The sequence below is a fragment of the Nocardia sp. NPDC049149 genome (genome assembly GCF_043197455.1).
GTDB lineage: Bacteria > Actinomycetota > Actinomycetes > Mycobacteriales > Mycobacteriaceae > Nocardia.
On the sequence record NZ_JBICTD010000008.1, the window covers coordinates 230,687 to 346,029 of the forward strand.

The following is a 115,343-nucleotide window of genomic DNA, read 5'->3' on the forward strand; positions in this document are numbered from 1 at the left end:
AGCAATAGCACCGAGATCTCGTGGCTGTCGGCGTTCGACACGTAGACGAGGGTCTGGTCCACGCCGTCACGCCCGTTCCGTGGCTGACCCGCCGACCCTGGCCCGCAGGTCGAGCTCGATCTGCTCCAGGCTGCGCCCGTTGGTTTCCGGCACGAACCGCTGCACGAGCAGGAACAGCACCACGCTGACCCCCGCGAAGACCCAGGCCGAACGGGCAAGGCCGAGATGGTCGTTCATCACCGGGAAGAGGAAGGTGATGGTGAACGTCGAGCTCCACAGCACCACGCTGCCGACGCCCATGCCGACGCCGCGCACCCGCAGCGGGAACACCTCGGCCATCATCACCCAGACCACCGCGCCCCAGCCCAGCTCGTAACCGGCCAGGTAGACGTTGAGCAGGATCAGGGTGGTCAGGCCGGTGACGGTGTTGTTGTCGACGGTCAACACGACGACGCCGAGCAGGAACAGCGACAGCGCCATGCACACGTTGCCGAGCAGCAGCAACGGTTTACGACCCCAGCGGTCGACCACGAAGATCACCCAGGCGGTGAACGCCACCTTGACGACGCCAAGCACGATGGCCGCCAGCAGCGAGGTCGAGTTGCCGAAGCCGAGATCGGTGAACATGGTCGGCGCGTACAGATTCACCGCGTTGACGCCCGAGAACTGTTGGCCGACAGCGAGAATGAGCGCGACGACGAGCGCGGGCCGCGCCCACGGCGCGAGCAGGTCGCGCAGCCTGCCCCGCTGCTGTGCGTCGAGCTGGTTGACGGTGCGGATGTTGTTGAGCTCCTCGTCGATCTCGGTGGAGCGATGCGTGCCTGCGAGCACCGCGCGCGCCTCCTCTTCCCGGCCCGCCTTCACCAGCCAGCGCGGGGTCTCCGGCAGCACGGTCATGCCGACGAACAACACGACCGCCGGGATCACGGCGACGCCGAACATCAACCGCCAGTTGCCGGATCCGGACAGTGCCCAGTCCACGATGTAGGCGAGCAGGATGCCGGAGACGATCATCAGCTGGTTCAGCGTCGACAGCGCGCCGCGGGCCCTGGTGGGCGCCAGCTCGGACAGGTAGGTGGGGACCGTCGCGGAGGAACACCCGACCGCGATGCCGGTGACGAAGCGCGCGAGCACCAGCACCGGCACGTTCGGGGCCACAGCGCAGCCGAGTGCGCCGACGCCGAAAACTGCCGCGGCGATCATGATCGTGCGCCGCCTGCCGAGCCGGTCGGTGATCCGACCGGCGATCGCCGCGCCGATGATCGCCCCGGCCGCGAGGCAGCCGCCGATGACGCCCTTGGTCACCGAGGTCAGCTCCCAGGAATCCTTGAGGAACAACAACACTCCGGAAATGACACCGAGGTCGTAGCCGAAGAGGATGCCGCCGAGCGCGCCGAAGAAATAGAGGAAATGAACGTTGGTGCCGATGGCGGATTTCCTGGCCTGCACCGTGGGTTTGAATGGCATTGTGCTGCGCTTCTTTCGCGGTCGAGCAAGTGCCCTCGCTCGGCGCGTGCCGGGGAGGGGCGAGTTTCGCTGGAGTCAGAGCGGATTCGGTTTGCCGAGTGGGGTTTCGAGGAAGGGGCCGCCGACATAGGTCGGCTCGACGGCAAGGCCGGTCGGAATGTCGGCCGCGAATTGCTCGGCATCGTCCGCGCTGCGGTAACCGAGTGCCTCGGCCTCCTCGAGCGAGACGATGGCCCTGGCGTTCTTCGAGACGCCCCAGATCACTTGGAACCCAGGGTTTTCCGCGGCAAGGCACGCCTCGAACAGTCGTGCGCCGTCGTCGGGGGACAGCCACGTCGACAACCCGCGCTCGTCGTGAGGGCGTTCGAAACACGAGCCGATCCGGATGCAGATCACATCCATGCCGAATCGGGAGTGATACAGGCTGCCGAGCGCTTCGATCGCGGCTTTGCTGACGCCGTAGTAGGTGTCCGGTCGCGGCGGTGCTTCTGCGGCAATGAGATTCGGCGCCGCCTCGCCGACGACCCGATAGCCGACCGCATGGTTGCTTGATGCAAGTACGACGCGGGAGATGCCCGCCTCGCGCGCGGCATCGAGCACCGTCTTGGTGCCGTCGACATTCACCGCGAGCACCCGCTCCCAGCTGTCCTCGCGGCTGATGCCGCCGAGGTGGATCAGCGCGTCCACGTCCCGGCACGCGGCCGCCATGGTGTCGGGGTCGGTGAGGGAGCCGTGCACGATCTCCACCCGTTCCTCCGGTGCGGCGGCGGGGAGTTCGGCCAGGTCGAGCAAGCGCAGTACGCGATCGGGGCGGCGTAGTCGTGGCCGCATCAGGGTGCCGATGCCGCCGCCCGCACCCGTGATCAGAATCCGGTGATAGCTCATGGCTGGGCCTCGCTGGCGCTCGGCCCCGTCATGCGCAAGGCGCGCTGGCACATGATTCGCTCACTTCGTTCGCTCATGCGATATCTGTTCCGTTCCGCGAGCAACCGAAACAGCCTGGTGACCGGGATCTTCCACTCATCATGTGTCCTCCTGTGTCCTGCGGCGAGTGTGGGGTAGGTCACTCATCGCGCGACGTGTCAGAAGGTTAGGCGGCGGGACTGATGCATGTCCAACACTCTTTGTATATCGACTGATGCTGTCCGGGTATCAGTCGAGGGCGGCGCGCACGGTGTCGCGTAGCCAGCGCTGTGCCGGGTCGGCGTCGAGCCGGGCGTGCCAGCACAACCGCACGTCGAGGGCGGGTAGCTCCGCCGGGATCGGGAACCAGCGGAGCCCGAGTGCTTGACCGTACTGCTCGGCGAGGCGCTGCGGCACGAGCCCGACATAGTGACTCGTGGAGACCAGGAGCATGGCGACGGCGAGGGTGGGCACGACGGCGGCGACGCGGCGCTCCAGCCCCGCCGCTGTCAGCGCCTCGTCGAGTGGGCCGCGGTCACGGCCGCGGCGCGAGGCCGAAACATGGGGATGTTGGCAGAGTTGCCGCAGTGTCGGGCGGCGGCGCCTGCCGAGTGGGCTGTCGGCGCGGACGATGCCGACCATGCGCTCGCGATACAGCGGGGCAGTGCGGAGGTCGGGCGTTGTGACGTCACCTACGCCGATGTCGAGGTCGACCGAACCGTCGCGCAGCGCCTCGGTGCTTTCGGTGCCCTCGGTGACGAAGCGCAGGGTCACGCCGGGGGCCGCCGCGGCGGTGGCCTCGACCGCCGTGGTCGCCAGGGTCGCCGCGACGCCGTCGTTGATGCGAATGGTGAAGGCGCGCTGCAGTTCCGCGATCGAGATCGCGCGGTCGGCGGTGATCAGGGCGGACGCCTCGTCGAGCAGCGAACGCACCCGTGGTGCGGTGCGCAGCGCGAACGGTGTCGGCGCCATCCCGCGACCGGCGCGCACCAGGATCGGGTCGCTCATCGCCCGCCGCAGCCTGCCGAGCGCCCGGCTGGTCGCCGGGATGGACAGGTGCAGCTGCTCGGACGCGCCGGTGACACTGCGCTCCTGGAGTAGTGCGTCGAACACTCGTAGCAGGTTCAGGTCCAAGTGCTCGGGCATAGTTGCATCCTAAGCAAATATAGGTTGTCAATGTTGCGTGGCACGGAATCCACCGAGTTCATACCGTTCTCGGCATGTCACTCAACATGCTCGACCCGGCATCGCGGGCCGACGATCTGCCGCCTCGGCCGGTCGCGCGGCGCGGTCTGCTCGCGGTCATGTGCGCCTGCGTCGTCCTCGTCGTCGGCATGGTCGCCGCGATCAACCTGGCCGTCCCGATGCTCGCCGCCAGCACACTGCATCCGTCCGCGTCGGCACTGATCTGGATCGTCGACACCTACGTTATCTTCTTCGCCTGCTTGGTGATTCCCGGCGGTGCCGCCGGAGATCGCTTCGGGCGCAAGGGAGTTCTGCTCACCGGCCTGCTGCTGTTCGCGGTGGGTGCGTTGATCTCGGCGGTGGCCCCGAACGTTGCGGTGCTGCTGATCGGCCGGGCGATCACCGGTGTCGGCGCGGCCGCGGTGCTGCCCAACACCCTCGCTATCCTGATGCACGCCGTCCCCGCGGCACGCAAAGCGCCGACGATCGCGGTCTGGGCGTCGATGTCGGGTATCGGCGGCATCCTCGGCAATGTCGGTGGCGGCGCGGTGCTTTCGGGCGGCTCCTGGCGGTGGTTGTTCGTTGCCGCCGTGCCGATTTCGCTGGTGCTCGCCGCCGTCGTCGGCAGGGTCGCGCCGGTGTCGGCGCGCCATGACCGTCGCCTCGATCTGCCGGGCACGCTGTTGCTGGTCGGCGCCTCGGTCGCGTTGCTGCTCGGCATCGTGCAAGGGCCGGAAGCGGGCTGGGGGAGCGCGGTGGTGATCGGCGGATTCGTCTGCGCCGCTGTGCTGTTCGTCGGATGGACGATTGTCGAACTGAAGGTCGAACATCCGCTGCTCGATCCGCGACTGTTCCGCCTGCCCGGACTGCGCAGCGCCTGCCTCGGCATGACCGCCATCTTCTTCGGCATGTTCGCGCTGTTCTACGTCAACGCGTCATACCTGCAGTATGTCAAGGGATTCAGTGTGCTGCAGACCGGGCTCGGCGTCATCCCGTTGACCGTTCCGATCATTCTCGGCACACGACATGTCGGACGCCTGGCGCACCGCATCGGTCTCGACGCCACCGTCGCGCTTGCCTTTGCCTGCGTCGGCGGTGGACTGCTCGGCCTGTCCACCAGCACCGCGCAGTCGCCCTATCTGGCCTACGCCGCATGGCTCGTGGTCACCGGAATCGGTGTGACACTGGCGCTTCCGACACTGTCCGCGGCCATTGCCGGCTCGCTGCCGCACGCCCAAGCCGGTGTCGGCGCCGGATTGCAAGCCACCACGCGGGAATTCGGCAGCGCCCTCGGTGTCGCCGTCATCGGCACCGTGCTCACCGCGCGATTCGTCGACGCCATGCCGTCGGACATCCGCGCAGGCCACGATCCGCACACGGTGGCTCAGGCGCTGGCCGTAACCACCGCCGACCGCGCCAATGACGTTGTCGCAGCATTCGTCTCGGCCGCCGACCTCGGCTTCCGGGTGATGGGGGTGATCGTGCTCGTACTCGGCGCGCTCGTCGTCGGAGAGTCGCTGCTCGCGCGGCGACGTGCCGGGAAATAAGACTGGGTGGGTGGGCCCGAAGGCACACCCACCCAATCGGTCCGCGGAGCTGGCGTCAGTGCCCCGCGGAGTTCTGCTACGCGAGCGTCTTCGCGTCGCTCAGTCCGGTGCGCTCCAGCTTGGAGTGCTTCCGGGAGTAGAGGAAGTACACGATGAGACCGACGACCAGCCAGATCGCGAACCGGTACCAGGTCGCATACGGCAGCGACCAGATGAGGTAGAGCGAGAAGGCGATACCGATCAGCGGGACGACCGGCATGAACGGCAGCTTGAACTGCCGCGGCTCGTCGGGGCGGGTGCGCCGCAGCACGATCACCGCGATCGAGACGACGATGAACGCCATCAGGATGCCGATATTGGTGAGCTCGGCGACCACGGTGATGTCGAGTACACCGGCCATGATCGCGGCGCCGATGCCGACGATCCAAGTCACGCGGGTCGGCACCTTACGCACCGGGTGCGTCTTGGCGAACCACTCGGGCAGCAGGCCGTCCCGGCTCATCGCGTACCAGACGCGGGTCACGCCGAGCATGAAGGTGAGCACCACGGTGACGATGCCGACGATCGCGCCGATCGCGATGATGTTCGCAATGCCTGGCATGCCAACGGATTCGAAGGCGGTGGAGAAGCCGCTCGTCGGGCTGATCTCGGTGTATTTCTGCATGCCGGTCAGCACCAGCGTGGCAAGCACGTACAGCACCATCGCGATGGCGAGCGAGTAGAGGATGGCCTTCGGCAGGTGCTTCTTGCCGTCGGTCGATTCCTCGGCGGCGGTGCTCATCGCGTCGTACCCGAACACCGCGAAGAACACGGTGGCCGCACCGGTCCACACCGCGCTGGTGCCGAACGGGAAGTACGGGGTGTAGTTCGAGCTGTCGATGTGGAAGACACCGAGCACGATGATCAGCACGACGAGCGCGACCTTGATGCCGACCGCGACGGTCTCGAACCGGCCGACGCTGCGGATACCGCGGGAGAGCAGCCAGGCGGTGCCGAGGCAGAACAAGATCGCGAAGAGGTCGACCACCTTTCCGTCACCGGCCTCGGTGTGCGCGCCCAAGATCGCGTTCGGCAGATCGATGTCCACCTGCCCGAGCAAGAAGCGGAAGTAGCCGGACACGCCGATGGCGACCACCGCCGCCACCGCGATGTACTCCAGCAGCAGGTCCCAGCCGATGAACCACCCTGCGAGCTCACCGAGCGAGACGTAGCCATAGGTGTACGCGGAGCCCGCCTTCGGCACCATGCCCGCGAACTCCGCGTAGCAGAGCGCCGCGGCCGCGCTGGCGACGCCGGCGATCAGGAACGAAATGAGCACCGCGGGACCGGTGGTCTTGTTCGCGACCGCGCCTGCGAGCGTGAAGATGCCCGCACCGATGATGCCGCCGACACCGATGGCGGTCAGCTGCCACAGGCCGAGCGACTTGGACAGCTGTTCGTCGGCGGGGGCGGCCTCGTCTTCGACCTGTCCCAGGGGTTTGCGGCGCAGCATTTGGCCACGCAAATCCGCGATGGACATGTGTTTCCTTTCTCATCCGCCGTACGCAACGGTGCGTAATGCGGGTCACACTTCGAGCTGTGGTTACTAAATACGACCACAGCCCCGCTGTGATCGGTGAGTTGGCCAAATAATGTTCAGCCTGGTTGGCCAACCGGACGGGCGCGGCTCGAACGCGCCTGTCCCGACCGACCCCGTGCACGCGCCCGCCCCGGCCGAATTCCTTCGGCCGGGGCGGACCCGTCGCACAGCGGTGACTACCGGATTCAGCGTGCGCTGCCCGGCTTCAGCGAGCGGAGGAAGAACGCGACATTGGCCGGACGCTCGGCCAGCCTGCGCATGAAATAGCCGTACCACTCGTCGCCGTAGGGCACGTAGACCCGCAGGTGGTTGTCCTCCTGGACGAGCCTGCGCTGTTCCTCGTCCCGGATGCCGTGCAACATCTGGAACTCGAACTCGTCGGCCTTGCGCTGCGTCGACTCGACGTACTGCTGCGCAGCGGTGATCAGCGCGGGGTCGTGGGTGGCGACCATCGGGTAGCCCTCGCCCTGCATCAGCACCTGAAGACAGCGCAGATACGACTCGTCGACGGCGGCCTTGCCCTGGAACGCGACCGACGCGGGCTCCTTGTAGGCGCCCTTGCACAGCCGGATCCGCGAGCCGGGGCCCGACAGTTCCCGGCAGTCGCCCTCGGTGCGGTGCAGGTAGGCCTGCAGGACCGTGCCGAGGCTCGGGAAGTCGCGGCGCAGCGCCTTCACGATGAGCAGGGTGGAGTCGGTCGTGGTGTGGTCCTCGGCGTCGACATTCACCCAGACGCCCGCGGCTTCCGCGGCCGTGCAGATCTGCCGCGCGTGATCGAGCGCGATCGCGTCGCCGTCCCGGGCCAGTGACTGGCCGAGTGCCGACAGCTTGAGCGAAACCTCCAGCGGCCGAACCGATTCCGATTCCGTCTTGACGTCGAGCTTGGCCATCGCGGACAGCATGTGCAGATAGTGCGTGACCGTGGTGCGGGCCTGCTCGATGTCGGTGGTGTCCTCACCGAGGTAGTCGATGGTGACATAGCGGCCGGAGGCGAGCAGGGATTCGACGGCGGCGACCGCCTGATCCGCGGTGCTGCCTGCGACGAAACGATCGACCAGTTTCTTGGTCATCGACATCTTGGTGATCGCGCGCTCCATGCGCGGCGAGCGCGACGCGGCCAGCATGGCGGGCCGCAGCAAGGTCGAGAATGCCATCACGCCTCCTGATGCGGGTAGCGGTGATCCGTCGCCGGGACGAACGTTTCCTTGATGGTGCGCGCCGAGGTCCAGCGCAGCAGGTTCTGCGGCGAGCCTGCCTTGTCGTTGGTGCCCGAGGCACGCGACCCGCCGAACGGCTGCTGCCCGACCACCGCGCCGGTGGGCTTGTCGTTGATGTAGAAGTTGCCGGCGGCGAAGCGAAGTCCCTCGGTCGCCGCCGCGATCGCGGTGCGGTCGTCGGCGATGATCGCGCCGGTCAGCGCGTACGGGGAACCCTTGTCGACCAGCTCGAGGGTCTGCTCGAACGCGCCCTTCACCGAGTCGTCGTAGACGTGCACGGACAGGATCGGGCCGAAGTACTCGGTGGAGAACGCCTCGTCGGTCGGGTCCTCACCGAGCAGCACCGTCGGGTCGACGAAGTAGCCGACCGAATCGTCGGCGTGGCCGCCCGCCGCGATCGACAGACCCGGGGTGGCCTTCGCACGGGCGATCGCCTCGGCGTTCTTGTCGAAGGCACGCCGATCGATCAGCGCGCCACCGAAGTTGCTGAAGTCGGTGACATCGCCGTACTTCAGCGTGGCGACCTTGTCGATGAAATCGCTGCCCATCTTGGCCCACACCGACTTCGGGACGAACGCGCGCGACGCGGCCGAGCACTTCTGGCCCTGGTAGTCGAACGCGCCGCGGATCAGCGCGGTGGTCAGCACCTCGGGATCGGCCGAGCTGTGCGCGAGCACGAAGTCCTTGCCGCCGGTCTCGCCGACCAGGCGCGGGTAGGAGTTGTATTCGCTGATGTTCGCGGCGACCGCGCGCCACAGGTGCTGGAACGTCGCGGTGGAGCCGGTGAAGTGGATGCCGGCCAGGCGCGGATCGGGCAGCGCCACATCCGAGACCTTCGGGCCAGCGCCGTGCACCATGTTGATGACACCGGGCGGCAGGCCGGCTGCCTCGAGCAGCTTCATCGTCCAGTACGCCGCGACCGACTGGGTCATCGCGGGCTTCCAGACCACGGTGTTGCCCATCAGCGCGGGCGCGGTCGGCAGGTTGCCCGCGATCGCGGAGAAGTTGAACGGGGTGATCGCGTATACGAACCCGTCCAGCGGGCGGTACTCGACCTTGTTCCACACGCCGGGCGACGAAATGGGCTGGTCGGCCAGGATCTGGCGGGCGAAATGCACGTTGAAGCGCCAGAAGTCGACGAGCTCGCACGGGGTGTCGATCTCGGCCTGATACGCCGTCTTCGACTGACCGAGCATCGTTGCGGCGGCGATGGTTTCGCGCCACGGCCCGGACAGCAGGTCCGCGGCACGCAGGAACACCGCGGCCCGATCCTCGAACGACATCGCACGCCAGGCAGGCGCCGCGGCGGTGGCCGCGTCCATCGCGTCCTCGACGTCGCGCGGGCGCGCCGGGGTCAGCGTGCCGAGCACGGCGGCGTGGCGGTGCGGCTGCACGACGTCTATCGTCTTGCCCGAACTGCGCCGGTGCGTCCCGCCGATCACGTGATGCACATCGGTCGGAGTCGAGCCGAGCTCTGCCAGCTTCGCCTGCAACCGTGTACGTTCCGCACTACCGGGCGCGAACGTGCCTACCGGCTCGTTGACCGGCCGCGGTGTGGACACGATGGCATCCATGATTCCTCCTGCTGGATGTGGCAATACTGCGGTCAGCCGAAGTCAACACCGGAAAAGTACGCGGGAAATGGGCTAAAAGGACAAAGATGGGATGAGTGTGTTGTCGAGTTGGCCGAAAGGCGTAGTCGTGGCTGTTGACAGTGGGCTGGTTGCCGCGGACATCGACCTGTTCGGTCTCGCGCAGATCGTTGCGCAGAACGCCGGCGGGATGGTGTCGATCGAAGACCCGCAATCCCATGTGCTGGCGTACTCGGCCTCCGATGAGTCGGCCGACCAGTTGCGGGTGATGTCGATTCTCGGGCGGGAAGGGCCGCGCGAGTATTTGACGGTGTTGCGAAAGTGGGGAGTGTTCGATCGGCTGCGGAGCACCGACGAGGTCATCGATGTGCCCGAGCACGACGAGTTGAACATCAAACGCCGGATGGTGGTCAGCATTCGGCATCCAGCCGATGGGGCGGCACGGGCGCCCCGGGTGCTCGGGTCGATCTGGTTGCAGCAAGGGGATCGGCCGTTCAAGCCGGACGCCGCGGAAATTCTGCGTGGGGCTTCGGCCATCGCGGCTCGGTTGATCTCGCGCAGTCTCGATGCGCCGTCCACCGAGGCGTTGCTGGTGCAGCGGTTGTTCGGGGAGGGGAGCCCTGCCGATATCGCGTCCGTGGCCAGCACATTGAACCTGCCGATGACCGGGCCAGCCGCGGTGGTCGGGTTCGCGTTGACCGCGACCGAAACCGCGGCCGCCACTGAGCCTTCCGCGTTGGGGAACATGCTTCGGTTGCGCGCCAGCTCGTTTCGCAGCGACTCGGTGACGGCGACGCTCGGTGATCGGGTGTATGTGCTGTTGCCCAGTTATAAAGCCGCGCATGCGGTGACGGCGTGGACGCGGCAGTTGGTCGAGCAGCTCGAAACCAAACGCTCGCTGGCGTTGCGGGCGGCCATTGCCTGTCCGGTGGCCGATTTGAGTGGGGTGGCCGGGGCGCGGCGTGAGGTCGATCGGGTGCTCGACAGCACCGTCGCGTCGTATCCGCGTGGACGGGTGACGACGCTGGCGGAGTCGCGGACCGCGGTGCTGCTCGGTGAGATACTCGATCTGGTCGGAACACGGTCCGAACTGCATGATCCGCGGTTGCGGGCGTTGTCGGAGTACGACCTCAAGCACTCGGCGAGCCTGCGGGAGAGCGTCGACGTCTATCTGCGTGAGCACGGTGATGTGCGGGCCGCCGCGGCGGCGCTGCAGGTGCATCCGAATACGTTGCGGTACCGCATTCGTCGCGTCGAGGAGATTCTCCGCGTCGACCTCACCGATCCTGCTGATCGGCTGTTGCTCGAAATCCAGTTGGCGTTGCACCGGCGGGAGCACGGTCGTGATGGAGGACCCGCGGTGGGTTGACCTGCGGGATCCGCACTCTCTCTTGGAATCCGCACTCCTTCTTGGAATCCGCACCGACTGTGTGGATCCGCACCCGCTCCGGGCACCTAGAACGGGTGCGGATCCACAGAGTGGGTGCGGATCTCGGGACCGCTTATCTCACTGGCACTTTCCGGCGGCGGCGTCGCGGATCCCGGCGATCATCGACTGGCGGTCGGTCTCATTGAGGCTCGGCCATTGCGCGGACTGTGGAAGCAACGCGATCGAATCCTCGGCGGTCTTCTTCGCGGACTCCTCGCTGACCGCCTTCAACTTGCTCAACACCGGCAGATAGTCCTGGCACGACTTCGCGCGCACCTGGGCGTTCGTCGCCGCAGTGGCCGGCTTCGAGTCGTCGCTGCCCGAACCACACCCGGACAGCAACAACGCGGCCCCAATCGCCAGTAAGGCAATGCTTTTCATCCGCAACTCCTCATCAAAGTTGCGGTGACGCTACCTGCCCGCACCCGGCTCGTCCATTCGGCCCGGGATCCGCGGGCAGGTGCTGGTCAATCGGCTCTGGTTGTCGTTGCCGATGTTGGGCGCGGTCGGAGCGTTTCGGTCCGCTCTCGCGGGCCGCGCACGTCAGCCAGGATCAAATCGGACGGCCGAATTTCACCGACTGGAAGTCTGAGCGTTCTTCGCTTGCTCCGGGCGGAAAGAGCTCCCCGAACGTGCCACTGCATGTGCTGTTTCGGAATGTTTCGGCAGCGACGTCGGTGTCGTTCCTGGTGAAAGCTACGCCGGTGATGACATAGCATCGGTTGTTCTCGGGGTTGTGCAATCGATGCCGTTGACCGTCGGGGCTGGTGTAGATGAAGTCGCCGGTCGCGGGAGCGGCATGAGCAATACCTGCCGTACTCAGAGCCAAGACGAGAACCGCGCCCGCCGTTGTCAACGCTCCGCTGATGTGTTTCATTGCGATGCCTTTCGGATAACAGAATCCGTATCTCACGAGATGGCGATCGAATCGCCACCCGGAGTTTCTGTCGCGCCCTTTGCTAGACACAATCAATCATGTTGTCGGGCAACATAATTGAGCAAGACCCCGGAACTCTCGGGTTGAGCGGGCCCCCTGAGGATCGGTGTATCAGGCCGCGACGGATCCCCTCGACGGACTCGACCGGTGTTGGTCGGCTGGTCAGGAGGCACTGAGGGCGGCATCGGTCGAGAGGGCAGTTACATCATCGCCTCCTGATCGCTTGTCCAGCAGTGCATCTCGGTAGTTGTGGGTTGCGTGTCAGTCGGTGGCGAGGTCGGCGGGATGGCTGGCAGGACATGGGGTTTCAGTAGGTCGGCCAATTGCCTGGAGTCATGAGTTCGAGCAGGTGGTTGTCCGGATCCCGGAAATAGATGCTGTGCCCGCCGCGGACCCAGTGGGTTCGGCCTTCGATCGGTATGCCGTGTGCGCTGAGTTGCGCTTCCCACTCGGGAAGTTGGTCCTCGGATACGGCGAAGCACACGTGGAGTGGGCCGTTGCCGTCGTGGGGTGGGATTTCGCCTTGCGGTAGGTCGGGGCCTGGCAGCACTGTTGGTTCCAGTGAGGCACCGCGCTGGAAGAGGAGCAGGACGTTGTCGCCTCCGACGTCGTACGCGCACAACCTCTCGGTGTCCATCAGAGGCTCGAGTTGCAAGACATCGCGGTAGAAGTTTCGAGCACGGTCGAGGTCGTCGACATACAAGGCGGACTCGACAATGCGATCAAGCTTCGGCATGTGCTTCCTTCTGCTGGGTACGGAGGACAACCCGATCGTGATACCTGAAGCCACGTTGAGGTCAAGGCGGCGAGGCGCGGAAGGAAGACGCCGAAACCGGCCACCGCCGTGAGTCCGAGCGCGATGGGCAGAACGCGCTGGGGGCGAGGTGCGGCGGTGCTGATCGTGACGACCGGAGGTCCTTGCAGGTGATGACCAGCCGGTTTCGGCTGAGACCAGTGTGGGCGGGCGCACTTACGAACCACTTATGAACCGCTAACGGCCGCTCGGGGGAGGTCGCGGTATGACTGCGCAACGCACTCTCGCGCTCTACAGTTGTCAGCACCTGGAGCCTGGACCTGGGCATAGTCTGGTCCCGGGCGCCACGCAGCAGCCCGCCGCACGGAGGCACGAGATGACGACCCAACGGCCGGTGCTCACGGCTGGCTCGCTGTTCGGGCCTTATCGGTTGGACCGGTTGATCGGGCGGGGCGGCATGGGGGAGGTGTTCGAGGCCTACGACACTGTCAAGGACCGGACGGTCGCGATCAAGGTGCTGCCCGAGAAGCTCAATCAGGATCCGGTTTTCCGGGAACGGTTCCGTCGCGAGTCGCATGCCGCGGCCCGGCTCAAGGAGCCGCACATCATCCCGATCCATGATTACGGGGAGATCGAGGGTCGGCTCTACATCGACATGCGGCTGGTCGACGGCGCGAACCTGCGCGCGGTGCTGAAAGCCGATGCGCCCCTTGCCCCGGACCGCGTGGTCGCGGTGATCCGGCAGGTGGCCGCGGCGCTCGACGCCGCGCACGCCGACGGCCTCGTGCACCGAGACATCAAGCCGGACAACATCTTGCTCACGACGGACGGGTTCGTCTATCTGGTGGACTTCGGTATCGCCCAGTCGAGTACGAGCGAGAGCTTGACCTCCGACGGATCTGCGGTTGGCTCGTTCCACTACATGGCGCCGGAGCGGTTCACCTCGCGGCTGGTCACCCCGGAGGCGGACGTCTATGCGCTGGCCTGCGTGTTGTACGAATGCCTCACGGGGGCAAGGCCGTATCCGGCGACGACCGATGGTGAGGTGATGCGTGCGCACCTGGTCGAACCGCCGCCGCGGCCGAGCATGGTGCGCCACGAGGTGCCGCAGTCGTTCGATGCGGTGATCGCGCGCGGGCTGGCGAAGAACCTGAATGATCGGTATCCCACGGCGGGTGAGCTCGCGGCCGCGGCGGAGTCCGCGCTGGCGGGTGAGGTGCTCGACGCGGCAGCGCGCGGGCCGCGAGAAGTGCTGCCGGACAACGAAATACCTACCCAGGCGGACACCGGGCAACTGTGGGCACCGACGCAGATGACCTTGCCCTCGCAGCCTATGGTGACTGGTCAGCCTACGAAGGCCCAGCAGAGTGTGGATGCCGGGCAGAGTGTGGACGCCGGGCAGAGTGTGGACGCCGAGCCGGCGACGCACGCCTCGCAACCGGTAGCAACCGGAGAGTCAGAAGTCGGCGAAGCCTCCAGGGAGGGAGCGGTACTCGCGAAGGGGGAGTTGCGCGCGGAAACTGAGCCGCCGGTGCCGACACTGCGGCCCGCGGAGGCTGGGGAAGCCGTCGAAACCTCGGAGCCGCAAGCACAGTTGTTGCCTGCGCAGCGGCTGTCGGACAAGCCCGCGGCGGATCGGCAGACTCGAACAGCCGATGCCACCGACGGCCCGCCGACCGTCGACTCGGGCTCGGCCCGCGTGCCGACCTCGCGGCGAACCCATCACCGCGTACTGCAGCTTGTAGCGCTCACGACCATCGTGATCCTATGCGCCACTATCGCATTCACCACCTGGGCGCTGACCGACACCACCGCGGGCACCGCCGTCGCCAACTCCTCCGCACCGCGCGGCCCGGACATCGAGCTCCTCTCTATCGTCGGCGCCTCCGGCTACAAGCGCTTCAACTGCGCCCACCGCGACCCCGACGCCACCACCGTCGCCGTGGTCTTCTGCGACCCGAATCCCGCCGCCAGCGACCCGGCGGCGCGGTTTCTGCGCTTCCGCACCCTCGACCAGCTCCGCGCCTACTACCGCGGTTTGTTCTTCGACGTCTTCCGTTCGACCAACTGCCCAGGCGATCCGCCCGGCCAGGACGGCCCCTCTGTCGTCGACGGTAAAGAGGTGGGTCGGAAGGCCTGCTTCGCCAGCCGCGCAGACGATCCCGCGATCCCCAAGCCGGGACTCGTCCTGACCAACGAATCCGCCCTGGCGGTGGGCATCTTCCTGTGGGCGACCCCCGCCGAGCAACGACTGCGCGACTACATCGCCCTCCGCAACGCCTTCCAGTTCAAATCTGTTGACGCCGCGCAGGACCCGGATCACTTCACCCCGGCCGACCGCGCCGTGCTCGACCGCCTCCAAGGCGACTTCGGCCCGAACAACTGCCGCCACGCCGACCCGCCCGTCGGGCCGGCGAACGCACTGCTCGGGTGCGGCACCCGGGTGGGCTTCCCGTCGGCGTCGTTCGTCGGCATCCCGGACCGCCAGCAGGCCAAGATTCTCTATCAAGCCAACCTCGGTCAATTCGCCGGCCACGCCTGCGGCGGTGCGCAGGCCCCTGATGACGTGTGGCGCAAGGAGTCCGGCCCGGTCGGCCGCTTCTTCTGCCATCTCGACAACACCGGCCCGACGACCTGCCTGATGGCGGTGCACGACGAGTTCCTGCTCGCCGCACACTTCTGCACGCTACGCGCCGACGACCCGGACCCGGGGCCGAAGACCGAAGCAGACCTACTCGCCTGGTTCCGAAAGTATTTCGGCTGACCTAGGCCTCCGGCGGAACCAGCATGAACACCAACTCGTATTCGCCGATCCGAATCGTCGCACCGTCGGTGAGCGCGACAGTGTCGACAATTCGCATCCCTTCGACGAACACCCCGTTCGAGGACAGCAGATCCTTGACCAGATAGGTGATTCCGTTGTGCAGGATGGCCGCGTGATGCCTGCTGACTTTGCCGTGTTCGAGCACGACGTCGTTGTCCGGCAGCCGTCCGATCCGAGTGATGGTTCCGGTGATCGCGTAGGTGGTGCCTGATCGTTCCCGCAGCAGCGCGGTCGGCCCGCCCGAGTTCAGATCGACGATGGTTGTCGCCCGAAACGACGAGATGGCAGCTTTGGCACGGAGTTCGAGCGGTTCCTGCCGCAGGATGCGCGCCTCCAGCTCGCGGATCGGCGGGCTCGGGTCGATGCCGAGCTCATCGGACAGGGTCGCGCGCAGTCGCCTGGCGGCGTCGAGTGCGTCGGATTGCCGTCCGTCCACGTACAGCGCGGTGATCAACTGTTCCCACAGTGGTTCGCGCAGTGGATATTCGCCGACCAGCAGCGCGAGCTCGGACACCACGGCCTCGGCCCGCCCCTGCGCGATATCGGCCTCGGCCCTGCCTTCGATGACGGCGAGGCGGTCGTCGTCGAGCACCGTGGCGTACGCGTCGGCGAAACCGAGTCCACGCAGGTCGGCTAGCACCGGACCGCGCCACTGAGCCAATGCGCTGGACAGCAATTCGCTTGCCGTGCGGAACCGTCCCGCGGTGAGCGCGCGCAACCCGGCCTCCTTGCGCACCCGGAACCGCTGCACGTCGCTGGCCTCGTCGGCGACCGATACCCGGTAGCCGGCGCCGACCTGTGCCAGCAGCACGCGCGCGTCGAGCCCGTTGTCACGCAGGGGTTTCCGCAGGTTCGACACGATGGTGTGCAGGCTGACGCGGATGTCCGGCGGCGGGCTGTCCTCCCACACCGCCTGCGCCAGCGCCTCGATCGCCACCGGCCGGTTCGCGTTGATCACCAGATAGGCGAGCACGGCCCGCTGTTTGGGCCCGCCGAGGGCCTGCGTGACACCGTCGATCGCCAGCTCGACCGCGCCGAGGACGCCGAACTGTGCGCGCACCGCGGTCATGGCCACACTCCTCACGACGTGACAACACCCACACGTCGCCTGTGAGCGTACCCAGCGCACCCTGGTCGGCGCCATCGGTCCGAGAGCTATTGTGCCTGGCCCGCAAGGGTTTCCGCCCCTGCTGGACGCTCGAGTGGTTGCCCTTCGCGATCCGATCGGGGATCCTGGTTGGTCACGGCATTCGATGTAGCACAACTGCCGTGCCAGTCAGGGCGTGTTCACCCGCCCGCAACTCTTCCGGCAACACCCGTGCGATCGCGGTTCATCCGGGGTTACCCGGCGGCGCTTACCTTTCGGTTACGCGGAAAAGGAGCCGGCGGCATGGAGTTCCGACATCTGGTTTCATTCATCACAATTGCCGAAGAGCTGCATTTCGGCCGCGCAGCGCAGCGCTTGCATCTCACGCAGCCCAGTCTGAGTGCCCAGCTTCAGAAGCTGGAGAAGTCGTTAGGCGTGCAACTGGTCGCACGCAACTCGCACGAGGTCAAACTGACCCCGGCGGGTCGGGAATTCGAGAGTCAAGCCCGGATCATCGTCGCCCAGATGGACCGGGCCGCAGAGGTCGCGAAGGCGACCGCGGCGGGCCGAGCGGGCACGCTCAACATCGGCTACAACCTCCCGGCGAGCAGGCATGTGCTGCCTGAGGCGCTGGTCAAGATGACCGAGCAGCACCCCGACATCGTGGTGTCGCTGTGGGAGAAGCGCACCGGGCCACAGTTGGCCGCGCTGTCCGACGGCTCGCTCGACCTGGCGTTGGTGTACGGGCACCCGAGCACCACGGACTTCCGGTATCGGCGGCTGCTGCACCGGGTTCCACTGGTTGCGGTGGTCGGCAGGCGGCACAGGTGGGCCGACCGGCCCGGCGTGCCGTTCTCGGAGTTGGAGGGCCAGGAGTGCGTGCTGTTCGCTCGCGAACAGTGTCCAGCGATGTACGACTCGATCTTCCGCGCGGCCGCGGACACCAGGATCACGTTGTCGGTGGCGCAGACCGCCGACGATCCCGGCGCGACCGCACATATGGTTTCGGTGCGCCCGCTGGTCGGGTTCGCCTCGTTGCCGCGCGCGATTTCGATGGGTATGGGTGCGCCGGGGAGCAGTTCGGTGGCGGTCAAACTATTCGATCCGGTGCCGACTCTCGATTTGTACGCGGTGTGGCGTGCGGATGAGAGCAATCCTGCGGTGTCGCTTTTCCTGGACTGTGTGGATTCGCCGGAACCGGCCCGGATCGATATTGCCCGCGCGGTGTCTGCCTGAGCCGTTCGATAGGCCATGACATTCGCGCGGTAGGAACCGCGATATCGCCGATACGGTAATCGAATACCAGCGACCAGAATTCGACATTGTGAACACAATGTTTACCCACCCCGCCGGCTCCGCCGGCCGCCGTCCCCAGGCGTCTGTCACCGCGGTGTCCAGCACCGAGAATGGTATCGATCTTCCGGACGACGCGAGTTTGTACTCGGTGATATCCGGTGCGGCCGCCGAACACCCGCAACGGCCTTCCCTGTGCGGTGCGGACGGAACGCAACTCACGTGCGCCGATGTCGATCGGCAGGCCCGCGCGCTGGCCGCAGCCCTGGCCGCGCGCGGGGTGGTCGCGGGGGATCGCGTGGCGATCCTCGGCCGCACCAGCCTGGAATGGACCTTGCTCGACGGCGCGTTGCTCGCGCTCGGCGCCGTGGTGGTTCCGGTGTACCCGACCTCCTCCGCGGTGCAGATCGAGCACATCCTGACCGACAGCGGCAGCGCGTTTTTCGCGGCCGAGGACGACACGGACGCCGAACGCCTGCGTGTGGCAGGCGCAGGCGACGTGTGGACCTTCCCGCAGCTGGCCGAATGGGCAAGCGGCGCGGTCGATCCCGCGCTGGACGCGCGCATCGCGGCGGTGCGTGCCGACGATCTGGCGATGATCGTGTACACCAGCGGCACGACCGGCGTGTCCAAGGGCTGCTTGATCACCCACCGGAACATGTTCGTCTCGTCGGCGAACACGGTGCGCCAGGCCGGCGAGATGTTCGACGGCACAACGGTGCTCGCGCTGCCGCTGTCGCATGTGTTCGGTCAGACCATCCTGTTCGCCTGCCTGTTCGGCGGTAGCCGGACGCATCTGCTGCCTGGCATTCCCGACCTGGTTCCGGTGCTGCCGACGCTGCGCCCGACCTTCCTCGCGCTGATCCCGTTCGGGCTGGAGAAGATTCGCAAGTACTGCCGCACCATGCTGACGGGCACGCAGGAGCAGGATGCGGTGGCCTGCGGCCTGGAGTTGTTGCGCGCGCAGACGACACCCGAGGTGTCCGGGCACGCGGTGGCGGCTGCGCTCGGCGGCCGGTTGCGCTATGTCATCTCCGGCGGTGCGTCGCTGGACGATTCGACCAGCGGCTTCTACGCGGGATTCGGTGTGGTGCTGCTGAACTGCTACGGGCTCACCGAGGCGGCGACCGCGGTCACGGTCAGTGCGCCGGAGACCAACCGGCTCGGCACGGTCGGCAAGCCGATCCCCGGCACCTCGGTGGCTATTGCGGAGACCGATGGTGAGGTGCTGGTCGCCGGTCCGCACGTCTCGCCCGGCTACTGGGGTGCGGCCGCGGACCAGGCAACGGTTGACGACGAAGGTTGGCTGCACACCGGCGATCTCGGTGAACTCGATGCCGACGGCTACCTCCGGATCACCGGCCGGAAGAAGGAGATCCTGGTGACCTCCGGCGGCAAGAATGTCGCGCCCGCGCCGCTGGAGGACCGGGTCCGGTTGCACCCGTTGGTGAGCAACTGCATGGTCATCGGTGACGGCCGCGACTTCGTCACCGCGCTGGTGACCGTCGACCCGGTCCAGGTGCAACGCTGGCAAGCGGCGACGCCGGACGGCGAACTCGCCGACGCCATCCAGTCGGCGGTCGACGACGCGAATTCCCTTGTCTCCCGCGCCGAGTCGATTCGCGCGTTCCGGATCGTCGACGGTGATTTCACGGTCGAGGACGGATTGTTGACCTCGTCACGAAAACTGCGGCGCGTCGCCATTGCCGACGCCTACGCCGCCGACATCGACCACCTGTATCGGGCCCGCACACCCGCTGTATAGGCGGGGCCGATCGCCCGATGAATTACGGCTGCGCGCGGTGGTTCCCACCCCGCGCGGCCCACAGACTCGACATCGGAATTCGACTACCGGAAAGTGATGCGAACATGTACGACGTCATCGTTGTCGGAACTCGGGTCGCGGGTTCCCCGCTGGCCATGCTGCTCGCCAGGAAGGGCTACCGCGTCCTCGCCGTGGACCGCGCCACCTTCCCGAGTGACACCCCATCGACGCACTACATCCACCAGGCCGGGCTCGGCTTCCTGAAGTCGTGGGGCCTGCTCGACCAGGTGATCGCCTCCGGCACCCCGGCGATCCGGCACCTGAACTTCTCCTACACCGACATCGTGATCAACGGCTTCGCCGACGTGTCGGCCGACGGCATCGACGCCGTGTACTGCCCGCGGCGCACCGTGCTCGACAAGATCCTGGTCGATGCGGCGGGCGAGGCCGGTGTCGAGGTCATCAACGGATTCACCGTCACCGAGCTGACTTTCGACGGTGACCAGGTGACGGGCATCCGCGGCCAGGTCGGCGACGGCGCCGAGCAGGAGTTCCGCGCGAAGCTGGTGATCGGTGCGGACGGATCGAATTCGACGGTCGCCAAGGCGGTCGGCGCCGAGGTCTACGAGGGGTCCCCGGCGGCCTGCTTCATCTACTACTCGTACTACGAGGGCGTCGACTGGGGCATGCAGCATCGCACCGGTTTCAACGAGCAGCAGTTCGCGGCCTGGCCGACCAACGACGACCTGTCGCTGGTCGCGGTGATGCGCAAGCGGGACCGGTTCCGCGACTTCCGCACCGATCCGGACGCGGGCGTGCAGGAGATCGTCAGCCAGATCGACCCGGAACTCGGTGCGCGCCTGCGTGATACGGGCAAGCGCGTGGAGCAGTTCCGGCCGATGCTCTACCCGGACAACTACCGCCGCCGCTCCTTCGGCCCCGGCTGGGCGCTCGTCGGCGACGCGGGCTACCACAAGGATCCGTTCACCGGCTGGGGCATCACCGACGCCTTCAAATACGCCCAGCTACTGGCCGACCTGGTGCACGACGGCCTGTCCGGCGCCCGCCCGATGGACGACGCGCTCGCCGAGTACGAGCGCGAGCGTGACGCGCAGAGCGCAAGCACTTACGAACTGACGCAGAGCATTTCGGAGCTCTCGCTGACGCCGTACTACGACTCGGTGTTCCGCGCCACCAGCTACGACGCGGAGTACACCAAGGGCTTCTTCGGGCTGATCGCCGGAATCTACTCGCCGGACAAGTACTTCGGCGAGGAAGAGCTCGCCGCACTGTACGAGAAGGTCGACTTCCCCGCGGCGGCACGGCATGTCACCAAGGACGGAGTGACCGCGTGAGCACCCCCGGCCTAACCGCCCTGGGTGACAGCTTCGTCGAAGGCCGCGGCGACGCCGCGGCCGGCGGCGGCTACCGCGGTTGGGTGCCTCGGCTCGGCGGGCAGCTCGGTCTGCGGCCCGCGACGGTGCGCAACCTCGGCGTGCACGGCGCCACCACCAGCGTGGTGCTCGAACGGCAACTGCGCCAGGCGGTTTCGGCGCGATCTGGACTCTACGGAGTCGTGGTCGGGGTGAACGATCTGGTCAGCGATTTCGACGCGGATCGGTTCGAGCGCAACCTCGGCACCCTGTTCGACACTCTGCGCACCGGCGGGGCAACGGTATTCACCGCGAGCTACCCGGATATCCCGGCCCGGCTTCCGGTGCCGGACGGGTTCCGCGGGCTGTTGCGGGAACGCTTCGCGTTCGCCAATGCGGTGCTGGCCGCCGTCACCGCCGAAACCGGCACGCTGCTGCTGGATATCGCGGCCGAGCCGGAGTGGGAGCGCCCGGAGGTGTGGACCGCCGACGGCCTGCACCCGAGCTCGCTCGGTCATCACCTGTTCGCCGCGGGCGCCGCCGACCTGATCGCGTCGCGCACCGCGACAACCGTCGCCGCCTGAATCTTTCCATCCGGTTCGAGAGGAACTTTCGTGACAGACGACAGACGCCTGGCGCGCAACCCGATCGCCATCGTCGGGATGTCCGGGCTGCTGCCCAACGCGCACAACCATCGAGAGTACTGGCAGAACATCGTCGACGGAGTCGACTGCACCACCGAGGTGCCCGCATCGCGCTGGAACCTCGACGACTACTTCGACGCGGATCCGGATGCCCCGGACAAGACGTACTCGCGCCGCGGGGCGTTCCTGCCCGATATCGAGTTCGACCCACTGGAATTCGGGCTGCCACCCAATCAGCTCGAGGTGACGAGCACCATGCAGACGCTGAGCCTCGGGGTGGCCCGTGACCTGCTCATCGACGCGGGCGCGGTGGACTCGACGTGGTACGACCCCGGCCGCACCGGCGTGGTGCTCGGCACGACCGGGCCGGTGCCGCTGATGCATCCGCTGGCGGCACGGCTCTCGACGCCGGTGCTCAAGGAGGCGGCGCGCTCGGTCGGGCTGTCCGACCAGGACGCCGACGCGGTCGCGGACAAGTTCGTTGCGGCATTCGCGCCGTGGGAGGCGAATTCGTTCCCCGGCCTACTCGCCAACATCACCGCGGGCCGGGTGGCCAACCGGCTCGGCCTCGGCGGGATCAACTGCACCGTCGACGCGGCGTGCGCGGCGTCGCTGGCCGCGCTGCGGACCGCGATCGCGGAGTTGCAGGACGGCCGCGCCGACATGATGATCACCGGCGGTGTCGACACCGAGAACACCATCTTCATCTACATGTGCTTCAGCAAGGTGGGCGCGCTGTCGGACAGCGGGCAGATCAGTCCGTTCGCCGACGATGCCAACGGCACGCTGCTCGGCGAAGGCATCACGATGCTCGCGCTACGCAGGCTGGAAGACGCTCGGCGCGACGGCAATCGGATCTACGCGGTGATCCGCGGACTCGGGTCGTCCAGCGACGGCCGAGCGAAGAGCATCTACGCACCACGAGCGGGCGGGCAGCGGGTCGCGCTCGATCGTGCCTACGCCGACGCGGAATGCTCACCGGCCGACGTCGCGCTGATCGAGGCGCACGCCACCGGCACCCCGGTCGGCGACAAGACCGAGTTGACCGCGTTGAAAGCACTGCTGTCCGAGGCGACTTCGGAGCCGCGCTTCGCCGCGCTCGGCAGTGTGAAATCGCAGATCGGGCACACCAAGGGCGCTGCGGGCACGGCCAGCGTGATGAAGCTGGCGTTCGCGCTGCACCAGAAGGTGTTGCCGGGCACCATCAACGTCGCGGCGCCCAACGCCGAGATCACCGCGGCCGACGCACCGTACTACGTGAATACCCGGACCCGGCCGTGGATTCGTGATCCGCAGCGTCCGGTGCGCCGAGCCGCCGCGTCGGCATTCGGCTTCGGCGGCACCAACTTTCATGTCGTGCTGGAAGAGGCAGACGCGGGGCGGGCCGACCCGATCCTGCATCGGACCGCGCTGGCGCACCTCTGGCATGCGTCCGACACGGCCGCGCTGATCGAAGCGGTGTGCAACGCCGACCCGATCGACGGCGGAGATATCCCGGAGGACCACGCGCGCATCGGTTTCGTGTCGGTGGACGACGAGAACGCCGAACACCTGCGCACGCTCGCGGTGGACGAGCTGATGCGCAGGCCGGACGCCGCGGCGTGGGATCACCCTGAGGGCGTGTACTTCCGGGCGGCGGCGCTGCCCGAACGCAAGGTCGGCGCGCTGTTCGCCGGGCAGGGCAGCCAGTACGTCGATATGGGATTGGATGCGGCGCTGAATAATCCGTCCGTCGGCGCGGCGTTCGACGCGGCCAACGGCGCGTTCGCGGGTGCACCGGTCCGGCTGTCCTCGGTGGTGTTCCCGCCGCCCGCCTTCGACGAGGAGACGGCGCACGAACAGGAAACCGCGTTGCGGCGCACCGAATTCGCGCAACCGGCGATCGGCGCGCTGTCGGCAGGACAGTTCCTGGTGCTGACCGAATACGGGTTCCGCGCCGATGGCTACCTCGGTCACAGCTTCGGCGAACTGACCGCGTTGTGGGCCTCCGGTGCGCTCGACGCCGAGGAGTACTTCGGGCTGGCCCGCGCCCGTGGCGCGGCGATGACGCCGGCGGACGGCGTCGAAGCGGGCACGATGGTGGCGCTGAACGCCGCGCGGGAGACCGCCGACGAGCTGCTGGCCGGCATCGACGATGTGTGGATCTGCAACCACAACGCGCCCGATCAGGTCGTGATCGGCGGCGGGACCGACGGCGTCGCCGCCGTGGTCGCGCGGTGCGCGGAGCGCGGTGTGGCGCATCGGGCGCTGCCGGTATCCGGTGCGTTCCACACGCCGTATGTCGCGCATGCGGTCGAGGCCTTCGCGAAAGCCACCGCGACGGTGACCATCGGGGTTCCCGATGCGCCCGTGTACGCGAACACGCCTGAGGTGCACTACGGCAGCGACGCCGTCGCCAACCGGGCCTTGCTCACCGAACAGCTCAGCAAGCCAGTCGAATTCGCGGCGGCGCTGACGGCGATGCGCGCGGCGGGCTGCACGGTGTTCGTCGAGTTCGGGCCCAAGCAGGTGCTGACCTCGCTGGTGCGGCGCACCGTCGGCGACGACGTGATCGCGATCCCGACGGATTCGGGGCCGATCGGCAACAGCGATCTGGCGCTGGTCCGTGCGGCGGTGCGGCTGGCCGTGCTCGGCTTCGGTCTGCAGAAGATCAATCGACATGCCGCGCCGACAGCGGTGCGGCATCAGCCGAGTCGGCCGATGACCGTGACCATTTCGGCGCCCGAGTACGTGCCGGAGAGCAGGCGCGCGGCATACGCGGCCGCGCTCGACGACGGGTATCAGGTGCGCCTGGCGGCAGCGGAGTCGCCTGCGGCAGTTCCCGCCGAAGTTCCCGTGGCAGTGCCGGTCGACACCGTGGTCGACCGCCAGCCCGAAAAACCGGCTGTGGCTAAGACTTTCACCGAGACTACGGAGACAACCGTGTACGAAGCCCCGAAGTCCTACGACCAAGGAGCGGACGCACTCGACAGTGCGCTCGTGCAGCATCTGCAGACGCACCGCCAGTTCCTCGACGGACAGTTGGACATGGCCCGCGGGCTGGCCGGTGTGCTCGGCAACGGGGCGCTCGACGAGGCGACCCTGCGGGCGATCGAAGCCGTGAAGGATCACGGCGTCGCGATCAGCGAAAGTCATTCGCGGGCCAGTGCGGTGCTGGCGCAGTTGGCGGAGCTGGAGAGCGGTTTCGCGCCGACAGCGCGGGTGGCGGCGCCGCGGCGGGTGGAATCCGAGCGGCAGCCCGCGCTCGAATCGGCGCCCGAGCGGCGGCCGATCGGGACGGCGCCGGTCGTTGCTGAACCTCCGGTGCAGGCTGTGGCGCCAGTCGTCGCCACTGCGGCGCCCGTTGCGGAAAAGCCTGCCACTCCGGTTGTTTCGCCTGCACCGGTTGTTTCGCCCAGCCCGGTTGTTGCGAGCGGCCAGGCCAATGGTCACGGCACGTCCGCGCCGGTGGTGGAATCCAACGGTCAGGTGTCCGCCGACGCGCTGCGGCAGGCATTGCAGGAAGTGGTCGCCGAGAAGACCGGCTATCCGGTCGAGATGGTCGATCCGACAATGGATCTCGAAGCCGATCTCGGTGTGGACTCCATCAAGCGAGTCCAGGTGATCGGTGCTTTGCAGGAGCGGTTCCCGCACCTGCCCAACCTCGGTCCCGAACAGCTCGGCACGCTGCGCACCCTCGATCAGATCGCGGAACTGCTCGGCGAAGGTGAGCTGAACGGAGCTGATGTCACGCTGAACGGGGTGGATTCCACTCCGAACGGAACTGTCGTCTCGGCGGGAGACGCTGTTGGGTCGGAAGCTGTGACCGAGTCCGCCGATGCCGGTGCGCCCACCGGTGACACCCTGCGTCGCGCCTTGCAGGAGGTCGTCGCGGAGAAGACCGGTTACCCGGTCGAGATGGTCGATCCGACGATGGATCTCGAAGCCGATCTCGGCGTGGACTCCATCAAGCGGGTCCAGGTGATCGGCGCGCTACAGGAACGGTTTCCGGATCTACCGAGCCTCGGTCCTGAGCTACTCGGCACGCTCCGTACGCTGGATCAGATCGTCGACGAGCTCGCCGCGCCGATCGGCGGTGATGTTCACCCAAAAGCTGACGCCGCGGCCGAAACGCCGCGGCACGCCGTCGAACTGATCACCCTGCCTGCGCTGGACCGGGCCGTCGCGCCCTACCGGGACGGTGCTCAGGTCGCACTCCTCGATCTCACCGGGGACAGCGAATCGGATTGTGTTGCCATCGAATCCGCGCTTGCCGAGCTCGGCTGGACTGTCAGGCGGGTCGGCGTCGCGGGTGCCCGGGCGGCCGTCGACTTGGGCGAGCTCGAAGCCGTTGATGTCTGTCTCGTCCTGGTCGGCGGGTCCGCCGACTGGACGGTGGCACGGCAACGGCTCAGCGAGACCGTCCTGGCCGCCGGGCGGGTGGTGCCGCTGTGGCGGCACGTCGAGGGCCGAACTGCTTTCGTCACGGTCAGCAGGCTGGATGGTGGACTCGGCTTCCTCGGGGACGCCGACCCGGTCTCGGCGCTGCTCGGCGGCGTCGGTGGTGTCGTGAAAACCCTTGCGGCCGAACAGCCCACACTGTTCTGCCGGGCGTTGGACGTCGAACCGGCGGCCACCTCGGATCGGTTGGCCGAGCTGGTCACCGCCGAGCTGTTCGACGCGGCGCGCGACACCCTCGAAGTCGGGATCAGCATGGCGGGGGACCGGCGGACGATAGTTCCCAGCGCCCATGCGCCTGCACGCTCGATCAGTCCAGTGGTGGCAGGTGCTGAGCAGCAAGCGAGTCTGCTCACCGCAGCGGATGTTCTGCTCGTCACCGGCGGCGCGCGGGGCGTCACCGCGACCTGTGTGCTGGCGCTGGCGCAGCGCAGTTCCGCGCGGTTCGTTCTCCTCGGTCGATCCGAGCTGACACCGGAACCGGACTGGGCGACTGGGGTGGCCGATGCCGAACTCAAGCCCGCAGCGGTACGGGCATTGGTCGCCACCGGCGCCAAGCCGCGTGATATCGAGCGCGCCGTTGCTGGTGTGCGTGCTGCCCGCGAGGTTCGCGCCACGCTGGCCGAATTGGGTTCGCGCGCAGAGTATCTCGCCGTCGATGCCACCGATGCGGCGGCGGTGCGTGCCGCGCTCGCGCCGTGGCGCGACAGCATCACCGGTGTCGTGCACGGTGCCGGTGTGCTCGCCGACTCGATGATCACCGACAAGACGGCCGAATCCATCGGGCGGGTACTGGATCCCAAGCTGACCGGCCTGGCCACGGTGCTCGACGCACTCGGTGCACTGCGGCACCTGGTGCTGTTCACCTCGGTCGCGGGATTGTTCGGCAATGCCGGACAGGCCGACTACGCGGCCGCGAACGAGGCACTGTCGCGGTTCGCGGTGAGCTGGCGGCGGCAGCATCCCGACTGCCATGTCACCGCGATCGACTGGGGCGCCTGGGACGGCGGGATGGTGACTCCTGAACTCCGGGAACACTTCCGGGCGCGCGACATCACGCTGCTCGACCCCGAGGTGGGTGCGGCGGCGTTCACCGAACAGTTCACGGCGGAGCGCAGCGCGGACACCGTGGTGCTGATCGGTCCGGCGAACGGACTGTCCGGCGACAATGCGGCGGCACCGGCGGCCCTCTGTGCTGAGCGGCGCATCACCGGGCTCATCGAGGAGCCGGTCATCGCGGCGCACCGCATCGGCGAGCACATCGTGCTGCCCGCCACGTTCGGCATCGGCGCGCTGATCAACCTTGCCGAGCGCACGCTGCCCGGTCGAACTGTGCTGGGGGTCAGGGACTTCCAGGTGCTCAAGGGCATCGTGTTCGACCATCCGGTGGACCAGCTCGAGCTCGAACTGCTCCCCGGCGTCGCCGGCGATGGCCGAACCACGGTCGAGGCGAACATTCGCTGCGAGAACGCATTGCGCTTCCGGGCGACGCTGCTGCTCGGCACCGACGCCGATGAGCCGCCCGCCATGGTGATTCCGCGAGGGCAGGACAGCGTCGTCGATATCTATCGGCACGCCATCCAGTTCCACGCGCCCGCACTCCAAGGCCTGCGGCAGATTCGCGTGGTCTCCGAGGAGGCCATCGTCTTCGACTGCGCGCTGCCTGCAAGCCGGGTAGCGCACGGTGCCTACGCGGGCCGCATGCACGATCCGGTCCTTGCTGACCTGATCCTGCAGGGGCCACCGGTCCTCGGCCACCGAATCCTCGGTGCCGCTTGCCTTCCCCTCGGGGTCGGTCGGATCGACTACTACCGTCCGCTCCCCACGGACGAGCCGTTCGTGCTCGTCGTGGACAACCCGCGCGCAGGCATCGTCGATGCCCGCATCGACGCCACCGCCGTCACGGCGGACGGCACAGTGCTGCAGCGTTTCTCGGACGTCACCGTGGTGACGACTCCGGATCTGACAGCGAAGTTTCAGACCTCGGTGAGGCGGTGGATGGCATGACAGTTCTCGAGTTCGACGGAATTCCGTTCGACCCGACAGGGGCGCCGGCACCGGAAGTGGCCCAGGCGAGAGGCGCGGCGCAGGCCGTTGTGTTGGATGGTGGCGAGCAAATGCCGGTGCCGTCACGGCAAAGCGAACCAGCGGCCGAGTCGTCCCGAGACGTAGTGGGTGCCTACGCCCAAAATGACCGGGGCGAGCCGTCCCCGGCCGCAGTGGATGGCTCGCGTCGCGACGAAGCGGGCGCAACGGTCCCGGTCTCGACGGGGACCACAGGCGCGGCGGGCCGAATCGCGGGCCCGCTCAGCGAGGTTCGTGCTGGCGTCGTCGGAGCACATCGTGCCGCCTTGGCGGCGCAGGTCGCGTTGCAGCGTGCCGTGTGGGAGCGGGCGATGCGTTCGACCGTCGCCGGTTCCGCCGCGACGGTCGGCGCGGCTACTGGTCCGATCGGCGGACACACCGGAAGTCGGACCAGCAACGGCCTGCAAGGGGCCGGTGAATCGATTAACGGTGCGAGTGGTGTGTACGCGAGCGGCAGTGGCGTCGCGGCGGCAGAGCACGCCTTCAAGCCGCTGGCGCGCACGCAACGCACCAGTTTGGACGCGGAGGCGCTGCGGCTCCTCACCGAGGGTGACGTCGTCGATGTCTTCGGTGCCGGACACTACCGGCCGGGTGTTGTCACCGCAGCGCGGTTGGCGACGGCGGGAACTCTGGTTCTCACCGAGGTCACGACGATCGAGTTGTACGGCGGTACGGGTCGCGGTCGGGTGGTTGCGCGGTTCGACGGCGATCCTGGCGCGGCAGCCGTCCAGGCGGCCGAGGTGTTCGCCCTGTTCACCGGAATCCCACTGTGCTTGTCGGGGAGCACCTTTGCCGTATCGCACAGTGGTAGTGCGGGGAACACCGGGTCACTGGTCGGTGCGTCGGTGGAGCTCGTCGTTACCGCCATCGACCTGGTGCCGAGGCCGCACGTCACCGCAACGGCGAAGGTCATTGGGGTGCAGGGGAAGTGGCAGGTCACGGTGACCGCCGTCGAACCCGCGGGCACCGGCGTCGGTCCGGGGCAAGCCGTGCCGAGCCTGCTGCTCAACGAGTTCCACATGACCCACCTCTCGCGCGGCGACCAATCCATTGCGATGGGGCCGGAATTCGCGGAATACACCGGGGTCCGCGCAACGAGGCTGCCGACCGGCGGTCTGCTGCTGGTCGACCGGGTGCTCGAATTCGACGGCACGCGTGGTCAATTGGACGCCGCTTCCTATCGGACCGAGTACGACTCGCCCGCAGACTCCTGGTACTACGCCGACACCGCCAACGAGTCCATGCCGCACTTCGTCTACATGGAGACCTCGCTGCAGGCAGCGCTGCTCATGGGCTACTACGCGGGACCGACGCTCACCCAACCCGGTGTCACGCTGAGCTTGCGCAACCTCGGCGGTACGGCAACGGTGCTGCGGCAGATCGACCTGCGGGACAAGACGATCGAACAATCGTCCCGGCTGCTGTCGACGACGATTCTGCCCGGCTCGTCACTGCAGACGTTCGACTACACGCTGAGCGTGGACGGCGAACCGTTCTACGCGGGCGAGACCATGTTCGGCTACTTCAGCGACGAGGCGCTCGCGAACCAGACCGGCCTCGACGCCGGGCGGGCGGCGCCGACCTGGCTGGACGAACACCCGGACGCGCGGATCCGCCGCATCGACGTCGCCGCCCGCCGGGCCGACCCGCATGCGCCGCTGTGCGCCCGCCGCACGCTGACGCTGATCGACGGGATCGACGTGGTCGACGGCGGCGGCAAATACGAGGCAGGGTACCTGCATTCGCTGCGCGAGATCGACGGGTCGGACTGGTACTTCGACCGGCATTTCCACCTCGATCCGGTGATCCCGGGTTCGCTCGGCGTCGAGTCGGTCATCCATGCGCTCCAAGAGTGGCTGCTCGACGCCGGATTCGCGGACACCCTCCGCGATCCGGTCTTCCGTATCCCGAGCGATATCGCCTTCAGCTGGCGCTATCGCGGCCAGTTCCTGCCCACCGACGGCACGGTGGAGCTGGGGGCGCACATCAAGGAAGTCCGGCGCGGCTCGCACGGCGTCACCGTCATCGCGGACGGTTCGCTGTGGAAGCCGGGGTTGCGTATCTACGAACTCATCGACCTCGCAGTCGAACTCGGCGAGCGGAAGGACCGCTGATGACCACGGCTCGGACCGATGTCCTCGCGGTCACGGCGGACGACATCACCGCCCTGCTGCTCGACGTGCGGCAGCCGTGCTGGTTCGTGCGCAGCGGCGGCCGGATCGGCGCCACCTCGGACCCGGCGGTCGCGGCACGCGCGCAGGTGCTGACCGCGGTCGCGCCGCTGCCGCCGGAGTTGCTCGGTGACAGGCAGTTCCAGCTGGCACACGGGGTGCGGGCGGGGTATGCGGCTGGCGCCATGGCCAATGGGATCGCCGCACCGGCAATGGTGGTGGCGATGGCGAACGCCGGTTACCTTGCGTCCTATGGCGCTGCGGGCGTCACTCCCGCGGCGGTGGATGCGGCTCTCGGTGAACTTGCCAAGACCCTGGTAGGTAAACCCTTTGCCTGCAACCTTATTCACAGTCCCACCGAATCGGCGCTGGAGCGGGCGATCGTCGATTCCTGCCTGCGTCACGAGGTGCGGTGTGTCGAGGCGTCCGCGTTCATGGGCCTCACCGCCGAGGTCGTCCGGTACCGGGTGGCGGGGCTCGGGGTGGATCGACACGGTCAGCTCGAGGTGCGGAACCGGTTGATCGCCAAGGTGTCTCGGGTCGAGGTCGCCGAGCCGTTCCTGCGTCCGCCACCCGAACAGTTGGTGCGCAGTCTGGTCGCCGCGGGCGCGGTGACCGCAACGCAAGCGCGGCTGGCCGAGCAGGTGCCGATGGCGGACGACATCACCGCGGAAGCGGATTCGGGCGGCCACACCGACCGCAGGCCGCTGCTCGTGCTGTTGCCGGAGCTGATCGCGGCCCGCGACCGCAGCACGCTGCCCGCGGCAGCGGCGGTCCGGATCGGCGCGGCTGGCGGGATCGGCACGCCCGCTGCGGCCGCCGCGGCCTTCGCGCTCGGCGCCGCGTATGTCGTGACCGGCTCGATCAACCAGGCCACCCGCGAGGCGGCCCAGTGCGAGACGACCAAACAGCTGCTGGCCAAGGCGGATTTCGCGGACTGCACGATGGCGCCGTCGTCGGACATGTTCGAACTCGGCGTGCAGGTGCAGGTGTTGCGCAGGGGCACCATGTTCGCATCCCGCGCGCAGCGGTTGTACGACACCTACCGCGCGTACGCCGGAATCGAGGACATCCCAGCGGATCTGCGTGCCGATCTCGAGGCGACACTGTTCCGGCGTCCGCTGGAGGTCGTCTGGCAGGACTGCGTCACGTACTTCACCGAGCGGGACCCGGCTCAGCTGGTCGGCGCCGCCGAGGATCCGAAACGCAAGATGGCCTTGGTGTTCCGGTGGTACCTCGGGCTGTCGTCCGGCTGGAGTATTCGCGGCGACGCGGATCGGGTGACCGACTATCAGGTGTGGTGCGGTCCGGCCATGGGTGGGTTCAACAATTGGGTCGCCGGAACGTACCTGGCTGCGCTCAGTAACCGGCAGGTTGCCGACATCGCCGACCAAATGATGCTCGGCGCAGCGTATCTCACTCGGATCGCCCAGCTTCGCACCGCGGGTGTGCGACTGCCCGCCGACTGCACGCGATTCGTGCCACGACCGCTGCCGCGACGCTGAAACGGTAACGCGCACCGTTCGTCGATCGATAGTGTCACTACCTCGGCGAACAGTGGTGCATCCTGCGCAACAATCGCTGGTTGATTTGCCACCTACGGATCCGTAGGCTCGCGGAGGTTATCGCGCCGACGGACCCACTCGGTCCTGCGCTGAAACTAGCCAAACAGACTGAGGGGTAACGGAAATGGGGCGACGTCTCACCCAGCTCGAGCTGCTGACGGAGCTGGAGCCGGTTGCCGAGGCCAATGTGCATCGGCACCTGTCGATGGCGAAGGAGTGGCATCCGCACGATTACGTGCCGTGGGACGAGGGCCGCAACTTCGCTGCGATGGGCGGAGTCGACTGGGATCCGGAGCAGTCGAAGCTGTCGGACGTCGCCAAAGCGGCGATGATCACCAATCTGCTCACCGAAGACAATCTGCCGTCCTATCACCGGGTGATCGCCGAGAACTTCTCGCAGGACGGTGCGTGGGGGACCTGGGTCGGGCGCTGGACGGCCGAGGAGAACCGGCACGGGATCGTCATGCGCGACTACCTGGTCGTCACCCGCGGTGTCGATCCGGTGGAGCTGGAGCGCGCCAGGATGGCGGCGATGACCACCGGCTTCGACCCGCTGTCCATGGCACAGGACGCGGTCGTCGACACCAGCAGCATTCCCGAGGCCGGGTTCATGCTCGGCGTCGCCTATGTGACCTTCCAGGAACTGGCCACCCGGCTCAGCCACCGCAACACCGGCCGCGTGTGCAACGACGCGATCGCCGACAAGATGCTGCAGCGCATCGCGGCCGACGAGAACCTGCACATGATCTTCTACCGGAACATGTGTGGTGCCGCCCTGGACCTGGCGCCAGACCAGGCGCTGGAAGCGATCTCGCTGATCCTGATGAACTTCCAGATGCCCGGCGCGGAGAACCCGAACTTCCGCAGGTACGGCGCGCTGATGGCCAAGCACGGCATCTACGACATGCGCCAGCATCTCGAGGACGTGGTGATGCCGGTGCTGCGGATCTGGAAGATCTTCGAGCGCACCGACTTCACCGCCGAGGGCGAACAGACCCGCGAGAAGCTCGCCGCCTTCCTGGCCAAGTACGAGCGCGACATGCTCAAGTTCGAGGAGCGCCGCGACCGCATCGCCGCGCGGCAGGCCAGCCGCCGCGACTCCTCGGCTCTCACGACAACCATGGTCTGAGTTCGCTCAGCCAGCAGTTGCCGTCGAATGCGTCGGCGTCGTTCCTCGGCGCCGACGCATTCTGCGTGACAAGTGGTCGCAACACATCGGTCGGCGCCTACGAAGTGGCCAGGGCCAGCGGCCCGAGCTGGGGCACCCCGGCTCCTCCATTGTCTGAGCTCGAGAAATACCGAGGTTCGGCCTGTCCAGAGCAACGCACGTCAGCGGGGGAGCACGCCCAGGAGGGTTGCGGTGAGGGCCGCCTTCAAGTAGTCCTTCAGCTCCAAGTGGAAGCGGGCCAAGTCGGGCTCGGCCTGGTAGGCCGCCTGCAGGCTGGGTGGGGGTGTGCTGTACGCCGAGAGGGCGCCGGCCATGACCATGGTTTGCAGGCTGAACAGTGTCGCGTTCTCGCCGAGTTCCGGCAGGTACTGCTGGAGCAGGGCGGTCATGGTGGTCAGGCGATCCAGGGTGGCGCGCTTGTAGCGGGTGACGACCTCGACGGAGACGTTGTGTTCCAGGACGCTGCCTTGTGCGCCGATGAGGTCGCACATCACCACTCGGTCGGAGAGTGAGCGGCTGAGGATCTCGGCCACCGCTGTCGCTCGCTCGGCCATGGGCAGATTTTGGTCGACGCCCGCGGCCAACTCGTCTGCCAGTTCCGTCAGCCACTCCCGCAGGAAGTGGTCCAGCAGTTCCAGCAGCACCGCCTCACGAGACTCGAAGTAGCGCAGCACGTTCGGTTTCGCCAGGCCTACCCGGCGGCTGAGCTCGTTCAGGGTGACCGCGGCCACCGGCATCTCGTCGAGCATCGCCGATGCCATGTCGAGGATCGCCCGTCGGCGGATCTCCCGCTGCTCTTCGGTTCGCGCCCGCTGGAAACTCACGAGCACCAGCCTAACTTAGGTACCTGCGGTACGTTGACAATGTACCGAAAGTACTTTAGCGTCGTAGGCACAAGATACCTTCGGTACGTTAATTGACGGGAGCCTGACATGAGCGCGAAGTGGACGACGACGAACATTCCGGACCAGCGCGGGCGGGTGGCCGTGGTGACCGGGGCCAACACCGGACTGGGGTACGAGACCGCCAAGGCGCTCGCTGAGCACGGAGCGTCCGTGGTGCTCGCCGTGCGCAACGTCGAGAAGGGCGAACAGGCCGCGGCCCGCATGAGCGGCGACGTGACCGTGCAGGCGCTGGACCTGACCTCGCTCGATTCGGTCCGGACCGCGGCGGCCGCGCTGCGGTCGCGGCTCGACCGGATCGACCTGCTGATCAACAACGCCGGCGTGATGTACACCCCGAAGCAGACCACCCAGGACGGCTTCGAAATGCAGTTCGGCACCAACCATCTCGGCCACTTCGCGCTCACCGGGCTGCTGCTCGACCTGATGCTGCCGGTGCCCGGCTCACGCGTGGTGACGGTCAGCAGCATCGGCCACCGCATCCGGGCCGCGATCCACTTCGACGACCTGCAGTGGGAGCGGTCCTACAGTCGGGTCGGCGCCTACGGTCAGTCCAAGCTGGCCAACCTGATGTTCACCTACGAGCTGCAGCGCAGGCTGGCCACGCACGGCACCACCGTCGCGCTGGCCGCGCACCCCGGCGGATCCAACACCGAGCTGGCCCGCAATACCCCTGCGGCCCTGCGGCTTCCGTTCACCTGGCTCGCGCCGCTGATCACCCAGTCGGCTGCGATGGGCGCGCTGCCGACCCTGCGCGCCGCCACCGACCCCGCCGCGCTCGGCGGCCAGTACTACGGACCCGGCGGACGCAACGAGGTCAAGGGCAACCCCCGACTGGTCACCTCCAGCCCCGAGTCGTACGAGGTAGCCGTCCAGCAGCGGCTGTGGGCCGTCTCCGAAGACCTCACCGGAGTGAAGTTCCCCATCATTCAGTCCAAGCAGAATTCGCTTCCCTCCGAATCGGCCAGCACGGTGTAGTCCGCGCCGACAAGATGTTGGCCGCCCGCGCGGCCACGATCCATCAGGGCAAGGTACTTCCGCCGCGCTGGCGGCAGCCGTAAGGCGCCGCGGTGGTTTGTCGATGGCGTCGCGGAGGCTCGGCTTGCCCGCGGGAGTGGGTCCGGTGCACTGTAATTCCGCTGATGGGGGCGCGGACTGCACGACACCAGCCGGGAAATGCGCTGTCCGAAGAGGCCGCGGGCGGGCTTTGGGCGTGGCGCGTCAGTGGGCTCTTCGACAAGGAGATCAGGGCGAGATCGGTACGACCGAGTCGGATCTCGCGGTGCGGCGCATCTGCGACAGGATCGGGGGCACCCGACCTCGTCCGGCCCGGCCCGGCGGACGGGCTCAGCAGGGCTGAATTCGATTTAGCCGCAATATTTTTCGAGCCCGGTTCCTGAGCGGGCAGGTCACACGACACGGTGTGCTGCTTCAGGCGAATTGCGCGCCGTGGCCGATGGACCAGTTCTCCTTTGCGGAATCGAGAACATTGATGAAGATGTCTGCTGGGCGGACGCCGGGGTTGTCGCTGAGCAGCTCGGCGATCCGCCGGAACAGTGCACTCTTCTGCGCACCTGTGCGTGTGTTGAAAACGGTGATCTGGATGTATACGAGATCGTGACTGCGGTCTATGCCAAATGCGTTGCCGTAGCGAAAGTTTGCGGCGTCGTGTTCGGTGATGGTCATGAACTGATCGCCCTCGGGAACGTCGAGCGTTTCGCGCATTGCCCGGTAGATGCCGTCGAAAATCGCCTGGCGATAGCTGTCGGGCTTCCCGGCACGCAGCGAAATGTGAACGAGGGGCATGGCGAATCCTTTCGCATTCGGTCGGCCAGTCCGGTAACGACGTCCGACGCCCTGGTGCAGCTGCCCGCAAAGTGGTGCGAACCATTTTTGACATCGTGATAAGAACATGTTCTTGACATGCTGTCAAGTACTCTTGTGGCTCGAGGCTGCCCATCGCCGATCGGGAGAACCGTTGCGACCACGAGAGTTTGACCACGACGAAGTCCTGCGCATTGCGTTCGATCAGTTCTGGCGCAAGGGCGTGCGAGGCACTTCCCTCGCAGACATCGCGCGCGACGCAGGCGTCCAGCGCGGCAGCCTCTACAACGCCTATGGCAGTAAGGAGGCGCTGTTTCTCGTCGCCTACGAGCGCTATGCGAACAAGTATCTCGACACGCTGCAGAACGTGCTCGGCACGGGGACGCTGCGCGAGCGTCTCGTTGCCTTTTTCGACGCGACGATCAAGAACTTTCGTTCCGGCTCCCCGCCTCGCGGGTGTCCGACCACGCGCGGCCTGATGGAGTTGGCGCCGGGCAAGGGCGAGGGCCTCGGAGAGGACGCGCGCCGTGCCTTCGCCGACCTCGTCAGCCGCATCACCGCCCTCGTCGAGGAGGCCTTCGTCGAGGGGCAACGGCTGGGCGAGTTCGACGGAACACCCGGGACCGCCGCCTTGCACGTTGTGACAGTCACGCGCGGATTAGCCGTGTTTGAACGGGCTTTCGGCGATGAGGCGGAGCTCCGCAGGATCGCCGGATACACGATCGATCTGGTGTTGGGTGAGCAAGGCCGCTGAGCCCGAAGTCAGCACGCGTCCCCGTGCGTACCGTCCTGTCTCAGCCGGCGCCGTCCTGCACCGGATAGTCGATGATGACCACACCGCCGGTGGCGTAGTTGGCGACATCGGCGGCCGTTCGCTGGCCTTGCGGCGACGTCCGCGCGGCGGCCATGGCGGCGGCGTCCGCGAAGTCGGCTTCGAAGACCGCGAAATACGGCGCTTCTCCGTTGGTCGCCGTCACGTCGAAGCTGTAGCGCCACGCGAGTAGGCCGGGCATCTGCATGACCAGCGGAAGGTGTTCGGTCACGTAGTAGTCGCGGAAATGGTCGGGATCGGCGGGCTTGGGATACAGGACCAGCAACTTATGCATGACTGCCCCCTGCAGCTTCCTCGGTCGGTTGAATCGTCATATGCGCAGGTTAGGGCTTGATGTGTGGTCGAGGGAAAGGCCGGAAAGCGATAGGCTCAGAACGGATCGTTATCAATCGACGGGGAGGGCATATGGCGCCGGATACGGTGAGCCTGCGGTACTTTCTGGTGCTGGCGCAGGAGTTGAACTTCACCCGCGCGGCCGCACGGATCGGTATCGCGCAGCCCGCGCTCAGTGCCCGGATGCGTCGATTGGAAGCGGAACTCGGTACGAGCCTGCTGGTTCGCAACACACGGAGCGTCGTATTGACCACGGCCGGTGCGGCTTTGGCGGAATCGGCGCCGCCAGCGCTGGCGGCGCTGGACCGGGCATGGGACACCGCCCGGAACGCGGGGGCAGGTGAACTGGGCACGCTGCGTATCGGATACAGCCTCAGCACTGGGGCCGAGACGGCACCGGCCTTGGTGGACAGGCTCATTCGCAGCAGCCAGGGACTCGAGGTCGGCGCGGTCCCGATGGCGACACCGGAGATTTCCCCCGCGGTCGCCGATGGCCGTATCGATGCGGGGATCACCCGCGGTGAGCAGCCGGGTCGTGGCGTGCGCAGGTTCCTACTGCGGCGTGAGCGGGTCGGGGTCCAATTGGCACAGCATCATCCGCTGGCCGAACACCCGGAGATCGAGATCGCCGCCGCGGCCGCGTATCCGCTGCGACTTCCCGACCGTACTGCCAACCCTGTGATCCACGATCAGCTGTCCGCACTGTTCCGCGACACCCGGCCGAGCCCCCGATTCCACACGCCCGCAGTCTCTTTCGACATGTCTCAGCGCGATCTACGCGACGGGCTCACCCTCGCCCCGGCCGGTGAAGCCGCAGTCACGACCATGTCGGCCGGTCTCACGTGGCGACCGCTGCATGGCGCACCCACCTTGACGATCCACCTGGTCCTCCCGCGCGTGCAGTCACCACTACACCGCCGCCTCCGCACCGTCGCCAAAACCCTGGCGCACGAACTGCACTGGCTGCAGGACTGACGCGCGGCAGGTCACGCGAGACGAACGTCGGCGGTGGCGGGGACGCGCCGAAAGCGTTGTTCAGGAGGCTGTTCGGTGGAGGCGGGGGAGCGCCGCGAGGATAGATGCGGACCACCGCGGACTGCCTGAACGTCTTTGTTTGCCACGGACCGCGCTGAGTGGGCCGGTTGGACGCCGGAAGATCAAGTGGCCGTGTCCATCCGGGGGCTGGTCGAACGCACCATCATGCCGATGATGTGTGTGCGCATTAAGGGCGCCAGCGAGGCCTGGCGCGGTTACGGTTTTCTCGTGGTGTGCTTATGAGGAAGTCGAATCAGGTCCATCACGAGGTGGTCGGCAGCGCGCCGTTCCAGTTGGCGGCGCGGGTGGGCCTGGTGGCGTACGGCGTAGTTCACCTGCTCATGGCGTGGGTCTGCGTTCAGGTCGCGCTCGGCGACCTCGATGGCGGTGGGGTCGGGAAAGCGGACAAGACCGGCGCGCTGCAGAACCTCGCGGAGAACTCCGGTGGCGGGTTCGTGCTCTGGCTCATCGCCGTCGGGCTCGGGTTCGCCGTGCTGTGGCAGTTGCTCGAGACCTTCACCGGCGCGCGGAGTAGCCGGAAGCAGAAGCTGCTGCGCGCGATGAACTTCGGTGAGGCGGTTCTGTTCGGTTACCTCGCCTACAGCGCGGCCAAGCTCGCGAGCGGGTCGCTGGCCCCGTCGACCGACCAGGCGCAGCTCGGTCTCATCGGCAGCCTGCTCAGCAAGCAGTGGGGCAAGCCGGTGGTGATCGGCATCGGGCTCGCGATCGTCGTCGCGGGCTTGTTCGTCGCCCGCCACGGCTTGTCGAGGCGGTTCGGCGAGGAGCAGGACTTCGGTAAGGCGAGCCGGTCGATGGAACGGGTCGTGATCCGGCTCGGTCAGCTCGGGTACGCGGCGCTCGGTGGGGTGTACGCCGGTGCGGGGGTGCTCGTCGTTGTGGCCGCCGTGCAGAGCCAGCCGCAGAAGGCGACTGGGCTGGACGTGGCGCTCAAGACCCTGGCTGCCGAGCGGTACGGGACCGTGCTGCTGCTCATCGTTGCGGTCGGCCTGGCCGCGTTCGCGATCTTCACCTTTCTCGACGCCCGGTTCCGCAAGGTCCACTAGCCTCATCGCCCGAGGTGCGTGGAAGATCAACCTCGTCCGACGGCGCCGCGACAAGTGCCTGTTCCAGTGTGACGAGAATCCCGGCGAGTGCCGTGCGCTGGACAGCCGTGAGTGCGCCGATCATGTCTGCTTCGTGCTCGAGTAGTTGGCGTACGGTCGTTTCGACGAGGTCGTGGCCGGTTGCGGTGAGTCTGACAGCGACCGCGCGGCGCGATACCGCCGAGGGGGATCGTTCAACCAGCCCGGCGTGCTCGGCGCGGGCAACCCGCTGGGAGACAGCGCCTGCAGTGATCAGCGTCCGGCGGGTGATCTCGCGGGTCGTGAGTTCGTACGGCGGACCGGAACGTCTTATCACGCTGAGCAGATCGAGTGTGGACGGGTCGATTCCGAGCTTCGCCAGGGTGCGTCGCCGGTCGTCGGCGAGGACCTTCGCAATCCGCCAGACCGGCGTAATGATCTCGATGGACTCGGTGCGCACACCGGGAAGCTCGCGCTGCCACGACGCGGCGATATCGGCTGCGGGCCACGTGAAGACCTGGCTCAGCGGGTAACCGTCGGCATCGAAATCGTTGGACACCCGCCACCTTCCTCGATACGTTTAGAGCTAAACATAGCAAACGGAGGAGCGGTCGTGAGTCGTATCGTGCTGGTTACCGGCGGCGGAAACGGGCTGGGTAAGGCGGTGGCCGCCCGGTTCCGCGCAGGCGGTGACGTCGTCATCATCACCGGGCGCAATGCCGACCGACTCGCCGACACCGCAGCCGAGATCGACGCGCGACCTATTACCTGCGACGCCACTGATCCACTGCAAGTGGCACAGATGGCCGACGAACTGGGTCCGGATCTCGACGTGGTGATCAACATGGCCGGCGGCAACACCGACTTCGACCAATCAGGTGGGCAGCCCACACATCTCGAAGAAGTGCTGACGGGGTGGCGGGCGAACCTGGACGCCAATCTGCTCAGCGCCGTGCTCACCACCACGGCCGTACTCGACAAACTGCGGCCAAACGGCTCGATCATCAACATCGGTTCCATCGGTGCCGAATACGCCGGAACCTCGTACGGCGCAGCGAAAGCGGCGCTGGCAGCATGGACCGCCGGGCTGTCGTCGCAAGTCGGCGCCAAGGCTTTGACGGCCAACCTGATTGCGCCGGGGTACGTCGCCGAGACCGACTTCTTCCACGGAAATCTCAGCGAGCAGCGGCGAGCGGAGCTGATCGAGGCCACCCACAACGGAAGGGCGGGGCGCCCGAGCGACATCGCCGAGACCACCTATTTTCTGGCCTCCGCTGGTGCGCGCCACATCACCGGGCAGACCCTGCACGTCAACGGAGGTGCCCACACCACCCGATGACCACCCTCGTCGCGGGCCACTGACACTCGCCTTGTTCAGTCACAAACGTCATCCAGCACGGTGGAGGCGGGGGAGGGCGGCGAGGATGTAGATGCCGGTGAAGACTCGCCACCAGACGAAGGGGTCGAGGGCTAGGCGTTCGGCGGTTCCGCCGCCGAGGCCGAGGTGGGTGGGGGCGAGGCTGGCGATCATGCCGATGAGGGTGAGGATGATCAGGACGATGGTGACGGTGGTGTAGGGGCGGTTGGCGGGGAAGACGCGGGCGGCGATGATCATGATGGCGAGGCCGGTGAGCAGTTCGAGGTAGGCGCCGGTGGGGTGCAGGATGATGCGGAGCTGGTGGTCGCCGGGGAATTCGTCGGCGCTGCCCGGGAAGGCGCCGACCAGCACGATGCCGAGGCAGTTGAGCAGCGCGAGGTAGGGGATCGCCCGGGCGAGTGGGGATTTGGGGAGCAAGGGGGTGAGGAGGAAGGTGGCGGCGCCGAGCAGGACGCCGAGCAGGACGAACTCGGTGGACATGGTGGCGTGCCAGGGGGAACAGATGTACCGAGACGGGTGCAGGCCGTATTGGTGCATGTCGCCGAGGCATTCGGGGACACCGAGGTCGCTGATCATGTTGTCGGCCCAGCTGTAGCCGTTGGGTTCCGGCCAGCGGGACGCGACGATCAGCTGAACGATGAAGTAGGAAACCGTCAGGATCAGCAGGACCGCACCGGTTTTCAGGCGGGCGATCACCGGCGGCAGGTGGTGGCCGGGACGGGCTTGCCCGCGAAACGGTCGGTGATCCAGTGCGCGACCAGGTCGCCGCGCGCCCGCCAGGCTTCGTGACCGCCCGGCAGCACGGTGTCCACGAGATTCGTGCCGAGAGTGCACATTTCGGCGATGGCCTGGTTGCCCCACTCGGTGTTGACGAGATCGTCTTTGTCGCCGCGGGAAATGAAAGTCGGGATGTCGGAGGCGATCTTGGGCAGGTTGCCGCCGGACTCGTAGTCCGCGAGCGCGGCGCGTGCGGCGTCGTCGACGAATTGGGCGGCGGCCGGGGTCGCGGCCTGGCCGACGGCGAAGTCGCGCAGCGTCGATTGGCCGGTGCACAGCCCTTCCAGCCGCGGCGCGGCCGAGAGCAGCGGTTCGTGCAACACCTTGTCGAACGAGTAGTCCGGGTTGCCGTAGCGCACGGCCGCCACCAGGTAGGGCAGCAGCAGGTACTGGCCGACGGTCAAGGTCTGCGCCTGCGCGGCCTGCGCCAGTTCGCTGCGCAGCGCAGGCGAGAGCAGCACGTTGCCGAGGATCTTCAGTTCGGGCGCATAGGTTTTGGCCGTCTCGGCCGCGGACTCGGTGGCGCGCCCGCCCTGGGAGAGCCCGACGAGGACGACGTCCTTGGTGACCGGCAGGTCGAGTGCCTGTGCGGCACGGACCGAGTCGAGCACGTCGTATCCGGAGGACGCGGCGTCGAGGTACGGCGCGCCGCCGGGTCCGTCGAGGCCCTGATAGTTGGTCATCACGACCGCGCGGTGGTCCTCGAGCAACTTCGAGACGGTGGTGTCGTTGCCGTAGAGCCCCGGCGAGTTCGTCGGCGCGCACTCGTCGGCGACGCCGGTGGTGCCGTGCCCGTACGCGACCAGCGGCCAGCCGCCTTCGGGCGGTGTGCCTTTCGGCAGGTACACCGCGCCGGACACCTCGATGGTCGATTTGTCCGGTGCGGTGGAAAGGTAGCGAATGTAGGTGGCCGATCCGGTGACCGCGGACAGCAGCGGACCGCCGTTGGTCAACGGCCGCTGCATGAGGAGAGTGCCGGGCCGCTGCACCGGTTCGGTGCCCGCGGTGTCCTCGGCGGATCCGCAACTCGCCGCGAGCAACAGCGTCGCCAGTGCCGCCAGTGATATCCCGGTCAGTGCCCTCTTCGGTCGCACGATCAACTCGCTCCTTCGACTCTGCTGCGCACCGGTTTCGACCCCTCATCGCCACGGCCCCTGGCGGTAGGCAACCGGTCGGTCGCATTTATGCTGCTCGGGGCCATGACTCGGCAAGATCAGAATGTCGGGAGAACGACAGTCGTGCACTGGTGAGTGACTGGAATCTCAGATTGTGAACCGATTCGTAACCGGGACCCTACTTCAACCCCGACCGCACGAACGCGTTGACGATGTGGCGCTGCAACACCAGATACATCACCAGCACAGGCAGGCAGGCCAGGCTGGCCAGCGCCATCATCGGCCCCCACTGGTCACCCTCGGTGCCCATGAAACTGCGCAGGCCGAGCTGCAGCACGCTGTTCGATTGGCGCAGCACGACGGCAGGCCAGAAGTATTCGTTCCAGGCGTTGATGAACAACAGGATGCCCAGCGCGGCCAGCGCGGGCCGCAGGTTGGGCACGACAACGGTCCAGAGGATCGACCACGAGGAGCGCCCGTCGATCTTGGCGGCCGCGACCAGCTCCTTGGGGAAGCTCGCCATGTGCTGACGCAGCATCAGCACCGCGAGCGCCGAGCACAGGGTCGGCAGCACGACACCGATCAGCGAGTTGATCAGGCCGAGCTTGGTGAGCAGCACATAGTTCGGCAGCATCGTCACCTGGAACGGCACCAGCCAGGTCCCGACAAACGCCAGATACAGGACCTTTTGGAACGGGAACGTGTACATCGCGAACGCGTAGGACGCGAGCAACGCGATGAGCAGTTGGCCGACGGCGGACAGGGCGGCGATGAAGAAGGTGTTGCCGATCAATCCGAGGACGTCGACCTTCTGTGCCGCGTCCGTGTAGTTGGCGATCGAGAGCGGCCACGGGATCGGCGACAGCGAGGTGACGTCCTCGGGCCGCCGCAGCGAGGTGGCGAACAGCCAGTAGATCGGAAACACACACACCACGGCGGTGACCGCGAGCAGCACGTGGCTGCCCGCGGTCCGGAGGCGATCAATCATCATGGAAGGCAACCTTTTCCGAGATCCACACCAGTATCCCGGCGAGCACGCCGAACCCGGCGAACAACAACACGCCCGCGGCCGCGCTGAGCCCGGCGTCGAAGCTGTGGAAGGCGTAGTCCCACAACAGGTAATAGATGTTCGTGGTCGACTGCGACGGACCGCCCTGCGTCATCGAATCGATGAGCGGGAAGGTCAGGATGGGACTGAGCAAGACGGTGGTGAGCACCAGGAACATCACGGTGGGCGAGAGCAGCGGCAGCGTGATCCAGCGCCGGATCTGTCCTGGGCTCGCGCCGTCGACCTGAGCGGCCTCGTCGTAATCCCCACTGATGCCTGCCAATCCGGCCCACACCACCAGCACCGAGAACCCGAGCAGCTGCCACCCGGTGATCCCGATGATCACCGCGTGCGCGGTACTCGCGTCGTAGACCCAGTTGTGCTTCGAGCCGAGCAGCTCGCCGACGAACCCGCCGCCGGGATGCAGCAGCCAACGCCAGACCGCGGCCGCCGCGACCGGCGCGACGAGGAACGGCACGAAGATCAAGGCCTGGTAGACCGTTCTTGCTCTGCCGTGCACGCGCTTGCTCGCCAGGGCGATGATCAGCGGAAGCAGCACGGTGAACGGCAGCATGCCCGCGATGAGCGCGCCGGTGCGCCCGATCGAATTCCAGAAGGCAGGCAGCTCCATGAGCCGTTCGTAATTGCCGGTGCCCACCGATTTCATCGGCGAGGTCGGCAGCAGATTCCATGAGTACGTGGACAATTCGACCGCCTGCACCAGCGGCCGATAGGTCCACACGACGAGCAGGAACAACGCGGGCGCCAGATACAGGTACGGCACCACGAACCGCCCCGCCCGGCGGAACCGGGCGAGGCGGGGCGAGGGCGGCGCCGGGGCAGCGACCGGATCGGCCGCTGCCTCGGTGGGACGCGGAGCTTCGATGACGAACATCGACCTACCTGGCCTCCGCCGCCAACGCGGCGAGCTGCTCGAGCACGTCTTGTTCCGCTCTGTCGTAGACCATTTCGGCTGGGGTCGCCTCGATGGCGGTGGCCACCATGGTCGAACCGAGCAGGTCGATCCGGCTGTAGCCGAACCCGACCAACCCGCGGTGCCTGCCGACCGGAGCCATCGGATCGATCCGGTACGACAGCGCCGGTCCGATCCAGACCGGGACGCCGCCGAGCGCGGCCGCGCCGGTGAGGTGGTTGTGCCCGCAGATGATCAGTCGCACATCCGATCCCGCGATCACCTCCTCGAGCAGTTCCGGCTGCTCGAGCCGGAGGTACTCGGTGGTCGCGATGGGCGAGCGGATCGGCGGATGGTGCAGCACCAGCAGTGTGCCGTGCTGCGCGGGTTCGCGCAGCTGGTCGGCAAGCCAGTCCAGCTGATGCGGCTCCAGCCTGCCGTCGTGGCGGCGCGGCGTGGTGCTGTCCAACGCGATGACCCGCACCCCGGCCACGTCGAACACGTGATCGTGGGTGGCATCGGGATCGGCTGTGGCGGAATCTATGCCGAGCAGCTCGGCGCCGAACGCGGTGCGCTCGTCGTGATTGCCCATCACATAGATGGCTTGTGCGCCGAGCTCCGCGGCCACCGGATCGACCGCGTCCCGCAGTCGCCGGTAGGCCTCGGGGCACCCGGTGTCGGTCAGGTCACCGGAGAGCACCAGCGCATCGATGCGCCGGCCGGACGCCCGAAGCTGTTGCAGGACATGGGTGAGGTTCGCGTAGGTGTCGATCATGCCGTGCACCCGCTCGCCGACGGGCCGGATGTGCGTGTCGGTCAGCTGGACGATCGTCACTGTTTCCATCGTCGACTCGTTCATGGCTGCGGCAGGAGCTTGGCGCCCTGCTCACGGGCGGCGGTCAAGGTGGACTGAGGATCCTTGCCCTGGAACACGATTGCCTCGACCGCGTCCATCATGCCGTCGCGGATCTGCAGATAGTTGCTGCCCGGCATGGAAACCCACGGCTCCATGCTCGCTAGCTGCGCGACATTCGGTTGCAGCAGCGGGTTTTTCGCCGACCAGTCCTTCAGCCCGTTAGGGTCGTCCATCAACCCGGTGCGCAGCGGCAGGTAGCCGATGCCTTGCGAGATCTTGGTGTAGGCGGCCTCGCTGGTGAGGAACTTGATCAGCTCCCACGACGCGCGCTGCTTGGCCGGGTCGTTGGACAGAATGTGCAGCGACGCACCGGAATTCGTCGGAATCGTCGGCTTGCCCGCGAAGCTCGGCATCGCCGCGGCGCGCAGGTCCCACTTGTCCTTGGCGCCCGCGGTGAACGTGCCTTGGATCGCGCTGGTCTCCAGGATCATGCCGATATCGCCGCGGGCGAACGCCTCGTAGCCCTGCTTCTGGTTGAGCTTCGGCATGCTGCCCGACTCGACCAACTGCTGATTCATCCTGGCGACCTCGACGGCGGGCGCGTCGGCGAAGGTCAGCGACTTGCGGTCGGCGGAGATGACGCGGCCGCCATTGGACCGGACCAGCGACTGGAAGCACCAGTCTATGGCGGTCTTGGTCAGGCAGTCGACGTAGATGCCGTCCTTACCGGTCTTGGCGATCGCGGCGGCCGCCTCCGACACCTGCTGCCAGGTGGTCGGCGGCTTCGCCGGATCCACACCGGCCGCGGTGAACAGCGAGGCGTTGTAATAGAGCACCGGGGTGGAGAAGACGAACGGGACACCGTAGGTGTGGCCGTCCCAATCGGTGAGGGTGCGCGCGGTCGGCGCGTACGGGTGCTTGGCGCCGTCGAAATTGCGCTGCACCTCCTGCTTGGAGACCAGCGTGTCCAGCGGCTTGGCGCCGAGCTGGTGCACGGTGTAGTCCAGGTCGCTGAAGCCGAGCTGCGCCACATCCGGCGGGGTGCCCGCGACCATCTGGTTCTGGATGCTGGAGATGGTGTCGGTGGCCGGGTTCGGGCTGTTGCCTTGCGGCTTCTGCGCGGTGACCGTGATATTCGGGAACTTCGTGCGGAAGTCGGCGATCAGCGTGTTGAAGGTGTCGGTCCACGCTCCGGCGAGTCCGTAGTTGTAGGACTCGAACACGATGGACACCTGCTGATCCGGCTTCAATTCCGGGATCTGGGCGGTGCTGGAGTTCGAATCGGTGGTGGTGCTCCCGAGTCCGCCACAAGCGCTGAGCGCGAGGGTGGTTGCGAACACCATGCCCAGGAAGGGCGCGGTGCGTTTCACGGTCTGGTTCTCCTCATGTGTGCAAGGGTCGGACGGCGTTGTCACGAGTCAGGCGACGGCAACGACTTCGGCGGTGCTGTCGCGGTGGACGTCCTGTTCGGGTTCCTGCCAGGTCATGCGCAGGCCGGAGGTGGGATGGAACAGGTGGATATCGGCGGGATCGACACGCAGCCCGATTTTTTCGTCGACGTGCACGCCTGCTGGGCGTGGTGCGCGGGCACACAGGGTGATGGTGCCGGTGCTGAAGTGGACGAGCTCCTCGCTACCGAGGTTCTCCACCATGCTCACTCGACCGCGGAGGGTGTCTGCGGCCGCGTCCAAGCGCAGTCGCTCGGGCCGGATACCCGCGGTGACCTCGACGTCGCCGCCGAAATCCGCTGCGGTGATGGCCAATTCGGCGTCGATACCGTCGGCGATCAGGAACAGCCTGCCCGCCCGTTCGGTGACGACGCCGGGGAACAGGTTCATCGGCGGTGCGCCGAGGAACCCGGCGACGAAGGTGGACCTCGGCCGGTCGTACAGCTCGGTCGGCGTGCCGACCTGCTCCACCCTGCCCTCGTTGAGCAGCGCGATCCGGTCGGCCATGGTCATCGCCTCGACCTGGTCGTGGGTGACGTACAGGAACGTCGCGCCGAGCCTGCGGTGCAGGTCGATGAGCTCGGCGCGGGTCGCGCTGCGCAGCTTGGCGTCCAGGTTGGACAGCGGCTCGTCCATCAGGAAGGCGCCGGGATCGCGAACCATGGCGCGCGCCAATGCGACTCGCTGCCGCTGGCCACCCGACAGTGCCGCGGGCTTGCGCCGCAACAGCTCGTCGAGGCCGAGCACGCCTGCCACCTCGGCCACCCGCTCGGCGATCCGGGCCCGCGGGGTGTGCCTGGCGCGCAGCGGGAAGCCGATGTTCTTGGCGACGGTCAGGTGCGGGTAGAGCGCGTAGCTCTGGAACACCATCGCCAGGTCCCGCTGTTGCGGCGCCCGGTGCGTGATGTCGTTGTCGTCCAACAGGATCAGGCCGTCGGTCGGATCCTCCAGGCCCGCGATCATCCGCAGCAGCGTGGACTTGCCGCAGCCGCTCGGCCCGAGCAGCACCAGAAATTCGCCGTCGGCGATGTCGAGGCTCACACCGCGCACCGCGTAGGTCGCGCCGAATTGCTTCGACACCTTGTCAATGCGCAGTCGTGCCATCAGTCTTTCCTCCGCCGGGCAGTTCGCCTGCGACGATCCAGGTCGCGACGCGGGCCGCGAGTGCGGGCGAATCCTTGACCCAGGTGAAGTGGTCGCGGTGCTCGATCGGCGAATCCTCGTCGACGTGCCACTGGGTGACGCGCGCGTTCGGCATCCGGGAGACCAGGAAGTCGACGTTGGATTTGGGGCCGAGCACATCGTCGGACAGCGAGATGACCAGGACCGGCACGGTCATCTTGCGCAACAGCGTGTTGTACTGGCGCGCTGTGCCTTTCGGCCGGTAGTAGCTGGTCAGCGAGTGCATCGCCCAGTCGCGCATGACACCGCCAGGCATCGGGGCCGGGATCAGCACGCCGCCGGGCCAGTGGCCCTTCCAGCGCGCCACCAGTCCGATCCACTGGATCTGGCTCAGCGCCTCCCACCAGCGCTTCGCGCCGAACGCCCACCAGAACACCGTGCCGGTGCCGATGACCGTGACCCCGGCGACCTTGTCGGGCTCGGCGGCGGCGAACAGTAGCGCCACCTGCCCGCCGAGGCTGTGCCCGAACAGATGCAGTGGCGCTTCAGGAAAGCGCTGCCGCACCGCGTCGACGATCGCGGGCATGTCGATCTCGAGCATCTCCCGGTAGCCGAAGTTGCGGGCCAACCCGAGCTCGGGCTGCGCCTCGCCGTGGGCGCGCAGATCGCAGGTGGCGACCGAAAGGCCCTGGGCGTTCAGCTCTTTCGCGAGCAGCAGATAGTTCTTGGCCTTCATCGCCATGGCGGGCAGAATCAGCACCACCGGCGCGTCAGGCTTCTTACCCGGCAGGAACCGGACGGTGAAGGTGACGCCGTCGCTGGTGGCGACGGACGCGGATTCGAGCGCCGTGAACTCCGAGCCCTTCTTGGGGGCCGCCGTCGTCACCGGTCCGACTCCGCGATGGTGACGTCGCAGACATAGTCGAAGGTGAACTTGGCGACGACCACGTCGCCGTCGTCGACAAGCATTGCCTTGCCGGACAACTCGAAACGGTTCGACACGGCGGCGGTGAGCACCTCGTCGAGCTCGCGCCGATCCACGGTGGCGATCGCGCGGATGCGGCCGATGGCGGGTTTGCGGTAGGACGCGGTGCCCGCCCGCAGCACCAGTCGCTCGATGGTGGACAGCCGCGGCGCGGCCGCGCCGACGAACGCCGCGGCGCCGCCGATATCGGCGGCGGTGAACAGCGCGCCCGCATGCACGGTGCCCATGTGGTTGCGGACCGCGTCGACGGCGGGGATCTCGACAACGGCCCGCTCGGCGCTGATCTCGGTGATGCGGGTGCCGACGTGGCGGCCGAACGGCACCAGGTCCTGCGACACGGCCCGCAGGTATTCGTAATCGACGGCGGCGCCGTCGAGTTCGGGATAGGCGGCGGCGAATCCGGCGATTTCTCGGGTGGTCATGCGATGCTCCCTTCAGCGGTGTCTTCAGCGATTGCGCAGTGCGCGGCGGGCAATGGACCAACGCAGGACCTCGGAGGGTCCCTCGTAGATGCGGAAGGCTCTGGCCTCCACCAGGAATCGAGCGACCAGGTAGTCCTCGCAGACGCCGAGACCCCCGTGCAGCTGGACGGCCCGGTCGAGCACCCGCCAGACCGCCTCGGAAACAAAGGTTTTCGCGATCGACGCGTCGTGGCGCGCCTGTGAGGCGGTCGGCCCCTGTGCGTCGATGGTCTCGGCCGCGGTGCGGATGACGCCGCGGGCGGCGGCGATGTCGATCTCGTTGTCCGCGACCATGCCCTGGGCCAAGCCGTGATCGGCGATCGGGACGCCGAAAGAGGTTCGGGTGCTGATGTGTTCGATCGCCAGCCGGTGCGCGCGCACCGCGAGGCCGAGCCAGTTCATGCAGAACACCAGCCGGGACGGTGCGAGCCGCACCTGAGCGAGCGCCAGACCTTGGCCCACCTCGCCGAGCACGGCGGAATCCGGGACAACGCAGTCGACGAAGGTGACCTCGCAGTGTCCGCCTGGCGCGCTGGTGTGATCGAGCGTCGGCATCCGGCGGCCGACCCGCAGACCGGGGTTGTCCTGGTCCACCAGGAACATGGTCGGTCCGTCACCGGTGCGAGCCACGCAGATGGTGAACGCGGCGCCCTGCGCACCCGTGGTGAAGTGCTTGGCGCCGTTGATGACCCAGCCGTCGTCGGTCTCCTCGGCCACCGTCTGCAGCATGCCGGGATCCGAGCCTGCCCCCGGCGCGGGTTCGGTCATGGCGATCGCCGAGCGCACCTCGCCCGAGGCGAGCGGCGCGAGATAGCGTTCCTGTTGCTCGGCGTTGGCCACATGGGCGAGGAGATGGATGTTGCCGTCGTCGGGCGCCCACGCGTTCACGGCGATCGGGCCGAGCAGGCTGGCGCCCGCGGCCTCGAGCACCTGGGCCTGAGCGCGGGTGTCCAGGCCGAGTCCGCCGTAGCGCGGATCGGACAGCGGGCCGAACACGCCCGCCTCCTTGGCCTTTTTCTGCAGGTCGAGACGCAGCGCGTCGTCCATCACCCGACCGTCGACGACGACCTCGCGTTCCACCGGAACGACCTGGTCACGAATGAACTGGGTGGTCTTGTCCACCAATTGCCCCACAGTGGTCATGGCGCAAGTTTCGGGTCCGATGGGCCGTCTGAGTCGGGGCGATAGTCAACGTCGATTGTGCGAATCGACTGCGCGTTCGTCTGCGGTGCCGGTGGGGGTTGTCCGCGACGGTGATCGCGATGACGAATGCAGGCGCAGGAGGCGGCGTGCGAGCACGGACGACGTCGACTGGGTGCGGGAAGTCCCGCGGGATACAGGAGACGAGATGACCGAGTTTCCAGTACTGGTGTCGGCTCGCCACGAGGTAGCCGAAGGCGTGTTCGCGCTCGAACTGACTGCCGTCGGTGGCGGCGAATTGCCGAGCTGGACACCGGGCGCGCACATCGATGTGGCGGTGGGCGCCGCAGGTGTCCGTCAGTATTCGCTCTGCGGCGATCCGGGGAAGCCGGACCGGTGGCGGATCGCGGTGCTGCACGAGCCTGCGGGCCGCGGCGGCTCGGATCATTTGCGGCGGACCGCGGTTGCGGGTGTGCAGCTGCAGGTGTCGCTGCCGCGCAACAACTTCGAGCTCGTGGCGCGGGACAGGTACGTGTTCGTCGCCGGCGGTATCGGGATCACCCCGATCCTGCCGATGCTCGCCGCCGCCGAGGCGTCGGGTGCGCAGTGGTCGCTGCACTACGGCGGGCGGACCATGGCGCACATGGCGTTCGCCGACGAGCTGGCGCAGCGGCACGCGAATGTCGTACTGCTGCCGCAGGATCAGCACGGCTTGCTGCCGCTCGCCGCGATCATGGCGGGGCAGGGCGATGCCGCGGTCTACTGCTGCGGGCCGGAACCGTTGCTCGTGGCCGTCGAAGCCGAGGGCGCACGGCACGGCCTGTCCGTCCATGTCGAACGGTTCGTGCCGCGCCCCGTCACGGCGGCTGTCGACGCCCCCTTCGAGGTCCAATTGGCAAGCAGCGGAAGAACCTTCCGGATCGGGGCCAAGCAGACGATCGCCGACGTGCTCGAGGGCGCGGGTATCAGCATCATCACCTCGTGTCGCGAAGGCACCTGCGGCAGTTGCGAAACCGCCGTACTCGCGGGCGATATCGACCATCGCGACTCGATTCTCACCGCGGCGGAGCGGGCCCGCGGCAACACCATGATGCTGTGCGTGTCCCGCGCCGGATCGGACGTGCTCGTCCTCGATCTCTGACTTGCCGGTGCGTGTTTCGCGACCGGCATGGGGTGCGCTCGACGCACCCGATCTCAAGAAAAACCGAGAAGAGAGAAAGTATTCGATGAGGAAAATCGTTGCGGTGGCCGCAGGGCTCACCGCCGCGGTCGGGATCGCTGCCGGCACCGTCGCCGCGCAGCCCGGCAGTTCGGAAGCGGTCGAATTCACGGCCAACGCGACCGACACGCAGACCATTATCCAGACCGTCGGCGGCTCCATGGATGTCGAGAACGGTGCTTTCAAGATCAAGGCGACCGACGGAACGGTGCTCGCTGGCACCGAACTCAAGTTCCGGCTCGATGACTTCGAGTTCCCGATCGCCGCGGACATCGCGGGCCACACCGCCACGCTGACCCCGCAGCTCGAGATGAGCAAGGCGACCTACAAGCCCGTCGCCCTGCCGTTCGAGGACAAGGCGCCATGGAAGACCGACTACGACCGTGAGCAGGCCGCCTGGAGCAGGCTGACCAGCACCATCAGCATGGGCGCCACCGTCGGCACCCTGGTCGGTGGGCTCGGCGGCGCGGCCGTCGGCTGCGTCCTCGGCGGCCTGGCGGCAGCCACCATCGTCGCGGGCACCATCGCAGGCCTGTTCGGCCCGTTCATCCCGGCCGCCGCGGTCGGCTGCCTCATCGGCGTCGCCGCGGTCGGTGCCCTCGGCACCGTCGCAGGGCAGATCTTCGTGACCGCCCCGGTCGCGATCGGTGCGGCCATCCAGTACTTCTCCACCATCAACCAGCCGTCTATTCCTCCGGCTAAGTAGGTAGTGGGGAGGATCCCAGCACGCGTTCGCTGGGGGACACCCGACCCCGTCCGGTCCCGACGGCCGGACGGGGTCTTCGCGTGTCGATGCCGTGCGCGCAGTGTCGTGTTCTCGGCGGTATCTGTGCCGGGTGGTGGGGATTCGTGCTATCGAGGACGAATGGAGCCGACGCGGTCGTCGTATGACGTGGTGATTGTGGGGGGTGGCCACAATGGATTGGTGGCCGCCGCGTACCTGGCGCGGGCCGGGCGGTCGGTGCTGGTCATGGAGCGGCAGGGGCATACCGGCGGCGCCGCGGTGTCGGCGCGGGTCTTCGACGGGGTGGACGCACGGTTGTCCCGGTATTCGTATTTGGTGAGTTTGCTGCCCCGGCAGATTGTCGAGGAATTGGGGCTGCGGTTCGCGACACGGCGGCGGCGGATTTCGTCGTATACACCGGTGGGCTCGGGTGGGCTGCTTGTCGATACCGGGTCGGAAGCGCGGACCAGGGCGAGCTTTGTCGAGCTGACCGGTTCGGATCGGGATTTTGTTGCGTGGCAACGGTTTTACGGGATGACCGGGCGGTTGGCCGAGCGGGTGTTTCCCACGTTGACGCGGCCGTTGCCGTCGAGGGCCGAGCTGGAGCGGGTCGTCGATGATCCGGTGGCGTGGACGGCGCTGTTCAAGCGGCCGCTCGGGGAGACCATCGAGTCGGAGTTCGCCGACGACACGGTGCGTGGGGTGGTGCTCACCGATGCGTTGATCGGCACGTTCACCCACGCACATGATGCGACGCTGCGGCAGAACCGGTGCTTCCTTTACCACGTGATCGGCGGCGGGACCGGCGACTGGGATGTTCCGGTCGGTGGCATGGGCGCGCTCACCGACGCGCTGGCCGGGGCCGCGCGCACCGCCGGTGCGGAGATCGTGACCGACTGCGAGGTGACCGCGATCGAGACCGACGGTAGTAGTGCCGAAGTGCGGTATGCGGGTGGGGCGGTGGGCGCGGGCTATGTTCTGGTGAACGCGGCGTCGCACGAGCTGGCGGGGCTGCTCGGCGCGCCGGAGTCGTCGAAACCCGAAGGGGCGCAACTGAAGGTCAACATGTTGCTGCGGCGCTTGCCGCGGTTGCGTGATGCCGCGGTCGACCCGACAGAGGCGTTCGCGGGGACCTTTCACATCGGCGAGTCCTACGCCCAGCTGGATCGGGCGTACGGCGAGGCGGCGATCGGCCGGATACCGTCCGCGCCGCCGTCGGAGATCTACTGCCACACGCTGACCGACCCGTCGATCCTGTCGCCGGAGTTGGCCGCGCAAGGGGCGCACACGCTGACGTTGTTCGGGTTGCACACACCGGCAAAGCTTTTCGCGAAGGATCCGGTCGCCGCCAAGGAGGCACTGGTGAAAGCAACTCTTGCGCAACTGGATTCGGTGCTCGCCGAGCCGATCAGCGACTGCCTCGCGGTGGACGCGAACGGCGAGCCATGCCTGGAGGCGAAGACTCCGCTCGATCTCGAGCGTGAGGTCGGCCTGCCCGGCGGTCACATCTTCCACCGCGACTTGGCGTTTCCGTTCCAGGCCGACGACGCCGACACCGACCCGTCCTCGCGGTGGGGTGTGGCGACCGGCCACCGCAACGTCCTATTGTGCGGCGCGAGCGCAGTCCGAGGCGGCGGCGTCAGCGGCATTCCAGGTCACAATGCCGCCATGGCCGTTCTCGAACTGCGCCCGTAGTTCAGGCTCGCGTCAGTTCAGGCGCGCGTCACACCTTCGGCGCCAACGCGATCTTCGAACTGCGCCCGGGAGTTTCGGTGGCCACAGCCGCGTCGGCCGCCTGCTCCAGGGGATAGGTGGCCTCGATCTCGAGCCGCAGGACACCCTGGGCCGCCGCGGTCACCAGCTCGCCGATGAGCCGCCGGAGCTCCTCGGGAGTGGCCTCCTTGCCCCGCGTCGAGCCCCAGAAACCCTTGACCACTGCCTCTTTGAAGATGAGGGTGCCAGGGTTGAGCGTCAGCGGCTGCCCGGACAGTGCGCCGAACGAGATGAACTGCCCCTTGGCGGCGAGCAGATCCAGTGCGGCGCTGCCTGCCTTGCCTGCCACCTGATCGACGACGCGCACGATCGGCGCGCCCGATGTCGCGGCCTTGGCCGCCTCGACCCAGCCATCGGCCTCGGTGTCGATGACCGGCTCGAAGCCGGCCGCGCGCAATGCCTCGACCGACTTCGGCCCGCGCACCAGGTTCAACACGTTGATATCCCGTTGCCGCGCAAGCACATTGACGAGCCGTCCGACAGCGCCGTTGGCCGCGTTGATGGCAATCCATTCGCCAGGCGCGACGTCGAGATCCTCGAGCAGCATGAGCGCGCTGAGCGGCATGGCCAGCAGCTGGGCCGCGGTCTCGTCGGGGACCGTGTCCGGCACCGGCACGACCGACGCGGCCTTGGCGACGAAGTACTCGGCCCACACCTGCTGGGCGCCGGACACCGCAATGCGCTGGCCCACAGTCAGACCGGTGACGCCGGGGCCGAGCGCGTCGATCCGCCCAACGGCCTCCGTGCCGGGGATCGCGGGCAGCGACGGCTTGTATCCATAGACGCCACGCACCGTGGCGAGGTCGTGATTGTGGATCGGCGCCAGGATCAACTCGATCCGCACCTGACCCTCGCCGGGCTCGGGCAGGGGCTGATCCGCAGTGGTCAGCACGTCTTTGGGCTCGCCGAAACTCTCGATGACTACCGCACGCATGATGGCTTCTCCGTTCAGTCTTCGGCGAGGACGACGTCGACGTCGATGTTGCCGCGGGTGGCGTTGGAGTACGGGCACACCTGATGTGCCTTGTCGGCCAAGGCTTGTGCGTCCTCGCGGGACAGGTGGGGCAGCGACACCTCGAGGGTCACCGCGAGACCGAACCCACCCGCATCGTTGGGTCCGATGCCGACGCGCGCGCCGACGGCGGAGTCGTCGATGTTCGCCTTGGCCTGCTTGCCGACCAGTCGCAGGGCCGAGTGGAAACAGGCCGCGTAGCCCGCCGCGAACAGCTGCTCGGGGTTGGTGCCCTCGCCGCTGCCGCCCATCTCCTTGGGGGTGGCCAGGATGACGTCGACCTTGCCGTCGGTGCTGCGTGCGTGTCCGTTGCGCCCGTCGCCGGTCGCCAGCGCCTCGGCGGTGTACAGGATCTTCATGGCTCTTCTCCTTCGTTCAGCTGATCTTCGGGGATGGCAGCCGGCGTAGCCGGCGGGGCGGGAAAGGCCATGAGCGAATCGGTCAGGCGCCGCAGGGTGCTGCGCAGCGCGAGGAATTCGTCCATGGAAAGGCCGCAGGCCACGGCCATTTCGTCGGGAATGCCGCGGGCTTCGTCGCGCAGTGCGCGCCCGCGGTCGGTGAGCTGGATGTCGACGCGACGTTCGTCGGCCGTCGAGCGTTGGCGCCGCACGAGGCCCGCCGCCTCGAGCCGCTTGAGCAGCGGAGACAGCGTGCCGGAGTCCAGCGCGAGCGCGTGGCACACGTCGCCGACGCTACGCCCGTCGCGTTCCCACAGCGCCAGCATCACCAAGTACTGCGGATAGGTGAGGCCCAGCCGTTCCAGTTTCGGCCGGTAGACCGCGGTCATCGCCCGCGATGCCGCGTAGAGCGGGAAGCAGATCTGCTCATCGAGGGTGAGGTGGTCGGTCATGTCCAACAACGTAGTCCACAATTAAGTTGTGCACAATCTATCTAGAGGTGTTGTCAGTCACCCCGGAGTCGCCTCCGGTCGGCGGATGTAGAGTGTCCAGGCCGCCGACGCTGGAGGAGCAACAGTTTCCGTGCGCTCGTCCGGTCACAAGGCTCGTGTCCGATGTGACTGTTTGGTGTTTATCTCCGAATTGCCCGACACGGCAGTCTGGTCGCTTGTACAGTCAGCCGCACGTCCCATCTCGAGGAGCCGCGTCATGGTCCGCGAAACCGATCGTTTGATCCGCACCGATGTGCCCCATTCCGCTCGAATCTGGAACTACTGGCTCGGCGGCCAGGACTTTTATGAAGTCGATCGAATAGCTGGGGAGTCCGGGACGTCGGTGTTTCCTGATATCGGTGTTATGGCGCGACAATCGCGAAGATTCTTGATCCGCGTGGTGCGCTATATCGCGGCCGATGCGGGCATCCGGCAGTTCCTCGATATCGGCACCGGACTGCCGACGATGCAGAACACTCACGAGGTCGCGCAGGGTGTCGCGCCGGAATCCAAGATCGTTTATGTGGACAACGATCCGCTTGTCCTTGCACATGCACGCGCATTGTTGGTCAATACCACAGACGAAGGTGTCACCGCGCTCGTCGAGGCCGATTTCCACGATCCCGATCAGATAATTGCTGAAGCGCGCAACATTCTCAACTTCAACAAACCGCTTGCGGTCATGTTCATGGGAGTTCTCGGACACGCGCGAACGTGGGACGACGTTCTGCGTATCACTGGCGCGTTGATAGATGCCATTCCGTCCGGAAGTTATTTCGCGATGTACGAGGGCACCACTGAGGACAGCCGACTGGTCCGATTGCAGGAGTACTACGCCAAGACCGGTGCGGTTCCCTATTATGTACGCACCGTTGACCAGATCCGCGAAGTCTTCAAGAACCTCGAGCTCGTCGAACCCGGCATCGTCCCGGTCAACCGGTGGCATACCGACGAGACCGAGGCCGAGTCCGCCGCGTGGGGCGGCGTTGGCCGCAAGCTCTAGCTCTCCAAGACCTACCCGGTGCGCCCGCCGATGCGCTGCGTGAGGCTGTCCGCGGTGGCTCGAACCCGGACGGCCAACGGCGCCCAGTCCGCGGGGCACGGGATGGTTTCGCAGTGATGGCGCAGCGTCACGCTGATCGCCGCGATCGGTCGCTGGTTGTGGTCGAAGACGGGGTATCCGACCGAGGCGTAGCCGGGAGTGACATGGCCGTCCTCGCAGGCCCAACCGCGCCGGAGCTCGGTCGCCAAGATAGAACGCAGTGCCGCAAGGGAATTCGGCCCGCGCTCGGTGCGCCGGACGAACGACGACGCCGACGGGAACAGCGCACGGATCTGTGCGGCGGGGAGATGGGCGAGGATCGCGCGACCGCACGCGGTGAGGTGTGCGGGTAGCCGCACGCCGACCCCGGTGACCAAGGTTTCCGGCCGCACCGGCCGCTCCTTGATCAAGTACAGCAGCTCGTTGCCATGCAGCACGCCGAGGTGTGCGTTGTGCCCGACCTCCTCGACCAGTTCCCGCAGCAGCGGCCCGGCCAGGCGTTCGAGCGGATCGTGGCGCAGGTAGGCGGAGCCGAGTTCGAACGCGGCGATGCCGAGGCCGTAGCGGCGTTCGCTGGGCAGGCGGGTCACGAAGCGGGCCGCTTCCAGCTCGCCGAGCAGGTGATAGGTGGTGGATCGCGGCAGGTCGAGTTCCCGTGCGATGGTCGAGGCGGAGATCGGCCCTGCCCGGCCCGCCAGCAGTTGCAATACCGCCAAACCACGGCGCAACGCCGGGACGTCACTGCTCGTTCCCATGCCATCTCCTCGGCGTGTCTTGGATATCAGACAGAATCGGCCTCGCCCTCATTCTCCACTGCCCGCCGCGACGGTGGAATGGAGCCCATGCCGGACACTGCACAGCTACCGACCGTGGCACTCGATGGACCGTTGACGGGAGAGCGCGTCGTCGCCGTCGCGCGCCTCGGCGCGAAGGTCCATTTGAGTAAGGCTACGGAGGAGCGGCTGGCCGCGGCACGCGAACACGTCGAGGAACTGGCCGCGGCCACCGTGCCGACCTACGGCGTCTCCACCGGCTTCGGCGCGCTGGCGACCCGGCACATCCCGCCGGAGAGCCGGGTCGCGCTGCAGCGCTCGCTGATCCGCTCGCACGCGGCGGGCGCGGGCCGCCCGGTCGAGCGCGAGGTGGTGCGCGCGCTGATGGTGCTGCGCCTGCGCACCCTGGCCACCGGCCACACCGGCATCCGCCCGGAGACCGCGGCCACCCTGGCCGCGCTGATCAACGCCGACATCACCCCGATCGTGCACGAGTACGGCTCGCTCGGGTGTTCCGGCGACCTCGCGCCGCTGGCCGCGGTGGCGCTCGCGCTGATGGGCGAGGGCGAGGTCACCGACGCGGACGGCACTGTCATGGACGCGGCAACGGCGTTGCGCGACAACGGCATCAAGCCGGTCGTGCTCGCCGAGAAGGAAGGGCTCGCGCTGACCAACGGCACCGACGGCATGCTCGGCATGCTGGTGCTCGCGCTCGCCGACCTCACCATGCTGCTCGACGTCGCCGACATCACCGCGGCCATGAGCGTCGAGGCGCTGCTCGGCACCGACCGGGTGTTCGCCGCCGACCTGCAGGCGCTGCGCCCGCACCCCGGCCAGGCCAGGTCGGCCGCGCGGATCAGCGCCGCCCTCGCCGGGTCCGCGATCGTGGCGAGTCACCGTGGGCCGGACTGCAATCGGGTGCAGGACGCGTACTCGCTGCGGTGCGCACCGCAGGTGCACGGCGCGGCCCGTGACACGGTCACGCACGCCGAGCTGGTCGCCGAACGCGAATTGGCGTCCGCCATCGACAATCCCGTGGTGCTCGGCGACGGCAGGCTGGAGTCCAACGGCAATTTCCACGGCGCCCCGGTCGCCTATGTGCTCGACTTCCTGGCCATCCCGGTCGCCGACGTGGCGAGCATGGCCGAGCGCCGCACCGACCGGATGCTCGATGTCGCACGCTCGCACGGACTTCCGCCGTTCCTGGCGGGCGATCCCGGCGTCGACTCCGGGCACATGATCGCCCAGTACACCCAGGCCGCCGTGGTGAGCGAGCTCAAGCGCCTCGCCGTGCCCGCGTCGGTGGACTCGATCCCGAGCAGCGCGATGCAGGAGGACCACGTCTCGATGGGCTGGTCGGCCGCGCGCAAACTGCGCACCGCGGTCGACGGACTGACCACCGTGCTCGCGATCGAATACCTCACCGCGGCACGCGCATTGGACTTCCGCGCCCCGCTGCAGCCCGGTCCGGCCACCGAAGCGGCCCGCGCCCTGTTGCGCGACACCGTCGATGGCCCCGGCCCGGACCGGCACCTCGCGCCCGAGATCGCCGCCGCCGAGGCGCTGATCCGCTCCGGCGCCCTCACTCGAGCAGTGCACCCCCACCTCGGCTCGTCGAACGAGTCATGACGGCGGGGTTCGACGAAAGCTGCCGCGGCCAGGCCTTGCTCGCGGCCGGAATCTATTGGAGGTTGGTATGAGTCGGGTAGTGCGGGCGGCGCGGGGAGCGCAGCTCACCGCGAAGAACTGGCAGACCGAGGCCGCGATGCGGATGCTGCACAACAATCTGGATCCGGAAGTGGCCGAGCGGCCGCAGGATCTGGTGGTGTATGGCGGGACCGGGAAGGCGGCCAGGGACTGGGCCAGCTTCGACGCGATCACCCGGTGCCTGACCACGCTGGAGGCCGACGAGACGCTGCTGGTGCAGTCGGGCAAGCCGGTCGGGGTGTTCCGCACGCACGAGTGGGCGCCGCGGGTGCTCATCGCCAACTCGAATCTCGTTGGTGACTGGGCGAATTGGCCGGAGTTCCGCAGGCTCGAATCGCTGGGCCTCACCATGTACGGCCAGATGACCGCAGGCTCGTGGATCTACATCGGCACCCAGGGCATCCTGCAGGGCACCTACGAGACGTTCGCGGCGATCGCGGACAAGCGCTTCGGCGGTTCGCTGGCGGGCACGCTCACGCTGACCGCGGGTCTCGGCGGCATGGGCGGCGCGCAGCCGCTCGCGGTCACCATGAACGACGGTGTGGCGCTGGTGATCGAGTGCGATCGGGCCCGTGCCGAGCGGCGGGTGCAGGAACGCTACCTCGATGAGATCGCCAACGACCTCGACGACGCGGTGATCCGGGTGTCCAACGCGCGCAGGCAGCGAAAGGCGTTGTCCGTCGGCCTGATCGGCAACGCCGCCGAGCTGCTGCCCAAGCTGCTCGAGATCGGCCTCGACCCCGACATCGTCACCGACCAGACCTCCGCGCACGACCCGCTGGCCTACCTACCGCGCGGCATCGCCGTCGAGGACTGGGCCGACTACGCGGCGAAGAAGCCGGACGAGTTCACCGATCGGGCCCGCGAGTCGATGGCCGAGCACGTCGGGGCCATGCTCGGCTTCCTCGACCGCGGCGCCGAGGTCTTCGACTACGGCAACTCGCTGCGCGGCGAGGCCAAACTCGGCGGCTGCGAGCGCGCTTTCGATTTCCCGGGCTTCGTGCCCGCCTACATCCGGCCGCTGTTCTGCGAGGGCAAGGGACCGTTCCGCTGGGCGGCGCTCTCGGGTGACCCGAAGGACATCGCGGCCACTGACCAGGCCATGATCGAGCTGTTCCCGGAGAACGAGTCGCTGCGCCGCTGGCTCAGGATGGCGAGCGAACGCGTTGCCTTCCAAGGACTTCCGGCGCGCATCTGCTGGCTCGGCTACGGCGAGCGGCACCGGGCCGGGCTGCGCTTCAACGAGATGGTGGCCAACGGCGAGCTCAGCGCGCCGATCGTGATCGGCCGCGACCATCTCGATTCCGGCAGCGTCGCGTCGCCGTACCGCGAGACCGAGTCGATGGCCGACGGCTCCGACGCGATCGCGGACTGGCCGCTGATCAACGCCATGCTCAACACCGCGTCGGGCGCCACCTGGGTCTCCATCCACCACGGCGGCGGCGTCGGCATCGGCCGCTCGATCCACGCAGGCCAGGTGTGTGTGGCCGACGGCACCGCGCTTGCGGCACAGAAGATCGAGCGGGTGCTCACCAACGATCCCGGCACCGGCGTGATCCGGCACGTGGACGCGGGCTACGAACGCGCCAACGAGGTGGCCGCCGAGCGCGGCGTCCGCATCCCCATGCACGAGGCGCAGTGACCAGCCGTGCACACGGCAGAACGGGAGTGACGACGCCGTGGGCGTGAATCAGCTGATGAACGAAATCGCCGGCGTCGGGCGCGATTCCCGGCGCGGCGGCTACTCGCGGCACGTCTACGACTACGCCGATTTCGAGATGCGCGACTGGTTCATCGACCAGGCACTGCACAGCGGGCTCGACGTGAACACCGACCGCAACGGCAATATCTGGGCTTGGTGGGGAAGTCCAGGCACCGGCGCGGTGGTCACCGGCAGTCATCTCGACTCGGTGCCCGGCGGCGGCGCCTATGACGGGCCGCTCGGCGTGGCCAGCGGGCTTGCGGCGCTGGAGATCCTGCGGGAGCAGGGTTTCACGCCGGCCAAGCCGCTCGCGCTGCTGGTGTTCGCGGAGGAGGAGGGCGGCCGCTTCGGCGTGCCGTGCCTCGGCTCTCGGCTGCTCACCGGTGCCATCGATCCCGACAAGGCCCGCGCGCTGCGCGACGCCGAGGGCATCACCCTGGCCGAGGCGGCCGTGAAGGCGGGACACGATCCGAAGCGCTTCGGCGCCGACCCCGAATCTTTGGCCCAGATCGGGTGTTTCGTGGAGCTGCACGTGGAGCAGGGCCGCGGGCTGATCGACCTGGACAGCGCGATCGCGACCGGAAGCAGCATCATCGCGCACGGCCGGTACCGGTTCTCGTTCGCCGGTCAGGGCAATCACGCGGGTGCCACCCGGCTCACCGACCGGCACGATCCGATGTTGCCCGCCGCGACGGTGGTGGCCGCCGCCCGTAGGGCCGCCGCCGCCATGTCGGATGCGCGGGCGACGGTCGGCAGGCTGGTGCCGACGCCCGGCGGCACGAACGTCATCGCGTCAACGGTGGATCTGTGGCTCGACGCCAGGGTCGCCGGGGACGGACGCACCGCGGCACTGGTCGAGGACATCACCGCCGCGGCGCATGAGGCCGCCGCGGCGGAAGGCTGCACGCTCACCGTCACCGAGGAGTCCTATTCGGACGACGTCGTTTTCGACGAAACCCTGCGGCGGCGGATGGACGACGTGCTCGGCGGCGTGCCCGCGCTGCCCACCGGCGCCGGGCACGATGCGGGCATCCTCGCCGGGCATGTGCCCTCCGGCATGCTGTATGTGCGCAACCCCACCGGGATCAGCCACGCGCCGGAGGAATTCGCCGAGCCCGCCGACGTCGAGAGCGGTGCGCAGAGTCTGGCGCGGGTGCTGGCGGAGTTGTCGGCATGACGGAGCCGAGCGCCGGCGAGGTGCAGCCATGAGCGTCTACTGGGCCGAATACGCTTGGCTGCCGGACGGTCTCGCCGCCGGGGTGACGATCGAGGTACGTGGCGGCACGATCGGGTCGGTGCGCGCCGGGACGGAGCGCACGGGCACGGTGTTGCCCGGTTTGACGATCCCCGGCTTCGCCAACGCGCATTCGCACGCGTTCCATCGGGCACTGCGTGGCCGCACCCAGCACGATCAAGGCACCTTCTGGACCTGGCGGGAGCGGATGTATGCCGTTGCCGCGCAGCTGAATCCGGACTCGTACTATCGGCTGGCCCGCGCGGTGTACGCCGAGATGGTGCTGGCCGGGTACACCAGCGTCGGCGAGTTCCACTACCTGCATCACGCGCCAGGCGGTACGCCCTATGCGGACGCCAACGCGATGAGCGCGGCGCTCGCGGCCGCCGCCGACGACGCGGGCATCCGGCTCACGCTGCTCGATACGTGTTATCTGGCAGGCGGATTCGGCGTCGAGCTGGGGGAGCACCAGCTCCGGTTCAGTGACGGCACCGCCGAGAAATGGGCCGAGCGCGCCGCCGCGTTCACGCCGAAACCGGACCTGGTCCGGACCGGCGTCGCCGCCCACTCCGTGCGTGCGGTGCCCGCCGACGCACTGTCGGTGGTGGCGGCCGCGGCCGACGGCAAGCCGGTGCACGTGCACCTGTCCGAGCAGCCCGCGGAGAACGCTGATTGTCTTGCGGCGCACGGCCGTACACCCTCGGCACTGCTGGCGGAGGCCGGCCTGCTCGGCCCGCAGACGGTCGCCGTGCATGCCACCCACCTCACCGACGCCGATATCGGACTGCTCGCCGACAGCGGCACCCGCGCGTGTTTCTGCCCCACCACCGAGCGCGATCTCGGCGACGGCATCGGCCCGGCGCGGGCGCTCGCGGACGCCGGGGTCGGCCTGTGCCTCGGCACCGACAGCCACGCCGTGATCGACGCCTTCGAGGAATGGCGCGCTCTCGAACTCGACGAGCGGTTGGCCAGCCGGGCCCGCGGCCGGTTCACCCCGGCCGAGTTGTATCGCGCCGCAACAGATCACGCGTCGATCGGCTGGCCCAAGGTCGGCCGGATCGCGCAGGACGCCGCGGCCGACCTGGTCACCATCGACCTGGATTCGATCCGCACCGCGGGCACCGCGCCCGCCGCCGCGCTGTTCGCCGCGACCGCGAGCGACGTGCGCGCGGTGCTGGTCGCGGGCCGTCCCGTCGTCTCCGACCATCGCCACCTTCGGGTGGACCATCCGGAAATCGTGCTGCGAGAGGAGATCGAGGCACTGTGTCGACCCTGATCACCGGTATCGGCGAACTCACAACCAACACCGAGGACGGCCCGCTGCGCGACGCAGCGGTGGTGCTCGAACGCGAGCGCTTCGCGTGGGTCGGACCCGCATCGGCGGCGCCTGCGGCCGACGATCGGATCGATGTCGGCGGCAGGGCGGCGCTACCAGGATGGGTGGACAGCCACACCCATCTCGTCTTCGCCGGTGATCGCACCGCCGAATTCGAGGCGAGGATGGCAGGCAGGCCGTACCGCGCAGGCGGCATCGCGACCACCGTCGCCGCCACGCGGGCGGCCTCGGACGAGACCCTCGCCGCCAACCTGGCCCGCCATCTCACCGAGGCGCAGCGCCAAGGCACCACCTGCGTGGAAACCAAGACCGGCTACGGGCTCACCGTCGCCGACGAACTCCGCTCGGCCCGGCTCGCGGCATCGGTCGCCGACGAGGTCACATTCCTCGGCGCGCACCTGGTGCCCGCGGGCATGGACGCCGACGCGTACGTGGACCTGGTGTGCGGCGAGATGCTGGACGCGGTCGCGCCGCACGTGCGGTGGGCCGATGTCTTCTGCGAGACAGGCGCTTTCGACGAGGCACAGTCGGAGAAGGTGCTGCGTGCGGCGCAGGCGCGTGGACTAGGGCTGCGGGTGCACGGCAATCAGCTCGGTGCCGGGGCCGGCGTGCAATTGGCGGTGCGCCACGGCGCGGCGAGCGTGGATCACTGTACGTATCTCAGCGACAACGACATCGAGGCACTCGCGTCCTCCGACACCGTCGCCACCGTGCTGCCCGCCTGTGATCTGTCGACCAGGCAGCGGCTGGCGCCTGCCCGCGCGCTGCTGGACGCGGGGGCAACGGTGGCGCTGGCCACCAATGCCAACCCGGGCAGTTCGTACACCACGTCGATGGCGTTCTGTGTCGCGACCGCGGTGCTGCAGATGGGACTTTCGGTGGCGGAGGCGGTCTATGCCGCGACTGCGGGTGGTGCGCGGGCATTGCGGCGCGACGATGTCGGCATCGTCGGCGTCGGCGCACGAGCGGATCTCCAGGTGCTCGACGCACCGTCGGTCACCCATCTGGCCTATCGGCCCGGTGTGCCACTGACATTCGCGGTCTGGCGGCTCGGGCGACCGGTGCGGCCGCCGGTATTCGACTGAGCGGCGCGGTGATTGCCGCGTCGTCACCGGGCGGGGAAGCGCAGGATGCGGTCGTCGCCGGGGCGAATCGTGCCGCGGCCATCGGTGTTGGAGGTGGTGACCCAGAGCGCGCCGTCGGGCGCCACCGCCACCGTGCGCAGCCGACCGTAGCTGCCTTGCAGGACATCTCGTGGCGTACCGGCCTTGCCGTCGCGCACGGGCGCGGTCCACAGCCGTTCGCCACGCAATGCGGCCACGTACATGGTGTCCCCGGCGATCGCGATTCCCGAGGGCGACGCCTCGGCGGTCGTCCATGTCACCAAGGGATCGGTGTAGCCGCGATCGGCGCCGCCGTTGCCTTCGACGGTGGGCCAGCCGTAGTTTCGGCCCGGCTCGATCAGGTTGATCTCGTCGAACCGGTTCTGGCCGAACTCCGCCGCGAACAGCCGCCCCGCGCGGTCCCAGGCGAGCCCCTGCACGTTGCGATGGCCGAGGCTGTACATCGGCGATCCCGGGTTCGGATTGCCCTGCGCGGGTTGTCCTTCGGGCGTCAGGCGCAGAATCTTCCCGTTGGGGCTCGCCGGATCCTGCGCACGCGCGGTCTGTCCCGCGTCACCGGTGCCGACGTACAGCATGCCGTCGGGTCCGAACGCGATCCGGCCGCCGTTGTGGTTGCCTGCCTTGGCGATTCCGCCGAAGAGGAGCTCCGGCGGACCGCCGGCCCGGAACCGGATGATCCGATTGTCGTTCTCGGCCGTGAAATAGGCGTAGACGTACGGGTTCTCGGCGTACTGCGGCGACACCGCAAGGCCGAGCAGCCCGCCTTCGCCCCGCGCGACGACACCGGGCACCTCATACACCTGTTCCGGCGCGCGCCCAGCGGTGATCCGCAGGATCCGTCCGGTATTGCGCTCCGCGATCAACGCGTCGCCACCGGGAAGGAAGGTCAGCCCCCATGGCACATCGATCCCGTGCGCGATCTCTTCGGCCGTCCCGAGGTCCGGCGAACCGGCGGGTTGGCTCGGCGCGGTGCTGAGCGCAGGGCCCGGCGCACCGGTGAGCGCGGGGCCGCCGCCGGCGCCGCAGCCGGCGAGCACGCCGACGGTCAACACCACGGTGAGCGAGACGCACACCACGCGACCACGTTTCGCCGCGGCGATGGCGTTACGCATGGCTGCCTCCGACGGTATCGAGTGTGGACGGCGGGGTTGTTCATTGTCGTCCAGGACTCCACCAGATCTCCGCGCGACGCGCGGGGAAGAAGCCATGTGGTTTGGTTGTGTGGCAAGGTCTGTAGCCTGACCCCCATTCTTGTTCACCGAACCCCGTTGAGAGGTCATGGAGCTTCGTCAACTGAGATACTTCGTCGCTGTCGCCGAGGAACTACATTTCGGCAGGGCGGCGGAACGACTGATGATCGTGCAGTCGTCAGTGAGTCAGCAGCTCGGCAGGCTCGAACGTGAGCTCGGCGTGGTGCTGCTGGAACGTTCGCCACGGCACGTCCGCCTCACCGAGGCCGGGGCGGCGTTCCTGCCTGCGGCCAAGAAGGTGCTTGCCGCGGAACGACGTGCGCGGGCCAGCGTCACCGAGTTCCTGACGGAGAGTCCGACCGTGTTACGGATCGGCACCAGCCGCGGCATGGGCGAGCGACTGGAGCGGTTGCTCGTCGCGCTGAAACAGCGCGCGCCGGGCATCCGGGTGGAGTTGACGTCGGCCGCCCTCGGGCAGCGGCTGCGCAAGGTTTCCGAACACGAGTGGGACGCGGCGTTCTTGCGCGGCGAGGTCGCGGCGCCCGAGGGGGTGCGCCAGATCCCGGTCTGGCACGACGAACTGGTTGTCGCACTGCCCGCCGATCATCCCTCGGCCGCGGAGCGCTGCGTCGATCTTGCCGAGCTCGCTGAGCTTCCGCTGTACCTGACCAACCGCCAGAACAACGCGCTGCTCGACGATCTCGTGCTCGCCGCGTGCAAGAACTCGGGTTTCGAGCCGATTCTCGGGCCCGAACAGATCTCGATCCAGGACACGCTGGCCGCGCTCGGCGCGGGGGCCGTCGGGTGGACGGTCCTCTACGCGCCGCACGCCAGGCTGTTGCGCAGCAGCCGGGTGGCGTTCCTGCCGTTGTGTACGCCGGGTGTGCTCGCGCTGCCCACCGTGCTCGCGGTGCGCAGCAATGCCATGGAACGGCTGCATCCGCTGCTGGAGGCCTGCCGCGACGTCGCACTCGGCGACCAGGCTTCTTGATCCCTGCGCGCCGCCGAGTTCAGCCCAGATGCGTGCCGTACCAAGCCAATACCTTGGTCCATGCCTCGGTGGCGGCGACCGGTGCGTAGCGCTGGCCGGTGTCGTTGAAGAAGGCATGGTCGGCGTCCGGCGCCACCCAGATCTCGTGCGGATTGCCGGTCCGGTTGAGCGCCGCCTCGGCGGCCGGGCGGGAGGCGTCGACGCGCGCGTCCTTGGCCGCGTACACGCCGAGGACGGCGGCCTTCGAGCGGCTCAGGTCGCCGCCGTCGGGGAAGGGACCGTAGAACGGTGTCGCGGCCGCGAGCGCGGACGGACCTGAGGCGAGCAGCAACCAGACCAGGCCGCCGCCGAAGCAGAATCCGGTGGCGCCGATCTTCTTGCCAGGCACCCGGCGGCCGAGCTCGTCGAGTCCGGCGCGCAGGTCGGCGATGAACTGGTCCTGCGGGGTGTTGCTGAGTTCGGCGGTCGCGGCCGCCGGGTCGGTGAAGGCGGCGGTGCCGCCCTTCGCCGAGAGCAGATCGACGGCGAGCGCGGAGTATCCCGCACCGGCGAATCGTCCGGTGACCGAACGGATGTGGTCGGTGAGACCCTTGTTCTCGTGCACGACGAGGACGGCGCCACGGGGCTGTGCGGCCGCGGCCCACGCACCTTGCAATGCGCGATTGTCGGTGCCCGCGAAGCTGATCGGGGTGGTCGGCACCGCAGTGCTCGTTCCCGGTGGCGCGGAAGGCGGTGGCGCGGTGGCGGTTTGCGTCGCGGCGGGCCGGTCGGTGTCGTCACCGCCGCAGGCGGCGAGCAGCGCGACGGCCGCGGGCACTCCGAACCCGAGGAGGCCCAATCGGCGTAGCGCTTCGCGCCGGTTCAGCAGTCCGTCGGCGTGATCGGCGGCGATTTCTTCCGCGATGTAGCGCTGCAGCGGCGTCATGGGACCAACGTAGGCCCAGGCGCCATGATTCGCGCTGATTTCGGCAACGGTATGGCGGCTCTCGGGTGAACAGCGCTGGATTGCGCGGATCCGGAATTCTTAAATCCAACCGCGCGGTATCTATCGGCGAAAAATCGGGCAAATGCGATATAGCGCAACGCAATCCGCCTCGACGACAAACCGACCGGGCCGTACCTCCCAGTAATTAGCGAATGGATTGCTATGTTGTCACCTCGATCCTGCGGAACCCAATCAACATGCGGCACATCGGTCGAGGAGAAGAATGCTTTCGCGGTATCAAGTGGCACAACGCCTTGTCTGTGTGACCCGAGTGGCGACCGCGCTGACGATCGTTGTCGTTGGCGGTGGATTTGCGACACCTACCGCGTCGGCCGAATCCCGCGTCGAGACCCAACGCGAACAATGGACCGCGCTGCACGACGGCCCCCAGGATTACGCGGACGTGCACATCGACTGGGATGTCCCGATCCGGATGAGCGACGGGGTCGTCCTCAAGGCGAACGTATACCGCCCGGCCGATGCGGCAGGCACCGTGGCGCCGCAGCCGTTGCCGACCATCGTGAATCTCACCCCGTACACCAAATTGCTGTCGAACCTGGTCGATTCGGCGATGGCCGTGCCCGGCCTGCAACCGCTCGCGCTCGATCTGCTCCGCCGGGTGAACCTATCGGGGACACCGTTCAGCGGCTTCGAGGACCTGCTACACGCGCTCGACGGCGGGACCGTGCCGACCATGCTCGGCATCGACCGCAGCCTGATCCGCAGCGGCTACACGCTGGTCGTCGCCGACGTGCGCGGCACCGGCTTCTCCCAGGGCACCTGGGACACCCTCGGCGCCCGCGAGCAGCTGGACACCCGCGAGGTGATCGACTGGGCCTCGACCCAACCGTGGTCGAACGGCAAGATCGGGATGAGCGGCGGCTCCTACGCGGGCATCAACCAGCTCCGCGCGGCCGAAAACGCCCCGCCCGCACTGAAAGCCATCTTCCCGGTGGAGCCGGGCAGCGACCTCATGCGCGACGTCGTCGCTCCTGGCGGCGGCATCGGCGCCACCTTCCTGCCGATGTGGTTGAGCAATGTCAACCAGCTGAAGCTGATCCCCGACATGCGGTCGATGCTGAACGGCACCTTCGACTGGCGGTGGTTCCGCGACCGCGTTGCCGACCCGTCCACCAACTACGACCTGCTGATCCAGGCGCTGCTCACGCCGTCGCTCGCCGATATCCCGCCGACCCTGGCCGCCGCGCTCGACCGCGACAGCGATTTCCGCAAGGGCATTCTCGGGCATCCGGATCGAATCACCGTGCCCACCTTCGTTTATGGCGGCTGGCACGACATCTTCGCCAACAGCGCCACCACGCTGTTCAACGCGATCCCGTTGGCCGCCAACGAGAAACGACTGGTGGTCGGCGACACCTACCACGCGAACCCCGGTGCGGGGACCGGCGTGCCGGGCGGCCCGCCGCGGCTGGAGGTGCTGCAGCGGGTGTGGTTCGACAAGTGGCTCAAGAACATTGATCACGGCATCGGCGAGTTCGGTCCGGTGACGGTGTGGGAGCAGGGCGGTGGCTGGGTCACCCTCGACGAGTTCCCGCAGCCCGACACCACCCATCGCCGGGTCTATCTCACCGCGACACCCAGCGGCACCGCGGACAGCGGGTACGACGGTTCGCTGTCGGCGACGAAGCCCGACGAGCAGCGCACCCTGACCGTCACCCCCGGCCTCACCACCGTGTGCTCCCGCGACACCGCGCAGGGCGCCGCCGGGATGACCGCGGTGCTCGACATGTGCGCCAAGGATTCTCGCATCGCCGAACGTAACGCGCTGACCTTCACCAGCGCACCCGTCGGCGCGCAGACGATCATCTCCGGCCCGATCAACCTGCACCTCAACGCCGTGCACGAGGCGACGGACGGTTACTGGGCGGCCACGGTGAACGATGTTGCGCCGGAAGGAACTTCGACCGTGCTCAGCACCGGACAGCTCACCGCGTCGATGCGCGCCGTCGACGAGGCGAAGAGCACCCGCTCGGCCAACGGCGACTACACCGCGCCGCACAACCCGATCACGCTGGACAGCCTGCGACCGGTGGCGCCGGGCGAGCCCGTCGTGCTGGACATCGCGGTCATCCCGGTGCAGGCCGTGCTCCAGCCGGGCCACCGGCTGCGCGTCGACGTGTTCGCCGGAAACTCGCCCAAGGCAGTGGCTTTCCGGCCGCTGCTGAACAACACCGAGCTCAAACCGCAGTACCTGCGGCTCGATCCGGCCGAACCCAGCTTCGTGAACCTGCCGACCAGCAGACCGCTGGAGTGACCCGTCAGCCGCGGCCCGCGCGGATGAGGTGGCTGTGCAGCATGTCCGGCTGCGGACCGAGCTCGGCGCGACCGACATAGCCGGCCAGTGCCTCCGGCGTCGCATGGTCCTCGATCGTGTCGAAGCCTGCCGCCCGCAGCTCGGCCGCCATCTCGGCGGTGGTGAAGTAGCTCAACCACGGTTCCCCGACCGAGGCAACGCGCGCAGCGCGCACTTCCAGCTGCGCGCGCAGTTCCGGCGCGGCCTCGGCGAACGGCAACAGATAGTCGAGCACCAGCCGCACCGGCGTCGCCTGTTCGGCGATATAGCGCAGCGTTGCCCGGATCGAGTCGAGGGTCAGATACATCACGACGCCGGGCCAGATGAACACGGCGGGTTGGCTTCGGTCGAAGCCCGCCGCAGCCAAACCCGAAGCGAGCGTGGCATTTTCGAAGTCGATCGGGGTGAACGTCAGCGAATCCGGGACGGTGATGCCCGCGTCGGCGAGCAGCTGTCGCTTCCACAGCTGCGTCGACGGATGATCGACCTCGAAGACCCGCAGCTCCTGGTGTGGGTTGCGATAGGCGAAGGTGTCCAGCCCGGCACCGAGGATCACCGCCTGGCGCACTCCGCTCGCCACCGCGTCGGCGATGGTGTCCTCACCGAAGCGCGCCCGGCCCGCGATGGACAGCCGCCGCAGCCGCTGTAAGGCGACGTCCGTCGGCGACGCGTCCGCGATGGCCGCGACAGAGAGGTCGGTCAGTTCGTCGGCACTGTGGCCCGTGATCGCCACCGCGAGCGGGTCGGTGAAGACCCGAGGATCGGGCGCGATCTGGTGGTACGCGCGAGCGCGCGCGGTGGCCAGTGCCGTCCGGCTCGGTCGTCCGCCTTGCATGTCAGAGCCTCGACTGCACTTGGCTGGCGATCAACTCGAGGTGGTCCAGATCCGCGAGGTCGAGGATCTGCAAGTAGATGCGCTGTGCGCCGATCTCGGCGTAGCGGCCGATCTTGTCGACCACCTCGGCGGGGGAGCCGGCCAAGCCGTTGAGCTTCAGCTCGTCCACCTCACGGCCGATCGCCGCGGCCCGCCGCGCCACCTCCGCGTCGTTCGCGCCGACACAGGCGACGAGGGCGTTCGAGTAGACGAGATCGTCCTTGCGGCGGCCGCGGGCCTCGACGGCCGCACGCACCCGGTCGAACTGGCGGGCGCTGTCCTCGATCGAGGAGAACGGCATGTTGAACTCGGTCGCGTACTGTGCGGCCAGGCGCGGCGTCCTGGTCGCGCCGTGGCCGCCGATCAGCACCGGCACCGGATCCTGCACCGGCTTGGGCAGCGCGGGGGAGTCGGTCAGCTGATAGTGCGTGCCCTCGAAGGTGAACGTGTCGCCCGGCTTCGTCGACCACAGTCCGGTGATGATCGCGAGCTGCTCCTCGAACCGCGCGAACTTGTCCGCGGGGAACGGGATGCCGTACGCGCGGTGCTCGTCGGCGAACCAGCCACTGCCGAGGCCGAGTTCCACACGGCCGCCGGACATCTGGTCCACCTGAGCGATCTGGATGGCGAGCGGGCCAGGCAGCCGGAAGGTCGCCGCGGTCACCAGCGTGCCGAGCCGGATCCGCTTGGTTTCCCTGGCCAGCCCGGCGAGCGTGATCCAGGCATCGGTGGGTCCTGGCAGACCGTCGCCGTCGCCCATCGCCAAGTAGTGGTCGGACCGGAAGAACGCGTCGAAGCCGAGGTCCTCGGTGGCTTTGGCAACGGTCAGCAGCGTGTCGTAGCTGGCACCCTGCTGCGGTTCGGTGAAGATGCGTAATTCCATGATCACCATCGTGCCCGAGAGTACGCCCGCGACCCCTGTTCTGGGAGTGAGGGATACCGCACAGGGCCACTGTCCGCGCAGTGGTTATGGGAGCGAGGTGGGTGCGCGGGAGATGATCGGCCTCGACGAACGGAGAGTGTCGATGAGCACACCCATTTCCGGAATAGTGGCGTATCCGGTGACGCCCATGGATGCGGCGGGCGAGGTCGCGGAAGGCGTGCTGCGCGCACTGGTGGATCGACTGATCGATGCCGGTGTCGATGCGCTCGCGCCGCTCGGAAGTGCCGGGGAGAGTGCGTATCTGGATGAGCGGGAGTGGGAGGCGGTGGCGTCGATCTGTCTGGAGCAGGTCGACGGCCGGGTGCCGACGGTGGTCGGGATCTCCGCATTGACCACCGGGGCGGCGATCGCCAAGGCGCGGTTCGCCGAACGGCTCGGCGCCACGGCGGTCATGCTGTTGCCGGTCGCGTACTGGCGGTTGACCGAACGAGAAGTGCGTACCCATTTCGATGTGGTCGCGGCGTCGATCGGCTTACCGATCATGGCCTACAACAATCCGGGAAAGTCCGGGATAGACATGACACCGGAATTCCTGGTCGACCTCGCCGCCGACGTGGACAACATCACGATGATCAAGGAATCCAGCGGCGATATCGCACGGCTGCGCCGGATCTCGGCGTTGGGCGGGGAGAGCGTCGCCTGCTTCAACGGCAGTAATCGACTCCCGCTGCTGGCTTTCGAGGCGGGCGCCGTCGGATGGTGCACGGCCGCACCATGTCTGGTGCCCGCGCAGATCGTCGGCCTGTGGGAACTGCTGGAGTCGGGTGAAACAGACGCGGCGACAGCACTTTTCGAGCGACTCGAGCCGTTGCTGACCGTGTTGGTCGGCGGCGGGCTGCCCAGGACCGTCAAGGCGGGCCTGCGCAGTCGCGGTATCGAGGCGGGGGACCCGCGTCCGCCGTTGCAGCCGGTGTGCGGGACCATGCGCCGCGAGATCGCGGAGCTCCTCGCCGCGATCCAGCAGTGAGCGCGTAGTCGGCGGCGGGCGGCGGGCCGATCCGCGATACCCTCGATCCGACCTGCCAATGCCGTCAGTCGGCCAGATCTGGAACAGAGGTGCCGACGTGCCGCAGCCTGCCCCACCGCTCGTGGTCGTGATGGGGGTCTCGGGATCAGGCAAGTCGACGGTCGGCACGCTGCTCGCCGCGGCGCTCGGCGTCGAATACGCCGAGGGTGACGACTTCCATCCACCGGCGAACGTCGCGAAAATGGCGGCAGGCATTCCGCTGGACGACGCCGACCGGGCACCGTGGCTCGACACGGTGGCGGCCTGGCTGGGGGACCGGGCCGACCGCGGCGGTGTCGTCACGTGCTCGGCACTCAAGCACGCCTACCGTGACCGGCTCCGGATCGCCGCGCCCACCGCGTTCTTCGTGCACATGGCCGCCTCCCGCGCCGAGCTGGCGCACCGATTGGCCGATCGCCGAGGGCATTTCATGCCGGCGAGCCTGCTCGATTCACAGCTGGCCGCACTGGAACCGCTGTCCGAGGACGAACGCGGAACCACCGTCGACGCGACCCGCCCGCCCGAGGAGCTCGTCCGCGCGGCCGCAGCGGCTGTGCGAGCGGACTGAAGTCCCATGCACCGATTCTGGAGTTGGTCGGTTGGTCATGGGGAACTGGTGTAGGCATCGCCTGAGAAGGCCCCGCCACCAGTGCCCCCTCGGCACGAAACCACCCCGGGGTCAGCGCAGCTGGGTGGGCTGTTCTAGCGGCCCGTCGAACAGGTCGCCGACACGTTCGGCAGGCACAGCTCGGAGATGTCGGAAATCAGCAGACCTGCGCCGACGAGCAGCGACCCGACCGCGATCACGCCGAACACCCCGACCCACAGCAGGCCGGGCAGGTGCGTGAGCCGCGCGAGCTGATCGGCGTCGGAGGCGACGTCCTGCTGGTGGCGGCTGCGCAGCTGCCTGGACCGGCCGCGCTGCAATTCGATCACCGGGCGGGCGCCCGCGAGCAGCAGGAACCAGGCGCCGAGATACGCGAAACCCGCTTGCAGCGTGTCGGTGCCGAACCAGGACACCGCGAACACGGTGGCGCCGACCGCGAACACGGTCAGCATGCCGTACACGTTGCGCGTCATGATCAGCACGGCCAGCAGCAGCGCAATCGCGGTCCACAGCATCAGCGTGATCCGGCCTGCGCCGAGCAGCGCCGCGAAGCCGAGGCCGAGCAGCGGCGGCCCCGGATAGCCCGCCATCGTGGTGAGGATCATCCCGAGGCCGTACGGTTTTCCGCTCGACACGGTGAGACCCGAAGTGTCCGAATGCAATCGGATGCTGTTGAGCTTGCGCCCGGTGAGCAGCGCGACCAGCGCGTGCCCGCCCTCGTGCGCGATGGTGACGATATTGCGGGTGAACCGCCACAGCGGCGTGTATCCGACCAGCACGAGCGCCACCACCGCGGCCCCGGCCACCAGCCACCACGGTGGCTGCGCTTGCGTTGTCGTCAGGCGATCGGCGATGGAGGTGCCACGCTCGACCCATTCGGCTCTGTCCACCGCCGCACCTTAACCGGCGTCGGACATCTCCGCTCGGAGCTGACGCTTGTAGATCTTCCCGGAATCGTCACGCGGGAGCTCGGTGACGATGCGCAGCAGGCGCGGCACCTTGTAGGACGCGAGCTGCCCGGCGAGGCCCGCGCGGATGCCGTCCTCGGTGAGCGTGGCGCCGGGACGCGGAACCACCTGGGCGGCAACGGCTTCGCCGAGATCGCCGGAATGCGGGACGCCGAACACCGCGACGTCCTCGACGCCGTCCAAGGTCATGATCGCGTTCTCGACCTCGGCGGGATAGATGTTCACGCCGCCGGAGATGATGATCTCGCTGGATCGTCCGGTGAGGTAGAGGAACCCGTCGGCGTCGAGGTAGCCGCGATCGCCGACGCTGATGAATCCCGGTACCGCGCTGTCCTGCTCGGCCGCGCCGTTGAGGTAGTGGAACTTCGGCCAGTAGTCGGCGCCGCGCACGAAGACATTGCCGGTCTCGCCTGCCGGGAGCGGCGTGCCCGCGTCGTCGACGATCACCGCCGCCGAACCGTCCACCGGACGTCCGACGCTGCCAGGATGGGCCAGCCACTCCGAGGCGGTGATCCAGGTGATGGTGCCCGCTTCGGTGCAGCCGTAGAACTCGACGAGCGCGTCGCCGAACCAGTCGATAGCAGCGCGCTTCACCGCGGGCGGACACGGCGCGGACGAGTGGATGAGGTGCGTCAGGCTGGACACGTCATAGCGCCCGCGCACCTCCTCGGGTAGCGAGAGCAGCCGCGACAGCATGGTCGGCACCACCTTCGCCTGGGTGATCCTGCGCTCGTGCACGTGCTGCAGGAATCGTTCGGCGTCCCAGCGCGGCATGATCGTGATGTTGGTGCCGACCCGCAGGGCGAGCACGGCCACCGCGTTCGGGCTCGCGTGATACAGCGGCCCGGCCAGCACCGTCTGGCCGCCGGGCGTGAGCCCCATCCGCCGCGCCGTGCCGCCCGCGATCGATAGCAGCTGGTGCGGCGTAATGCGTTCACGCAGCACGCCTCTTGGCCGTCCGGTGGTGCCCGAGGTGTAGATCAACCCCATCGAATCGGAGATCGCGCCCTCGACGTATCCCAGCGGTTCGGTCTGCGTCTCGATCCACTGCTCGAGCGTGGGGTGCCGTCCGGTCGGCACCGCCAAGCCTGCGTCGAGCTTCGCCTCCGCCAGTGTCTCCGCGGGCATCGCGACCTCGAGGATCGCGATCTCGCGCTCGGCCGCGGCCAGCTCGACGGTGTCGATGAACTCGGTGTGCGCGATGACCAGCCTGGCGCCGCTGTCGGCGAGCACATGCGCCACCTCCGGCGCCCGCCAGCGCGTATTGATCGGCACCGGATTCGCTCCGCATGCCGCGATCGCCAGCGACACCTCGAGAAATTCGATGTCGTTGCGCAGCATCACCGCCACCCGATGCCCACGCCCCACCCCGGCCGCGAACAGGGCCGCCGACAGCCGCCCCGCCCGCTGATGCGCCTCAGGATGCGTCCTTACCCGGCCCGCGCACGTAATGGTCGGCGCCGACATGCCACCCGAAGCATCGTCCATGATCGCAGTCTGCCATGTGGCTGGAAAAGCCACCGTCAGGTGGTTGATGTATCAGGTCAGCCCGGTATCGGACGTTCAGGTCTTCGACGTCAGCGGGTGTTTGCCGCAGATTTTCTCGACGATGCTGTGGCTTCTAGCGCTGCACGCTGAGTACGACACCGTCAAGCACTCCGCCTGAGCAGTAGGTCACACTCCCAAGCTGACCGTTGGGGACAGTCACCGCTACGCCACCGCCGGAGACGCAGGCTTCAGTGGGCGTTGCTGCTGCGGCAGGCCCGATACCGATGGCGACGACGGACAGTGCCAGAATTCCGGTCGAGCAGGTGAGAACAAAGCGGCGCATGGAGTGCCCTTCCCTGGATTTACAGCGATCTGCATAGTCGCTTGGTGCTGCCCAGGGCGGCCTTCCAGCGAAGTGGCCGTACAGCACACGTTCGAGTTGGCCGACTCGACGTGCGGTTGCCCCCTTCTGACTCCCACCCCAGATGGCTCGTATCCTAGCGCACCACTCGGAGAGCCCGTTTGGTTGTTCGAATGACGGTGCAGACAAAGATATTTCGGAACTGTCAGCCAGTTCGGGTCAGGGTTCCGGTCATGTCGCCGAGGGCACCGGGGGTGCTATACGACAGCGTGCCATCGGGCTGCAACTCTACGTGTGTTGTCGCGCCGTTGTCGTTGCAGCCGTGGCCCAAACTGTCCTCCGTGAGCCGAGCGGTCAGGGTCAGCGTCGTCTCGGATGCGGCGGCAAGAGTCTCTGCGCGGCCACATTTCAGGCCGATGACCTTGCCGGTGTTCGAGGATGTGCCGATCTCCTGTCCGACCGGTCCCGCGTTGAGCATCAACACGATGTCGTAGGAGCCGAGCGTGTCCTTGGCGGTGCCTTTCCATTCGCCGACAAAGGCTTCTGGCAGGTCGGTGGCGCTCTCGCTGGTCGTCTCGCCAGGCGTTCCTGCCGATTTGTCTGAGTTGTCGGAGTTTCCGGTGATCAGCCTGGTGATCATGAATGCTGAGATGGCGACGAGGAGGCAGACGGCGACTGCTCCGGCGATCAAGAGGGTGCGGGGGCGCTTGGGTGGCGTCGGTGGGAGCGTGCTCGTTGGCTGGGGCGAAACGGCTTGCTGCACAACGGGTCTGGGGGGCGGTTGGCCGGGATCGGGGTCGCCCTGCCACCAGGATCGCGGAGTCGCGTCGTGCTGCGGGTCCGTTGGCCTCGGCATGCTCGGCGGGGTGAGGACTGTCGAAGGTTCCGGCGGGCGGGCGACCGTGTCTGCGGTCCGGGACGGATTGTGCACGGGCGCACCGGGTGTCAGGGACGCGGGACGATCGATGGGACCGGAATCGAGGTCGAGCAGGGCGACGGCGCGCCTGCTGACTTCTTCCAATGCAGGACCGGGGAGCCAGCCGCCGCGGGCGGGAATGCCGAGGGCGGTGAGGTCGGCGATGAGGCGTTCGGGGGTGGGGCGGGCCGCGGGGTCCTTGTTCAGGCAGGCAGCGACGAGCGGACGCAGTTGCGCCGGAACTCCTTCGAGGTCGGGTTCCTCGTAGACCACGCGCCAGAGCATCGAGACCATTTCGGCGACGCCGAAGGGGCCGTGGCCGGTGGCGGCGAAGCAGAGGACGCCGCCGAGGGCGAAGATGTCGGCGGCAGGGCCGACGGGATTACCGGTCACCTGTTCGGGGCACATGAATCCCGGTGAGCCGATGACCTTTCCGGTGGTGGTGAGCTTGCTGTCCTCGACGGCGCGGGCGATGCCGAAGTCGATCACCTTGGGGCCGTCGAGGGCGAGTAACACGTTGGAGGGTTTCAGGTCGCGGTGCACCAGACCCGCAGCGTGCACGGCGACCAACGCCTCGGCCAGCCCGTGCGCGAGCACCAGCAGCGAGCTCTCGGTGAACGGCCCGTACTCTTCGACCGCCTCGGCCAGCGAGAACCCGGCCACGTACCCCGTTGCCAGCCATGGCGGATTCGCGTCGACGTCGGCATCGAGCACCGGCGCGGTGAACTGCCCGCCGACCCGCTGCGCCGCCGAGACTTCGCGCCGGAACCTGGCCCGGAATTCGGTGTCGTCGAGGAAATCGGGCCGGATCACCTTGACCGCGACGGTCCGTCCACCGGCGTTGCGTCCTAGGTACACCCGCCCCATGCCGCCGGAACCGAGCAGGCCGAGTAGCCGATAGTCGCCGATCCAACTGGGATCGTCCGCGCCGAGCGGTCGCATTGCGATGTTGCTTCCCTTCGAAAGTCGAACATCGAAAGGCTACCTACCGCTCGACCCGGTGTCTGTCTCAGGCGGATACCGATACCGGACGATCCTGGCGGACGTACCGTGCGAGCAGATACGCGGCGATCGCGGCGGGGATGTTCATGAGCACCCCGTAGACCGCGCCCGGCACTGCCATCGCGTCGCTGTGCAGCACCGATCCCGCGACGGCGATGGCGATCGCACCGTTGTGGATGCCGATCTCCATCGCCGAGGCGATTGCCTGATCAGCGTCGACGCCGAACAGCCGTGGCAAGAAATAGCCAACCGCCAGGCTGATCACCGCGAACAGCAGGCTGAGCGAGGCGAGCTTGCCGATGTTCTCGGTGAGCGTCTCGAAGTTCTTCGCCACCGCGGCGAGCACCACCAGCGCCAGCACCACGATCGAGAGGATCTTGACGTTGCCGCGCATCCGTTCGGACCACCCGGTGAACCGGCGATGCACCCACATGCCGATCGCGACCGGGATGAGCACGATCGCGAACACCTGCGCGAACTTGTCCGGCCGCAGTCCGAACGATCCGGCGCCGTCCATGAACCGGTTGAACGCCAGCGCGACGAGCAGCGGCATGGTGAACACGGCGAGCACCGAATTGATCGCGGTGAGGCTGATGTTCAGCGCCACGTTGCCGCCCGCGATGTGGCTGAACAGGTTGGCCGACGGCCCGCCTGGCGAGGCGGCGAGCAGCACCATGCCGACGGCGAGCGCCCCGGTCAGCTGGAACAGGTAGATCAGCCCGAAGCAGACCGCGGGCAGCAGCACCATCTGGCAGGCCAGCGCGATCACCGCCGCCTTCGGGTACCGCAGCACCCTGGCGAAATCGTCGACGGTCAAGGTCAATCCGAGCCCGAACATCACCAGGGCCAGGGCGAGCGGCAGGAACACCGCGAAAATCGTTGAACCCATTCGGATCTCCTCTCAGCCGAACGGCCGGCCCGCACGCGGCCGACACCGAGTGTCGACGTTATCGATCGACGGCGTCCGAGGCCAGTGCGGTTGCCGAGGTTTGATCGGGTCTTAAGGTTTCCGTCGTTTCAGCGGACGACGACCGTGCCGTCGGCGGCCGATCGGCGCGCGGCCTCGAGCAGGCGCAGGGTCTCGAGGGCGTCGTGCGGGTCGACCGGCACCTTTCCGCCGTCGAGCAGTGCCGCGGCCAGTGCCGTATAGAAGGCGGGGTAGTCCCCGGCGATCGTCGGAACGGGTTCGACGGCGGGCTCGGCGCCGAAGGTGCCCCAGTGCTCGGATTCAACGGTGCCCCAGGGTATTCCGTCGTCGGGGCGATGGCCGTCGCGCAGCGCGGCCTCCTGCGGGTCGAGGCCGTACACGGTGTAGCCCGCCTGCGAGCCGAGCACTCGGAAGCGCGGACCGAGTTGCGGCGCAACGGCACTCATCCAGAGGTGGGACCGGACACCGGAGGCGTGGGTGAGCGCGACGAAGGCGTCGTCGTCGGTCTTGATGTCCGCGCGTCGCCGATCCAGTTCGCAATAGACGGACGTCACCGGGCCGAACAGCGTGAGCGCCTGATCGATGAGGTGACTGCCGAGGTCGAACAGCAGGCCCGCGCCGTCGGCCGCGTCGCCCATCTCGCGCCACCCGCCTTTCGGGACCGGGCGCCAGCGTTCGAACCGGGACTCGAAGCGGCGCACCTGCCCGAGGCGGCCCGCGTCGGCGAGCGCGCGCACGGTCAGGAAGTCGCCGTCCCAGCGGCGGTTCTGGAACACGGTCAGTGCGAGCCCGGTGCGCTCGGCGTGGTCGATCAGCTCCTCGGCTTCGGTGACCGATATCGCGAACGGCTTGTCGACCACCACGGGGAGGCCCGCGTCGAGTGCCTGTCCGGCCAGTGGCGCGTGCGTGCGATTGGGGGTCGCGATGACAACGAGGTCGAGTCCGGCGGGGTCGGCGAACAGTTCGTCGGCGGTGGCGACGATGCGCACGCCGGGGTGTTCGCGCTCGGCCTGCGCCGCCCGCTCGGCGGACGAGGTGACCACCGCCGCGACCCGCATGCGGGGGTTTGCGGCGATCAGCGGTGCGTGGAAGACCGACCCGGCCAGCCCATATCCGACAATTGCGACCTCGAGGACCATGCCTCGACGCTAGCGGATCTGGTCGAGTGCACGGTCCGCGCGCCGCTCAGTGGGCGGGATGCCAATCGGAACGCACAGCTCGCCGGCGGCAACAGTGAGGCAAACTTAGGCTGGCTAACTATGCGGGGCGGCGGGGTCCTCGTGATGTGATCGTGTTGTGTTGCCGGGGTCACGCGGAATGATCGCTGCCGCTGCGCTTCTCGGCACCTGCGCGGCCTGCCGGACGCGTTATTGCCGCCTATTTCCCTCGAATTATTCGGCAATTAGCCAGCAAATCTTAAACTAAACTTAAAGGTGTCTCGTAACGGACAAAGCGGAATTGTGGTGCGTGACAGAAGTCACCGAAATGCATTCTGTGGGCGAGATCGGCCGAAAGTTGCTGGAGATTAATCCGTGCTGAAGTGGGGATTTACGGAATATTTGCAAGACGATAAGTGACCTGGAGGTACGTGCCTTCAGTTGCCTCTGACGAGCGTATTTGTCGAAATATAGCCAGATCGGCTCTACGGTAGTGAAACAGCGCTTAGTCAATGCTGATATGGCGTTCTATATCGATCTCTCGCATACCCAACGGAGGCCGCACATGCGTGTGCCGCTGATTACGGCGAAGAAATCCAGATCCGAAATGACGCACCGGATGCCCGGCGAGGTGGTGCCGCGACTGTCCACGGACATGCTCACCAGACTGCCCGCCTCGGTGGCTCGCCCAGGGTTCGCCCCGCGGAGCCTGACCACCGGAATCCTGCACCTCGGGTGCGGCTCGTTCCACCGGGCGCACCAGGCACTGGCCACCCAGCACGCGATGAACGAGACCGGCGATCAGCGCTGGGGCATCGCCGCCGTCGCGATGAACCGGCCGACGATCGTCGACGCGCTGCGCGCACAGGACAACCTGTACACCACGCTGCTGCACGAAGACGGGCAGGCGCGGGTCGAAGTGGTCGGTTCGATCACCGAGACCGTGCACGCGCCGTCGGACCTGATCGGCGTGCCGAGCCGGATCGCCGACCCGCGGGTCAAGATCGTCACGCTCACCGTCACGGCCAGCGGCTACTGCGTCTCGCCGGTCACCGGACGACTGGAAGTGGACTGCCCGGGCATCCGCCACGACATCCAGCACCCCACCCGTCCGATCACCCCGATCGGCATGCTCGCCCAGGGCCTCGAGCTGGTCCGGCGGCGGGGCAGCACCCCGCCGGTGGTCATCAGCTGCGACAACCTCTGTGCGAACGGCAGCACGCTGCGTCGCGCCGTCATCGATTTCGCGCTGCTGCGCGACGATCACCTCGCCGAGTGGATCGCGCGCAACGTGCAATTCCCGAACAGCGTGGTGGACCGCATCGTGCAGCCGACCGCGCCCACCGATGCCGCGGTGGCCCGCAACTGGCTCGGCGGCGTCGAGGACCTCGCGCCCGTGTCGGCCGAGCCGTTCATGACCTGGACCATCGAGGACTTCGACGGCGAACGGCCGCAGTGGGAGCTCGGCGGCGCCCAATTCGTCGCCAACGTCAAGGATTACGAGCTGGCCAAGCTGCGGCTGCTCAACGGCACCCACATGCTGCTCGCCTACCTGGGCGGCGTCGCAGGCTTCAGCACCATCGCGGGCGCCACCGCCAATCCGGGGCTCGCCGCGCTGGCGAGGCAGTTCATGCTGGACGAGCAGGGGCCGACGCTGGCACTGCCCGGCCCCGAATTGCGCAGGACCGTCGACGATTTGATGCGACGCTTCCGCAATCCTGCGATCGCACAGGACATGACGCGGGTCGGCCGCAATGGGTCCGACAAGATGATTCCGCGGGTGGTCGACGCCCTGCGGGACAACATCGAGGCAGGCAGGCCGACACCGGGCGCGACGATGCTGATCGCGGCCTGGATCCAGTGGTTCACCGCGAGCCACGCCCCCGGCGCGGTGATGGAGCTCATCGATCCCCGCGAGGAGTCGCTGACCGCGCTGGTCGACCCCGATCCGCACCGCTGTGCGCAGGCGTTCTTGCAGCGGGAAGATATTTTCGGCACGCTGCCTCAGCGGGAACGCGTGCAGCGTGAGGTCGGCGACGCCCTCGCCGAGCTGACACGTGATGGTGTCGAGACCGCGATCCGGCGCCGGTTGGCGTCGAACCGGGAAGGGAACGCCGCATGACCGCGTCAGGGCCCGGAGGAGGCAGCCTGCGTAACCACGGAGGGCCCCTCGGGCATGCGAAGGAGGAGACCGTATGACCGCCGTAAGTCCGGTGCGCGCCGTCGTTTTCGACATGGACGGGTTGCTGATCGACTCGGAGAGCCTGGCGATGGAATCGCTGGTCAGCGCGGGCGCCGAGCTCGGCTACGAGATGCCGCTCGAGTTCTGCCGCACCATGATCGGCGTGCCCGCCGACCGGTGTCGCACCCTCGCCGCGGCGGCCTACGGTCGTGGTTTCCCGCTGGAGGAGTACTTCGACCTGCACGAGGTGCACCTGCGTCAGCTGGTCGACGGCGGCAGGCTGACCACCAAGCCCGGCGCGATCGAATTGCTCGACGCGCTGGAGGCCGGCGGTGTGCCGAAGGCGATCGCCACCTCGTCCTCGCGCGACCGCGCCGACCACCACCTGCAGCTGGCAGGCATCGCTGATCGGTTCGACGTGGTGGTGACCAGGCAGGACGTGTCCAAGGGCAAGCCGAACCCCGAGCCGTACCTGAAGGCCATGGGTGCGCTCGGCGGCGACGTGGAAACGACACTCGCGCTGGAGGATTCGACGAACGGCCTGCGCGCGGCGGTTGCCGCAGGCCTGCGCTGCATCCTGATTCCCGACCTCGTGCAGCCGACGGAAGAGTCGCGGCGGCTCGCGCACCGGCTGTATCCGGACCTGCATCAGGTCATCGAATACATAGACATGGCGAACGCCAAGTCGCCAGCGGCATCCGCCTAGGTGGCAGACTGACTGGGTTCGATCCCATCTGTCGGCAGACCTGAAGAGGATGTCCCGTGGTGCGATTGGCTCGACCCGTGTTCGTTGTGCTCGCCGGAGTTGTCGTCGGTACCGCCGGGTGTGGATCCGGCGGTGACGACGGGTCCGGCGCGACCCATGTCCATACCGGGGCGTCGACGACCTCGGCCGTGCCCGTCGCGTGCGGTGTCGATCTGACGGCGCCGGTCATCCAATCCGCCGTCAAGGCCCTGCCCGCCGAGCCGGTGACGCACGTGCCGTGGTCGACGGATTCGCGCGGCTTCGAAGGCAACTTCGACCCGTGTGCCACGTTGTCGACGGTCATCGTGACCGTCGAGGGCGCGACCGGCAGCTCGCCGAATCAAGCGCTACTGTTCCACAAGGGTGCGTATCTGGGGACCGCGACGCCGGAGGCGCACGGGTTCACCTCGTTGGATGTCGATCGCACCACCGACGACACGGTCGGCTTGACCTACCGGACGCCGGGCAGCTGCAACGCGTGTCCGGACGGCACCCAGACGCAGGTTCAATTCCATTGGAATGGCAGCAAAGTCGAGATGGTGGGGACTCCGCCGAAGTAGCGGAACGCGGCGCACCACTGCCGACGCGCCTGACTCGGTACCGGCGCCTGTCAGATCAGCGGTTGCACCTTGTCGACAGTGAAGCGAAGGAAGCCCTCCGGGTCCGGCTCGTCGGCGGTGGGCACGAGGATCACGGTGTCGGCTCCTGCCTCGCCGAACCGGGTGACCGCGTCGGCGATCGCCTGCGCGTCACCGGCGACCTCGGCCATCGTGCCGAAGCCGGACTCCGCGGCCAGGCGCGCCTCGGCGTCGGGTCCGGTGGCGGCCCGGAGACTCACCACCACCCGATGCGGCTCCGTACGGTCGCCTGCTTGCCGTCCCTTATCGATCATCGCGCGGGCTTCGCGCAGCGCGTCGGGCGAATCGACGGCGTCGAGCAGCGTGCCGTCGCCGTGCTGCCCGGCCAGCCGCAACGAGCGCGGGCCCCGCGCACCGATATACACCGGTTGCGGTGCGAGCGGTGGCCAGCTGAGCGCCACGTCGTCGAGGTGGACGTAGCGCCCGGAACTCGTGACCTGTTGTCCCGCAAGCAGTGCCCGCAGCGCGATCACGTATTCCTCGAGCAGCGTCATCGGCGACTCGGCCCGCGCCCCGACCTGCCCCATCCACGATTGCGCGCCGTGCCCGACGCCGAGCACGAGCCGCCCTGGGAAGAGCCTCGCCAGCGTCGCGGCCTCCATCGCCGTGAGCGCCACGTTGCGCAGCGGCACCGGAAGCAGGCCGATGCCGACGCCAACCCGCTCGGTCCATGCCAACGCCGCGGCGGCACTGGCGATCCCGCTCGCGTCGAAACAGTCCTCCCACAGCCACAATTCGGCGAGCCCCGCCTCATCGGCGACCCGCGCCATGGCGCGCAACCGCTCCGGTGGGAACTGCGGACGGAATACGGCACCCAGCGTGGTCATCCCACCATTTCTACCGGTGGAAGCCGCAGCGCGCAAAGGAGTTTCGGGCCTTTCAGTCGCCGTGGCCTGCCGCAGTCGAATACTCTTGTTCGGGGCGCCCGGTGCTGCCGTAGCGCAGGCGCATGCGCAAGGTGCCGGTTGCGACAAGGGTGGCCAGATAGCGCTGGGCGGTGGCGCGTGAAATGCCGATCGCGGTGGCCACCTCGCCTGCGGACAGTGGGGTCCCGGCCTCGGCGATCGATTGCAGCACCAGATCTTTGGTCGGCGAGGCGACGGCCGTCGGCGCGGCCGACGAGGCGGCGCCGGGACGTAGCGCGCGCAGTGCGGCGTCGACACGGGCGTTGTCGACCTGGGGGGCCTCCAGGATGCGACGGAAGCGCGCGTACGCCGCGAGGCGGGCGGCGAGCTCGGTGTGTGGGAAGGGCTTGACGAGGAAGCTCAGCGCACCGGCGGACAGTGCGGCGCGCACCGCGGTGCTGTCCGTGGACGCCGTCAGAACCATGGCCTCGCAGCGCAATTCGCGCACGAAGTCGATACCCGAGCCGTCGGGCAGGTAGACGTCGACGAGGGCGAGGTCGACCGCTGTCTCGGCGAGCACGGCGCGGGCCGCCGCCAGCGTGTTGGCGGTGCCTGCGACGGTGAAACCCGCGATCGAGTCGACGATTCCGGCATGGAGATTGGCGACGCGAAAATCATCATCGACGACGAGAACGGTCAAAGCTGTGGCGACCATGAAACCTTACTGTCTACGAGCACTCCGGGCATACGGGCAATGAATTCGGCACCGGTCAGCGGTGGTGTGTCGCCGCGCGGGCTGGCGAGCTTGACCGCGCCGCCACGGCTGCGGGCGATCTGTCGGATCAAGGCGAGGCCGACGCCGCGCCCGCCGGGCACCGCGCGGCCGTCGCGGGTCGAGGTGCCCTCGGTGAACAGCACGTCGATCAGGTCGGGCGCGACGCCGTCGCCGCTGTCCGCGACGACGATGTGCAGCGTCGAATCCTCTTGCACGAGTTCGACTTCCACCTGCTTGACCGGGTTGCTCGACGCCAGCACGGCCTCGATCGCGTTGTCGAGCAGGTTGCCGAGCACGGTGGTGACGTCGACGGGATCGGTGAGACTGCCCTCGACCCAGGTGTTCGGGCCGAGCACCAGCTCGACACCGCCCTCGCGGCCGTGCGCCGCCTTCGCGGCGAGGAACGCCTGCAGGTAGGCGTCGTGGATGGCGTCGATGCCGGGGGCGGCGGGGCCGAGCGGGCCTGCGCCGATCATCTCGTCGATCGAGCGCGAGGCCTCCTCGGTGCGCCCACCGTGCAACAGGCCGCTGATCAGGTGCATCTTGTTGGAGAATTCGTGGCGCTGCGCGCGCAGCACGGTGCTCATGGATTGCACGGCGTCGAGCTGACGGGTCAGTGCCTCCACGTCGGTCCGGTCGCGCACGGTGAGCACCGCGCCGAGGTTGCGACCGTCGCGCTGCACCGGCCGCGCCGCGACGACGACGATGTGCGAACCGACGGTCGCGGAGGCGGGTTGCTCGTCGAGCCCGCGGAATACCTCCAGTACCCGTGGGGTCAGGCCGATCTCGTCGACCGGTGTGCCGATGTCCGCGCCGATCCCGAGCAGTCGGCGCGCTTCGTCGTTGACAAACGTGGTGCGCCAGGCGGAGTCGACGGCGAGCACGCCACGGCCGATGCCGTGCAGCACCGCGGCCTGGCCGCGCACGAGCTCGGCGAGTTCGGCGGGCTCCAATCCGAGGGTGAGGCCGCGCCAGCGGCGGGCGAGCAGCATGGATCCGGCGATCCCGACGAGCAGCGCGGCGCCGACGAGCAGGCCCGCGGTGCGCAGGTCGTCGAGCAGCTGATCGCGCACCGCGTCGGTCGCGATGCCGACGCTGACCGCGCCGACGACCCGATCCGAATCCGGCTCGAGCACCGGCACTTTCGCGCGCACCGAGTCGCCGAGCGTGCCGTGCTCCTCGGCGATCACCTCGCGCCCGGCCAGCGCGCCGGAGGGATCGGTGCTCACGTGCTCGGTGAGTCGCTCGGCGTCCGGGTGTGCCAGCCGGATGCCTGCGTCGTCGGTGATCACCACGAACAGGGCGTCGGTGCGCCGGGTGGTGTCGACCGCGATCTTCTCCAGCGGGCCCGCGGCGAGCTGTCTGCGCAGCTGCGGGTCGGCGCTGATCGCGCCCGGCGCATACCGCGTCACTTCGCTGCGCACCACGGGGTCGGCGGCGACCGTGCGGGCGATCGCGAGGGCCCGCTGGCCGTAGCCGTCGCGCAGCCGCTGATCGCTGAGATAGCCGAAAACCGCGAAGGCGACGCCGAGGGTGAGGGTGACGACCACGATCTGCAGCAGCAGAACTTGAGTCCTCAATCGCACGGCCCGCGCGCCCTCAGTGGCCATTGCCGCAGCATAGACCACTTCACGGTGTATGAGCACAATGCGCAGAATCTGCCGAATGTCCTCTTAGCATGGCTTGTGCGCACAAGCGTCGCGCTGTGACCGGGAACACGTACTTTCGCCGTATCTCGATCTGCAGGAAGTAGAACCATGACCAACCCACTCATCGAGCTGCGGAGCGCGACCAAGCGCTTCCCCGGCACCGGGGGCGGCATCCACACCGCCGTCAAGAATCTCGACATGGAGGTTCGCCCCGGCGAATTCGTCGCCGTGGTCGGCCCGACCGGCTGCGGTAAGTCCACCACCCTGTCCCTGGTTTCCGGGCTGGAACCCGCGTCGGCCGGGCGAACGCTGGTGCGCGGCAAGGATGTCGACGGCATTCCGGACGGCATCGGCTACATGTTCCAGCAGGACGCGGTGCTGCCGTGGAAGAGCGTGCTGGACAACGTCGCCCTCGGCCCGCGGCTGCGCGGCGCGTCGAAAGCCGAAGCGCGGGAGAAGGCTTCGGTCTGGGTGCGCAAGGTCGGGCTCGCCGGATTCGAGGGGTACTACACCCACCAGCTCTCCGGCGGCATGCGCAAGCGCGTCGCCTTGGCGCAGACGCTGGTGAACGATCCGGAAATCCTGCTGATGGACGAGCCGTTCAGCGCGCTCGACGTGCAGACCCGTCAGCTCATGCAGGACGAGCTGCTTCGCGTGTGGGCGGGCACCGGCGCCGCAGTCATTTTCGTGACGCACGACCTGGAAGAGGCGATCGTGCTCGCCGACCGCGTCATCGTGATGACGGCGAGCCCGGCGACGGTGTGCGGCAATTTCACTGTCGCGCTGGACCGTCCGCGTCAGGTCGAAGAGGTGCGGCTCACCACCGACTTCCGCGACATCTACAAGGAAATCTGGGAAACGCTGCGCGATCAGGTCGAGGCTGCGCGCGCGACCACGGGGTCGGTAGCTGGCGGAGCCAGCGGGGCGGGTAAGGAAGGAGCCTCCCGTGTCGCATAACACGCTCGAAAAGAACACGGCCGCAGCGCCGATCGTGGAGAACGAGACCGAGGAGCAGATCCTCGCCAGGGTGCGCACCAACGACCGGCGCAGGCGCATCCAGACCTGGGGACTGCGCGCCGCGCTGGTGGCGCTGTGGCTCGGCTCGTGGGAGCTGACCGCCACACTGTGGATCGACCCGTTCTTCTATTCGAAGCCCTCGCTCATCTGGGATCGACTCGTCGAATGGTTCACCGACGGAACCCAATTCGGCTCGATCTGGCTGCAGATCTTCACCACCGTCCAGGAAGCCGTGCTCGGCTTCGTGATCGGCGCCGTCGCCGGTGTCGTGCTCGGGGTGCTGCTCGGCCGCAGCCGGTACTGGGCCGACGTGCTTGCGCCGTTCATCAAGGCGCTCAACGCGGTTCCGCGCATCGTGCTCGCCGCGCTGTTCATCATCTGGTTCGGCCTCGGGCTGAGCTCGAAGGTCGCGACCGTGGTGGTGCTGGTGTTCTTCGCGGTCTTCTTCAACGCCTTCACCGGCGCCCGCGAGGTGGACGGCAACGTCATCAACAACGCCCGCATCCTCGGCGCGGGCCGTCGGCAGGTGCTCACTGCGATCGTGCTGCCCAGTGCGACCACCTGGATCCTGTCCAGCCTGCACACCGCCTTCGGCTTCGCGCTCATCGGCGCGGTGGTCGGCGAATATGCCGGTGCCAGCAAGGGTTTGGGGCTGCTGATCAGCAACGCGCAGGGCACCTTCGATTCCGCGGGCATCTATGCGGGCATGATCATCATCACCGTGATCGCGCTCATCGCCGAGTGGGGGATCGGGCTGGCGGAGAACCGGCTGCTGAAATGGCGTCCGTCGCAGGCGACCTCGGGCCACGGGATCTGATCATGAGATATCGCAGGCATATGGCCGTCGTCGTGGTCGCCGTCGCGGCGTTGCTGCTGGCCACGGGATGCCGGGATTCCCGGCACATTCCGATGGCGAACGGGCGTCCGCAGATCACCATCATGGTCGGCGGGCTGGAGAAGGTGATCTACCTGCCCGCCATGCTCACCAAGCAGCTCGGCTTCTTCGAACGCAACGACATCGACGTCAAGCTGCTCGGCGAGCAGTCAGGAGCCAACGCCGAGAACGCGCTGCTCACCGGCGATGTGCAGGGGGTGGTCGGCTTCTACGACCACACCGTCGACCTGCAGGCCAAGGATCAGTGCATCACCTCGGTGGTGCAGCTGTCCGACGTGCCTGGCGAGGTCGAGCTGGTGTCGAAGCAGGATGCGCCGAAGGTGCGGTCGCTGGCCGATTTGCGTGGCAAGAAGCTCGGCGTCACCTCGTTCGGGTCGTCGACCGACTTCCTCACCCAGGCGCTCACCGGCCAGGAGGGCATGACCACCGCGGACTACACCCGGGTGAAAGCCGGTGCGGGACAGACGTTCATCGCGGGCATGAACCACAACGGCATCGACGCGGGCATGACCACCGATCCGACCGTCGCGCAGATGCTGAACTCGGGCGAGGCCGAGATCCTTGTCGATATGCGCACCGAGGCGGGCACCCGTGCCGCGCTCGGCGGGCTGTACCCGGCGTCGTCGCTGTACATGAGTTGCGCGACCGTCGAGGCGCATCCGGAGATCGTGCGCAAGCTCGCGGCGTCGTTCGTGCAGACCTTGCAGTGGATCAAGAAGCACACGCCCGAGGAGATCGCGGCGAAGATGCCGCCGCAGTACGCGAGTGCGGGCAAGGACCTGTACGTGCAGTCCATTCGCGACTCGATCGGCATGTTCAACGGTGACGGTCTGATGAAACCCGAAGGGGCGCAGAATGTTCTGAACATTCTCAGCAAGTACTCGACCAATGTGCGGCCGGTGCACGACCGCATCGATCTGTCGAAGACCTACACCACCCGGTTCGTAGAGGAGGCTTTGCGCTCCACTCAGCAGTAGCGAGCACGTCGAACCGCCCAGGTCTGCACCTGGGCGGTTTTTCGTGCCGCCCGCCTCCGAGCCGGTGGCGCAGACCCAGGCGGCGGTCACGGCGATGATCAACGACGAGGACCGGAAGGGGCTGGAGGCGGTGCAGCGCGGCGTCTCCTCGCGGTTCGCCGAACGCGGCCACCTCAGCCCGAAGGAACAGCCGGGGGTGCTCACCTTCTATCGGAACCTGGCACAGGCCTTGCTGGGCGACGAAACGGCAGGCCGCTAGCCTTACCGCATGTCCACGCACCTGACCAGATCGAGCCCGGCGGCCGAACGCATCCTGCGTACCGCCGCCGAGCTCATCGCCGTGCGCGGCTATTCCGCCACCTCGACCCGCGATATCGCGGCCGCGGTCGGCGTGCGTCAGCCTGCCATCTACAAGCACTTCTCGTCGAAAGACGACATCCTCGCCGCCCTCGTCCGCCTCGGCCTGCAGCGCCCGCTCGCTTTGGCCGACGAGCTGACGGGGTTGACGGCCCCCGCCGTCGCCAAACTGCATCGCTGGCTGCGCGAATCACTGAACCACCTGCACGATTCCCCGTACGTCCTGGTGTCCATTCTCAGCACGCCCGAACTCCAGCGGGAACGGTTCGCTGCCGAACTGGACCTCGTCGCGCAGTTCGATCGCGCGGTCATCGGCATGGTCGAGGCAGGCCAAGAAGAAGGCGACATCCGCGCCATGAACCCGGTCTCGGGCGCCCGCCTCGTCCAAGCCCTCTTCGACGCGCTCGCCCTCCCGGAAATAGCCGTCAGCCCCGCCGAGATCGTCGAATTCGCCATGACCGGGCTGCTCGCCGACCCGGCTCGACTACCCGAGATCCAGCGGGCCGCCGACGCGCTGGCCCTCACCCCGCCCGAACCGGCCTGACCGGCATCACGCGTGGTGTCACATCGGTCGGCTATTGTCCATCGAGTGACGCGCGGGCTGCCCCGGTTCACTGCTAGGCGACCAGCCGCTGAAGCCGTCGCCCCGATCGAGCTGCCGCCACGCTACCCGGTGGTGCTCGCCGACGGCCACGTCGTCGACGTGCGTTATGTTCCCGGCCCGAATCCGGTTCTGCTGCTGCACGGTTGGGCGCTGACCGCCGATGTGAACTTTCTGCATCTGATGAATCCCCTTGCGGAGACCAACGGTGTCGTCGCCATGGACATGCGTGGGCACGGGCGCGGGTTGCCGTTGGGCGCGGGGGAGCGGTTCGACATCGCGCAGTGTGCGGACGACGCGGCCGCGGTGTTGAATGCGCTAGGCATCTATCAAGTTGTGGTGTGCGGGTATTCGCTCGGCGGGCCTGTCGGCTTGGAATTCGCACTGCGGCACCGAGATCGGGTGCGCGGGCTGGTATTCGAAGCGACCGCACTGGGATTCGATACTGCCACCGACAAGGTCGGTCGGCGCTTCTTCCGGATTCTGCGCCCGTTCGCGCACCGGAGCGGAGGCATCGGACGATCGATCCCGCTGCAGTACTTCCGCAAGGCGCGTCGCAAGAACCCGCAGGTGGCGGCGATGTGGGCGTGGTTGAAAACAGAACTGCGCCGTTGCCATCCTCGGGTGATCGTCGATGTGATCCTCGCCGAATACGCCTTCGACTTCCGCCCGCACGCACCCGCCCTCACAGGTCTCCCCGCCGCCGTTGTCGTCACCACCCGCGACGGCGCGGTCCCACCCCACGACCAGCGCACACTGGCGGCGTTGTTGCACGCGACAGTGTTCGAGCTCGACACAGCCCATGATGTGTTCCTCACCGACCCGGCGAAATACCTTGCCGCAACGCGCAGTGCGATCGACCACGTCCTCGCCGAACCCGGAACCCCACACGTCGAGTGATTTGTCTTCCGGCCGTTCAGATCTGTCAAATCCGGTCCTCTCACGGGACTGGCGCGACTGTGATGAGTTTCGGACGTCCGACTCGTCCTAACGCATATCGCCAACCGGATGTGAAGGATGAAGTGGAATGTCTGACGTGTTCCTGACCATGGCAATGTCGCTCGACGGGTTCATCACCGGCCCCGACGACAACGCCGAGAACCCCGCAGGCACCAATGGGATGCGGCTGATGGACTGGCTCAGCGGCGGAGGCGCGTCCGACGCGGACGTCCCCCACACCTTCCGCCCCACGTATCCCAACAGCCGACTCGTGTTCGACGAGGCCATGGCGACCGGGGCCGTGATCACCGGGAAGCGGACCGGGGATTTCGCAGGCTACTGGGGTGGGGACCACCACGACGGGGTCCCGATCTTCGTGCCGACACACCAGCCACCGGCGGAGAACCCGTACGAGCGCGTGCACTACGTCACCGAGGGCATCGCCTCCTGTGTGGAACAGGCAAAGCAGGCCGCTGGCGGCCGGAACGTGATGATGCACGGCGCCTACACCGGCCAACAGGCCCTGAAGGCCGGCGTGCTCGACATGATCGACATCCAGCTCCGCCCGGTCCTGCTCGGCCAAGGCCGGCGGTTGTTCGACGGACTCCCCGCCGAGCACACAGAACTCGATCTGGTACGCACACTGGAAGATCCAGGCGTCCTGCACCTGCGCTACGTGGTGCGCAAGTAGCCGCATCACATGTGCGATTCGAGCCCGTCGCCCCGAGATCCCTCGATGGCGGTCGAGTTCGGGTCCGGTGGTGTGGCGACCGGACCCTTCCATCGCTACGGCGACCCTAATGATCCGACAGACGATACGAAGCCATCTTGTACGGGAAGGCTGGTCTTGTAGCGATAGCCCCAGACCTCGAAGACGCACAGACTCCCCGCAGAACACGATGCTTTTTTCTCTGCGGGCTGTGCTTGGGCCAACCCCGCTCCGGCGGGGCCGAGTATGAGCGCGGCGAGCATCGGGACAGCCAAAGCCCCGCTATGGCGACGGGAATCGCGCTCGGCGGCACGCGGATTTGCTATGGTGCCGTACCGCTGTGCTGGCTCAGGGTTCCGATTGTGCTGATGGCCGGTGCGTGGCCCGACGGGATGGGAGTCATTGTGGGTGGGATTCGTATACGGCACGTCAAGATTCCGGTTACCGACCTTGCGCGCAGTGTCGGGTGGTATCGCGACCTGTTGGAGTTGGTGTTGGCTGCTGAGTTCTGTGAGGAGGGGTCGTTGCGGGGCGCTCAGCTGATGCATCCGTCCGGCTTCGGCATCGCGCTGCGGGAACGCGAATACTGTTCGAGCACACCGGATCTCACCGGCTTCGATGTTGTTGCCTTCGAACTGGATTCGGTCGCGGAGCTCGAGCGGGTGGCGGCCCGCGCAGCCGAATTCGACTGCGTGCATTCCGAAGTCGTGGATCGGGGTGAGTACGGCGCGTTCCTCGACGTGACGGATCCGGACGGCACAGTGCTCCGCTTCCTGGCCAACAACCCGCTGCACGCAGGACGTTTCGTCGGCGTCGACGCAGCCGACTCCGGCGCGTTCACGCTGTACGACACACCCAAGCTGTGAGTCGAAACCTGCGTCAGAACAGTCGATCACCCGAAGGCTCGGGCGACGTTTGCCCGCGTACGTGGTCCTCGTCGACGGCATCCTGGATCGCGTCGATCTGGTCCTGAACCACCTCGGCGCGCGCCACCAGCTCGACTCTGTCGGGCTCGGTGAGGCTTTCGGCGCCGAGCTTCTCGTACACGCACGAGAGCGCGGACCGTAACTCCTCGAGCTTGATCTCTGATTCCACAAGAGCTCAGCCTACGGACCGAACCGACATGATCTGGCGGGTGATGTGTCGTCACCCGCCGCTCCTAGCTGGAAGCCGCCGCGGGCTCTTGCGCCTTGAGTTCGGCCTTCCATTCGCGGAAGCCTTCTTCGGTGCGGCCGCGGCGCCAGTAGCCGGAGATCGACGCTGCCCATTCGGCGGGCACATTGCGTTCGCGGCGGACGTAGCGCCGCAGGTCGTGCATGACGGCCTGGGCTTCGCCGTGAATGAAGACTTGGACCTGGCCGTCGTCCCACGGGGCGTTGCGGACGGTCTCGGCGAGTACCTCGCCGGGGGCTTCGGTGCCGCGGTGCAGCCAGGTGAGCTCGACGCCGTCGGGCTTGCGCAGGGGGAGTTCGTCGTCGGGTCCTGCGACCTCGATGAAGACCTTGCCGACCGCGTCGGCGTGCATCCCCTCCAGCGCGGCCGCGATGGCGGGGAGCGCGGACTCGTCGCCGGCCAGCAGGTGCCAGTCGGCGTCGGCGCGCGGGGCGTAGGCGCCGCCGGGGCCGTAGAGGTCGATGGTGTCGCCCGGTTTGGCTTCCGCGGCCCACGGTCCCGCGATGCCCTCGGCGCCGTGATAAACGAAGTCGGCCGCGATCTCGCCTGCTGCGGAGTCGACGGAACGGACGGTGTAGGTGCGCAGCACCTCGATCCCGTCGCGGTCGAAGATGAACTTGACGTAGGAGTCGGTGAATCCGTTGGTCTGGAATGTGGCGAAGCCGGGGCCGCCGAAGTGGACCCGGATCAGGTGCGGGCTGAGCCACTCGGTGCGTTGCACGGTCAGGGTGGTGCGGGGTCGGGCCATAGGTAAACCTCCCACGTATGTTGTTAGGGTCGCCTAACTGACCCTACTCCGGTTTCGGCTCGGCGGTATCGCGGTGTGTTCGGCTCACGGTGCGGGCAATCGCTGACGAAGAGGCAGCCGACGTTCAGGATGACGGAATGACTCAGACCGCGCCGACGCCGACCCACCTGGTGCAACAACGCTACCGTGACCCGGAACCGGCCCAGCCGACCCAGTGGAATCCGGTGCTCGACGTGTTGTACCGGCACCGCTCGGTGCGGCGCTACCTCACCGATCCCGTGACGGATGACACACTGCGCCTGCTGATTTCGGCGGCCCAGTCCGCGCCGACCTCCTCGAATCTGCAAGTGTGGAGTGTGATCGCGGTGCGCGATCACGAGCGCAAGGCGCGGCTCGCGGCGCTGGCAGGCAACCAGGTGCACATCCTGCAGGCGCCGGTATTGCTGGTCTGGACAGCCGATTTCGCCCGCCTGCGCCAGCTCGCCGCGGATCGCGCGGCGCCGCTGGACGGCGCGGACTACCTCGAATCGAGCTACGTCGGCTTCATCGATGCCGCTCTGGCCGCGCAGAACGCGGTGGTGGCCGCGGAATCCCTCGGGCTCGGCACCGTTTACCTGGGCGCGTTGCGCAACAACCCGGAAGATGTTGCGGCGGAACTGAACCTGCCGCCCCAGGTCTTCGCGGTCTTCGGTTTGCTTGTCGGCCATCCGGATCCGAGCGAGGACGCCAGGGTCAAACCGCGGCTGCCCCAGGGTGCGGTACTGCATCACGAGACCTACGACCTGGTCGCGCAGCGTGACCATGTCGCCGACTACGAGTCCCGCATCGCCGAATTCTATGCCGAGCAGGAGCTTTCGCACTCCTGGACCGAGCGGGTACTGGCCCGCCTCGCCTCCGAGGAGAGCTTGAACGGCCGTCATCGCCTGCGTGAATCGCTCGCCAATCATGGCTTCCGGTTGAAGTAGCTCAGGCCGCGATGACCTTCTCCTTGAACAGCTCGAACGAGCGGATCCGGTCCTCGAGGTCGTAAACCAGTGTGTTGAGCATGATCTCGTCCGGTCGGGTGCGGGCGAACAAGTCGTCGAGCTGCTGACGGACCGTCTCCGGCGAGCCGAGCAGCTGTCCCTCCCTGCGCTGTTCGATGAAGTGCCGCTCGCGCGCACCGATGGGAAACGCGGCGGCCTGCTCCGGTGTCGGCAGCGCTTGCGGCCGTCCTGCGGCCAGCTGCAGGAAGGCCAGTTCGCGCGGCAGCGCGAGGACATCGGCCTGCTCGTCGGTGTCGGCGACCACCGCGGCGACCGCAATCATTGCGTGCGGGCGCGCCAAATGCTCCGATGGCTGGAAGTTTTCGCGATACAGCGCCAGTGCAGGCTCGGTATTGGCGGCGCTGAAATGGTGCGCGAAAGCGAACCGCAACCCGAGTGCGGCCGCCACCTGCGCGCTGTAACCGCTCGAGCCGAGCAGCCAGACCTCCGGCTCCTCGCCGATGCCGGGCGTCGCCGTGATCCCGCCGGGATCGGTGCCGCGGAAGTAGCGGAACAACGCCGCGAGCTCCTGCGGAAAATGCTCCGCCGACAAGCCGTCCCTGGTCCGGCGCAAGGCCAGCGCCGTGGCCTGATCGGTGCCAGGCGCCCGCCCGATGCCGAGATCGATCCGGCCCGGATGCAGCGCGTGCAGCGTGCCGAACTGCTCGGCCACCACCAGCGGCGCGTGATTCGGCAGCATCACGCCGCCCGAGCCGACCCGGATACGGGTGGTCGCCGCGGCCAGATGGGCGAGCAGCACGCTGGGTGCCGAGCTGGCGATGCCCGGCATGTTGTGGTGTTCCGCGACCCAGAACCGGTGAAATCCCATCGCCTCGGTGCGCCGCGCCAACTCGGTGGTTGCGGCGAGCCCCGCAGCCACCGTGCGGCCGGACTGCACCGGCGCGAGATCCAGCACGGACAGCGGAACGTCGATCATGGGACTCCTCCGAAGTGTCGATCCCCTTGGGCAACGCAGGGTTTCCCCGACATATTTCGAGGCGCCTGACCTGCGATCTTCCCGGCGATGGGGTTCCGGCGATGCGACCTCCGGCCGCTCGGACCGGTAGCGTGACGCACTGATCGACACCTGGACATGCGATGATCCCATGTCATTGTGTCCGGGGTCACCGACCGACGATCCCGGCGTCGCGTCGTTGCCGCAAGAAAGAAGGACCGCACTATGACAGCCGCCGACCGTCACGTATCGGACGCCGGAACACTCGACCAAACCGGTGCAGGCGACTCGGAGGGCTACTCGCGCGGCCTGAGCCCGCGGACCATTCAGATGATCGCCATCGGCGGCGCGATCGGCACCGGACTGTTCTACGGTGCGGGCGGCGCGATCGAACAGGCCGGCCCCGCGTTGATCCTGGCCTACCTCGCGGCAGGCCTGGCGATCTTCGTGATCATGCGCGCGCTGGGGGAGTTGCTCACCTATCGGCCGGTGTCCGGCAGCTTCGCCGAGTACGCGCACGAATTCCTCGGCCGCTATGCGGGTTTCGTGACCGGCTGGTCGTACTGGGCGGTGTGGGTCGCGACCTGCATGGCCGAGATCACGGTGGCGGGCAAGTATGTCCAATACTGGTTCGACATCGAACCGTGGATCACCGCGCTGGTGGTGCTCGCGCTGATGTTCGCGGCGAACCTGATTTCGGTGCGGCTGTTCGGTGAGGGCGAATTCTGGTTCTCCGCCATCAAGGTCACCGCGATCATCGGCATGATCCTGCTCGGCATCGGCGTGCTCACCATCGGCTTCGGTCATGCGGCCAACCCGACCGTCACCAACCTGTGGGCCGACGGCGGCGTGTTCCCCAACGGCTTCGGCCAGTCGCTGCTGGTGCTGCAGATCGTGCTGTTCGCGTACGTGGGTGTGGAGCTGGTCGGCGTCACCGCAGGCGAGGCGCGCGAGCCGCGCAAGACGCTGCGCAAGGCGATCAACACGCTGCCGTTCCGTATCGGCCTGTTCTACGTCGGTGCGCTGGTGGTGATCATGTCGGTGTCCAGCTGGCGGAACTTCCACGCGGGCAAGAGCCCGTTCGTCGAGGTGTTCCAGCAGATCGGCATCCCCGGCGCGGCGGGCATCATCAACTTCGTGCTGCTCACCGCCGCGCTGTCGTCCTGCAACTCGGGCATCTATTCGACGGGGCGCATGCTGCGCACGCTCTCGCTGCACGGCGAGGCGCCGTCGGCGTTGAACAAGCTCAGCTCGCGCCACGTGCCCTACGTCGGCATCAGCGCGTCGGCGGCCGCCATGGTGATCGGCGTGATCGTCAACATCATCTCGCCGGACAAGGCGTTCGCCTACATCACCTCGGTGAGCACCATCGGCATCATCTTCGTCTGGGGCATCATCCTGGTCTGTCATCTGGCCTACCGTGCCAAGGTGGCCCGCGGTGAGCTCCCCGCGGCCGACTACCGGCTCCCCGCCGCGCCCTACACCACCATCGCGGCCCTCGCTTTCCTCGCTCTGGTCGTCGTCCTGCTGTTCTGGACCGAGAGCGGCCGCACCGCGATCCTCGTCGGCGTGGTGTGGGCGGCGTTGGTCACGGCCGGCTACCTGGCGCTCACCAGGCTCGGAAAGGAAAGCGCGACAAAGTAATTCCCGCCCTACACGCTCACCTGCCGAAACTGTAGGTGAGCGTGTAGGTGTTGGTCCCGTCAGGCCCGCGGGATGTCGCTGCCATTGCGGTCGACTGCTTCGGCAGGTCGATCGTGATCGACTACTCGCGTTTTGCTCGTGAACGGCCCTGATCAGGGGTTTTCGCTGGCAGGGGCTGGAAGTAGTTGACGATGAGGCGGGTGATGTCGGCTAGGAAGCGTTCGCGGGAGGTCGGCGGCTGGTCGAGGATGTAGCGGATGGCGAGGTGTTCGACCGCGCGGACCAGCAGCCAGGAGGCTGATTCGAAGTCGACGTCGGCGGGGAGCGAATCCTGGTGCATGGTCAGCGCGACGCGAGCCAGCTCGCCGACCTGCTGTTCGAAGGCGAAGACGGTGTTGTCGCCGCTGAGTCGCGGTGTCTGCTCGATGACCGCACGCAAGAGTGCCGGATGACTGCCCAGGGCGTCGAGCAGTGCGGAAATCGTTGTCGGGATGGCGATTTCGGGTGGCTCGCGGAGATTGGTGAGCGCGCTGGCATACACGGTGCTCGCTACTTCCCGGTTGTAGCGGTCGATGACCGCGGCGACGATGGCGTCTTTGTCCGGGAAGTATTGGTACAGCGAGCCGGGGCTGATGCCCGCGGCCTTGGCGATCCGATTGGTGGACGCACCGTCGTATCCGTGCGCGATGAGCACGGCTTGGCCCGCGTCGACAATGCGCGCCACCATGGCGCGAGAACGCTCCTGCTGCGGCGTTTTGCGAGTCTTCGGCGGCATCAGAAGACGAATTGAATGCGAGTAAATAGTCGTGTCAGCATCAATGCATGGTTGCACACAATGACGTGGTGCACGAGAGCCAAGATGCGCCCGTGCCACTCGGACCGGACTCGCTGACCTGGAAGATCTTCGGCTCGTTGTACTTCGCACCGAGCGGACTCTTCCTCGGCATGGTCCAGAACATGCATCCCGGCCTCGGCGCGGGAGTCCAGTACCACTCCGAGATCAAGGACGAGTTCTATCAGCGGGTGTTCCGGTCGGCGTATCCGATTGTCGGCGTGGTCTTCGACGGCCCGAGGGCGCGGCAGACCGCCCGCGAGATCGTCGACTACCACCGCACGATCAAGGGCATCGACGAGCGGGGGAGGCGCTATCACGCGCTTGATCCCGGCACCTTCTATTGGGCGCACGCGGTCTTCTTCGTCCAGACACTGCGCTCGGGCGAACTGTTCATGGGCGGCCTCACACCGGCGCAGCGCGAACAGCTGTGGCGCGAGCAATACCAGTGGTACGAGATGTACGGCATGAGCATGCGCGTGGTCCCGAAGAGCTGGGCCGAGTTCCAGGTCTACTGGAATGACATGTGCGAGAACGTTTTGGAGGCGACTCCGGCGGCGTGGGAGATATACCGGCTGGCCGAGAGCGTGCCGGTGCCGCCGTTCCCGGTGCTCGACCTACTGCCGAAACCACTGTGGGAGCGGATGGTTCGGCCGCTGGGCGCGCGGTTCTACCAGTTCCTCACCGCCGGGCTGTGTGACCCGGCGATCCGGCGCACGATGGGCTTCACCTGGACCGTACGGGATCAGTTCTGGTTCGACCGCTGGTGCGCGCTGTTCACCACCATGAATCGGGTGACACCGGACGAGATCCGCTACTTTTTCCCCCGCATCCGGGCCGGGCGCCGCCGCGAACGCGGACTGCGTCCTGCGACATTGCCGCCGCCGGAAGCGCCCGAATTGCTCTGGCCCGCAGCCGAACACCGCGCCGACCCGAAACACTACTGCCCGGTGCACGCCGACCACGGCTCGACCGCCGCCACGAAATTCCGGCAACTGACAGGATTTTGACCGATGCTGGACATGAACACCGCCGCAGCGCATCCGTTCGACTATTACTATCGGCCTGGCATGATCCTGCGGCCCGCGCCGCCGCGCGCGGTCGCCTCCGAATTGTGGTTCGAGCCAAGGAAATCGATCCTGTCACCGTGGCTGGAGGTGCGTCCGGTCCCGGTCGAGACACCGCGCACCCGTCTGATGGCCGACCACCTGTGGCAGGGCGACGAGTCGATGGATCAGCTCGTCGCGGCCTTCCGGCGGATCGGCACCGCCGAAGGCAGGCGTCTGCTCGATCAGGCACTCGACCACGGCATCGACGCACTGGACGACCCACCACCGGAACTGGTCGCACTGTTCGCCACGCTCGACAACCCGCCGGACTGGTACGACCCCGACCTGTGGGAGTACGGCCGCAAGCTGTGGATCAACGTGTCGACCTCGGGCAAACTCGCGATGGGCGTGCAGGACTTCATGGGCACGTTCGTCGGCGCGGAGGTCGCGTCCGCGACCGGTGCCACCGGCCGGTTCGTCAACGATCCCTATCGGCGCAACCTGGAGACCTCGACCTGGTTCCGCAACGTGACCGTCCGCGGCGGCATGGACCGCTGGTCGCCGGTCTTCAAAGACACGGTGCGCGTGCGACTCATGCACGCCCAGGTCCGGGCCGGCCTGCAGCGCGCCTGGGGTGTCGAGCATTTCGCCGCGCACGGCAACCCGATCTCGAACAGCACGATGATGGGCGCCGCGGTGACCTTCGGCCTGTCCCCGATGTGTTTCGACCACGTACACGGCCGCACATGCACTGTGGCCCAACTGGATGCGGTGATGCACTACTGGGCCTACATTGCCTACGTCTTCGGTGTCGCCGATGAGCTCATCCCGCGCTCGGCCCTCGAAGGCATGGAGATGTCGGACTATATGGTCGCGACCGCGGGGGTGGCGCCGGAGTGGACCGCAACCATGGCGGGCGCGGCCACGCACCGACTTGCCAAGGGGGCCAGTCTGATCGATCGGCTGAAGGTGCAGGCGACAGCTCCGTTGCTCGGCGTGCTTGCGTATTTCAGCAGCGAGGCACTCGTCCGCGAACTGGTCAAAAGCACTCCGCTGCATGCGGTGCCGGTGCAACCGTGGTCGGCACTGACGGGTGTCGCCGCGTCCCTCGACGTCCGGCTGCGCGCACTCGACGACGCACTGCCCGGCGCCAGGCAGCGGCGGATCCGGCGCGCGGCCGCCGACGACCCGGTCTGGCGCCGAAACACCAAGGTGGCCAAGCTGATGGCGGCCCGTGTCGGCATCTACGGCACCCCGTACGACCAGCACGACAATTCGGCCGCGGGGCTCGCCCGCTGCCCGGTCCGATGATTCCGCCGCTCGTCGTCGAGCTGCGCCGTTCGGGCCGCACCATCACGGTGCCGCCGGCGCTGACCGTCCTCGAGGCGTTGGAGGACGACGGCGTCCCTGTCGACTCGATGTGCCGGGCGGGCATCTGCGGCACCTGCGAAACGTTCGCACTGTCCGCCACCCCTGGCGCCAATTCCCCAGGCCCACTTCGTCTCTGCATCACCGCCCCCGGCTCACTCACCCGCTTGGTTCTCGACCTCTGACTCGAACGAGCGCCGAGATCACCGAGCGGCAATATTCCGTCAGCTGGTGACGGTCTTGCGCCCAGGCATGCACGCCGAGGCGATCAGCATCACCACCGCCATCGCCACCATCACGACGAAGACCAGGTGCACCGCCGAGGCCAGGGTGGACGGCGCCGGATGATCGGTGTCGCCGACCCGCGCGTTCACGATCGCGCCGAACACCGCGACGCCGACCGCGCTGCCGATGGACCTGGCGAACAGGTTGGCTGAGGTGACCACGCCCCGCTCGGACCATTCCGCGCTCGCCTGCGCCGCGATGAGTGTCGGCGACGCGACCAGGCCCATGCCCGCGCCCATCAGGAAGCACGAGGCGGCGACCTGCCACAGCGTCGAATCCTCGGTGATCAGCAGGGTGGTCGCCGCGCCGACCGTGGCAAGCACGCTGCCGATGAGTGCGGTCGCCCGGAAACCGATGCGCAGGTACACCTTTCCGGCCAGCGACGCGGAGATCGGCCAGCCGATGGTGAGCGCGCCGAGGGTGAGCCCGGCGACGAGCGCGCCGGTGCCGAGCACCCCCTGCGTGAAAGTCGGGATGTAGGAGGTCAATCCGAGCAGGATGGCGCCGACGAGCACCGAGGTCACGCTGCTGGCGACGAGCACCCGCCTGGTCAGCACCCACAGCGGCAGGATCGGGTTCGCCGCCCGGTGCTCCACGAGCCCGAACAGCACGAGCAATACCGCACCGCCCACGAAGATGCCGATGCTCACGGGGGAGTCCCACGCCCACGCCTGCCCGCCTTCGAGCAGCCCGAGGATCAGCGCACCGGCACCGACTGTCAGCAACGCGGCACCCAGGTAGTCCACCTGTTGCTTGCGGCGCGGTGCGCTCTCGGTGAAGCTGCGCACCATCGTCCAGCCGGCCAGCGCGGCAAGCGGCAGGTTGATCAAGAAGATCCAGCGCCAGCTGAGGTAGTCGGCGAAGACGCCGCCGAGCAGCGGCCCGCTCACCGCCGAGAGCGCCCACACGCTGGCCAGATAGCCCTGGGCCTTGGCCCGCTCGGCCAGCGTGTAGAGGTCGGCGGCGATGGTCATCGTCATCGGCAGGATCGCGCCTGCGCCGATGCCCTGCACCGCGCGGAAGATGATCAGCCCGAGCATGCTGGTCGCGAGCCCGCACAGCAGCGAGCCGAGCGCGAACATCGCGATGCCGAGCAGGATCACCGGCTTGCGGCCGATCGTGTCGGCGAGCTTGCCGTAGATCGGCACGGTGACCGCCTGGGCGAGCAGGTAGATCGAGAACAGCCAGGGGAACTGGGCGAACCCGCCGAGATTGCTGGTGATGGTCAGCACCGCGGTGGCGATGATCGTGGAATCGAGCGCGACCAGGAACGTCGTCAGCATCAATGCGCCGAGTACCGCACCTCGTTCTGAGCGAAGGCCGACCGATGCTGTCACTGTCTCGGTCGACACGCGAGACCCCTTTCGTTTGTTCGCCTAACCATTACGAGGAAACGTATCGCGTTTCGAGCTATTCCCGCATGGAATATTTTCGTGGCTGGGACTGTGGCGCGGTGGTTTACCGGCGTCGGCCGCCTGCCGACCGGGCGGGGACGCGCGGGGTTGCCGGGAGGCTGAGCTGAACAGCAACCCTTCAGAATGTGGCCCCGGTCTCACTCGGGCCGGGACGAGTGTTGGGCAGTGGTACACACTTAGTTAGACCCCCGCACGCTTTCAGCAAACATATAGCTACCAATTTGACGTTACGTGTTGTTGCACTGATTTGATGCCGAATGTTTCCACTGGTTGAATGCCGCACGGTGGATTGTTAACGAGGCTGGTCGATCGCGTCGTAACCGGACAAAAATCGGCACGAATCGGACGTTACCACCGTGCTGCATCCGGAGACATTTACTCCGTATAGCGCCGGTGGTCGAGCTCACAGACGCTTCCAGGTGGAAGCTGTAGACAGTTCTCTCGGTGCAGTTGTACTGTCCTGCGGTGTGTTCAGGACGACTTCACAGGTAGGTGATGTTAACGCTCGAGCGGTTGCCGGAATCAGAGCGAGCATCCTCTGTGCCTGTCAGTAATTAGTTGTCCTTGTGTGAGGGCGTGGACGACCCCAATCCGATGAAATCGTAAAGATTCGACCAGACAGTAAGTTGAACGGGGCCTCCCGATGGAAATCTTCTGCATAATCCTCCTCGTCTATCTCGTCTTCGCGGAACCATTCTTCGAGATATTTTCGGTCCGCCTTTTCACGAGAGAATTCGGCGAACGGCCCGATGCGCGCACCCGCCTGTACCAGGGCGGCGTCTTCCGGACCTGGGCGACACTGGCCGTCATCCTCGTCGCGTTCGTCGTCAGCGGCACCTCGGTGCACGAGCTCGGGCTGACCCACTTCGACTTCTCGATCTTCCGCGGCCTCTCCCTCGCCGAGAAGATCATCAGCCTCGCCATCATCGCCGTCTACGTCTCGTATCTCTTTGGCCCCGTGCTGATTCCGCTGTTCGGCGGGCGCAAGGGCAAGGACTGGATCGCCAAGAAGATCGAGTACGTCGTCTTCATCACCCCGGAGAACTCGATCGAGCGGTTCTGGTGGCTCGCGAACTCCTTCAGCACGCCCGCGGAGGAGGTCGTCTACCGCGGCTTCACCATCTACGCGGTGGCGCTGCTCTGGCCGGACACACCCTTCTGGGTCCTGATCATCGTTGCCGGTGGCGTCATCGATGGGCTGCGGCACGGGTTCCGTCCCGCCGTGTCCGCGCAGGTCATTTTCGGTGGTGTCGCGCTCGCGCTGATGTACAAACTGACCGGCGCGATCTGGCCGACCATCGCGGTCAAGCTATTCCACGACCTGCGCGTTCTCGCATTCCCGCTGGCCCAGGCTCGCCAGAACCTGGCCGAGCGTGGATTGTCCGAAATTCCAGGGAAAACCTTGGCAGACCAGATTGTCCCCGCCGTCGCGGACAATTCTGAAACTTCAGTGGAGTCGCGTACTTCTGTTTAGAGGTAGTAGGGAAAGTGCTAGATGTCTGAGATTGCCCGTCGGACGGCCGACGAGATCAGTTTGTTTCTCACGGAAACGCTAAGCGAGTTATTGGACATTGCCACGGACGACGTGGCTGTCGGTGAACCCTTTTCGAGTTTCGGGCTCACCTCGGCGGTGGCCCTGGTCTTCGTCGGCAAGATTTCGACCTATATCGGTAAACCGCTGCCGCCGGATCTGCCGTGGGAATATCCGACCGTGCACGCGCTCGCCGAGGGCCTGGCCGCGGTGCAGGACCGCCAGGAACCCGCGGCGGCGAACGTCGAGCCTGACGTCGAGCTACTCCCTGCGCGGATCACGACCACGCAGGAACCGGTGGCGATCATCGGCATCGGCTGCGCGTACGGCGCGCTGCGCGGGCCGGCGCAACTGTGGGAAACGTTGTGGCACGGACGGGAACTGGTCGGCGAAGCGCCGCAGGACCGGCACGACTGGCCGCCGACGGGCGAACAGCGCGCGGAAAAAGAGAAGCGCGCCTGGTTCGGTTCCTTCCTCGACGACCCGTACGCGTTCGACGCGAACTACTTCGGCATCGCCGATGGCGAGGCCGCGGCCATGGATCCGCAGCACCGCTTGCTCGCGGAGACCGTCGCAGACGCGTTCGAGGACGCGGGCGTTCCGGTCGAGCGCCTGGCCGGGACCGCGACCGGCGCATTCGTCGGCATCACCGCGGGCGACTACGCCCGTGGCATGGGCGATGCCGCGGCGTCGGGCATGCCGATCGCGGCGGTCACCGGCAACGCCAGCAGCATCGCGGCAAACCGGCTGTCCTACCTCTACGATCTGCGCGGCCCGAGCGTCAGCGTGGACACCGCGTGCTCGTCGTCGTTGGTCGCGCTGCACCTGGCGCTGCGCAGCCTGCACGACGGCGACTGCGAGATCGCGGTGGTCGGCGGGGTCAACCTGACCCTCGATCCGCGGGTCACCGAGGCGCTGGCCGGCGCGGGCATGATGGCGACCGACGGGCGCTGCAAGACCTTCGACGATCGTGCCGACGGCTACGTCCGCGGTGAGGGCAGCGCGGCGGTGGTGTTGAAGCCGCTTGCCCAGGCGGAGAAGGACGGCGACCGCGTGTACGCGGTGCTGCTCGGCTCGGCCGTCAATCAGGACGGTCGCACCAACGGCCTGACCGCGCCCAGCTATCAGTCGCAGGTCGACGTGCTGCGCCGGGCCTACCGGCGGGCCGGGGTGAATCCCGCTGACGTGCAATACATCGAGGCGCACGGCACCGGAACCATCCTCGGCGACGCCATCGAGGCGCGGGCGCTCGGCACCGTCTTCGCCGAGAACCGCGCCGCCGACGACAAGTTCCTGGTCGGCTCGGCCAAGACGGTCGTCGGTCACCTCGAGGCCGCCGCAGGCCTCACCGGTGTGGTGAAAACCGCGCTGGCGCTGCATCACCGGCAGGTGCCTGCCAACTTGAACTTCGAATGGCCGAGCCAGCACATCGCTTTCGACGAGTTGCCGTTCGGCGTGCCCACCGCGAACCAGCCGTGGCCGGATCATTCGGGCCGCAGGCTGGCCGGGGTGAGCTCGTTCGGCTTCGGCGGCACCAACGCGCACGCCGTGCTCACCGGCGTCGCGGGTGCCGCGGTGCCGGCCTCGGCCGCAACACAGGTCGAAAAGCCTTATCTGGTCACGATTTCCGGCCGCAACGAGCAGTCGACGCTGGCACTGGTCGACAGTTGGGTGGACATGCTCCGCGCAGGCTCGGCGGCGCCGATCGCCGAACTCGCGCAGACCTCCAGTGCGCGCCGGGCCCAGCACCCGTACCGGGTGGCCGTCGCGGCCCGCACGCACGAGGACCTCGCCGAGCAGCTCACCGCGATCTCCGGCGGCTCGCTGCCGCTCGGCGCCGCGGCGGGCCGGGTGCCGCGCAGCGGTGCAGGCAAGGTGGCGTTCGTCTTCACCGGACAGGGCAATCAGTGGGTCGGCATGGGCCGCAAGCTGATTCGGCACCAGCCGATCTTCCGTGACGCGCTGCTCGCGGTGGACAGGGAGCTGCGCATCGCACTCGGCTGGTCGACCTTCGCCGTGCTCGACCGCGGCCGCGATGCCGAGGCGCTGGCCGACACCGGCACCGCCCAACCGGTGCTGTTCGCGCTGCAGGTCGCACTCGCGAAGCTGTGGCAGTCGTGGGGCATCGTCCCGTCGGCCGTGGTCGGCCACAGCGTCGGCGAGGTCGCGGCCGCGCATGTCTGCGGCGCGATCGACCTGCGCACCGCGGCGCAGCTGATCGCGACACGGGCCAAGGCGACCGCGCGGCTGCGCGACAACGGCTGCATGGCCGTCGTCAACGTGCCAGCCGCGGAACTCGAACTGCCGCAACGCGTTTACCTCGCGGGCAGCAACGGCCCGAAGTGGACGCTGGTCTCGGGCAACACCGGCGCGGTGGATGCCTTGCTCGCCAAGCTGGACAGCGAGCAGGTCATGACCCGCCGCCTGCCCGGCCGCTATGCCTTCCATTCGCCGCTGATGCGGGACTGCCTGCCGGAGTTCGCGGCCGACATGCCGTGCATCCAGCCCGAGGAGGGCAGCATCCCGTTCTACTCGACGGTGACCGGCGGGCGCATCGACGGCGCCCACCTGAACGGTCTCTACTGGACCGATCAGGTCGTTCGCCCCGTGCTGTTCGCCGAGGCCGTCGGCACCATGATCGACGCGAACATCAGCGCGTTCGTCGAGGTCGGCCCGCATCCCGCGCTCAACGGGATGCTGAAAAGCCTGCTGCGCCACCATGATCGCGCCGGTGTCGCGGTGCCCTCACTGGTCCGCGATGTCGACGACCTCTCGGTGATGCTCGCGGCACTCGGCGAGCTGCACGTGCGCGGCCACGAGGTGCGCTGGTCCGGTGTCGACACGGTGCAGCGCCCGCAGGCGCGACTGCCGCTGTACCCGTACGACCGCAAGTCGTATCGGGTCATCGACGGCGCGCCGCACGTCACCGCCGCGCCGGTGGCGCGCGCGTCGACCGAATTGTTCACCGCCGATGTGGATTACGTCGCGCCACGCACCGAGTACGAGCAGGTCGTCGCCGAGATGTGGGCGGAGCTGCTCGGTCTGGAGCAGGTCGGCGTTTTCGAGAACTTCTTCCGTATCGGCGGGCATTCGCTGGCCGCTACCCAGTTCGTCCGCAGACTCCGGGAACTGTTCGAGATCGAGTTCGCCCTCCGGCTCATGCTGCAGGAGCCGACTGTCGCGCAGGTGGCGACGGTGCTGGAGGCGCTCATGATCGAGCAGGCGGACGCGGCCCTTTTGGAGAGCGCACATGAACTCACCAGCTAGCAGTCTTGCCCTGGCACGGCTGCGGGAACGCAGGGCCGCCGGGATCTCCACGACGACGGTGCCGTTGCGGGAAGGCGCGGGCCCGTTCCCGACGACCCCCGCCCAGCGCGGCATCTGGCTGCACGAGCAATTGGCCGATCGCGCCGCGATTTACCATGTGCCGCTCGGCATCCGGATCACCGGTCCGCTGGATCAGGCGGCATTGCGGATGGCGGCCGACGCCGTCACCACACAGCAGCACGCGCTGCGCACGGTCTTCGCCGAAACGCCGGAGGGTCTGCGGGCCGAGGTCGTCGAGACCGGCGGCGCCGACTGGCAGACACCGGATCTGCGGCTGGTGCCAACGAAGGCACGGGCGGGCGCGGTCGATCAGCTGCTCGAATCGCTGGCGACGGCGCCGTTCGAGCTGGCCGAACGGCCGCCGGTGCGATGGGCGCTGATCCGGCTCGCCGAGCAGGAATGGATCCTTGCGGTCGTCGCGCACCACCTGGTGCTGGACGGACTGTCGATCGCGCTGCTCTTCGACCAGCTGTGGGCGGCGTACGGCGCCGTCCGCAGTGGCGAGGAGTCGCTGCTGCCGGTGCCGCCGCGTCAGTACGCGGACTACGCGGTGTGGAGCGCCGAACATGGCGCTCCCGCAACGCAGGCGGCCGCGGTCGAGCGGCGGGCAGCGCTGCTGCGCGGTGCGCCGCCGCTGGATCTGGCGATCGGCAGGCGCCCGCGCCGGGTCGGCAACAACGGCGCCCGCATCGAGAGCGCGTTCCCGCGCGAGCTGGCCGACGCGGTTCGGGCGAGCGCGGCGGCCAACGGTATTCCGCCGTTCGTCTTTCTCTTGGCTTGCTACGAACTGATTTTGGCGCACCGCTCCGGGCAGCACGATTTCTGCATCGGTATTCCGATGGCGGCCAGGCCATACGGCGAGCTGGCCAAGACCATCGGGCATTTCGTGAACACGGTGCCGGTGCGGGCGGATCTCGCGGCCGGACAGACGTTCCTCGAGCTGCTGCACACGACCCGCGATACCGCGATGGCCGCCTACGACGACGAGACCGTCCCGTTCGAGCGCGTGGTCGAGGCGATCGGCGGACCGTGGAACCCGGCCTTCAGCCCGGTATTCCAGACCTTGTTCGTGCAGCAGGTGCTCGAGCGCCCCGATCTGAGCCAGTGGGAGTTGACCGTCGACTGGCAGACCATCGACACCGGCACCACGCTCTACGACCTGGTCATGCATGTCGCGGAGACGGGCGGCGAGCTCGTCTGCCATCTGACCTACAACACGGCGCTGCTCGACGCGACTGCCGCCGCCGACCTGGCGGACGATTTCCGCACGGTCGCCGCCGCCGCGGCCGCGGCGCCGACGACCAAGGTGGACGAGCTGCTGTCCGCCCTTCCGGTGCGCGAATACGTCGTGGACAGTCCGGGTTTCGACGAGGACGCGGCGGAGCCGGACGAGGTCGCCTTCGAGGCGCCCATCGGCGACCGGGAGATCCGTCTGGCCGCACTGTGGGCAACGGCGTTGGAGCGCACCGAGATCGGCCGCAACGACGACTTCTTCCTTCTCGGCGGCACCTCGCTGGCGGCGACCAGGGTGATCTCGCAGATCATGGACGAGTTCGGCGTCAGCATCTCGCTGCGCGAGCTGTTCGAGAGCCCGACCATCGTGACGGCCGCGCGGCTGATCGAAGCCGCTGCGACGGAACAGGATTCGCTGCCGCCGTTGCAGGCGCTGCCGCGCACCGACGGTGAGCTGCTCGCGGTGTCCTATGCCCAGGAACGACTCTGGTTCCTGGAGACCCTCGATCCCGGCAACGCGACCTACATTATGCCCGGCGGGCTCAGGCTGCACGGCGAGCTCGACGTCGCCGCGCTGGAATACGCACTGGCGCAAGTCGAACAGCGGCACGAGGTGCTGCGCAGCGTGTACCGGACCACCGAGGACGGGCAGCTGCGTCAGGTCATCCGGCCCTACGCGGCCCGCCCGCTCGAGGTTACCGACCTCAGCGCGGTGCCCGCCGACCAGCGCGGCGCGGCCGAGGACGAGGTGGCGGCGAGCGTGTACCGCGCGCCGTTCGATCTCGCCGAGGGCCCGGTGTGGCGGTATCACCTGATCAAGACGGGGCCGAACGACTACCTGCTCGCGCTCGCGCTGCATCACATCGTGTGCGATGGCTGGTCCGTCGCGGTACTGAGCCAAGAGGTTTCGGCGCACTACCGGGCCCGCATCGCCGGCGTGGCGGCTACGCTGCCGCCGTTGGCCGTGCAGTACGCGGACTACGCGGGCTGGCAGCGCGGCAACGCCGCCGGGCTCGACGGGCAGCTGAACTTCTGGCGCACCGAGCTCGCGGATCCGACGGTCACCGAAATCCCCGGCGACCGGCCACGCCCCGCCCGCCGCACCTCGCGCGGCGCGGTGGTGCGACTCGCGGTCGACCCGCAGGTGATGACCGAGGTGCGTGCCCTCGCGGCGCGCAGCGGCGTCACCACCTTCGCGGTGCTGCTCGCCGCCTTCTACACGATGCTGAATCGGTATACGCGCCAACAGGATCTGATCGTCGCCTCGCCGATCGCGGGCCGCACCCGCTCGGCGATCGAGCCGCTCGTCGGCTGCTTCTTGAACACCATGGCCCTGCGCACCGAGGTCGACACCGAGGAGACCTTCACGGCTCTGGTGGCCAGGGTCGGGCAGACGGTGCTTTCGGCACACGCCAACCAGGACTGCCCGTTCGAGAAGGTGATCGAGGCGCTGGTGCCGACCAGGGACATGAGCCGCACGCCGCTGGCCCAGGTCATGTTCAACTACCTGAACACACCGCCGCCGTCGCTGGATATGGCAGGCCTGGACGTCGAATTGGTGGACGCGCCGCGGACGACGGCGAAGATGGACTTCGATCTCACCGTCGACGAGACCGACGGCCCGACCAAGCTGACGCTGGAATACAGCGCCGATCTCTACGACGAGCCGACAGCGACTCGGGCACTGCGGCATTACGCGGGCGCGCTGGCCAGCATCGTGGCGAACCCGGACCAGCTCGTCGGCGCGGTGCGCCTGGAGGACCCGGAAGAGCGTGCGGCGCAGCCACAGTGGGACCTGCCGGGCTATCCGGTGGTGCCGCTGGCGGAGTCGGGTGAGCGCTTGATCGACCGGCTCGACGCCGTGATCGAACTGCGCAGCAGCGCACCGGCATTGCGCACCGGCGACCGGACGACGAGCTTCGCCGAGCTCGACCTGCTCAGCACCGTCATCGCCAAGCAGCTGATCGGTGCGGGCCTTGACGGCAGCCGGGTCGCGCTGCTCTACGAGCACACTCCGGAGAGTTTCGTCGCGGTATGGGCGGCGCTGCGCGCCGGTGTCGCCTACGTCCCGCTGGATCCGCGGGCACCGCAGGCGCGGCTGCTCGAGATCCTGGCGGAAGCCGATGTGTCTGCGCTGCTGTGCGATCCGTCGCTCGCGGAGCTGGCCCGTTCGATCGCGGGTGGCGCGCACGTCTTCACCGTGGCCGGGCGGAGCGACCATCCGGATCCCGCGCTGAGCACGGTGCCGACCAACGATCTGTCCACCTGGTCGAAATCCCATATCAGCTCGGACGATTTCGCTTACATCCTGCACACGTCGGGCTCGACCGGTCGGCCGAAGGGCGTGGCACAGAGCCGAGGCAATGCGCTGGCGCACGCGGTGACCTACGCGCGGCGGCTGCGCATCGGCCCCGACGACGTCGTCGCGGCGCCCGCCCGCTACACCTTCGACGCGGGCGTGCTGAACTCGTTCGGCGCTGCCGTCGCCGGCGCCGAACTCTATGTGGTCGATCCGCACCTGTTCGGGCCCGCCGAGCTGCGCGCGGAGATCGAGCGCGCGGGCGTGACCGTGTTGCACTGCACGCCAACGGTCTTCCGCTATCTGCTCAGCGACACCGATAGCCCGTGGGTGCCCGCGGCGTTGCGGCTGATCGCGCTCGGCGGCGAGGAAGTGGTGCGCGGCGACGTCGCCGACTTCGGCAAGCACTTCGCGCCGGGCTGCACGCTGGTGAGCCTCTACGGCCCGTCCGAATGCTCGGTGGCGTTGCAGCACATCGTCACCCCCGAGGACGCGGACCGCGCCGGCGTGCCCATCGGCTATCCGGTCGAGGGCGTCGACGTCGAGCTCATCGACGGAAACGGCCGTGCCACCGAGGTTTACGGTGAGCTCGCGCTGCGCAGCCAGTACGTCGCACTCGGCTACTGGCACCGCCCCGAACTCACCGAGAAGGTGTTCGGCACCGGTCCGGACGGCGTTCCGCAGTATCGGACCGGCGATCTCGCGCGGCGACTGCCCGACGGGCGGTTGGTCTTCGTCGGCCGCAAGGACCGGCAGGTCAAGATCCGCGGCCACCGGGTGGAGCCGGGGGAGGCGGAGACCTTCCTGCGCGCGCACTCGACCGTCGGCGAGGCCGCCGTCGTGCTCGATGCCGATGCCGAGGTGCCGAGGCTGGTCGCCTATGTGACCCAGGACGGCCCGTTGGAGCCGGACTACCTGGAGCTGTCGGCCTTCCTGCGTACTCGTTTGCCCGACTACATGATTCCGTCGGCCTACATGGTGCTCGACACCTTGCCGCGCGGCCTCACCGGCAAGCTCGACCGCGCGAAGCTGCCGAAGATCGCCCCGGCCGCGCCGCCGGTGTTCACGCCGCCGGCCACCGACATGGAGCGCCTCGTCGCCGAGGTGTGGGCCGAGGTGCTCGACCGGGAAATCGGACTCGGGCAGAACTTCTTCGATCTCGGCGGGCACTCGCTCGCGGTGGCCAGGGTGCGCGGTCTGCTCGAACGCAGGCTCGGCGTGCCGCTGGCGATGACGGATCTGTTCGCCGCGCCGACGGTCGACGGCCTGGCCAAGGCGTTGGAGGGCAGGACCGCGCCGCAGGAGGACGTGGATCGCGGTCAGGACCGCCGAGCGGCCGCGGCGCGACGGCGCGCCCACCGCCAGGCGACCGGGACCGTGCCGGACAGTGTGGGGAGCCAGCGATGACGCACGACGACAACGACTTCCGGGTCGCGGTGATCGGCATGGCCTGCCGCTTCCCCGACGCGAGCACGGTCGAGGACTACTGGCGCAACCTGTGCGCGGGCCGGGAATCGATCCGGCCGCTCGCGCAGGAGGCCATGCCCGCCGACCCGCCCGCAGGCTATGTGCACGCCGGTGCGCTGCTGTCGGACGCGGACCAGTTCGACGCGGAGTTCTTCGAGATGACCCCGCGCGAAGCGCAACTCACCGACCCGCAGCACCGGCTGTTCACGCTGTGCGCCTGGGAGGCACTCGAGGACGCGGGCCACATCGCGGCCGAGAACCCGACGCCGGTCGGTGTTTTCGCGGGCGCCGGCATCAGCACCTACCTGCTGCGCAATCTGGTCGGGCACGCGAGCCTGTTCCAGTCGCCCAGCTCGCAGCTACATGCCTTGCACGGCAACGCCTCCGACTACATGGCCACCAAGGTGTCCTACAAGCTGAATCTGACCGGGCCGAGCGTTGCGGTGCAGACGGCATGCTCCACCTCGCTGGTCGCCGTGCACCAGGCGGCGCAGGCGCTGCTGGACTTCCATTGCGATATCGCGATCGCGGGCGGCGCCAGCGTGCAGGTGCCGCACGAGGCGGGCTACCTCTACGAGGAGGGGTCGATCCTCTCGCCGGACGGCCACTGCCGTGCGTTCGACGCCGACGCGGGTGGCACCGTATTCGGTTCGGGTGTCGGCGTTGTCGTGCTCAAGCGCCTCACCGACGCGCTCGCCGATCGCGATCGCATCCACGCCGTGATCCTCGGCTCCGCAGTGAACAACGACGGCGCCAACAAGATCGGCTACACCGCGCCAGGCATCGCGGGCCAGCGCGCGGTGATCCGGGAAGCCTTGTCGGCGGCGGGCATCGGCGCCGACACCATCGGCTACGTCGAAGCGCACGGCACCGGAACCAAACTCGGCGACCCCATCGAGGTCGCGGCATTGAGCGCGGCCTACCGGGAGCACACCGACGCGAACCAGTACTGCGCGCTCGGCTCGGTGAAATCCAATGTCGGCCACCTGAATTCCGCAGGCGGTGTCGCGGGGTTCATCAAGGCCGTGCTCGCGGTGCGGGACGGCCGCATTCCGGCGAGCCTGCACTACTCGCGCCCGAATCCCGAAATCGACTTCGCCACCAGCCCGTTCTTCGTCAACACCGAGCTGCGGACCTGGCCGGACGAGGTGCGCAGGGCCGGCGTGAGCGCCTTCGGCATCGGCGGGACCAACGCCCACGTGATCGTGCAGCAACCGCCGGCGGCAGCGCCCGTCGCTGCGTCGTCGGGGCCGCGTGCACTGTTGATCTCTGGCCGCACGGCGGACGACGCCGACCGAGCGGCGGCCGGGCTCGCCACCTATCTCGACGGCGCCGACCTCGAATTGTCGGCGGTCGCACACACATTGGCGCACGGCCGACGTACTTTCCCGCACCGCAGGATGGTCGTCGCGAACAGCACCGCGGCTGCGGCCGCCGCCCTCGCCAAGCCTGCCGCAGGGGAGGCCGCCCCGGCACCCGCACTCGCCTGGCTGTTCCCCGGCCAGGGTGTGGCGCTCGGCGCCGACGTCCTCGAGCTCGCTGCCAAGGTCCGGCCGTTCGGCGACCAGTTCCGCGCCTGCGCCGAAATCCTGCGTCAGCGTGCCGACTTCGACCTGGAAGCCGCGGTACGCAACGCGGAAGGCACCGAACAGACCCAGGTCGCCTTGTTCGCGGTCGAATACGCACTCGCCGGGATGTGGCGCGAGTTCGGCGTCACACCGCGAGAACTGCTCGGCCACAGCCTCGGTGAGCTCGTGTGCGCCACCATCGCTGGCGTCTTCGAGCTGGCCGACGCACTGATGCTGGTGGTGGAGCGCGGCCGGATCATGGCCGCCGCGCCGCCCGGCGGCATGCTCGCGATCTCCAAGGGCGCGGACGCCATCGCCACCCGGCTGCCCGACGACGTGTGGCTCGCCGCCGACAACTCCGCGAACCGCTGCGTGGTCGCGGGCGCACCGTCGGCGCTGTTCGCCTTGGCGGGTGCGTTGTCCGAAGACGGTGTGGCGAGCTCGCTGCTGCCCGTCGGGCACGCATTCCACACCCCGCTGATGGACGAGGCCGCGGCGCGCTTCGCGGAGCTGGTGCGCAAGGTGGCGCGCAAGGCCCCGGAGGTGCCGTTCTGGTC

General features: G+C 67.7%; 94 protein-coding genes and 1 pseudogene (2 of these 95 running past the window's edge). 49 read left to right on the forward strand and 46 right to left on the reverse strand.

Annotated features, from left to right (window positions below; all coding sequences use genetic code 11):
- From ACGFNJ_RS30840 to ACGFNJ_RS30855, 4 genes are all read right to left on the reverse strand, one after another.
- On the reverse strand, positions 1–62 hold the 5' portion of the coding sequence (locus tag ACGFNJ_RS30840) for a lactonase family protein (RefSeq protein ID WP_393455970.1). It extends 952 nt beyond the left edge of the window; only the first 62 of its 1,014 coding nucleotides appear in the window; its start codon is at positions 60–62; the stop codon falls past the left edge of the window.
- A gap of 4 nt (positions 63–66) precedes the next feature.
- Complete coding sequence (locus tag ACGFNJ_RS30845) at positions 67–1,467, reverse strand: sugar porter family MFS transporter (protein WP_393455973.1); 1,401 nt, start codon at positions 1,465–1,467, stop codon at positions 67–69.
- A gap of 75 nt (positions 1,468–1,542) precedes the next feature.
- The gene (locus ACGFNJ_RS30850) at positions 1,543–2,352 is read right to left on the reverse strand and encodes an NAD-dependent epimerase/dehydratase family protein (RefSeq protein ID WP_393455976.1); all 810 of its coding nucleotides are present in this window, start codon (positions 2,350–2,352) and stop codon (positions 1,543–1,545) included.
- Between the two features lie 267 nt (positions 2,353–2,619).
- A complete protein-coding gene (locus ACGFNJ_RS30855; protein WP_393455979.1) occupies positions 2,620–3,516 on the reverse strand; it encodes a LysR family transcriptional regulator in 897 nt (298 codons plus the stop codon).
- Between the two features lie 74 nt (positions 3,517–3,590).
- Here ACGFNJ_RS30855 and ACGFNJ_RS30860 point away from each other — a divergent pair, with 74 nt between their 5' ends.
- Entirely contained in the window at positions 3,591–5,102 is a 1,512-nt protein-coding gene (locus ACGFNJ_RS30860) for an MFS transporter (protein ID WP_393455982.1), read from the forward strand.
- A 76-nt stretch (positions 5,103–5,178) separates the two neighbouring features.
- Here the strand turns inward: ACGFNJ_RS30860 and ACGFNJ_RS30865 are convergent, their stop codons facing one another.
- From ACGFNJ_RS30865 to pruA, 3 genes are all read right to left on the reverse strand, one after another.
- Complete coding sequence (locus tag ACGFNJ_RS30865) at positions 5,179–6,621, reverse strand: amino acid permease (RefSeq protein ID WP_393455985.1); 1,443 nt, start codon at positions 6,619–6,621, stop codon at positions 5,179–5,181.
- Positions 6,622–6,866: 245 nt separating this feature from the next.
- Positions 6,867–7,835, reverse strand: coding sequence for a proline dehydrogenase family protein (locus tag ACGFNJ_RS30870; RefSeq protein WP_393455988.1), 969 nt, complete (start codon positions 7,833–7,835; stop codon positions 6,867–6,869).
- Entirely contained in the window at positions 7,835–9,472 is a 1,638-nt protein-coding gene (pruA, locus tag ACGFNJ_RS30875) for an L-glutamate gamma-semialdehyde dehydrogenase (RefSeq protein ID WP_393455991.1), read from the reverse strand. The genes ACGFNJ_RS30870 and pruA overlap by 1 nt, the downstream gene beginning before the upstream one ends.
- A gap of 127 nt (positions 9,473–9,599) precedes the next feature.
- On the opposite strand from pruA, the gene ACGFNJ_RS30880 reads away from it, so the two are divergent.
- On the forward strand, positions 9,600–10,859 hold the full coding sequence (locus tag ACGFNJ_RS30880) for a PucR family transcriptional regulator (RefSeq protein WP_393455994.1): 1,260 nt from the start codon (positions 9,600–9,602) through the stop codon (positions 10,857–10,859).
- Positions 10,860–10,997: 138 nt separating this feature from the next.
- On the opposite strand, the gene ACGFNJ_RS30885 is transcribed toward ACGFNJ_RS30880, so the two are convergent.
- The 3 genes from ACGFNJ_RS30885 to ACGFNJ_RS30895 form a co-directional block, all read right to left on the reverse strand.
- Positions 10,998–11,300 (reverse strand): hypothetical protein, encoded by a 303-nt coding sequence (locus ACGFNJ_RS30885; RefSeq protein ID WP_393455996.1) that lies wholly within the window; start codon positions 11,298–11,300, stop codon positions 10,998–11,000.
- 172 nt (positions 11,301–11,472) lie between these two features.
- Entirely contained in the window at positions 11,473–11,796 is a 324-nt protein-coding gene (locus ACGFNJ_RS30890; protein ID WP_393455999.1) for a hypothetical protein, read from the reverse strand.
- Positions 11,797–12,163: 367 nt separating this feature from the next.
- Positions 12,164–12,592: a VOC family protein gene (locus tag ACGFNJ_RS30895; protein WP_393456002.1), complete on the reverse strand. Its 429-nt coding sequence runs from the start codon at positions 12,590–12,592 to the stop codon at positions 12,164–12,166.
- 394 nt (positions 12,593–12,986) lie between these two features.
- Between ACGFNJ_RS30895 and ACGFNJ_RS30900 the strand changes: the two genes are divergently transcribed.
- On the forward strand, positions 12,987–15,374 hold the full coding sequence (locus ACGFNJ_RS30900; RefSeq protein ID WP_393456005.1) for a serine/threonine-protein kinase: 2,388 nt from the start codon (positions 12,987–12,989) through the stop codon (positions 15,372–15,374).
- A gap of 1 nt (position 15,375) precedes the next feature.
- On the opposite strand, the gene ACGFNJ_RS30905 is transcribed toward ACGFNJ_RS30900, so the two are convergent.
- On the reverse strand, positions 15,376–16,503 hold the full coding sequence (locus ACGFNJ_RS30905) for a BTAD domain-containing putative transcriptional regulator (protein WP_393456008.1): 1,128 nt from the start codon (positions 16,501–16,503) through the stop codon (positions 15,376–15,378).
- A 321-nt stretch (positions 16,504–16,824) separates the two neighbouring features.
- Between ACGFNJ_RS30905 and ACGFNJ_RS30910 the strand changes: the two genes are divergently transcribed.
- The 8 genes from ACGFNJ_RS30910 (at position 16,825) to ACGFNJ_RS30945 (ending at position 32,983) form a co-directional block, all read left to right on the forward strand.
- Positions 16,825–17,757, forward strand: a complete 933-nt coding sequence (locus ACGFNJ_RS30910) for a LysR family transcriptional regulator (protein ID WP_393456011.1) — start codon at positions 16,825–16,827, stop codon at positions 17,755–17,757.
- 154 nt (positions 17,758–17,911) lie between these two features.
- Entirely contained in the window at positions 17,912–19,579 is a 1,668-nt protein-coding gene (locus ACGFNJ_RS30915) for an AMP-dependent synthetase/ligase (protein WP_393456014.1), read from the forward strand.
- A 104-nt stretch (positions 19,580–19,683) separates the two neighbouring features.
- Positions 19,684–20,934 (forward strand): NAD(P)/FAD-dependent oxidoreductase, encoded by a 1,251-nt coding sequence (locus ACGFNJ_RS30920; protein WP_393456017.1) that lies wholly within the window; start codon positions 19,684–19,686, stop codon positions 20,932–20,934.
- Positions 20,931–21,536, forward strand: coding sequence for an SGNH/GDSL hydrolase family protein (locus ACGFNJ_RS30925; protein ID WP_393456020.1), 606 nt, complete (start codon positions 20,931–20,933; stop codon positions 21,534–21,536). Before ACGFNJ_RS30920 ends, ACGFNJ_RS30925 begins: the two co-directional genes overlap by 4 nt.
- 30 nt (positions 21,537–21,566) lie before the next feature.
- Entirely contained in the window at positions 21,567–28,040 is a 6,474-nt protein-coding gene (locus ACGFNJ_RS30930; RefSeq protein ID WP_393456023.1) for an SDR family NAD(P)-dependent oxidoreductase, read from the forward strand.
- Complete coding sequence (locus ACGFNJ_RS30935; RefSeq protein WP_393456026.1) at positions 28,037–30,232, forward strand: beta-ketoacyl synthase; 2,196 nt, start codon at positions 28,037–28,039, stop codon at positions 30,230–30,232. The genes ACGFNJ_RS30930 and ACGFNJ_RS30935 overlap by 4 nt, the downstream gene beginning before the upstream one ends.
- The gene (locus ACGFNJ_RS30940; RefSeq protein WP_393456029.1) at positions 30,232–31,794 is read left to right on the forward strand and encodes a PfaD family polyunsaturated fatty acid/polyketide biosynthesis protein; all 1,563 of its coding nucleotides are present in this window, start codon (positions 30,232–30,234) and stop codon (positions 31,792–31,794) included. The genes ACGFNJ_RS30935 and ACGFNJ_RS30940 overlap by 1 nt, the downstream gene beginning before the upstream one ends.
- A gap of 184 nt (positions 31,795–31,978) precedes the next feature.
- Positions 31,979–32,983 carry an acyl-ACP desaturase gene (locus ACGFNJ_RS30945; protein ID WP_393456032.1) on the forward strand — a complete coding sequence of 335 codons (1,005 nt, stop codon included), beginning with the start codon at positions 31,979–31,981 and terminating at the stop codon, positions 32,981–32,983.
- A gap of 200 nt (positions 32,984–33,183) precedes the next feature.
- Here the strand turns inward: ACGFNJ_RS30945 and ACGFNJ_RS30950 are convergent, their stop codons facing one another.
- Positions 33,184–33,846: a TetR/AcrR family transcriptional regulator gene (locus ACGFNJ_RS30950; protein ID WP_393456035.1), complete on the reverse strand. Its 663-nt coding sequence runs from the start codon at positions 33,844–33,846 to the stop codon at positions 33,184–33,186.
- A gap of 108 nt (positions 33,847–33,954) precedes the next feature.
- Here ACGFNJ_RS30950 and ACGFNJ_RS30955 point away from each other — a divergent pair, with 108 nt between their 5' ends.
- Entirely contained in the window at positions 33,955–34,902 is a 948-nt protein-coding gene (locus ACGFNJ_RS30955; RefSeq protein WP_393456038.1) for an SDR family NAD(P)-dependent oxidoreductase, read from the forward strand.
- A 453-nt stretch (positions 34,903–35,355) separates the two neighbouring features.
- Here ACGFNJ_RS30955 and ACGFNJ_RS30960 read toward each other — a convergent pair whose 3' ends face one another.
- Positions 35,356–35,838 (reverse strand): tautomerase family protein, encoded by a 483-nt coding sequence (locus tag ACGFNJ_RS30960; RefSeq protein WP_393456041.1) that lies wholly within the window; start codon positions 35,836–35,838, stop codon positions 35,356–35,358.
- A gap of 64 nt (positions 35,839–35,902) precedes the next feature.
- Here ACGFNJ_RS30960 and ACGFNJ_RS30965 point away from each other — a divergent pair, with 64 nt between their 5' ends.
- Positions 35,903–36,502 (forward strand): TetR/AcrR family transcriptional regulator, encoded by a 600-nt coding sequence (locus ACGFNJ_RS30965; protein ID WP_393456044.1) that lies wholly within the window; start codon positions 35,903–35,905, stop codon positions 36,500–36,502.
- A gap of 40 nt (positions 36,503–36,542) precedes the next feature.
- Here ACGFNJ_RS30965 and ACGFNJ_RS30970 read toward each other — a convergent pair whose 3' ends face one another.
- Positions 36,543–36,854: an EthD family reductase gene (locus ACGFNJ_RS30970; protein ID WP_393456047.1), complete on the reverse strand. Its 312-nt coding sequence runs from the start codon at positions 36,852–36,854 to the stop codon at positions 36,543–36,545.
- Between the two features lie 131 nt (positions 36,855–36,985).
- Between ACGFNJ_RS30970 and ACGFNJ_RS30975 the strand changes: the two genes are divergently transcribed.
- Positions 36,986–37,888, forward strand: a complete 903-nt coding sequence (locus ACGFNJ_RS30975; RefSeq protein WP_393456050.1) for a LysR family transcriptional regulator — start codon at positions 36,986–36,988, stop codon at positions 37,886–37,888.
- A gap of 299 nt (positions 37,889–38,187) precedes the next feature.
- Positions 38,188–39,012, forward strand: a complete 825-nt coding sequence (locus ACGFNJ_RS30980; protein ID WP_393456053.1) for a DUF1206 domain-containing protein — start codon at positions 38,188–38,190, stop codon at positions 39,010–39,012.
- Here ACGFNJ_RS30980 and ACGFNJ_RS30985 read toward each other — a convergent pair.
- Complete coding sequence (locus ACGFNJ_RS30985) at positions 38,975–39,589, reverse strand: MarR family winged helix-turn-helix transcriptional regulator (RefSeq protein WP_393456055.1); 615 nt, start codon at positions 39,587–39,589, stop codon at positions 38,975–38,977. The two genes, ACGFNJ_RS30980 and ACGFNJ_RS30985, sit on opposite strands and share 38 nt — an antisense overlap.
- 54 nt (positions 39,590–39,643) lie before the next feature.
- On the opposite strand from ACGFNJ_RS30985, the gene ACGFNJ_RS30990 reads away from it, so the two are divergent.
- Positions 39,644–40,369: an SDR family NAD(P)-dependent oxidoreductase gene (locus ACGFNJ_RS30990; RefSeq protein WP_393456058.1), complete on the forward strand. Its 726-nt coding sequence runs from the start codon at positions 39,644–39,646 to the stop codon at positions 40,367–40,369.
- 48 nt (positions 40,370–40,417) lie between these two features.
- Here the strand turns inward: ACGFNJ_RS30990 and ACGFNJ_RS30995 are convergent, their stop codons facing one another.
- The 10 genes from ACGFNJ_RS30995 to ACGFNJ_RS31040 form a co-directional block, all read right to left on the reverse strand.
- Positions 40,418–41,104, reverse strand: coding sequence for a DUF998 domain-containing protein (locus tag ACGFNJ_RS30995; protein WP_393456061.1), 687 nt, complete (start codon positions 41,102–41,104; stop codon positions 40,418–40,420).
- Complete coding sequence (locus ACGFNJ_RS31000) at positions 41,101–42,279, reverse strand: lipase family protein (protein WP_393456064.1); 1,179 nt, start codon at positions 42,277–42,279, stop codon at positions 41,101–41,103. Before ACGFNJ_RS31000 ends, ACGFNJ_RS30995 begins: the two co-directional genes overlap by 4 nt.
- A 199-nt stretch (positions 42,280–42,478) precedes the next feature.
- On the reverse strand, positions 42,479–43,291 hold the full coding sequence (locus ACGFNJ_RS31005) for a carbohydrate ABC transporter permease (RefSeq protein ID WP_393456067.1): 813 nt from the start codon (positions 43,289–43,291) through the stop codon (positions 42,479–42,481).
- Positions 43,281–44,243, reverse strand: a complete 963-nt coding sequence (locus ACGFNJ_RS31010) for a carbohydrate ABC transporter permease (RefSeq protein ID WP_393456070.1) — start codon at positions 44,241–44,243, stop codon at positions 43,281–43,283. Before ACGFNJ_RS31010 ends, ACGFNJ_RS31005 begins: the two co-directional genes overlap by 11 nt.
- Positions 44,244–44,247: 4 nt before the next feature.
- Entirely contained in the window at positions 44,248–45,105 is an 858-nt protein-coding gene (locus ACGFNJ_RS31015) for a metallophosphoesterase family protein (RefSeq protein WP_393456073.1), read from the reverse strand.
- Between the two features lie 11 nt (positions 45,106–45,116).
- The gene (locus ACGFNJ_RS31020; protein ID WP_393456076.1) at positions 45,117–46,487 is read right to left on the reverse strand and encodes an ABC transporter substrate-binding protein; all 1,371 of its coding nucleotides are present in this window, start codon (positions 46,485–46,487) and stop codon (positions 45,117–45,119) included.
- Between the two features lie 48 nt (positions 46,488–46,535).
- On the reverse strand, positions 46,536–47,669 hold the full coding sequence (locus tag ACGFNJ_RS31025) for an ABC transporter ATP-binding protein (protein ID WP_393456079.1): 1,134 nt from the start codon (positions 47,667–47,669) through the stop codon (positions 46,536–46,538).
- Positions 47,650–48,573 (reverse strand): alpha/beta fold hydrolase, encoded by a 924-nt coding sequence (locus ACGFNJ_RS31030; protein WP_393456082.1) that lies wholly within the window; start codon positions 48,571–48,573, stop codon positions 47,650–47,652. The genes ACGFNJ_RS31025 and ACGFNJ_RS31030 overlap by 20 nt, the downstream gene beginning before the upstream one ends.
- Complete coding sequence (locus tag ACGFNJ_RS31035) at positions 48,570–49,094, reverse strand: YiiD C-terminal domain-containing protein (protein ID WP_393456085.1); 525 nt, start codon at positions 49,092–49,094, stop codon at positions 48,570–48,572. The genes ACGFNJ_RS31030 and ACGFNJ_RS31035 overlap by 4 nt, the downstream gene beginning before the upstream one ends.
- 24 nt (positions 49,095–49,118) lie before the next feature.
- Positions 49,119–50,276: an acyl-CoA dehydrogenase family protein gene (locus ACGFNJ_RS31040; RefSeq protein WP_393456088.1), complete on the reverse strand. Its 1,158-nt coding sequence runs from the start codon at positions 50,274–50,276 to the stop codon at positions 49,119–49,121.
- Positions 50,277–50,481: 205 nt separating this feature from the next.
- Between ACGFNJ_RS31040 and ACGFNJ_RS31045 the strand changes: the two genes are divergently transcribed.
- The 3 genes from ACGFNJ_RS31045 to ACGFNJ_RS31055 all read left to right on the forward strand — a co-directional run bounded on the left by ACGFNJ_RS31045 (position 50,482) and on the right by ACGFNJ_RS31055 (position 53,911).
- Positions 50,482–51,414 carry a PDR/VanB family oxidoreductase gene (locus ACGFNJ_RS31045; protein WP_393456091.1) on the forward strand — a complete coding sequence of 311 codons (933 nt, stop codon included), beginning with the start codon at positions 50,482–50,484 and terminating at the stop codon, positions 51,412–51,414.
- An 85-nt stretch (positions 51,415–51,499) separates the two neighbouring features.
- On the forward strand, positions 51,500–52,198 hold the full coding sequence (locus ACGFNJ_RS31050) for a hypothetical protein (RefSeq protein ID WP_393456094.1): 699 nt from the start codon (positions 51,500–51,502) through the stop codon (positions 52,196–52,198).
- 159 nt (positions 52,199–52,357) lie between these two features.
- Positions 52,358–53,911 carry a phytoene desaturase family protein gene (locus tag ACGFNJ_RS31055; RefSeq protein ID WP_393456097.1) on the forward strand — a complete coding sequence of 518 codons (1,554 nt, stop codon included), beginning with the start codon at positions 52,358–52,360 and terminating at the stop codon, positions 53,909–53,911.
- Positions 53,912–53,939: 28 nt separating this feature from the next.
- Here the strand turns inward: ACGFNJ_RS31055 and ACGFNJ_RS31060 are convergent, their stop codons facing one another.
- The 3 genes from ACGFNJ_RS31060 to ACGFNJ_RS31070 are packed head-to-tail and all read right to left on the reverse strand — an operon-like array spanning position 53,940 to position 55,851.
- A complete protein-coding gene (locus ACGFNJ_RS31060) occupies positions 53,940–54,923 on the reverse strand; it encodes a zinc-binding dehydrogenase (protein ID WP_393456100.1) in 984 nt (327 codons plus the stop codon).
- Positions 54,924–54,937: 14 nt separating this feature from the next.
- Positions 54,938–55,360 carry an organic hydroperoxide resistance protein gene (locus tag ACGFNJ_RS31065; RefSeq protein WP_393456103.1) on the reverse strand — a complete coding sequence of 141 codons (423 nt, stop codon included), beginning with the start codon at positions 55,358–55,360 and terminating at the stop codon, positions 54,938–54,940.
- Entirely contained in the window at positions 55,357–55,851 is a 495-nt protein-coding gene (locus tag ACGFNJ_RS31070; RefSeq protein WP_393456106.1) for a MarR family winged helix-turn-helix transcriptional regulator, read from the reverse strand. Before ACGFNJ_RS31070 ends, ACGFNJ_RS31065 begins: the two co-directional genes overlap by 4 nt.
- A 256-nt stretch (positions 55,852–56,107) precedes the next feature.
- On the opposite strand from ACGFNJ_RS31070, the gene ACGFNJ_RS31075 reads away from it, so the two are divergent.
- Positions 56,108–56,893, forward strand: coding sequence for an SAM-dependent methyltransferase (locus ACGFNJ_RS31075; RefSeq protein ID WP_393456109.1), 786 nt, complete (start codon positions 56,108–56,110; stop codon positions 56,891–56,893).
- 11 nt (positions 56,894–56,904) lie between these two features.
- Here the strand turns inward: ACGFNJ_RS31075 and ACGFNJ_RS31080 are convergent, their stop codons facing one another.
- Positions 56,905–57,687 carry an IclR family transcriptional regulator gene (locus tag ACGFNJ_RS31080; protein WP_393456112.1) on the reverse strand — a complete coding sequence of 261 codons (783 nt, stop codon included), beginning with the start codon at positions 57,685–57,687 and terminating at the stop codon, positions 56,905–56,907.
- Between the two features lie 87 nt (positions 57,688–57,774).
- Between ACGFNJ_RS31080 and hutH the strand changes: the two genes are divergently transcribed.
- The 5 genes from hutH (at position 57,775) to hutI (ending at position 64,769) form a co-directional block, all read left to right on the forward strand.
- On the forward strand, positions 57,775–59,334 hold the full coding sequence (gene hutH, locus ACGFNJ_RS31085) for a histidine ammonia-lyase (protein ID WP_393456115.1): 1,560 nt from the start codon (positions 57,775–57,777) through the stop codon (positions 59,332–59,334).
- Between the two features lie 67 nt (positions 59,335–59,401).
- A complete protein-coding gene (gene hutU / locus ACGFNJ_RS31090) occupies positions 59,402–61,054 on the forward strand; it encodes a urocanate hydratase (protein ID WP_393456118.1) in 1,653 nt (550 codons plus the stop codon).
- Positions 61,055–61,109: 55 nt separating this feature from the next.
- The gene (locus ACGFNJ_RS31095; protein WP_393456121.1) at positions 61,110–62,291 is read left to right on the forward strand and encodes an allantoate amidohydrolase; all 1,182 of its coding nucleotides are present in this window, start codon (positions 61,110–61,112) and stop codon (positions 62,289–62,291) included.
- 28 nt (positions 62,292–62,319) lie between these two features.
- A complete protein-coding gene (locus ACGFNJ_RS31100; RefSeq protein WP_393456124.1) occupies positions 62,320–63,624 on the forward strand; it encodes a formimidoylglutamate deiminase in 1,305 nt (434 codons plus the stop codon).
- Entirely contained in the window at positions 63,612–64,769 is a 1,158-nt protein-coding gene (hutI, locus tag ACGFNJ_RS31105; RefSeq protein ID WP_393456127.1) for an imidazolonepropionase, read from the forward strand. Before ACGFNJ_RS31100 ends, hutI begins: the two co-directional genes overlap by 13 nt.
- A 23-nt stretch (positions 64,770–64,792) precedes the next feature.
- Here the strand turns inward: hutI and ACGFNJ_RS31110 are convergent, their stop codons facing one another.
- Positions 64,793–65,920 carry a PQQ-dependent sugar dehydrogenase gene (locus tag ACGFNJ_RS31110; RefSeq protein WP_393456130.1) on the reverse strand — a complete coding sequence of 376 codons (1,128 nt, stop codon included), beginning with the start codon at positions 65,918–65,920 and terminating at the stop codon, positions 64,793–64,795.
- A 166-nt stretch (positions 65,921–66,086) separates the two neighbouring features.
- Between ACGFNJ_RS31110 and ACGFNJ_RS31115 the strand changes: the two genes are divergently transcribed.
- Positions 66,087–66,989, forward strand: a complete 903-nt coding sequence (locus ACGFNJ_RS31115; protein ID WP_393456133.1) for a LysR substrate-binding domain-containing protein — start codon at positions 66,087–66,089, stop codon at positions 66,987–66,989.
- Positions 66,990–67,008: 19 nt separating this feature from the next.
- Here the strand turns inward: ACGFNJ_RS31115 and ACGFNJ_RS31120 are convergent, their stop codons facing one another.
- A complete protein-coding gene (locus ACGFNJ_RS31120; RefSeq protein WP_393456136.1) occupies positions 67,009–67,914 on the reverse strand; it encodes a dienelactone hydrolase family protein in 906 nt (301 codons plus the stop codon).
- Between the two features lie 283 nt (positions 67,915–68,197).
- Here ACGFNJ_RS31120 and ACGFNJ_RS31125 point away from each other — a divergent pair, with 283 nt between their 5' ends.
- Positions 68,198–70,249, forward strand: a complete 2,052-nt coding sequence (locus ACGFNJ_RS31125; protein WP_393456139.1) for a CocE/NonD family hydrolase — start codon at positions 68,198–68,200, stop codon at positions 70,247–70,249.
- A 4-nt stretch (positions 70,250–70,253) separates the two neighbouring features.
- Here ACGFNJ_RS31125 and ACGFNJ_RS31130 read toward each other — a convergent pair whose 3' ends face one another.
- Together ACGFNJ_RS31130 and ACGFNJ_RS31135 are read right to left on the reverse strand one after the other, a co-directional pair.
- Positions 70,254–71,123 (reverse strand): class I SAM-dependent methyltransferase, encoded by an 870-nt coding sequence (locus ACGFNJ_RS31130; protein WP_393456142.1) that lies wholly within the window; start codon positions 71,121–71,123, stop codon positions 70,254–70,256.
- 1 nt (position 71,124) lies between these two features.
- Entirely contained in the window at positions 71,125–72,045 is a 921-nt protein-coding gene (locus ACGFNJ_RS31135) for an LLM class F420-dependent oxidoreductase (RefSeq protein WP_393456145.1), read from the reverse strand.
- A 142-nt stretch (positions 72,046–72,187) separates the two neighbouring features.
- On the opposite strand from ACGFNJ_RS31135, the gene ACGFNJ_RS31140 reads away from it, so the two are divergent.
- Complete coding sequence (locus ACGFNJ_RS31140) at positions 72,188–73,072, forward strand: dihydrodipicolinate synthase family protein (RefSeq protein ID WP_393456148.1); 885 nt, start codon at positions 72,188–72,190, stop codon at positions 73,070–73,072.
- Positions 73,073–73,202: 130 nt separating this feature from the next.
- Entirely contained in the window at positions 73,203–73,679 is a 477-nt protein-coding gene (locus ACGFNJ_RS31145; protein WP_393456509.1) for a gluconokinase, read from the forward strand.
- A gap of 134 nt (positions 73,680–73,813) precedes the next feature.
- Here ACGFNJ_RS31145 and ACGFNJ_RS31150 read toward each other — a convergent pair whose 3' ends face one another.
- The 5 genes from ACGFNJ_RS31150 to ACGFNJ_RS31170 form a co-directional block, all read right to left on the reverse strand.
- Positions 73,814–74,608, reverse strand: a complete 795-nt coding sequence (locus tag ACGFNJ_RS31150) for a M50 family metallopeptidase (RefSeq protein WP_393456151.1) — start codon at positions 74,606–74,608, stop codon at positions 73,814–73,816.
- 9 nt (positions 74,609–74,617) lie between these two features.
- Complete coding sequence (locus ACGFNJ_RS31155) at positions 74,618–76,174, reverse strand: AMP-binding protein (protein ID WP_393456154.1); 1,557 nt, start codon at positions 76,172–76,174, stop codon at positions 74,618–74,620.
- Positions 76,175–76,740: 566 nt separating this feature from the next.
- Positions 76,741–78,393 (reverse strand): serine/threonine-protein kinase, encoded by a 1,653-nt coding sequence (locus tag ACGFNJ_RS31160; RefSeq protein ID WP_393456157.1) that lies wholly within the window; start codon positions 78,391–78,393, stop codon positions 76,741–76,743.
- Between the two features lie 67 nt (positions 78,394–78,460).
- Positions 78,461–79,342, reverse strand: coding sequence for a bile acid:sodium symporter family protein (locus ACGFNJ_RS31165; RefSeq protein ID WP_393456160.1), 882 nt, complete (start codon positions 79,340–79,342; stop codon positions 78,461–78,463).
- 128 nt (positions 79,343–79,470) lie between these two features.
- A complete protein-coding gene (locus tag ACGFNJ_RS31170; protein ID WP_393456163.1) occupies positions 79,471–80,520 on the reverse strand; it encodes a Gfo/Idh/MocA family oxidoreductase in 1,050 nt (349 codons plus the stop codon).
- Positions 80,521–81,103: 583 nt separating this feature from the next.
- Between ACGFNJ_RS31170 and ACGFNJ_RS31175 the strand changes: the two genes are divergently transcribed.
- From ACGFNJ_RS31175 to ACGFNJ_RS31185, 3 genes are all read left to right on the forward strand, one after another.
- On the forward strand, positions 81,104–82,660 hold the full coding sequence (locus ACGFNJ_RS31175) for a mannitol dehydrogenase family protein (protein WP_393456166.1): 1,557 nt from the start codon (positions 81,104–81,106) through the stop codon (positions 82,658–82,660).
- A gap of 73 nt (positions 82,661–82,733) precedes the next feature.
- Complete coding sequence (locus ACGFNJ_RS31180) at positions 82,734–83,426, forward strand: HAD family hydrolase (protein WP_393456169.1); 693 nt, start codon at positions 82,734–82,736, stop codon at positions 83,424–83,426.
- A gap of 56 nt (positions 83,427–83,482) precedes the next feature.
- Complete coding sequence (locus ACGFNJ_RS31185) at positions 83,483–84,025, forward strand: LppP/LprE family lipoprotein (protein ID WP_393456172.1); 543 nt, start codon at positions 83,483–83,485, stop codon at positions 84,023–84,025.
- Positions 84,026–84,075: 50 nt separating this feature from the next.
- Here ACGFNJ_RS31185 and ACGFNJ_RS31190 read toward each other — a convergent pair whose 3' ends face one another.
- The 3 genes from ACGFNJ_RS31190 to ACGFNJ_RS31200 are packed head-to-tail and all read right to left on the reverse strand — an operon-like array spanning position 84,076 to position 87,333.
- On the reverse strand, positions 84,076–84,930 hold the full coding sequence (locus ACGFNJ_RS31190; RefSeq protein ID WP_393456175.1) for an LLM class flavin-dependent oxidoreductase: 855 nt from the start codon (positions 84,928–84,930) through the stop codon (positions 84,076–84,078).
- 52 nt (positions 84,931–84,982) lie between these two features.
- Positions 84,983–85,663, reverse strand: coding sequence for a response regulator (locus ACGFNJ_RS31195; protein WP_393456178.1), 681 nt, complete (start codon positions 85,661–85,663; stop codon positions 84,983–84,985).
- Positions 85,645–87,333 carry an ATP-binding protein gene (locus ACGFNJ_RS31200; RefSeq protein WP_393456181.1) on the reverse strand — a complete coding sequence of 563 codons (1,689 nt, stop codon included), beginning with the start codon at positions 87,331–87,333 and terminating at the stop codon, positions 85,645–85,647. Before ACGFNJ_RS31200 ends, ACGFNJ_RS31195 begins: the two co-directional genes overlap by 19 nt.
- A 147-nt stretch (positions 87,334–87,480) precedes the next feature.
- On the opposite strand from ACGFNJ_RS31200, the gene ACGFNJ_RS31205 reads away from it, so the two are divergent.
- The 8 genes and pseudogenes from ACGFNJ_RS31205 to ACGFNJ_RS31240 all read left to right on the forward strand — a co-directional run bounded on the left by ACGFNJ_RS31205 (position 87,481) and on the right by ACGFNJ_RS31240 (position 93,733).
- Positions 87,481–88,329 carry an ABC transporter ATP-binding protein gene (locus ACGFNJ_RS31205; RefSeq protein ID WP_393456184.1) on the forward strand — a complete coding sequence of 283 codons (849 nt, stop codon included), beginning with the start codon at positions 87,481–87,483 and terminating at the stop codon, positions 88,327–88,329.
- A complete protein-coding gene (locus ACGFNJ_RS31210) occupies positions 88,319–89,206 on the forward strand; it encodes an ABC transporter permease (RefSeq protein ID WP_393456187.1) in 888 nt (295 codons plus the stop codon). Before ACGFNJ_RS31205 ends, ACGFNJ_RS31210 begins: the two co-directional genes overlap by 11 nt.
- Positions 89,207–89,208: 2 nt before the next feature.
- Positions 89,209–90,261 carry an ABC transporter substrate-binding protein gene (locus ACGFNJ_RS31215; RefSeq protein ID WP_393456190.1) on the forward strand — a complete coding sequence of 351 codons (1,053 nt, stop codon included), beginning with the start codon at positions 89,209–89,211 and terminating at the stop codon, positions 90,259–90,261.
- Positions 90,262–90,328: 67 nt separating this feature from the next.
- Positions 90,329–90,520: pseudogene (locus tag ACGFNJ_RS31220) on the forward strand (SRPBCC family protein); the annotation flags it as partial.
- 9 nt (positions 90,521–90,529) lie between these two features.
- Positions 90,530–91,162, forward strand: a complete 633-nt coding sequence (locus ACGFNJ_RS31225; protein ID WP_393456193.1) for a TetR/AcrR family transcriptional regulator — start codon at positions 90,530–90,532, stop codon at positions 91,160–91,162.
- A gap of 45 nt (positions 91,163–91,207) precedes the next feature.
- Positions 91,208–92,119: an alpha/beta fold hydrolase gene (locus ACGFNJ_RS31230; protein WP_393456195.1), complete on the forward strand. Its 912-nt coding sequence runs from the start codon at positions 91,208–91,210 to the stop codon at positions 92,117–92,119.
- A 127-nt stretch (positions 92,120–92,246) separates the two neighbouring features.
- Positions 92,247–92,849 (forward strand): dihydrofolate reductase family protein, encoded by a 603-nt coding sequence (locus ACGFNJ_RS31235; protein WP_393456198.1) that lies wholly within the window; start codon positions 92,247–92,249, stop codon positions 92,847–92,849.
- A 386-nt stretch (positions 92,850–93,235) separates the two neighbouring features.
- Entirely contained in the window at positions 93,236–93,733 is a 498-nt protein-coding gene (locus ACGFNJ_RS31240; protein ID WP_393456201.1) for a VOC family protein, read from the forward strand.
- A gap of 13 nt (positions 93,734–93,746) precedes the next feature.
- Here ACGFNJ_RS31240 and ACGFNJ_RS31245 read toward each other — a convergent pair whose 3' ends face one another.
- Positions 93,747–93,962 (reverse strand): hypothetical protein, encoded by a 216-nt coding sequence (locus tag ACGFNJ_RS31245; RefSeq protein ID WP_393456203.1) that lies wholly within the window; start codon positions 93,960–93,962, stop codon positions 93,747–93,749.
- A 64-nt stretch (positions 93,963–94,026) separates the two neighbouring features.
- Positions 94,027–94,788 (reverse strand): siderophore-interacting protein, encoded by a 762-nt coding sequence (locus ACGFNJ_RS31250; protein WP_393456206.1) that lies wholly within the window; start codon positions 94,786–94,788, stop codon positions 94,027–94,029.
- A 137-nt stretch (positions 94,789–94,925) separates the two neighbouring features.
- On the opposite strand from ACGFNJ_RS31250, the gene ACGFNJ_RS31255 reads away from it, so the two are divergent.
- Positions 94,926–95,753 carry an NADPH-dependent oxidoreductase gene (locus ACGFNJ_RS31255; RefSeq protein ID WP_393456209.1) on the forward strand — a complete coding sequence of 276 codons (828 nt, stop codon included), beginning with the start codon at positions 94,926–94,928 and terminating at the stop codon, positions 95,751–95,753.
- A 1-nt stretch (position 95,754) separates the two neighbouring features.
- On the opposite strand, the gene ACGFNJ_RS31260 is transcribed toward ACGFNJ_RS31255, so the two are convergent.
- The gene (locus ACGFNJ_RS31260) at positions 95,755–96,750 is read right to left on the reverse strand and encodes an LLM class flavin-dependent oxidoreductase (RefSeq protein ID WP_393456212.1); all 996 of its coding nucleotides are present in this window, start codon (positions 96,748–96,750) and stop codon (positions 95,755–95,757) included.
- 243 nt (positions 96,751–96,993) lie between these two features.
- On the opposite strand from ACGFNJ_RS31260, the gene ACGFNJ_RS31265 reads away from it, so the two are divergent.
- A complete protein-coding gene (locus tag ACGFNJ_RS31265; RefSeq protein WP_393456215.1) occupies positions 96,994–98,412 on the forward strand; it encodes an amino acid permease in 1,419 nt (472 codons plus the stop codon).
- A gap of 121 nt (positions 98,413–98,533) precedes the next feature.
- On the opposite strand, the gene ACGFNJ_RS31270 is transcribed toward ACGFNJ_RS31265, so the two are convergent.
- Positions 98,534–99,187 carry a TetR/AcrR family transcriptional regulator gene (locus ACGFNJ_RS31270; protein ID WP_393456218.1) on the reverse strand — a complete coding sequence of 218 codons (654 nt, stop codon included), beginning with the start codon at positions 99,185–99,187 and terminating at the stop codon, positions 98,534–98,536.
- Between the two features lie 47 nt (positions 99,188–99,234).
- On the opposite strand from ACGFNJ_RS31270, the gene ACGFNJ_RS31275 reads away from it, so the two are divergent.
- From ACGFNJ_RS31275 to ACGFNJ_RS31285, 3 genes are read left to right on the forward strand one after another with little or no spacing between them, the layout of a single operon-like run.
- Positions 99,235–100,254, forward strand: a complete 1,020-nt coding sequence (locus tag ACGFNJ_RS31275; RefSeq protein WP_393456221.1) for an oxygenase MpaB family protein — start codon at positions 99,235–99,237, stop codon at positions 100,252–100,254.
- A 3-nt stretch (positions 100,255–100,257) separates the two neighbouring features.
- Positions 100,258–101,604: an oxygenase MpaB family protein gene (locus ACGFNJ_RS31280; RefSeq protein WP_393456224.1), complete on the forward strand. Its 1,347-nt coding sequence runs from the start codon at positions 100,258–100,260 to the stop codon at positions 101,602–101,604.
- Entirely contained in the window at positions 101,601–101,846 is a 246-nt protein-coding gene (locus ACGFNJ_RS31285; RefSeq protein ID WP_393456227.1) for a 2Fe-2S iron-sulfur cluster-binding protein, read from the forward strand. Before ACGFNJ_RS31280 ends, ACGFNJ_RS31285 begins: the two co-directional genes overlap by 4 nt.
- A gap of 39 nt (positions 101,847–101,885) precedes the next feature.
- Here ACGFNJ_RS31285 and ACGFNJ_RS31290 read toward each other — a convergent pair whose 3' ends face one another.
- A complete protein-coding gene (locus ACGFNJ_RS31290) occupies positions 101,886–103,298 on the reverse strand; it encodes an MDR family MFS transporter (RefSeq protein ID WP_393456230.1) in 1,413 nt (470 codons plus the stop codon).
- A gap of 706 nt (positions 103,299–104,004) precedes the next feature.
- Between ACGFNJ_RS31290 and ACGFNJ_RS31295 the strand changes: the two genes are divergently transcribed.
- The 4 genes in view from ACGFNJ_RS31295 to ACGFNJ_RS31310 are tightly spaced (at most 21 nt apart) and all read left to right on the forward strand, a layout consistent with a single transcriptional unit that may run on beyond the window.
- Entirely contained in the window at positions 104,005–104,835 is an 831-nt protein-coding gene (locus tag ACGFNJ_RS31295; protein WP_393456233.1) for a type II CAAX prenyl endopeptidase Rce1 family protein, read from the forward strand.
- A gap of 21 nt (positions 104,836–104,856) precedes the next feature.
- A complete protein-coding gene (locus ACGFNJ_RS31300) occupies positions 104,857–108,159 on the forward strand; it encodes a beta-ketoacyl synthase N-terminal-like domain-containing protein (protein WP_393456235.1) in 3,303 nt (1,100 codons plus the stop codon).
- Positions 108,143–113,158 carry a condensation domain-containing protein gene (locus ACGFNJ_RS31305; RefSeq protein WP_393456238.1) on the forward strand — a complete coding sequence of 1,672 codons (5,016 nt, stop codon included), beginning with the start codon at positions 108,143–108,145 and terminating at the stop codon, positions 113,156–113,158. The genes ACGFNJ_RS31300 and ACGFNJ_RS31305 overlap by 17 nt, the downstream gene beginning before the upstream one ends.
- Positions 113,155–115,343, forward strand: the 5' portion of a protein-coding gene (locus ACGFNJ_RS31310) for a type I polyketide synthase (RefSeq protein ID WP_393456241.1). 796 nt of this gene lie beyond the right edge of the window; 2,189 of the gene's 2,985 nt are visible here — the first part of the coding sequence; its start codon is at positions 113,155–113,157; its stop codon lies beyond the right edge, outside the window. Before ACGFNJ_RS31305 ends, ACGFNJ_RS31310 begins: the two co-directional genes overlap by 4 nt.

Bases quoted from the DNA above. Each gene is read 5' to 3' on its own strand.
- ACGFNJ_RS31135 (WP_393456145.1), bottom strand. From the start codon at position 72,045: ATGGAATTACGCATCTTCACCGAACCGCAGCAGGGTGCCAGCTACGAC.
- ACGFNJ_RS31170 (WP_393456163.1), bottom strand. From the start codon at position 80,520: ATGGTCCTCGAGGTCGCAATTGTCGGATATGGGCTGGCCGGGTCGGTC.
- pruA (WP_393455991.1), bottom strand. From the start codon at position 9,472: ATGGATGCCATCGTGTCCACACCGCGGCCGGTCAACGAGCCGGTAGGC.
- ACGFNJ_RS31060 (WP_393456100.1), bottom strand. From the start codon at position 54,923: ATGCGTGCGGTAGTCATCGAGAGTTTCGGCGAGCCCAAAGACGTGCTG.
- ACGFNJ_RS31300 (WP_393456235.1), top strand. From the start codon at position 104,857: ATGTCTGAGATTGCCCGTCGGACGGCCGACGAGATCAGTTTGTTTCTC.
- ACGFNJ_RS30850 (WP_393455976.1), bottom strand. From the start codon at position 2,352: ATGAGCTATCACCGGATTCTGATCACGGGTGCGGGCGGCGGCATCGGC.
- ACGFNJ_RS31140 (WP_393456148.1), top strand. From the start codon at position 72,188: ATGAGCACACCCATTTCCGGAATAGTGGCGTATCCGGTGACGCCCATG.
- ACGFNJ_RS31100 (WP_393456124.1), top strand. From the start codon at position 62,320: ATGAGCGTCTACTGGGCCGAATACGCTTGGCTGCCGGACGGTCTCGCC.
- ACGFNJ_RS30955 (WP_393456038.1), top strand. From the start codon at position 33,955: ATGAGCGCGAAGTGGACGACGACGAACATTCCGGACCAGCGCGGGCGG.
- ACGFNJ_RS31065 (WP_393456103.1), bottom strand. From the start codon at position 55,360: ATGAAGATCCTGTACACCGCCGAGGCGCTGGCGACCGGCGACGGGCGC.
- ACGFNJ_RS31015 (WP_393456073.1), bottom strand. From the start codon at position 45,105: ATGGAAACAGTGACGATCGTCCAGCTGACCGACACGCACATCCGGCCC.
- ACGFNJ_RS31280 (WP_393456224.1), top strand. From the start codon at position 100,258: ATGCTGGACATGAACACCGCCGCAGCGCATCCGTTCGACTATTACTAT.
- ACGFNJ_RS31125 (WP_393456139.1), top strand. From the start codon at position 68,198: ATGCTTTCGCGGTATCAAGTGGCACAACGCCTTGTCTGTGTGACCCGA.
- ACGFNJ_RS31080 (WP_393456112.1), bottom strand. From the start codon at position 57,687: ATGGGAACGAGCAGTGACGTCCCGGCGTTGCGCCGTGGTTTGGCGGTA.
- ACGFNJ_RS30890 (WP_393455999.1), bottom strand. From the start codon at position 11,796: ATGAAACACATCAGCGGAGCGTTGACAACGGCGGGCGCGGTTCTCGTC.
- ACGFNJ_RS31250 (WP_393456206.1), bottom strand. From the start codon at position 94,788: ATGGCCCGACCCCGCACCACCCTGACCGTGCAACGCACCGAGTGGCTC.
- ACGFNJ_RS30855 (WP_393455979.1), bottom strand. From the start codon at position 3,516: ATGCCCGAGCACTTGGACCTGAACCTGCTACGAGTGTTCGACGCACTA.
- ACGFNJ_RS31095 (WP_393456121.1), top strand. From the start codon at position 61,110: ATGAACGAAATCGCCGGCGTCGGGCGCGATTCCCGGCGCGGCGGCTAC.
- ACGFNJ_RS30845 (WP_393455973.1), bottom strand. From the start codon at position 1,467: ATGCCATTCAAACCCACGGTGCAGGCCAGGAAATCCGCCATCGGCACC.
- ACGFNJ_RS31130 (WP_393456142.1), bottom strand. From the start codon at position 71,123: ATGCAAGGCGGACGACCGAGCCGGACGGCACTGGCCACCGCGCGCGCT.
- ACGFNJ_RS31180 (WP_393456169.1), top strand. From the start codon at position 82,734: ATGACCGCCGTAAGTCCGGTGCGCGCCGTCGTTTTCGACATGGACGGG.
- ACGFNJ_RS31215 (WP_393456190.1), top strand. From the start codon at position 89,209: ATGAGATATCGCAGGCATATGGCCGTCGTCGTGGTCGCCGTCGCGGCG.
- ACGFNJ_RS31005 (WP_393456067.1), bottom strand. From the start codon at position 43,291: ATGATGATTGATCGCCTCCGGACCGCGGGCAGCCACGTGCTGCTCGCG.
- ACGFNJ_RS31045 (WP_393456091.1), top strand. From the start codon at position 50,482: ATGACCGAGTTTCCAGTACTGGTGTCGGCTCGCCACGAGGTAGCCGAA.
- ACGFNJ_RS31270 (WP_393456218.1), bottom strand. From the start codon at position 99,187: ATGCCGCCGAAGACTCGCAAAACGCCGCAGCAGGAGCGTTCTCGCGCC.
- ACGFNJ_RS31260 (WP_393456212.1), bottom strand. From the start codon at position 96,750: ATGATCGACGTTCCGCTGTCCGTGCTGGATCTCGCGCCGGTGCAGTCC.
- ACGFNJ_RS31035 (WP_393456085.1), bottom strand. From the start codon at position 49,094: ATGACCACCCGAGAAATCGCCGGATTCGCCGCCGCCTATCCCGAACTC.
- ACGFNJ_RS30900 (WP_393456005.1), top strand. From the start codon at position 12,987: ATGACGACCCAACGGCCGGTGCTCACGGCTGGCTCGCTGTTCGGGCCT.
- ACGFNJ_RS30865 (WP_393455985.1), bottom strand. From the start codon at position 6,621: ATGTCCATCGCGGATTTGCGTGGCCAAATGCTGCGCCGCAAACCCCTG.
- ACGFNJ_RS31155 (WP_393456154.1), bottom strand. From the start codon at position 76,174: ATGGACGATGCTTCGGGTGGCATGTCGGCGCCGACCATTACGTGCGCG.
- ACGFNJ_RS31240 (WP_393456201.1), top strand. From the start codon at position 93,236: ATGGCCGGTGCGTGGCCCGACGGGATGGGAGTCATTGTGGGTGGGATT.
- ACGFNJ_RS30895 (WP_393456002.1), bottom strand. From the start codon at position 12,592: ATGCCGAAGCTTGATCGCATTGTCGAGTCCGCCTTGTATGTCGACGAC.
- ACGFNJ_RS30885 (WP_393455996.1), bottom strand. From the start codon at position 11,300: ATGAAAAGCATTGCCTTACTGGCGATTGGGGCCGCGTTGTTGCTGTCC.
- ACGFNJ_RS31160 (WP_393456157.1), bottom strand. From the start codon at position 78,393: ATGCGACCGCTCGGCGCGGACGATCCCAGTTGGATCGGCGACTATCGG.
- ACGFNJ_RS30960 (WP_393456041.1), bottom strand. From the start codon at position 35,838: ATGTTCTTATCACGATGTCAAAAATGGTTCGCACCACTTTGCGGGCAG.
- ACGFNJ_RS31110 (WP_393456130.1), bottom strand. From the start codon at position 65,920: ATGCGTAACGCCATCGCCGCGGCGAAACGTGGTCGCGTGGTGTGCGTC.
- ACGFNJ_RS31205 (WP_393456184.1), top strand. From the start codon at position 87,481: ATGACCAACCCACTCATCGAGCTGCGGAGCGCGACCAAGCGCTTCCCC.
- ACGFNJ_RS31120 (WP_393456136.1), bottom strand. From the start codon at position 67,914: ATGACGCCGCTGCAGCGCTACATCGCGGAAGAAATCGCCGCCGATCAC.
- ACGFNJ_RS31285 (WP_393456227.1), top strand. From the start codon at position 101,601: ATGATTCCGCCGCTCGTCGTCGAGCTGCGCCGTTCGGGCCGCACCATC.
- ACGFNJ_RS30940 (WP_393456029.1), top strand. From the start codon at position 30,232: ATGACCACGGCTCGGACCGATGTCCTCGCGGTCACGGCGGACGACATC.
- ACGFNJ_RS30870 (WP_393455988.1), bottom strand. From the start codon at position 7,835: ATGGCATTCTCGACCTTGCTGCGGCCCGCCATGCTGGCCGCGTCGCGC.
- ACGFNJ_RS31200 (WP_393456181.1), bottom strand. From the start codon at position 87,333: ATGGCCACTGAGGGCGCGCGGGCCGTGCGATTGAGGACTCAAGTTCTG.
- ACGFNJ_RS31175 (WP_393456166.1), top strand. From the start codon at position 81,104: ATGCGTGTGCCGCTGATTACGGCGAAGAAATCCAGATCCGAAATGACG.
- ACGFNJ_RS30910 (WP_393456011.1), top strand. From the start codon at position 16,825: ATGGAGTTCCGACATCTGGTTTCATTCATCACAATTGCCGAAGAGCTG.
- ACGFNJ_RS31265 (WP_393456215.1), top strand. From the start codon at position 96,994: ATGACAGCCGCCGACCGTCACGTATCGGACGCCGGAACACTCGACCAA.
- ACGFNJ_RS31305 (WP_393456238.1), top strand. From the start codon at position 108,143: ATGAACTCACCAGCTAGCAGTCTTGCCCTGGCACGGCTGCGGGAACGC.
- ACGFNJ_RS31275 (WP_393456221.1), top strand. From the start codon at position 99,235: ATGGTTGCACACAATGACGTGGTGCACGAGAGCCAAGATGCGCCCGTG.
- ACGFNJ_RS31115 (WP_393456133.1), top strand. From the start codon at position 66,087: ATGGAGCTTCGTCAACTGAGATACTTCGTCGCTGTCGCCGAGGAACTA.
- ACGFNJ_RS30945 (WP_393456032.1), top strand. From the start codon at position 31,979: ATGGGGCGACGTCTCACCCAGCTCGAGCTGCTGACGGAGCTGGAGCCG.
- ACGFNJ_RS31010 (WP_393456070.1), bottom strand. From the start codon at position 44,243: ATGTTCGTCATCGAAGCTCCGCGTCCCACCGAGGCAGCGGCCGATCCG.
- ACGFNJ_RS31195 (WP_393456178.1), bottom strand. From the start codon at position 85,663: ATGGTCGCCACAGCTTTGACCGTTCTCGTCGTCGATGATGATTTTCGC.
- ACGFNJ_RS31145 (WP_393456509.1), top strand. From the start codon at position 73,203: ATGGGGGTCTCGGGATCAGGCAAGTCGACGGTCGGCACGCTGCTCGCC.
- hutU (WP_393456118.1), top strand. From the start codon at position 59,402: ATGAGTCGGGTAGTGCGGGCGGCGCGGGGAGCGCAGCTCACCGCGAAG.
- ACGFNJ_RS30935 (WP_393456026.1), top strand. From the start codon at position 28,037: ATGACAGTTCTCGAGTTCGACGGAATTCCGTTCGACCCGACAGGGGCG.
- ACGFNJ_RS31075 (WP_393456109.1), top strand. From the start codon at position 56,108: ATGGTCCGCGAAACCGATCGTTTGATCCGCACCGATGTGCCCCATTCC.
- ACGFNJ_RS31040 (WP_393456088.1), bottom strand. From the start codon at position 50,276: ATGACCACTGTGGGGCAATTGGTGGACAAGACCACCCAGTTCATTCGT.
- ACGFNJ_RS31055 (WP_393456097.1), top strand. From the start codon at position 52,358: ATGGAGCCGACGCGGTCGTCGTATGACGTGGTGATTGTGGGGGGTGGC.
- ACGFNJ_RS31190 (WP_393456175.1), bottom strand. From the start codon at position 84,930: ATGACCACGCTGGGTGCCGTATTCCGTCCGCAGTTCCCACCGGAGCGG.
- ACGFNJ_RS30920 (WP_393456017.1), top strand. From the start codon at position 19,684: ATGTACGACGTCATCGTTGTCGGAACTCGGGTCGCGGGTTCCCCGCTG.
- ACGFNJ_RS31295 (WP_393456233.1), top strand. From the start codon at position 104,005: ATGGAAATCTTCTGCATAATCCTCCTCGTCTATCTCGTCTTCGCGGAA.
- ACGFNJ_RS31255 (WP_393456209.1), top strand. From the start codon at position 94,926: ATGACTCAGACCGCGCCGACGCCGACCCACCTGGTGCAACAACGCTAC.
- hutH (WP_393456115.1), top strand. From the start codon at position 57,775: ATGCCGGACACTGCACAGCTACCGACCGTGGCACTCGATGGACCGTTG.
- ACGFNJ_RS30860 (WP_393455982.1), top strand. From the start codon at position 3,591: ATGTCACTCAACATGCTCGACCCGGCATCGCGGGCCGACGATCTGCCG.
- ACGFNJ_RS30905 (WP_393456008.1), bottom strand. From the start codon at position 16,503: ATGACCGCGGTGCGCGCACAGTTCGGCGTCCTCGGCGCGGTCGAGCTG.
- ACGFNJ_RS31235 (WP_393456198.1), top strand. From the start codon at position 92,247: ATGTCTGACGTGTTCCTGACCATGGCAATGTCGCTCGACGGGTTCATC.
- ACGFNJ_RS31050 (WP_393456094.1), top strand. From the start codon at position 51,500: ATGAGGAAAATCGTTGCGGTGGCCGCAGGGCTCACCGCCGCGGTCGGG.
- ACGFNJ_RS30980 (WP_393456053.1), top strand. From the start codon at position 38,188: ATGAGGAAGTCGAATCAGGTCCATCACGAGGTGGTCGGCAGCGCGCCG.
- ACGFNJ_RS30975 (WP_393456050.1), top strand. From the start codon at position 36,986: ATGGCGCCGGATACGGTGAGCCTGCGGTACTTTCTGGTGCTGGCGCAG.
- ACGFNJ_RS30970 (WP_393456047.1), bottom strand. From the start codon at position 36,854: ATGCATAAGTTGCTGGTCCTGTATCCCAAGCCCGCCGATCCCGACCAT.
- ACGFNJ_RS31025 (WP_393456079.1), bottom strand. From the start codon at position 47,669: ATGGCACGACTGCGCATTGACAAGGTGTCGAAGCAATTCGGCGCGACC.
- ACGFNJ_RS31070 (WP_393456106.1), bottom strand. From the start codon at position 55,851: ATGACCGACCACCTCACCCTCGATGAGCAGATCTGCTTCCCGCTCTAC.
- ACGFNJ_RS31165 (WP_393456160.1), bottom strand. From the start codon at position 79,342: ATGGGTTCAACGATTTTCGCGGTGTTCCTGCCGCTCGCCCTGGCCCTG.
- ACGFNJ_RS31225 (WP_393456193.1), top strand. From the start codon at position 90,530: ATGTCCACGCACCTGACCAGATCGAGCCCGGCGGCCGAACGCATCCTG.